The sequence below is a fragment of the Marinobacter bohaiensis genome (assembly GCF_003258515.1).
GTDB classification, from domain to species: domain Bacteria; phylum Pseudomonadota; class Gammaproteobacteria; order Pseudomonadales; family Oleiphilaceae; genus Marinobacter_A; species Marinobacter_A bohaiensis.
Window position 1 is genome coordinate 2282544 of sequence record NZ_QGEH01000001.1, and the last position, 114377, is coordinate 2396920.

Below are 114377 nucleotides of genomic sequence, written 5' to 3' on the forward strand. Positions count from 1 at the left end.
TGGAGACCGCAATGCAAGCCGACATTTTATGTCTAGGAGAGCCGCTGTTTGAATTCAATCAGGCACAAGGTGATCAACAACGCGGCCAGTATCTGCAGGGCTACGGCGGCGACACCTCCAATGCCGCCGTGGCTGCAGCCAGACAGGGCGCCCATGTTGGGTATATTACCGCCCTCGGCCAGGATAACTTCGGCGATGAGTTTGTAGAGCTCTGGGAGAGAGAAGGCATCGACACCGGGTTGGTCAAACGCGATCCCGAGGCTCACACCGGAATCTACTTCGTATCCCATACAGCACAGGGACACGCCTTCACCTACTTCCGCGCGGGGTCCGCCGCCAGCCGTCTGAAACCTGCGGACCTGCCAGAATCCGCGATTGCCAAGGCAAAAATCCTGCACGTATCAGGCATTAGCCAAGCGATCAGCGACAGTGCCTGCGACACAGTATTCAGCGCTATCGACATGGCACGAGCGAACGGTGTCAAAGTCTCTTACGATACCAACTTGCGCCTCAAGCTCTGGGATCTCCCACGAGCCCGCGCCATCACCCATAGTGCGATCGCTCAGTGTGATATCGCTCTACCCAGCTACGAGGATGCCGAGCAATTGACCGGGCTGGTTGATGCCGACGCTATCGTAGATTTCTATCTGCAACTCGGTGCCCCCATTGTTGTCCTGAAACTGGGCGCGGAAGGCGCTCTCGTCGCCACGCCGGAATCTCGCCAGCGCATCCCTGGAAACCGGGTCGAGGCGGTGGATGCAACCGGTGCCGGCGACACCTTCGGCGGCGCCTTTTTGGCTCGCCATGTTCTGGGTGATTCACTTGAAGACGCAGCCCGTTACGCCAACGCGGCGGCCGCCCTGTCTACGCAAGGCTACGGCGCCGTTGAGCCCATTCCCACACAACGGGACGTCGTTAGGTTCCTTGGCCGGCAAAGCCAGGGTAACTGAATAAGCAGTGATACTCCCTGGCGGCACATCACACCCCGCCGTCAGGGACAACCACCATGTATCTATTATCGGATTCCCATAACGAATTCTTATAAATTCGATAATCTATGCATGGTTTTTATTATTTCTTTACACCCGTATGTTTAGGCAGGTATTCACACATCCAGATAGGGAATAACTGTCATGGCAACTCTTTTCGATACCTACGACCTGTCCGGTCTCCTGCTGAAAAACCGCGTTGTGATGGCGCCCATGACGCGCGCCCGGGCGCCGGGTTACGTTCCCAATGCGGAGATGGTGCGTTACTACGGCCAGCGGGCCAGTGCCGGTCTGATTGTGACCGAGGGCACGCCCATTTCCCGCGAGGGCAACGGTTTTGTGGATTGCCCGGGCATCTGGAGCGATGAGCAGATCGCGGGCTGGGCCAAGGTCACCGATCGCGTCCATGATCTGGGCGGCTCGATCTTCACGCAGATCTGGCACGTGGGCCGGATGTCACACGTGTCGCTGCAGGAAGACGGCAAAGCGCCGGTCAGCGCCACCACACAGCAGGCGGAGCATTCCGCCGCCTTCGGCTACAACGCCAATGGCCAGGCCGACTTCGTCACCGCCAGCAAGCCCCACGCTTTGTCGACCACCGAAGCCGAGCGCGTGATCGATGACTTTGCCCGGGCCGCGGCCAATGCCGCCGAGGCGGGATTCGATGGCGTGGAGGTTCACGGCGCCAACGGCTACCTCGTCGAACAGTTCATCAACGGCGCCGTTAATGACCGTACCGACCGCTTCGGCGGCGACAGCGTGGAGAACCGGGCCCGCTTCGCTCTCGAAGTGGTTGATGCCTGCATTGCCGAGCTGGGCGCCCCGCGCGTTGGCATTCGCCTGTCGCCGTTCGGTCGTCTGCACGATCTGGGGGATTTTGACGGGGAAGAGGAAACGTTCCTCTACCTCGCTCGTGAACTGGGCAAGCGCAACATTGCCTACGTCCACATCATGGACCAGGCCAGCCGTGGAGCACCGGCCATGCCGGAGGGCTTCCTCGCCAAATTCCGCGAGGCTTATAACGGTACGCTGATCCTGGCGGGTGGACTGGATAAGGCCAAAGCCGGCGAGTTGATCGACGCCGGCCTGATTGACCTGGCCGCTTTCGGCGCGCCCTTTGTATCCAATCCGGATCTGGTGGAGCGCTTCCGTCACGACTGGCCTGTCGCCGAGCCGGACAAAAGCCTCTTCTACGGCGGCGATGCACGGGGGTATACCGACTACAAGCCGTATACCGCGGCCTGAGGCCGAGCGCGGCGACCCCGACCTGTCGGGTCGCCGCGTTCCAACGATGCGTCATCCCTTCGTGAGTCAATGAATCCCTGATCCGCTGGCCCGTGTTTTCACGGGCACCACACACGCCTTTTACTTCCCGCGGATCAAGGCCACTCTTGGCCTTGGGCCTGGCTTTCGCCCCGCATCAGGCCCCACCTCCAAAGCACGACCGCAGACTCCCGGCAATCGATGTCAGCAGCTCTGGATAGAGGTCGGCGCCGACAGTCAGATCGGAACCCAGCGGATCGATGACGGCAGAGGTATTCACGCCGGTATCTCCAAACACGCTGCGGACAATGCCCGGATTGTACTGGGGTTCGGTGAACACGCAGCTGACCTTCAAGTCGGACACCAGGCCCCGTATCTCGTCGATCCGTGCAGGGCTGGGTTTCGAGGCGTCACCGATCGAGATGGCGCCGGCCGCGGCGATGCCAAACCGCTTCTCGAAGTACTGATAGGCATCGTGGAAGACGATGAACTGCTGGGCACCCAACTCATCGATGGTCGCCTGAACGTCGGCCATCACGGCGTCGATCTTTTTCTTGCCGGCTTCGGCGTTGCGAGCGTAGACCGCCGCATGCTCGGGATCCTCCTGGGAGAGCGCCCCGGCGATGGCATCCAGCCACACCTTGCCGTTCACCGGGTCCAGCCAGGCGTGGGGGTCCAGCCCGTCGTGATGATGGTGATGTTCCTCGCCCGCCGTATCGTGATGTGCTTCGCCGTTGTGTTCATCGTCATGCTGCTCGTCGTTATGGTGTTCCTCGCCCTCGTGTTCGCCATGATGCTCGTGGGATTCGAACGTGGCACCTTTGCGAAAGGCGTAGGTCGTCGTGCCCGGCACCTCGAGCAACTCAACGACATCGGCATCACCAGAGAGGTTTTCCAGCGATCCCTCGAGCCACGGGGTTAATGGCTCACCCACCCAGAACACCACATCCGCCTGTTGCAGCGATTCGGCTTCCGAAGGACTGAGTGAATAGGTGTGAGGCGAAGCGCCGGACTGGACCAGCAGCTCGGGCGAGCCCACGCCCGTCATGACCTGGGAGACCAGTGACTGAATCGGCGCGATATCCGCGACGACTTTAGGCACGGCGGCGCTGGCGCCGACCGGGATAAGCAGACTGCTGACGGCACACGTAAACAAACGGCTAAGTTTCAAGGTTCCAATCTCCTGACACAGTAATGTTGACGTTTAAGTGTTATGTTATAACATACTTAAAAATTCGGAATGAGGCGAGTGACGGTGTTGACCTGTGATCAATCGACGATCCGGACTGACGCACTGAAACGTGCGGAGAACGTCTGCGCCCTTGAGAAAGCGCATTTCACGACCATCCGTCGGCGCACCCTGGAAACCCTGCTGCATTCGCCGTTTGCACTGAGTGCCTATGGCGTCCAGGCGCAGATGAAAGAAGACGGCGTCAACCTGAAGGCACCGACGATCTATCGGGCCCTGCACTTCCTGACAGCCATGGGGTTCGCGCACCGGATCGAGAGTCTGAATGCCTTTATAGCCTGCACATGCGGGGACCATCCGGGGCACCTTCCCGGTTTTTCCATTTGCCGGCAGTGCGGCCTGGTCACCGAAATGGCGCTTTCCGAATCCCTGCATCGGTCGTTGGAACTTTCCGGTCACGGCTTTCACGTTGAACGGACGGTTTTCGAGATCATCGGACTGTGTGAAACCTGCCTCCAGTCGGAGAAAGAATGAGCTTGATCACTATGGACGGGCTGTCGATCCGGTTTGCCGGAAACACGCTCCTGCACGACGTGAACCTGGCGGTCGATCACCGCGAAATTGTCGCGATTCTCGGGCCGAACGGTTCCGGAAAAACGACCCTGCTGCGTACCTTGATCGGTGCCATGTCGCCATCGTCGGGAACGATCTGGCGGCGGCCGGGTATCCGGCTCGGCTATGTACCGCAGCGCCTGTACATCGACGATACCCTGCCGATGACCGTGAACCGCTTCCTTTGCCTCCCCAAACGTCATTCCGCCGGAAAAGTCGCCAACGCGCTGGCAACCGCCGGACTTGAGGCCCACGGCAAGCAGCAGTTGGCCACATTGTCCGGCGGGCAGTTCCAGCGGGCGCTTCTGGCCCGCGCGCTATTGGACGAGCCGGATCTGCTGTTGCTGGACGAAGCCACCCGGGGCCTTGATTTTGCCGGCGCCAAAGCGTTCTACCAGCAGATCGACCGGGTGCGTGATGCCTTCAACTGCGGGGTCTTACTGATCAGCCACGAGCTGAACAGCGTCATGCAGGTCGCCGACCGGGTTATTTGCCTGAAAGATACGATTCGCTGCGAAGGCTCGCCGGAACAGGTGGCCGGCTCCGAGGCATACCGCACCCTGTTCGGGATCGATCAACAGGCCGGGCCCGAACACCTGGCAGGGGTCGATGGGCCGGGCAGCCGCGCTCCAGTCTACCACCTCCACCCGGTCGCAAACCCGGACAAGGGGCGTCAGGATGCTCGATGATTTCATGGTCCGGGCGACGCTCGCCGGCCTCGGCGTGGCCATTGCCGCCGCCCCGCTGGGTTGTTTCGTGGTATGGCGGCGCATGGCGTATTTTGGAGACGCTACGGCCCACGCCGCGGTGCTCGGGGTGGCCCTGTCACTGGCGCTGTCCACGCCGATTTTCGGCGGTGTGCTGGTTGTTGCGCTGATCATGGCGCTGCTGGTGTCGTTCCTGAGCGACCGCGGCTACGCGATGGATACCCTGTTGGGCGTCATGGCCCATTCCGCCCTGGCCTTCGGGCTGGTGGCCGTCTCTTTCTTGCAGGGGATCCGCATCGACCTGATGGCCTACCTGTTCGGCGATATCCTCGCGGTCGGGCCGGAGGATCTGGCGGTGATCTGGGGCGGCGCGGCGCTGGTGATCTTTCTGCTGGTCATTCGCTGGTCGGCGCTGCTGACGACGACGCTGAATCCCGATATGGCTTACGCCAGCAACCTGTCCCCCAAACGCGAGCAGCTGATTCTGACGTTATCGCTGGCCATTGTGGTGGCCGTTGCGATCAAGGTGGTGGGCGTCCTGCTGATTGCTTCCATGTTGCTGCTGCCGGCCGCCTCGGCCCGGCCTCTGAGCCGGACCCCGGAATCCATGGCCCTGCTGGCGGTGGTCTTCGGGTGCGTCGCGTCGGTCTCCGGACTGCGCGCGTCCTATGCGATGGACACACCGACCGGGCCCACCATTGTCTGCGTCGCGGCCCTGCTCTTCGCCGCCACAGGCTGCATCCGCCTCTGTCTGCGCCACTGCCGATCACCGGGGCAACGCCGTAACCTATGACGCCATAAGCGGTGCTCCACAACACGTCAGCCTACGAGGCCAAAATGATTCGCAAAAACCCCAGCGGCGATCTGCCGCAAGTGCATCCCCAGTCCTTCATCGACCCGACGGCCATCCTCTGCGGCAAGGTGATCGTCGAAGAAAACGTCTTCATTGGTCCCTACGCCGTCATCCGTGCTGATGAAGTGGATGCCGACGGCCGCATCGAGCCGATCGTCATCGGTGCCCATTCCAACATCCAGGATGGCGTGGTCATCCACTCGAAGTCCGGCGCCGCCGTGACGATCGGGCAAAACACCTCCGTCGCTCACCGGGCCATCGTTCACGGCCCCTGCATCGTGGGAAGTTCCACCTTCATCGGCTTCAACAGCGTTCTGTTCAACTGCTCCATTGGCGATGGCTGCGTCGTCCGGCACAACGCGGTTGTCGACGGATGCGACCTGCCGGCCCGCTTCTACGTGCCGTCCACCGCCCGGATCGGCCCCGAGACCGATCTGGCCGCCATGCCGTCCGTCTCTGCGGACGCCAGCGAGTTTTCCGAAGACGTAGCGCGCACCAATAACGAGCTGGTCAACGGCTACAAGGCCATCCAGAACGAATTCTGACTTCGCCGGGCGGGCTCCGGCCTGCCCACAGCTCCCAACTCTGCCGTCAAACAGGAACAACCCTATGTCACTGGCCACCGACTTTTCCCACCGTATGACCCGACACCACGCCGACCTCCTGGTTCGTGGCGGCACGGTCCATACGCCCAACGGCGCTGAGCGAATCGATATTGCCTGCCTGGACGGGCGCATCGTTGCCCTGGGTGATCTCAGCCCTCAATGGCAGGCCGGGGAGACCATCGACGCCACAGGACTCGACGTGCTGCCGGGGGTGGTCGACAGTCAGGTCCACTTTCGAGAACCCGGCATGACGCACAAGGAAACCCTCGATGCCGGAACACGAGGCGCCGTACTGGGTGGTGTTACAACCGTGTTCGAGATGCCCAACACGCAGCCGCTGACATTGAGCGCCGCCGATCTGCAGGACAAGCTGGACCGGGCAGACGGTCGCGCCTGGTGCGACTACGCCTTCTACATGGGCGGCTCAGCCGTCAACGCGGACCAACTGGACAGCCTGGAAAATCGGCCCGGCTGCGCTGGGATCAAGGTTTTTATGGGCAGCTCCTTCGGCGACCTGCTCGCCGACGAGGATGCCACGCTGCGACGCATCCTGAGTCACGGTCGCCGGCGCGTAGCCATCCACGCCGAGGATGAAGCTCGCCTCCGGGATCGCTACGAGCGGGTCCGCGCCAGCGGCGATGTCCGTGAGCATCCGGTCTGGCGCGATGCCGAAAGCGCCCTGAACGCCACGTGCCGGATCGTACGACTGGCGGAAGAGACCGGGCGCCGCCTGCATATTCTGCACGTGTCGACGGGCCAGGAAATGGCCTTCCTGGCGCAACACAAGAACCGCGTGAGCGTGGAGGTCACACCGCATCACCTGTCGCTCAGCGCGCCCGATTGCTATGAGCGGCTCGGAAGCCTGGCGCAGATGAATCCGCCGGTGCGCGATAAGACTCACCAACACGCCTTGTGGGAGGCTGTCCGAACAGGGGTCGTCGACGTCATCGGCAGCGATCACGCGCCGCACACCCTGGAGGAAAAGGCCAAACCCTACCCGACCTCTCCCAGCGGCATGACCGGCGTGCAAACGCTGTTGCCGATCATGCTCGATCACGTCAATGCCGGGCGCCTGAGTCTGTCGCGGCTGGTGGACCTGACCAGCGCCGGGCCCGCGAGGCTGTTCGGTATGGAACGCAAAGGCCGGATCGCCGTGGGTTACGACGCGGACCTGAGCATTGTCGATATGGAGGCTCGTCGCACCATCAGCAACGACTGGATCGCCAGCGTCTGCGGCTGGACGCCTTACGACGGGGTCCGTGTGCGCGGATGGCCGATGCACACGATCATTCGCGGGCGCACCGTGGTGAGGGATGGCGGGCTATGCAAGGCGACGCCCTGCGGCGAACCGGTTCGCTTCCTGGAAGCCGATACCCAAACCTATCGGGCATAAGGCGTTATCAGGCCGGAAAGCGGCCCCGGCCGCCTGGTGGTCGCTCGCAACCAGACGGGGCACCGGTCCTTTCGTCAATGTCGAAACAGGGTCTCTCGCCGCTCGTTCAGGGCCTTGACCTCGGCGCAAAGCTCGGCCGTCGGGCGTGTCAGCAGGCGGGGAATACCAATGGGCTCTCCGGACTCCTGGCAATACCCGAAATCGCCGGTGTGGATGCGTCGCAACGCGGCATCAATCTTGGGCAACAGTTTTCTTTCCCGGTCCATGATCCGCAAAGCCAGGCGGGACTCTTCCTCATAGGCGGCCCGATCCGCGTCATCGTTGTTTTCCGGCGGATTGGCCAGCGCCTGTCGGGCGGTTTCGACACCGTCCATCGTGTCCTGCCGCAAGCGTTCCAGTAACGCCTTGAAATAGGCCAACTGGTCGGCATTCATGTAGTCCGACTCGGGCGCGGCTTTGAGGTCTTCTTCGGTGAGCATGGGCTTGTCCTGTTGCATGTCCGTTAGTCGCCTTCCACCTCATCCAACTCGGACAAGGCCCGCTCAAACCAGGCGATGGATTGCTGCCTCTGGGCCTCTCCCCACCGCTCGACGAAGCGGCCGGTCATATGGTCGCTGGAATCGTGCAGCGCCTTGAGGCGCTGCCGGCAGAAATCCCGGGTCAACGCGATACCACAGTCGATCGTGATGCAATGCTTCCATTCCTGATAGGTCCGCGGGATAACGTCCTGCATGATGGTTTCCTGTCTGTTGCGTCCTGTGTTGCGGCTTGCCCCGTGGCTGCGGGCCATGGGGTAGCTGAACCTGAGAAGGGGTCAGTCCTGATGTGGAGAGGGAGGCATGGTCGGGTGCACGGACAGCGTCTGATCGAAGCCGACAACCCGGTTGTAAAAACAACTCTCCCGAAGCGTGTGACAGGCCGGGCCCAACGTATCGACCCGCAACAGGATGGCATCGGCATCGCAGTCGAGACGGGCCTCCACGAGGCGCTGCCGATTGCCGGAACTTTCCCCTTTGCGCCACAGACGCTCGCGCGATCGAGACCAGTAGCACACCCAGCCGGTTTCCAGGGTTTCCGCCAGCGCTGCACGATCCATCCAGGCCAGCATGAGGACGGCCCCGTTGTCATGATCCTGGGCAATCGCCGTGATCAATCCCTGTGCGTTCCAGTTCAACGACGCCAGGTTCACCTGAGTCGCATCAGCCCCCTGCTCCAGCGTTGTCCAGATACTCATGGGCGCCAGTTCCATTCGCTGCGGGCTACGGCATCGTGGGCGTGCAGGCTTTCAAGGTGAGTCACCCGCTGGCGGAAGCCTTGCACCACCGGAATCCGGCGAAGACGTGCATCGATCCTCCTTGCGGCGTCTTCACAGAACATCAGGTTCTGGCCATTGGCAACGGCGAAAGCCTGCTCGTCGATCCGCTTGACCGCCGTTTGCAGGGGCGTGCCGAGCTCTTCTTCAACCCCATCAACAATCTCCTGGACGGGTAAGATCCCAGGATCGTTGGCAAGGTGCAGCGACATCTCGGCAAGACTGCGCTGGCTGTGCGGCGTGGCCCTGATCCCGTGTGTGCTGCCCAGCCATTCCAGGACGGCCTGCCGGCCGGGTGATGCATCGTCGGGAAAATCCCGCTCAAACTGCTCCTGGATGGCCTGCCGTGCCAGGGCCGCGGAACACGGGCAGGTCGAGGAGTAACCGATGGACAGATCCAGCCTGAGATCCAGGCGAGCGTCACGTAACGAGGCACTGACCTTGAACGGGTAACCCTTCCAGCCCGACAGAGGGCTCAGCAGGGCTGGCCGACGCAGCAATAGCTCCCCCGAAAAAGACAGGAACGCGCTAGACGACAGGCCAGCCTGGCTCTCCAGGAAGGCCCTCAGCACGGACTCGATGGCCGATCCATCGAGCTCGGCCTCGGCCAGTGCTTCCAGCGCCAGGTACAGGCGCGACATGTGGATGCCCTTCGCGGTCGGATCGTCGAGACTGACGCCGACATCCACCTTCACGTCGACCGGCCGACCTGCCAACCGGGCCGGAAGATCGATTTTTTCCATCCCGACCCACTCCAGCCTTCCAGCATTGGCAATGGACTCGGTGGCAACGTCGACAAGGTCTTGGTCTGCGGGCATGGCAGCTCCTCAGCTCTGGGTGGACGGCATGTTCTTGCAACCGCCGATCTCGGCGGTCGGCTCGATGGGACGGTATGCGACCGAACCTTAAAGATATGTTATAACATAACTTTAAAGAGATATAAAATCACCCAGACTGTCTTAACGATTGGCTGACGCCACGTCCCCGGGAAACCGGGGCAGCGGTCAGGGTGCGCCTGCCCCCTGACCAAGGACAGACCTTCCGGGCTCTTTAGCCATCCAATGAATCCTTGATGAGCTGGCAGGCGTCTTCCCAGGCGCCAAAGGCATCCCTGGCTTCCAGCGCGTCAAGCCCGTCCCGGGTATAGGTGCCGGGCGTGGCGATCGAGTCGGAGATACCCCGCAATGATCGCTCGGGAAACCCGGCGGCCAGCCCGGTCGCGCCGCGCATGGAGTGAACCACCAGTTCCCGCGCCTGCTCCGGACTCAGGCCCTGACCGGCGAACCAGTCGCTCAGCCGGTCGAGAAAGGCGTAGGTCCAGCCGTTGACGCAGGCCGCCGTCGAGGCCAGTTCAAACGCCCGTTCCGCATCGAATGCAATCAGGCGCCCCAGCGGACTGAGCAGCTCACGCGCCGTCGCTTCGTCGGGGAACAGCGGAACGACGCCTTCCCCGACTTCGGCGCAGGCCAGAGGCAGGGTTCGCACGACACGGGCCGGGCCGACACGCTGGCGAATAGCGTCCAAAGAGACGCCAGCGACGCAGGAAATCAGCAGGTGATCGTCGCGTAACGTCAGCGTATCGAGCAGCGCGTCCAGGTGCTGCGGGCGCACGGCCAGCAGGATCACGCGGCATTCGTCGGCCACCGCCTGGTTATCCGGGGCGATCTCACAGCCGTGTGTCTGGCGCAGGGCTTCGCTGGTCTCCCGGTTGCGCGGGGAAAGCCGGATGGTCCGGTTGTCGCCTGCCTTGCGCAATCCGGCCACCACGTAACTCGCCAGGTGCCCCACTCCCAGAATGCCGAGTGCCTCTGTCATCGTTTCTCCTCACGCTGCGTAACCATTCGGAAAAAGAGTCTACGCGGCGGGACCGCGGCCGGCCAGGCGGGCGAAGCGATCAGGACGCAGGCAGGCCCAAGCGGCCCAGGGTCTCCAGCTCGATACGGCAACGGTCAAAAGCGCGTTGATGGTCTTCCCGTTTGAACACCATTTTGTAGCGCGTCGGCTCGAACAGAGGGTTAACCGCCAGATCGCTGAGTGCCGGCCGGAGCCGGTCGTCCTGCGCAATCAGTTGCCGGTTGATGGCGGCCACAATGGTTGGGTCCGCGACAATCACATCCACGCGGCCACGTGCCAGCATTCTGGAATGCAGTCGCTGGTCGGTGACTTCCAGCACACTCTCGAAAGGCAACGAGCCCAGTCTCAGCAGCTCGTGCCCGCCCTTGAAGGTCACGGCTCTCATACCAGCCAGATCCTGCGGCGTTTCGATGGGACCCAGGCGCTTGGGGGAATAGATCACCGCGTTCTGGTAGGCAATGTAGGGCAAGGAGCCAAATCCACCGATCTGTGCGTCGAACGGCACCGTCATGACCGCGTCAATGGCATCGGACTGGGTGAAAGTCAGCAGGTGGCGCCCGAACGGCTGAACCCGAAAGCGGGTACTGAAACCGCAATGCGCGAGGATCTGGACCACGCGGTCACTGTCGCGGGCGGGTCCGAGCGGATTGACTTCGCCAGGCAGATCCGGGGCGGCGACGACGAGCGCGAGCGGCTCGGCGGGCGTCGCGGAGACCGGAGCGTTCGTCCCAATGCCCAGCACCATGGCCAGAGCAGAGACGAACGCCCTCGTGGTCCGGCCCGACGAGAGAAAACGACGCAGCCGGCCAAACAGTTCTTGAATGCACATATTGTTAAGGATGATCGAAACCGGTCGCGCTTGCCACTGCATTGTGGGCGGCCGTTCAGCCACAGACTCGCGCGATCTCTCAGGCCGATGTAATCTCTCAGGCCGACAGGAGCGGCGCGCCGGAATCGGTACGCGGGAACCACCCTGATTCGGAGGGCGGAGCGCCCAGGCGCTCGGCGAGAATGCCTTCCACCTGGTTGCGAATCCAGGTGATGGCCGGGTCCCGGTCGTGGCGTGCGTGCCAGATCAGGTAGATCGCGGTGGGATTAACCTCAAACGGCAGGTCGGTCTGCCAGAGTCCGTCGTCGAATCCGGGTTTGTAGCTGATCAGTGACGGCACCGCCGCGATCAGGTTGGACTCGCGCAGCATCTGCGGCACCACCGAAAAATGATTGACGGTCACCGCGATGCGCCGGGCCAGACCCTGCTGGTTCAGGTAATCGTCGACGAACCCATGGGCATCGCCGGACAGGGACACCAGCAGATGGCGCGCCTCCAGGAAATCGTCGAGCGTGACCGCCTCGCCCGCCAGCGGATGGTTCTCCCCCATCGCCAGCCGATAGCCGCCCTGATACAGGAACTGGCTGCGCAGGCTGTGGTCGTGCTGGGTCAGTACGCCAATTGCCAGATCCGTATGGGCTTCACGCAACGAGGTTTGCGCACCTTCCGGCGTGTAGGGCACAGCCAGCAGGTCGATTCCCGGCGCTTCCCGCTCCAGCCGTTCGACCAATGGCCGCCACAGGATCTCGATCATCACGTCGGTGGCCGCAATCCGGAACTGGCGCCTTGCCGTTGCCGGCTCAAAGCGCGTTTCGCCGACGGCGTTGGCCAGGTCGTGCATGGGCCGGTTGACCTGACTCCACAGGCTGTACGCATAGGACGTGGGTTCGATATTGCGCCCCTTGCGCACGAAAAGTGGGTCGTTCCAGATCTGGCGCATCCGCGACATGGCGTTGGACACCGCCGGCTGGGTCATGGACAGCCGTTCCGCCGCCCGGGTGACGGACCGTTCCGCCATGATGGCGTCGAAAATATACAGTAACTGCAATTCGTGGTTTTTCATCATCGCACGCAACGGTTGGATTGCCCGGAAATGCACAAGCCGCGCATCGGGCGTAGAAGAGTGAACGCGGTATGGAACCTCTACCGCATTGCCATTATGCCGCTATCCCACGGCAACCCGTTTGCTTGTTCCTTCCGTTGTTTTGCCTAATCCCCTTCATGACGTCGCAGCGGATCGTACAACCCCACCGATGTCGACTGTCCCCTCCGGCCATCGCCGGGACTGTCTGGACAACCTAAGCTACATCCATGACTGATTGCTTATGGAGTCATGATGGCGCACAAGGACTCGACACTGAACATTGTCATTATTGGCTCCGGCTTTGGCGGGCTGGGCATGGCCATGCAGCTCAAACGGGCGGGATTCGGGCATTTCACGATCCTTGAGAAAGCCGACAGCCTGGGCGGCACCTGGCGCGACAACACCTATCCCGGCGCGGCCTGCGATGTCCAGTCCCACCTGTACTCCTACTCGTTCGAGCCCAAGAGCGACTGGAGTCGAAAGTTCGGGCTGCAGCCGGAGATTCGGTCTTACCTGGAGCAATGCGCGGACAAATACCGCCTGCACGAGCACATCCGCTTCAACACGGAAGTCACCGCCGCCCGTTTTGACCGGGCGTCGGCGCAATGGCGTATCGAGACCCGAGACGGCCAGGAACATCGCGCCCACGTGCTCATCCCGGGCTGCGGCCAGCTCAATCAACCGGCCATGCCGGACATCGACGGCCTCGATCGGTTTCAGGGGCCCTTATTCCATTCCGCCCGTTGGGACCACGACGTGGACCTCGCCGGCAAGCGCGTTGCTGTCATCGGCACCGGTGCCAGCGCCATCCAGTTCGTGCCGCAGATCGTGCCCGAGGTGGCGTCACTCAAGCTGTTCCAGCGTTCCGGGGCCTGGGTGATTCCCAAGCCGGATCGGCCCTTCACCGGGTTCGAGCAGTGGCTTTTTGAGGCTATGCCCCTAGCCGACCGGCTGTACCGGGCGTTTATCTATTGGCGGATCGAGACCCGGGCCCTGGCGTTTACCCGCTTTGGGTTCCTGCTCAACGGGCTGAAATGGCAGACCCGACGCCTGGCCCGCAGGCATGTGCGCGATCCCGATAAGCGCGCGAAGCTGATTCCGGACTACCCGGTGGGCTGTAAGCGCATTCTCATCTCCAACGACTGGTTCCCGGCCGTGGATGACGACCGCGTCGACCTGGTGACGGACCCGATCGAATCCGTCGACGACAACGCCGTCATCACACAAGGCGGCGTGAGGCACCCGGTGGACGCCATCATCCTTGGCACGGGCTTCCGGGCGACGGATTTCCTGACGCCGATGACCATTACCGGTCTCGACGGCCGCGATCTCAACGCCGTCTGGAAGGACGGCGCCGAAGCCTACAAGGGCATCAGCGTGGCGGGCTTCCCCAACCTCTTCCTGCTCTACGGGCCCAACACCAACCTGGCACACAGCTCCATCGTGTTCATGCTGGAATCCCAGATTCGCTATGTCATCAAGTGCCTGCGCCTGCTGCGTGATCCGGCCTTGCGATACATGGACGTCAAGGCCGATCGTCAGCACGACTACAACGCTCGACTGCAGGAGACGCTCAGTCACACGGTCTGGGAAGCCGGCTGTCATTCCTGGTACAAGACCGCTTCCGGCAGGAACACCAACAACTGGCCCGGTTTCACCTTCAGCTTCCGGCTGATGACCAGCAAACTGGAGCTGTCGGATTACGACCTGTACTCCGCCTATCCGGCCAACGAAAAACAAGGAAAACCGGCGTGACAGAGACCACTTACGACTACGACTTTATCGTCATCGGTTCCGGGTTCGGCGGCAGCGTCAGCGCCTTGCGGCTGAGCGAAAAAGGTTACCGCGTGCTCGTGATCGAACAGGGCCGCCGCTGGACGCCGGACAACCTGCCCCGCACCAACTGGCGCTTCTGGGATTACCTGTGGCGCCCGGCGCTTGGCCTTAGGGGCTTTCTCAGCCTGCGCCTGTTCCGGCATGTGATGATCCTCCACGGCAACGCGGTCGGCGGCGGCTCGATCACCTACGCCCAGACGCTGCTGGTGCCGCCGGATTCCGTCTGGCGCGACGGCAACTGGGCCGGGCTGGACAACTGGGAAACCGTCATGCCCGAGCACTACGCCACCGCCAAACGCATGCTCGGCGTCACGCGCAACCAGCGCCCCGCAGCGGCCGATGACCGGCTGCAGGCCATGGCGCGTGCCGGCGGCGTCGAAGACAGCTTCTATTACACCGATGTGGGCGTTTTCTTCGGCGACGAGAACGACCCACCCGGCACCGAATACACGGATCCCTACTTCGGCGGTGACGGCCCGCCGCGCCATTCCTGCATCGGCTGCGGCGGTTGCATGGTGGGGTGCCGCTACAACGCCAAGAACACGCTGGACAAGAACTACCTCTACCTGGCGGAGAAACGGGGGGCGGAAGTGCGCGCCGAGACCCGGGTGGTGGACGTGCGCCCGCTGGGCCAGGCGGACGGCGCCGACGGTTACGAAGTCATCACGGTGCCGACGTTTGCCCGGGGCGGAAAACCGCGTCAGCGCATTACCACCCGGCAGGTGATTTTCGCCGCCTCATCCCTGGGCACCCAGAGTCTGCTGTTCGACCTCAGGGACCGCGGTTCCCTGCCGCGCGTTTCCGACGATCTCGGCAAACGGGTTCGCACCAACTCCGAGTCCATCCTGGGCGTGCGCTACCCGGGCTGCGAGGACGACCTGTCGAAAGGGATCGCCATCGGCTCGGGGATTCACATCGACCGCTACACCCACATCGAAGCGGTCCGCTACCCGGACGGTTCCAACCTGCTTAGCAGCCTGCTGACGGTCCTCACGGGCGGCCGTCCTGGCCCGACGCGCATCGGCCACTGGCTCGGCGCCCTCGGCAAGCTGATCGCCAAACGCCCGGTGGCCGGGCTTCGCAGCCTGTTGCCCTGGCGTTTTTCACGGGAAACGGTGATTTTCCTGGTGATGCAGACCATCGAAGGCCACATCAACATGCGCTGGACGCGTCCGTGGTACTGGCCCTTCTCGAAAACCCTGACCAGTCACGGCGACCGGATACCCAGCTATATTCCCGAGGCCAACGCCTTCACCGAGAAAGCGGCGCAGGCGACCGGCGGCATCGGGCTCAGCTCGTTTTCCGAGATCACCTTTAACGTGCCCATGACGGCACACTGCATGGGCGGCTGCGCCATGTCGGACAGCCCAGCCACGGGGGTTATCGACGCGCAGAACCGGATCTTCAACTACCAGGGACTGTATGTGGTGGACGGATCCATGCTGTCGGCCAACCTCGGCGTCAATCCCAGTCTGACGATTACGGCGCTCGCCGAACGGGCCATGAGCTTTATCCCGCCCAAATCGTCGGCCTCTGCTGCGACCGTTGTCGACGTCATGATAGAGCCGGCGCCCGACACTTTGGGTGACAACGAGCCCGCGGAATAGAACGTGCCTTCACCCTGAGCGGCCGATCATTGCCAATGACTATCACACACATCGTAGGATCCGTCTTTCCACACCACTCCGAGGCCTTAGAATGGCGCCGTCAATCGATTAAACAGCTGGAGACCACGGTGGAACGCAAGATCCTCGTTCACATCAACGACCGCAACGAAGTGCATTTTCTCGCCGGCGCCGCCCAGGCCCGCGCGCTGCTGGACATCGGTGGCACGCCCTATGTCTACAACGACGCGGGAGAGCGCTTCCAGATCGAAATGCGCGGCGGCAAGGTCAGCCTCATCGGCGTCTGAGCGTGGGTGCACCGCACCCACTTCCCCAACCCCGCTGCCGATAATCGCCTGCCGATCCACTAACCGCCCGCTTACCGTAGGTCCTACAATAAATCGCTTAAAAACATAAACCTACGGAGATATTTTTAGATCGTGTGTTAACATGGTCGGTTGACGCCTTCATCACACGTCCGAGGTCACTATGCCCAAATCCGGCCAGGCACGGGTTTTAACACCGGAACAACAGCGCCACCTGTTCCAGGTGATTCGCGAACACCGCCACCCGGAGAAGAACGAGGCGATCATGCAGATCAGCTTCAAGCTGGGGCTTCGCGCGCAGGAAATCGCCCTGCTGCAGGTAAAGGAAATTGCCAAGCTCAACAGCACGGGCACCGATTTCGAGCTGTTGAGTGTGATGAGCCTGCCCGCGTCCTACACCAAGGGCGTGGGCGCCACGAGTCGTCAGCGCTATCAGCGTCGCACCATCAGCTTCGAGGTGGAGACGTTCGACCGGATCGTCCGGCAGATCGAAGCCCTGGCCCGCGCGGGAGCCGACATCCATCCGGAGGACTTCCACCCACCGGCCCGGCATCACAAGGGAAAATCCAGGGACCTGCCGCTGGTGGACGATGCATTGCGGGCGGCGTTAACCGACTACCTGCGCCTGCGCATTGAAAAGGCCGGCTCCCTGAAACCGTCGTCGCCGCTGTTCATAACCCAGAAAGGCGGCCCGTATTCCCCCAACACCCTCCAGGAACACATGGCGATGATGCTGCGACGCTGGGCTGGCGTGGAAAAGGCCAGCTCCCACAGTGGCCGTCGTTCGCTGATCACCCACGTAATCCATCGCCAGAAAAAATCGGTGAAAGTGGCCCAGAAGATTGCCGGCCACGTGAACCCCTCCACCACGCTGATCTACGAGGAGCCGCCCGAGGACGTGCTGGAAGACGCCCTGCGGGATATGGACTAGACACCCGAACGCGTCGTCTCTTCGGCCAGAATGTCCAGGAACAGATCCCGCGCCCGATTGGCCCGGCCGTGGCTGCGGGTAATGGCCGTGATCTCCAGTGCATACTGCTTGCTGTCAGGCACCAGCGCGCGCAGGTCACCCGAGACCACCTGGGACTCAACGTAGCTGTCCGGCATGAAGCCGATGTAGGCGCCGGACAGGATCATGGCCAAACGCGCCTCGTAGAAGTAGGAAATCGCCGCCTTGTTCATGTCGGCCAGTTGGGCGCCGACTTCGGGGCTGGTGTGAATGCCGGCGTGAACCACTTTGCTGGCCAGCACCCGGTCCAGGAGCTGCGGCGACGCCCCGGCGTCAAACAACGGATGCGCGCGGCTGCAGTAGAGGTGGCACTGATCCACGTAGAGGGTGCGGTAGTCCAGGCCGGACAGTTGTCGATGGCAGGGAATGAAGCCGATATCCGCCTCATCGTTGAGCACCATCCGCTCGATGTCGTTGAGGGCTTTGACGTCCAGCAACACGTTCACTTCCGGCGCCGCCTCCGCGAATCGGGCGATGGCGTCCGGCAGCCGCGAATGGGGGTCCATGCAGATGGCGTCGCTGGCGATAATCCTCAACTCACCCGTAAGACTGACGTGTAAGGCATTGACGCCGGAACGAAAACTCTCCAGGGCCGAAAACAGCGTTTTCATCAGCTCGTAGACTTCAATGCCTTCCTCGGTCAGCGAGAAGCCACCGCGTCCACGCCGGCACAGCTTCAGGTCCAGCCGCTCCTCCAGGTTGGCGATGTGGATGCTGATGGTGGATCGGCCGATGCTCAGCTCGCTCTCCGCCGCCGCAAACCCGCCGCACTCAACGACCGCCTCGAACACCTTGAGCAGCCGGATCTCGTAATCGCCCACCTGCCCCAGCTTGATCTTCAGGTCTTTCTTCATGCGCCCCGCGCCATTGTTTGAAAAGTATCAATCTATAAATGGAAACAACGTTATTTATCACACATTGGGACCAACCTACCATCGATACAAATCCACAACCCCGGATGGATAACGCCATGACGCTGAAAATCGATCATCCAGAGCTGTTCCGCCAACAGGCTTTCATCAACGGCCAGTGGGTCGATGCGGCCAAGGGCCACACCTTCCCCGTGTTCAACCCGAGCAACGGCGACAAGGTTGCCGACGTGCCGGACTTGGGCGGTGCGGAAACCGCCGCGGCCATCGACGCCGCCGATGCGGCGCTCAAACCCTGGCAGGCGCTGACCGCCAAACAGCGCGCCAATCTATTGCGCCGTTGGTTCGATCTGATCATCGCACACCAGGACGACCTGGCCCGCATCATGACCACCGAGCAGGGCAAGCCGTTCGCCGAGGCCAAGGGGGAAGTTGTCTACGGCGCCTCCTTCGTGGAGTGGTTCGCTGAGGAAGCGAAGCGCCTCTACGGCGACGTGATCCCGGCCCACGGCCCGGACAAGCGACTGCTCACCCTGAAGCAGCCGATCGGTGTGGTCGCGGCGATTACGCCCTGGAACTTCCCCATTGCCATGATCACCCGAAAGGTGGCCCCGGCTCTGGCAGCGGGCTGCACCGTGGTGATCAAGCCCGGCGAAGACACCCCGCTGAGTGCCCTGGCCCTGGCGCAACTGGCCCAGGAAGCCGGCATCCCGGAAGGCGTGATCAATGTACTCCCCACCCTGCAAGCGCCGGAAGTTGGCCGCGTGCTGTGTGAGGACGGCCGGGTGCGCAAGCTGTCGTTCACCGGCTCCACCCCGGTGGGCAAGCTGCTGATGCGCCAGTGCGCCGATACGGTCAAGAAGGTGTCCTTCGAGTTGGGCGGCAACGCACCGTTCATCGTCTTTGACGACGCCGACATCGACGCCGCCGTGTCCGGCCTCATCGCCTCCAAGTTCCGTAACGCCGGCCAGACCTGCGTGTGCACGAACCGCATTCTGGTGCAGGACGGCGTCCACGACGCGTTTGTCGAGAAGCTCAACGCCGCGGTGCGCGACCTGAAGGTCGGCGACGGCTTTGGTGAGGGCGTCACCATCGGCCCGCTGATCAACGACAAGGCCGTGAGCAAGGTGCGCCATCTGGTGGACAACGCCGTCTCCGCCGGCGCACAGATCGCCCAGCAGGACGCCGCCACGCCCGACTCCCCGAACTTCTACCCGCCCACCGTCGTTACCGGCGTGACCGCGGACATGGAGATCGCCCGGGAGGAAATCTTCGGCCCGGTGGCCACCGTGTTCCGCTTCACCGAGGAATCCGAGGCGGTGGCACTGGCCAACGACACCCCGTTCGGCCTCGCCGCCTACTTCTACAGCCGCGACATCGGCCGCGTGTGGCGTGTCGCCGAGGCGCTGGAGTACGGCATGGTCGGCATCAACGAGGGTCTGATCTCCACCGAGCTGGCGCCGTTTGGCGGCGTGAAGGAGTCCGGCATTGGCCGCGAAGGCTCCCGCTACGGCATCGACGACTTTGTTGAAATCAAATACCTGTGCATGGGCGGCATTCGCTAGGCCGGCCACATTCTGAGGAGAATTGATATGTCCAACGCATCCCTGCATCAGCGCCGCGCCGACGCCATGGCCCAGGGCCAGGGCGCGCTGCATCCGGTCTACGTCGACAAGGCCCGCAACGCGGAAATCTGGGACGTGGAAGGCAACCGCTTTCTCGATTTCGGCAGCGGGATCGCCGTCAACAACACCGGCCACAACCACCCCAAAGTCCAGGCGGCCGTCCAGGCCCAGGTTGAGCGGTTCAGCCACACCTGTCTGATGGTGACGCCGTACGAATCCGCCGTCGAGCTGGCCGAGAAGCTGAACGCCATAGCGCCGGGCGACACGCCCAAGAAGAGCATCTTCGTCACCACCGGTGCCGAAGCGGTGGAGAACTGCGTCAAGATCGCCCGCTCCTACACCGGGCGTCCGGGCGTGATCGCCTTCAAAGGCGGCTTCCACGGCCGCACCAACATGACCATGGGCCTGACCGGCAAGGTCAAACCCTACAAGGCCGGCTTCGGGCCGTTCCCGGGTGAGATCTACCACGCACCCTACCCGAACGCCTACCACGGCGTGTCCATCGAGGAATCCCTGGCTGCGCTGGATGACCTGTTCACCTGCGACATCGAGCCGAGCCGCGTCGCGGCGATCATCATCGAGCCGGTCCAGGGCGAAGGCGGTTTCTACCCGGCACCGGCGGAATTCCTGCAGGCCCTGCGCGCCAAGTGCGACGAGCACGGCATCCTGCTGATCGCCGACGAAATCCAGACCGGTTTCGCCCGCACCGGCCGCCTGTTCGCTACGGAGTACTCCGGCGTCGAGCCGGACCTGATGACCATGGCCAAAGGTATTGCCGGCGGCTTCCCGATTTCCGCGGTGGTCGGCAAGGCCGAAATCATGGACCAGCCGGGTCCGGGCGGTCTGGGTGGCACTTACGGCGGTTCGCCGATCGGCTGCGCCGCGGCCCTGGCCGTGCTGGACGTGATCGAGGAAGAGCAGCTGTGCGACCGGGCGCGCCAGATCGGCGAGCGCATGATGGGCCGCCTGCGCGACCTGCAGGGCCGCTATCCGCAGCGCATCGGCGACATTCGGAACCTGGGCGCCATGATCGCCATGGAGCTGGTGGTGGACGGCGACGTCAACCAGCCGGACGCGGAGCTGACCAAGGCGCTGGTGGGCGAAGCCCAGAAGCACGGCCTGATCCTGCTGTCCTGTGGTATTCGCGGCAACGTCATCCGCTTCCTGCCAGCGTTGACCATCACCGACGACCTGGTCGACGAAGGCATGGACATCCTGGCCCAGGCGTTCGACGCCCTGAGCTGATCCCGGGCCGCCGGCGTTTCTTGCGTCGGCGGCTTACCGAGCGCGGCTAACGGTTCCGCGCATTCCCTTTTTTCTGCACTCCACTTTTCCGCTCTCCTTTTTTCTGCGCTCCCGTTTTTATTTTCCGAAGCTCCCGATTCCGCACCAGACCGGTGCACCCAATGCAAACCCTGCTCCAGGGCGGCTCACAGCGCCGATACTTGCGCTCCAAAAATATACCCAGGGGGGTATATCACGGGTTTGTCACTGTCTCGTAACGTTGTAGTCAACTTAAAAAGCGAGCGAATCGACTCGCCACAGATTCAGCCAGCAAGTCATCCAGCAACGATTTTTCGGGAGCCAAACCGTGCCGAGCACTCACATCAATTCCTACTACGCGGCGTCGGCGAACGACACCAACGTCCGCCCGACCCTGCAAGGGCATGTCAAAACCGACGTCTGCATCATCGGCGCCGGGTTTACCGGCATGTCCACCGCCCTTCACCTGGCCGAGCAGGGCTACAAGGTCGTGGTTCTGGAAGGAAGCCGCATCGGTTTCGGCGCGTCCGGCCGTAACGGCGGGCAGATCGTCAACAGCTACAGCCGCGACATCGATTTCATCGAGAACCACTACGGCAAGGAAGTCGGCGCCCAGATGGGCCAGATGGCCTTCGAGGGCGGCCGCATCCTGCGTCGCTTCGTGGATCAGTACAACATCCAGTGCGATCTGAAGGAAGGCGGTATCTTCGCGGCCTGCAACAGCCGGCAGTTCGATGACCTGGTGGATCGCAAAAAGCTCTGGGAAGCCCATGGCCACACCCAACTGGAGCTGCTGGACGGCAACCAGATCCGTCAGCACGTCGGCACCGAGCGTTACGCCGGCGGCCTGATCGACCATTCCGGCGGCCACTTCCACCCGCTCAACCTGGTGCTGGGCGAAGCAGCTGCCGTGGAATCCCTGGGTGGCGTGATCTACGAGAACTCCCCGGCACTGCGGGTGCGCGAAGGCGACAAGCCGGCGGTGCACACCGAGGAAGGCTGCGTGGAAGCGGATTACGTGCTGATCGCCGGCAACGCCTACCTCAACGGTCTGCTGCCGAAGCTGGAATCCAAGGCCATGCCCTGCGGCACCCAGATCATCGCTACCGAACCACTTTCCGAAGGCATCCAGAAGCGCCTGCTGCCGAAAGACAACTGCGTCGAGGACTGCAACTACCTGCTGGACTACTTCCGTCTGTCCGGGGACGGCCGTCTGATCTACGGCGGCGGCGTCACCTACGGCGCCCGCGAGCCGGAGAAAGTCGAATCCCTGATCGTACCGAACATGCTCAAGACCTTCCCCGAGCTGAAGGGCACCAAGGTGGACTACGCCTGGACGGGCAACTTCCTGCTGACCCTGATGCGTCTGCCGCAGTTCGGGCGCATCGGCGGCAACGTGTATTACGCGCAAGGCTACAGCGGCCACGGCATCACCTGCACGCACCTGGCGGGCAAGGTGATCAGTGACGCGATCCGTGGCCAGGCGGAGCGTTTCGACATCTTCGCCAGCCTGCCCCAGCACAAATTCCCCGGCGGACGCGCCCTGCGTATCCCGCTCACGGCGATGGGGGCCTGGTACTACAACCTGCGCGACCAGCTCGGCATTTGATTCCTCCTGCTGAACAAATACAACCGCGTCGCAACCCGGCGAAAACGCGGAATCAATATGCCCAGAACTCCGCGGTGACGGCTCTCACCGCGGTTCCATAAAAAAGCAAGAGACGGGTAAGATAATGACAGATGACACGATGCGTACCGAAAGCGGGTTTTCCGCGCCGGACAGCGACCTGATGGACGCCGCGACGGTCCGAAAACCGCTCAACTCCATCCTGGCCTACGGCGCCATCCTGGCGGTTTTTGCCTGGATGTCCACCTGGCAGATGGACGGCGACACCTACGGCTTTCTGAGCCTGTTGCCCTCACTGCTGATCGTCGCGGTCGCCATCAAGACCAAGCGCCCCCTGGAATCCATCTTCGCCGGCATCATCGCCGGTTCCCTGCTGATCGACCCGGCCAGCATCTTCACCAGCCTCGGCGATCTGTCGATGAACGTGGTCCAGAACGAGACCATCGCCTGGATCGTGCTGGTCTGCGGCATGATGGGCGGCCTGATCAACATGCTGGAACGCGGCGGCAGCGTGCTCAGCTTTGGCGAGATGCTGGCCAAGCGCATCAAGACCAAGCGCGGCACCATGCTGACCACCTCGGCGCTGGGCCTGGCGGTCTTCATCGACGACTACCTGAACTCCCTGGCGGTCTCCGCCTCCATGAAGAACCTGACCGACCGTTTCAAGATCTCCCGCGAGAAGCTGGCGTTCCTGGTGGATTCCACCGCCGCGCCGGTCTGCATCCTGGTGCCGATCTCCACCTGGGCGGTCTACTTCGGCGCGCTGCTGGAAGAGAACGGCGCGGTCGCCGACGGCCAGGGCATGTCCCTGTACATCGAGTCCATTCCGTACATGGCGTACGGCTGGGCGGCCCTGATCGTTGTCTGGCTGGTGGCCATGGGCTACCTGAAAGACTTCGGCCCCATGAAGAAAGCCGAAGAGCGTGCCCGCAACGGCCAACCGATTCCGGACGGCGTCCAGAACACCGGTTTCGATACCAGTAAGGTCCGTCGCACCTCAACCACCGTGGGCCTTCTGAACTTCCTGCTGCCGATGGCCGTGCTCATCGCCGCCAGCGTCTACTACGAGATCGACCTGCTGCTGGGCGCGCTGGTGGCCTCCATCTTCACCATGGTGCTGTACTTCTGGCAGCGTCTGATGAGCTTCGGCGAACTGACCGACGCCATGCTGGATGGCTTCAAGGTGATGCTGCACCCGATCGCGGTGGTCTGCGCCGGCTTCATGGTCAAGGCCATCAACGACGAACTGGGTATGACCCCGTACATCATCGAAACCATCAGCCCGTACCTGTCTCCGGCGATCCTGCCGGCGCTGGTGTTCGCGACCATGGCCGCGGTGGTCTTCTCCACCGGTTCGAGCTGGGGTGTGTTCGTGGTGTCCCTGCCGATCGTGATTCCGATGGCCCAGGCAATGGACATGTCCATGCCGCTGACCGTCGGCGCCCTGCTGTCGGCCTCCGCCTTCGGCAGCCACGCCTGCTTCTTCAGTGACTCCACGGTGCTGTCGTCCACCGGCTCCGGCTGTACGCCGATGCAGCACGGCCTGACACAGATCCCGTACGCCCTGATTGGCGCGGCCCTGGCCTTTGTCTCCTTCCTGGTGATGGGTTTCTGGCTGGCCTGATGCCATCCCGTTAAAGGCACACGAAGCGGGGCTCGAAGGAGCCTCGCTTTTTTTTGCCTGTCGCAAGCCGCAATCGGCGCCTTTACCCGATCCGTTCTGCAGCCAACGCCTCCCGGTACGCAACGCCCAAGTCACAGCGGCCCTCCTTCCCTCTTTGCTCAAAGCGCCGGCGTTACTCAGTACGCCAGTGAGCCTGCCAGACCGGACTCTGTTGATGACCCTCTCAGTGCCCCGAGCGTTTGACGCCCTGCATAGACCGGTTGCCGGCACAACATCGCGAGCGCCAATCACCGGGCAAAAAAAACCGGCGCAAGGCGCCGGTCAAATGGAGAACCGCGATACCGCGGAGACGGGACAGAAACAATCAGGCGGACTTGGCCACCGCCTGCTGGCGAGTCAGGAACGAGGCCATCCAGTGCGCCACCGCCACGGAGTCGGTCCGGGCGGATGCCTGGCCGAGAGCTCCCAGGGCCTCATCGGCCGCACGCGGCGGAATCGGATCGGCCCGGCGCGACCGGACCAGATTGGTCTCGAAATCCACGTTGAATTCCGGGTGTGCCTGCAGCGTGAGGATCCGATCGTCGTACTGCAGGGCCGCGAACGGGCAGAACGCGGACGCCGCAACGACTTCAGCGTTGTCGGGCTTGCTCAGGACCTGATCCTGGTGCATGGCACTCAACTGGAATCGGCGGGCGTTCGGGTCCAGCCCCGGCACGGCCCGGTTCAGGGCGTAGCTGTGCAGCCCCACGCCCCAGCCACCGGGGTACTTGTTGACGTCGGCACCGAAGGCTTCGGCGATGATCTGGTGACCGAAGCAAATGCCCACCATGGGCCGGCCGGTGTCATAGATCGCCAGGATCAGCTCCTTGAGCTGCGCCATCCAGGGCGTCTTCTCATAAACGTTCGCCTTGGAACCGGTGATGATCCAGGCATCACAGGCGTCAGCAGACGCCGGGAAGACGTCGTCGCGGACGTCGTAAGTCTCGTAGGTGAAATCGTAGCCCGCCTGGCTGAACAGGCTGACGAACATGTCGGCGTAGGAACCGTATTGATCCAGCAAATCGTCCGGTGTGATGCCGGTGGCCAGTATTCCAATCTTCAGACTCATCAGGGACTCCTCGTGCGCGCCATTTGGGTCACGCACGTTTATAAAGGCAGATGTTGAGGGTGGCTATCAGAGCAGACCGAGATAGGCGTCATACTCCACATCCGAGATACGCTCGTTCAGCAGTCGGCGCTCCTGGCGCTTGGCAGCGGCGTAGACGCGCACGAACTCCTCGCCCAGGTATTCCCGCAGGATCTCGCTCTGGTCGAAGCGGTCGGTGGCTTCCGGCCATTCGCAGGGCAGCGGAAACTCCGGGTTTTCCTCAGCGTAGGCATCCCCTTCCACCGGCGCTGACGGCGCCAGCTTGTGCTCGATGCCGTAGAGCGCGCCGGCCAGCACCGATGCCAGCACCAGGTACGGGTTGGCGTCGGCACCGGCCACCCGGTGCTCGATGCGCCGCGCCACATTGGGGCTCTCCGGTACGCGCAGGGCCACCGTGCGGTTTTCGTAACCCCAACTGGCAAAGGTCGGCGCGTAGGCGCCCGGCATGAAGCGACGATAGGAGTTCAGGTGCGGTGCAAAAGTGAGCATGCTGTCAGGCATGGTCTGCATCAGGCCGGCAATGGCGTGCTTGAGCACGTCGCTGCCCTGCTCTGTGCCGTTGTCGAACACGTTGTTGCCGTCGGCATCGAGCAGGCTGAAATGCACGTGGAAGCCGTTGCCGCTTTCCTCCGCGTATGGCTTGGCCATGAAGGTGGCGGCATAGCCGTGACGACGAGACACGCCGCGAACCAGGCGCTTGAACAGGATCGCCTGATCGGCCGCGTCCAGGGGATCGGGCACGTGATTGAGGTTGACCTCAAACTGGCCCGGGCCCATTTCGGCGATGATGGTGTCGGCGCCGATGCCCTGGGTTTCGCAGGCGGAGCGGACGTCGGCGAAGAAGGCCTCGAAACCGTCCATTTCCTCCATCGCGTAGCCTTCGGTATGGGACAGGCGGCGCCCGTCACCGTCGCGCAGGGCCGGCGGCAGCGGGCGCTGACGGGTTTCCGCCTCAGCGTCCATCAGGTAGAACTCAAGCTCGGTGGCCATGACCGGCGTCAGGCCATGCTCGGCGAAGCGGTCCACGATCTTTTTCAGGACCTGCCTCGGGTCGGCGCCAAACGGGCTGCCGTCCGGATTGAACATCATGGCCAGCATCTGGTCACGCGGCGCGCTGGACCAGGGGACCGGCGTCGGTTCGTCAGAGACGGGCCTGCAGACGCCGTCGCTGTCGCCGGTCTCGAACACCAGGCCGTTGTCGAGCACGTCAGCCCCCCAGAAATCAAAGCCCATGACCGAACGGGGCAGTTTCAGCCCTTCTTTCATGACCTTCCTGAGGCCATTGGGCGGCATGCGCTTGCCACGCAGGTTCCCGTTCAGATCCGTGATGAAGAGGTCCAGGTCGCGGTTGTGGTCCTGTTTTTTGTTGATCGTCATACGCATCACTCTCGAATGCTTTTTCGAATGTCAGAACTTCACCATATCGGATCACCGAAACCGTGTATCTATCACCCGGGGGGTATTCTGAAGCCGCCCATGACGCCGCCTCCCGCCGATCACCCCTAACCCTTCGGGGGTATATCCCCGAAAACACGACATTTCTTATGGTAAGCGTGGATGTCTTTTTTGCCGGCCGCGGCGCTGACTGGGGCCGGCACTTCCCTTTCCTTCACGGAGGCAGTCATGCTGCACACAACAAAAGCAAACGGCACCGACCCGGCTGAAATCCAGGCCACCGACGCCCGTCACCACCTGCATCCATTTACCGACACCCAGGCCCTGAACGACAAGGGCTCGCGGGTCATCGATCGCGCCGAGGGCGTGCGCGTCTGGGACGCCGAGGGCAACGAACTGATCGACGGCATGGCCGGCCTCTGGTGCGTCAATCTGGGCTATGGCCGGCAGGAGCTGGTCGACGCGGCCTCCGAGCAGCTCAGAACGCTGCCCTACTACAACACCTTCTTCCAGAGCACCCACGCGCCGGTCACGCGTCTGGCCAAGGCCATCGCTGACATCGCGCCGGGCGACCTCAACCGGGTGTTCTTTGCCAATTCCGGCTCCGAGGCGGTCGACACCATGATCCGCATGGTACGCCAGTACTGGACACTGAAAGGCAAGCCCTACCGCAAGCTGCTCATTGCCCGCGACAATGCCTACCACGGCAGTACCCTGGCCGGCGCCAGTCTGGGGGGGATGGGGCCGATGCACGCCCAGTCCGCACCGCTGCTGCCGGGGATCGAGCGCATTCGCCAGCCCTACTGGTACGGCGAGGCCGACGGTCTGTCGGAAGACGAGTTCGGCCTGGCCTGCGCCCGGGCCCTGGAAGACAAGCTGCTGGAAGTCGGACCGGACAACGTGGCCGCGTTCGTCGGCGAGCCGATCCAGGGCGCCGGTGGCGTGATCGTACCGCCGGCCACCTACTGGCCAGAGATCCAGCGCATCTGCCGCAAGTACGACATTCTGCTGGTGGCGGACGAAGTCATCTGCGGCTACGGCCGCACCGGCAGCTGGTTCGGCTGCCAGACGTTCGGTTTCCAGCCGGACATCATGACCATGGCCAAAGGCCTGTCCTCCGGCTACCTGCCGATTTCCGCCGTAGCGGTGGGCGACCGGATCGCCGATACCCTGATTGAGTCCGGCGGCGAATTCGCCCACGGCTTCACCTATTCCGGTCACCCGGCCGCCGCGGCTGTGGCGCTGGAGAACATCCGGCTGCTGCGCGACGAGGGTGTGATCGAATCGGTCGCCTCCGACATCGGCCCCCACTTCCAGTCGAAGCTGCGCAACGTCCTCGGCGAGCACCCGCTGTGCGGCCACATCGAAGGGGTTGGCCTGATTGCCGGCATTGCCCTGGTCTGGGATCGCAAGAATAAGACCTTTTTCGACCGGGACGTGGGCACCCTGTGCCGCGATGAGTGCACGGCCGCCGGGCTGATCGCCCGCGCCTGCGGTAACCGCATCGTGCTGTCACCGCCATTGGTGATTCGCCGCGACGAGGTAGACGAGCTGGTGGACCGGCTGCGCACCGCCCTCGACAACACCTATGCGCAAGCGGTGACCGGTGTGCCGCAATAACGAAGCCGAAAATTGACCGGAACGGCGGGCCGGACTGGCCCTGGCCCGCCAACTGGCTTAGCCTTCAGAAAAACACTCGACAAGGGCTCGTAATGAAAGATCGCGTCAGCCAGATCCAGGCCAATGAAAGCTGGCAGAAAAACCTCGCCGTGCTGATCGAGCATCAGCGGCTACGCAGCTTTCCGGCGGTACTGGAACAATTCCTGTCGACGCTGTGCTTCTTCGACACCATCCTGCTGCTGACCTACAAGGAATCCCTGCGCCCGATCCTGGTCCACCCGTCGGATCCCGAAGAGCAGAGCGACACCCTGCGCCAGTACATCAAACACGCCTATGTGCTCGATCCGCTGTTCCACACGATCAAGGACGGCCAGAGTTCGGGGATTGTCCGGCTGGTTGAGATCATGCCGGATTCGTTCAAGAGCACGGAGTACTACCAGACCTGCTACCAGAATTTCGGCCTGGTGGACGAGATCAACATGCTGATCCGCATCGACGAGAAGGTCACGTTCGCCATCACCCTGGGGCGCAAGGCCTCGCTGGACTCGATTTCCCGCAGCGAGCTGAACGCGCTGCAGGAGTTCTACCCGGTGATCAGCGCCCTGGTGCGCCAGTTCTGGCTGGCCCAGTCCGGTGAATTCCTGCAGTACGGCCGTTCCGACGGCCCCATGAAGCGCGCCCTGCGCACCTTTGCCAGCGGAGTGCTCACCCAGCGCGAGCGGGAAATCACCGACCTGATCCTGCGGGGTTTCTCCTCCCAGGCGATCGCCGACCACCTGAAAATCAGCGTGGGCACGGTCAAGGTGCATCGCAAGAACATCCACACGCGCCTGAACACCTCGACCCAGGCGGAAATCTTCACCCAGTTCATCGCCCACCTGAACAGTCTCGAAGACCATCACTGACCGCTGTCGCCAGCAGGAGAACCAGGCAGGAGCGCACGTTCAAGCGCCCCCTGCCCGCCGCCTTACAGGCTGATCCAGACCGTCTTGATGTCGGTGTACTTCTCGAGGGAGTGCAGCGACTTGTCGCGCCCGTAGCCGGAGGCTTTCATGCCGCCGAACGGCATGGTGCTGTCACCGCCGCCCCAGCCATTGACCCAGACCATGCCGGAGCGGATCTGGCCGCTGACCCGGTGCGCCCGGGACAGGTTGCCGGTCCAAACGGACGCCCCCAGCCCGTAGCGGTTGTCGTTGGCCAGGCGCACGGCCTCGGCTTCGTCCTCGAATTCACCCAGGGCCAGCACCGGACCGAAGATTTCTTCCCGGACGAAGCGCATGTCGTTGCGCGCACCGTCCACAATGGTCGGCGCCACAAAATAGCCCTCACCGGGTACATGCTCGGGCACCCCGCCGCACAGCACCTCGCCGCCTTCGTCGATGGCGGACTGGATGTAGCCCGATACCGTCTCCATCTGCGGCTTGTCCACCAGCGCGCCCATGCGCGTAGCGGGGTCCTGCGGATTGCCCGGCACATAGGCCGCTGCGGCCTTCAGCAAAGCCTCGGTGAAACGCGCCTTGATGGACGACTGCACGTACAGGCGCGAGCAGGCGATGCAGACTTCGCCCTGGTTGGAGAAGATGGCCGCGGCGGCGGTGCCGGCCGCCTGCTCAATGTCCTCGCAGTCCTCGAACACCAGCATGGGCGACTTGCCACCCGCCTCAATCCAGACCCGCTTGAGGTTGGACTGGCCGGCGTACTCCATCAGGAAACCGCCCACCCGGCTGGACCCGGTGAATGCCAGTACGTTGACATCGTTGTGCAGGGCCAGGGCCTTGCCGGCGGTGTGTCCGAATCCGGGCAACACGTTGAACACGCCGTCGGGAATACCGGCTTCTTTCGTCAGTTGCGCCAGGCGCAGGACGCTCAGGGCACTCTTCTCGGACGGCTTCAGGATCACCGAGTTGCCCGCTGCCAGCGCCGGAGCGATTTTCCAGGTCGCCATCATCAGCGGGTAGTTCCAGGGCGTGATCGCCGCCACGACGCCCGCCGGCTCGTGACTGATCAGGCCCAGCGTCTCTTTTCCGGTGGGCGCAATTTCGCCGTACAGCTTGTCGATGGACTCCGCGGTCCAGCGCATGCAGTCGATGGAATCCGGTACGTCGATGCTGAGCATTTCGGTGATCGGCTTACCCATATCCAGGCTGTCCAGCACCGCCAGTTCGTCGCTGTGCTGCTCCATCAGATCCGCCAGACGCAGCAGCGCCCGCTTGCGATCGCCCGGCGCCATGCCCGACCAGACACCGGACTCATGCGCCCGCCGGGCGGCGTCGACGGCACGATCCACGTCGGCGGCATCGCAGCTGGCCACGTCGATCAGGGTCCGCTCGGTCGCGGGATTGACCGCCGGGAAGGTCTCGCCGGAGACGGCGTCGACGAATTGGCCGTTGATAAAGGCCTGGCCGCGCAGTGCGACCGTCTCGCTCAGGGCTTTCCAATCCGCGCTGGTTTTCATGCTTGTCTCCCGACATTGATTGACTTTGCAACCCAGACTACCCGCCGTCCACGCCCTGCTCCATATCCCTCAGTGGGTATACAGCCGTGGCCCCTGTTGGCCACCGCGCGCCATGTTAGGACAAATCGCTAATAACCCAACCAGAGCCCGGGGTGTAGGATGGACGTATACCCTTGATCATAAAACGACACTGTAATTCCCGGGATCCATCACGCATGACTTACGCACGCATTACCGGCACCGGCTCGTACCTGCCAGACAACGTTGTGACCAACCAGGATCTGGAGAAGAAGGTGGATACGAGCGACCAGTGGATCCGGGAGCGTACCGGCATCCACCAGCGCCACGTGGCACCGGAAGGCCAGACCACGGTGGACCTGGCGGAACAGGCGTCCCTGAAAGCCATCGAGGCCGCCGGCATTGATCCCACCGAGATCGACCTGATCGTCTTCGCCACCTCCACCCCGGACAAGATCTTCCCCAGCTGCGCCTGCATTCTCCAGGCTCGCCTGGGCAACCAGGGCTGCCCGGCGTTCGACATCCAGGCCGTGTGCAGTGGCTTTGTCTACGCCCTCTCAACCGCCGACAAGTTCATCAAGACCGGTGCCAGCAAAAAGGCGCTGGTGGTCGGGGCTGAAGTCTTCTCCCGCATCGTTGACTGGGACGACCGCACAACCTGCGTGCTGTTCGGCGACGGCGCCGGCGCCGTGGTCCTGGAAGCCAGCGAGGAAACCGGCATCCTGTCCACCCACATCCACGCCGACGGCCGCTACGAAGAGCTGCTGCATGTCCCCTGTGGCATTGCCAGCGACTACGAAAAAGTGAAAGCCGGCGAAGCCTTCGTACATATGAAGGGCAACGAAGTCTTCAAGATGGCGGTCAACACCCTGGGCAAGATCGTCGACGAAACCCTTGAGGCCAATCAGATGGCCAAGTCCGACATCGACTGGCTGGTACCCCACCAGGCCAACCTGCGCATCATCGCCGCCACCGCCAAGAAGCTGAACATGTCCATGGACCAGGTGGTGGTCACCGTGGACCAGCATGGCAACACGTCCGCCGCATCGATCCCGCTGGCGCTGGACGTCGCGGTGCGCGACGGCCGCATCAAGCGCAACGAGGTGGTGCTGCTGGAAGCGTTCGGCGGCGGCTTCACCTGGGGTTCGGCGCTGCTGCGGTTCTGAATCTCCAGGCCGGCGATACGGTCGGTACTGCCGATACTCTTTGCAGTACTCCGATACAGAGAAAGCAGGCCTCGGCCTGCTTTCTTTCGTTTCCGGTGATCCTATCTGACCAGTGTTGCCGGTCTAGACGACCCGTGTCCGTCGCGACTGCTTCCAGCGGTCGAACAGCACCGCCAGCAGCAGGATCGCCCCGCGCACCAGGTACTGATAGAACGTCGGCACGTTGAGCAGACCCATGGCGTTCTGCACGCAGCCCATGATCAAAACGCCGACCAGCACACCGGTGATCGACGCCACCCCGCCCGACAGCGAGACCCCGCCCAGCACACAGGCGGAAATCACCGCCAGCTCCAGGCCCAGCGAGGTGTTGGGATCGCCCAGCCCCATGCGTGAGCACAGCAGCACCCCGGCCACACCGGCGACGATGCCCTGCAGGGCAAACACCGTGATTTTAAGGCGCCGCACGTTGACGCCCGCCAGGTTCGCCGCCTCGGCGTTGCCACCGGTGGCCAGGACATTGCGCCCGAAGGCCGTGGCGTTAAGCAACACCCCGAAGATCACGAAACAGGCAATCATCGCCCAAACCGGCAGGGTCAGCCCCAGGAAAGAGTAGCTTCCCAGGTCGAAGAACGCCGGTACGGTGATCATCACCGCGTCACCGCCGGAGGTGATGTAAGCCAGCCCGCGCACGAACTCCATCGCCGCCAGCGTCGCAATCAGCGAGTTGACCCCGAAGCGGGCCACCACGAAGCCGTTGAAAGCCCCCACCGCGCCGCCGGCGAGGATACCCACGGTCACGCCGATGAAGACGCTGCCCGAGGTAGAGGTGATCACCGCCGCCACGACACCGGTAAATGCAACGATAGACGCCACCGACAGGTCCACTTCCCCCAGCGCCAAGACCATCATCATGGTGGTGGCGATGGTGCCGATCAGGGTCACCGACAGCAGCAGGCCAACGATGTTACGCCCGGTCAGGAAGTCCGGCACCGCCACCGACAGCCCGATGAACAGGAGAATAAAGACGGCAATCAGCCCCGACGAATCCATCAGCGACCGCATGACCCGAGGCAGCCGGACACCCCCCTTACCTGTGGCGAAGCCCGCCGTGGACTGCGCCAGTTTTTCCGTAGCCATAATCGTTTTCTCTCTCTTATCGTTGTTCAGGCCGGCAAAGCCAGGCCCAGCAGACGCTCCGGTGTGGCCTGGGCCCGTTCCACCACGTCCACTACCCGGCCGTCGCGCATCACGCCGATGCGGTCGCAAATAGAGCTGACCTCCGCCAGGTCGCTGGAAATCACCACCACACTCTTGCCGTTGTCGGCCAGGTCATAAAGCAGCGAATAGATGTCACGGCGGGCGCCCACGTCGATGCCGCGGGTGGGTTCATCCATAACGAACACATCGATTTCCTCGGCCAGCCAGCGTGCCAGGATGGCTTTCTGCTGATTGCCGCCGGACAGGTTGCCGATGGGCGCATCCGGCCCCGGCGTCTTGATGCTCAGGCGACGGATGTAATCGTGGGCGTTGTCGGTCTCCCGCGAGCGGTGGCGGAACAGTTTCCAGCGGGCGAAAAAGCGCCGACAGCTGATGTTGATGTTGTCCGCCACGCTGGCGATGGCAAAGATACCCTGAGACTTGCGGTCCTCCGGGCACATGGCGATGCCGGCATGAATCGCCTTGCGCGGGCTGTCGAAGCGACAGTCGCGGCCCTTGTAGCGAATCTTGCCCGCCTCGGGTTGCTCGGCACCGCACACCAGCCGCAGCAGCTCGCTACGCCCGGCCCCGACCAACCCGAAGAAGCCGAACACCTCCCCCTGGTTCACCGAGAAACTGGCGGGTTCCCGAACGCCGGGCCCTTTCAGGTCTTTGACTTCCAGCATGGGCGGGCCATGTTCCCGGGAACGATAGCCGTAGACGTCCTCGATCTCGCGGCCGACCATCTCGCTGACCAGCATGTCGTGGGTGATGTGCTCCAGGTCCGGATGCGTATTGATGTGCCGACCGTCGCGGAACACGGTCAGGGCGTCGCACATCTCGAAGACTTCATCCATGCGGTGGGTGACGTAGAGCACCACTTTGCCTTCATCCCGCAGGCGGGCGACAATCCGTTTCAGGTTACGGATCTCCTGCACCGACAGGCTGCTGGTGGGCTCGTCGAAGGCGATGATCCGGGCGTCCCTCAGCAGCGCCCGACCAATCTCGATCATCTGCTGCTGACCGATGGACAGGTCACGCACCCGGGTGGCTGGATCAATGGTTTCCTCACCCAGCTCCTTGAGCACCCGCACCGCGTTCGCGTAGAGCGCCTGGCGGTCAATGAACCCGCGCCGCTGCGGCAATTGCCCGAGCAGCAGGTTTTCCGCCACCGACAGGTTGGGCGACAGGGTCAGTTCCTGGTAGATGATGGCGATGCCCTCGGCGAGGGCTTCGCGTTCGTTGGCGAAGACATGGCGCTGGCCATCGATCCAGAGCGCGCCGCCCGACACCCGGTTAACGCCGCTGAGCACCTTGAGCAGGGTCGATTTCCCGGCGCCGTTTTCGCCCATCAGGGCGTGGACTTCCCCGGCCTGGGCCGAGAAGGACACGCGGTCCAGAGCCTTGACGCCAGGGAACTCCACCGAAATTCCGTCAAACCGAAGATACGGTTCAGACATGGCTGTTACTCCCGTTGTGCTGGAATGCCGGAATCGGCGGCCTGCGCAGGCCGCCTCTCCGTCGTTACAGGTTCAGGTTCTGCTTGACCTGCTTCCAGTTGTCACGGGTCATCAGCTTACCAGTGGTTTCGGTATTGGCCGGCGGCTTGTCGCCGTCGATGATCCACTGGTAAAGGTTCTCGGCGGTCTGACGACCGTGCATGGTGGAGCTGACGGCCACCGTGCCGTAGAAGCCGGTCGGCTTCTCGCGGGAGAACTCGGCAAAGGCGGCGCCGGAGCCGTTGATGCCGACACCGATCACGTCTTCGGCCGTCAACCCGTACTGCTCGCTGGCGCGCACACCACCCAGCACGCTTTCCTCGTTCAGCGCGTAGATCACCCAGTGTTTGTACTCACCGCGCTTGGAGAACACCGGCGAGGCAGCGGCAAAGGCGCTGCTGGTGTCGGTGTTCTGCTGGGGGGCGTCGAAGATGTGTTCCTTACTGAAGCCGGCCTTGAGCAACGCGTCGGTCGCGCCGTCGGTGCGTTCCTTGGCGGTAGGCAGCTCGTAATTGGTGATGCGCAGGGCGGCCACGTCGTCCATGTTCCAGCCTCGCACCTCGATCTCCCTGGCGATGGCATTACCCACCTGCTCGCCGATCTTGTAACCGGACATACCCAGGTGCGGAACGGCCTCGATCGGGTCGCCTTCGGCGTCGACAAAGCGATCGTCCACGGTGACCACTTTCATACCGTACTGTTCGGCACGACGCATGATTACGGTCCCCAGACGCACGTCAGGCGGGCAGATCACAAACCCCTGAGCCCCCTGGGAGTTGAGGTTGTCGATGGCGGACAGTACTTCCTGGCCATCGACGCCCGAGAGCCGCACCACGTCGAAGCCCTGCTTTTCGCCGAGCTGGGTGGCAGCCTGCTGTTCGTTGATGAACCAGGCCTGCTCCGGCTTCTTGACGATGAAACCGATCTTGACGTCCTGGGCGGCATGGGCGGAATGGAAAGGCAGGCACGCGATACCGGCGGCAACCGCCAGCGCCTTGAGGTTACGAAGGCATTGCATTGATGTCTCCTGTGAGCCCGTTGGGCCTCTTGTTGTTGTTTCGAAGGATTGCACGTCACTGTGCAGAATGAAGACGGTTCCACGATAGGGTGAGCAGCGATAACCTACAAATCCCAAATTTGGCTATTTCCGATATCATTTTTGTTATCAGTACTGATTTCGGCCGCTACCCGCTGGTGGAAGACATCGGGGTTCTGGTGGCCGCGCTTGCGACGGTTTCCCCGGACATGGACTTTTGTGAGATAGACCTTACCCCGGAAGATAAACCTGACATCGGGAGATAAAACAGGCGCCACCGGGAAACGGGGAGCGGTGCCGCCGGCCAACTGCCCTGGCCGATGGCACCGGACCGACTGCGATCAGTCGTTGGAAAAACGGTAGACGGTGCGTGAACGGTACGGCTCATCCGGCGTCACGAGCGTACTGGGGAAGCCGTCCTGATTGGGGGAATCCGGAAAGTGCTGGGTCTCCAGCGCCAGGCCGGACCGGTGAACATAGGGCTGCCCCGATTTGCCGGTCAGGCTGCCGTCCAGGAAGTTGCCGCTGTAGAACTGGATGCCCGGCTCGCTGGTGGCAATCTCCACCACCCGGCCGCTGGCGCGATCCTCCAGGCGGGCGGCGGGCCGCAACCCATCCTCGCCAGGCTCGCCGGACAGCACGAAGTTATGATCGTAGCCCTGGCCATAGTCGAGCTGGGTATTGTCATCGTTGATGCGCGCACCAATGGCCGTGGGCTCACGGAAATCGAACGGTGTGCCAGCGACCGGCCGCTGCTCGCCCGTGGGGATGAGCGTGTCGTCCACCGGCGTGAAGCGATCGGCATGGATCTGTAGCTGATGGTCCAGGATCGATTCGTGCCCCTCGCCCCGCAGGTTGAAGTACGAGTGCTGGGTCAGGTTCACCGGCGTCGGCTCGGTGGTCTCCGCCTGGTACTCGATGGCCAGCTCGTTGGCGTCGGTCAGCGCATAGGTCACCGTAACGTCCAGCTTACCCGGGTAGCCCTCTTCGCCATCGGCACTGGTGTAGCTCAGCACCAGCCCGGCCTGCCCGGACTCCTGGAACGGCTCGGCCTGCCACAGCACCCGGTTGAAGCCGCGGTCACCGCCGTGCAGGTGGTTAGGACCGTTGTTGGTTGCCAGGTCATAGGTTTCGCCATTGAGGGTGAAACGACCACCGGCGATGCGATTGCCGTAGCGGCCGATCAGCGCGCCGAAATACGGGTTGGCCTTGCGGTACGCCTCGGACAGATAACCGTCCAGGTCGGCAAAGCCGAGGACGATGTCACCCAGCTCGCCGTCACGATCCGGCGTTTTCAGCGAAACGATGATGCCACCGTAGTTGGTCACCTCCATCACCAGCCCGTTATTGTTGGTGATGCGATAAAGATCGGCGGTGCGGCCATCCGGCAAGGTTCCGAAGACCGCGTGTTCGACGCGATCCATAGCGCTGGCGTTAGCCGCCTGGGCGGCCGGAACCACCGCAGCCGCCATGGCCAGGGAGGCGGTTATTGTTTTCCATGTCATGATTTTGCTCCTGCAGACGATTGCTTGGTGCAATCTGTTGTTGTTCCGTCTGTTTTTCGTATCGATTCCCGGGGCCCGATCGCGGAGGTGGACGCCCCGAGGCTTCATCACGTTAGACTAGGGAGCGATAACCGACTAATACGGAATAGTCGGTAAACCAATAACAAATATGGTATCGGCGTCGCCGGTATCGCGAAGAGCGAGCAACGATTCATGGCAAGACTTCCCAACGACTGGTTCCTCCGCGCCCGTTTGAAACTGCGCCACCTGCAGCTGTTCATGGCGCTGGACGAACACCGCAATCTGCACCGGGCCGCCGAGAGCCTGTCGATGAACCAGCCGGCGGCGTCCAAGCTGCTCAACGACCTGGAGGATCAGCTCGACGTGGTGCTGTTCGAGCGCCATCCGCGCGGCATGACCCCCAACTGGTACGGCGAGATCATGATCCGCCATGCCCGCAGCATCCTGTCCCAGCTCACCCACACCGGCGAGGAAATCAACGCCATGCGCCAGGGTAACGCCGGGATGGTGGCGGTGGGATCGGTGATGGCGCCTGCGGTGACGCTGCTGACCAGCGCGGTGGAACGGGTTCACCGGGAGCTGCCGGGGCTCAAGGTGCGGATCGACGTGGACGTGAGCAAACGGCTGGTACCCCGTCTGATCGAAGGCGAGTTCGATTTCGTGCTGAGTCGGATTCCGGAAGGTTTTACCGCGGAGCGTTTCCATTTCGAGGAAATTGGCGAGGAGGAAATCTGCATTGTCTGTCGCGACGGGCACCCGCTGCTGGCGTCGCCGGACCTGGACATGAGCGCACTGACCACCTTCCCCTGGACGTTACAACCGCCCGGTGCCCTGCTCCGCCAGCGTGTCGACAACCTGTTCCTGCACCACGGCGTCGATCCGCCGCGCTACATCGTGGATACCCCGGACTTTCTGGTCTCGCTGGCTCTGGTGGCCAAGTCCGACACACTGACCGTCACCACGCGGCAGGTTGCGGAAATGTTGTGCGCGCCGGAGCGCTTCCAGATCCTGCCGTTCGGCGAGCCGATCAAGGTACAGCCTTACGGCCTGGTGACGTTACGCGACAAACACCTGTCGCCAGGTGCCGCCGCGCTCATGTCCACGCTGCGCGACATCCTGGCGTCAGGGCCGGTCTGATTCATTCGATGAACGCTTCCACGTGCTCCCGGCGCCCCAGCAGGAAGGCGTCGGACACCAGACGCAATGGCGTGACGTCCACATCGCTGCGATTGTCTGCGACCAGCGCGGCAAACCGCTCATAGATCCCTTCGTACTCCCGTTCCGGCGCCTCGAATATCAGCTCGCCATCCACCCACATCTGGCTGCCGCCGGCGGACAGGGTCAGCTTGCCGTCATCGGTGTGGACGTGAATGTCCCAGAGCTGCGGACCGGTCTGGCGAAAATCGAAGGCGGCGTGCATCTCAGTGTCGCCACCGGCCTGGAATACGAGATCCGCGGCGATAGGCGTCTGGCAGTTCTCCGGCACATGCAGCCGGGCATCCCGCAACACGAATGGGTGATCCAGCACCGCCGTGACGATCGACAGGCCGTTGATACCCGGGTCGAACACGCCCATACCGCCGGGCTCCCAGATCCAGTCCTGCCCCGGGTGCCAGACGCGTACGTCTTCCTTCCAGTGCACGTCCACATGCCGGACGGTGCGGCCGGCGAGCCACTCCCGGGCCGGACCAACCGCCGGCGCGAAGCGGGAATGCCAAGTGGCGAACAGCGTCACGCCGGCCGCTTCAGCCTGACGGGACAGCAGCTCCACCTCGTGCAAGGTCGCGCCGGGGGGCTTTTCCAGAAGCACATGCAGCCCCCGGGCCAGGGCCTCCGAGGCCAGTTGATAGCGAACCGCCGGCGGCACGCACAGGGCAACCGCCTGCAGTTCGGGCATGGCGTCGAGCATGGCTTCCATCGACTGGAATTGCGGCAGTGCGTCCTGCGTGCTGCTGGGGCTGGCAATGGCGCACAACTCCATCGACGGGTTACGTTCCAGTGCGGGCAGATGCTGATCCCGGGCGATCTTGCCGAAACCGACAAGACCCAACTTCAGTTCGGTCATTGGTTGTTTCCCTCGCGGATGATCCGCCTACCTTAACCGGCTCAAGCCATATGGGCTAATAGCGATTTTGGTCAGATACCATCACCGTTTTGATATCAAGGCGGGTCATTTCAACAACCGGCGCCGGATCATTCAGCGCAGGTGGCGTTTGAACCAGGGCAAGAGCTTTTTCTTCCAGAGGCGCTGCACAACCGCAATCCAGCGTGGTTTCTGGTAGCGACGGGCTTCCTCCTCGGTGGGCGCCTGGCCGGTGATACGGGTCTTGTACTTGAGGGCGTTGGACATGTCGCTGCGGCGCAACGGAGCCAGCAGGAACCGGCCCGGTCCGCGCACGCGCACCGCGGAGGCGAAATCGATCAGCACCACCCGGCCGCCGCTCACAATGACGTTGGTTCCGCGTACGTCGTTGTGGGTGATCGATTGACTGTGCAGCGAGCCCAGGGCAAGCATGAGTTGGGAGAAGTGCATCGGGTCGCCGGTGCCGGCCAGGTTGCTGAGCAGCTCGCCGGGCACGTATTCCATCAGCAGCCCCAGTGACCCCATACAGCCGATCAGTTTGGGTGAGTGGGGCCAGTCCTGCAGCTGTCGCAGGATACGTGCTTCACGCCACACCAGCAGGCGCGCCGGCCAGGCCAGCCAACTGCCACGATAACGCTGGTAGTCCTTGCAGATGACTGGCGTTCCTTCGTGCATGTAGACGAACACATCGGCTTTCAGGAAACCCTTGCCGGTCTGGATCGGTCGGCTTTCCGACACCGGGCTTTCCCGAACTGGACTCCCTGGCGCGACAGACGCATCGCAGGGCCGGTCTTCGGATATGACATCATCGGTCTCTTTCATCGGGCTTCCCGTCCTTTTTCTTAATTACTTAGCTCCCTATTATATTTTTGACCCGATTGACGGAATCATTGTGGATTCCCGAAGAGACGATTGCCGTTGTCATATCCGTAACTGTTTCACACTTGACGGAGCAGGTATCCTAGCGCGTTTGAATGGGGCCGGAGCCTTGTTATCTACGCTCCTGCCGTCTGTTAACCCCCAATTCCGACTGGTTTCATGTCCACTGCACGTATTTTTGCCCGTCGCGGACGCCCGATACTCATGACTGTTGCGGTCGCCCTTTTGGCGACGGCCTTTTTCTGGCGCCCGGAATCCTCAAGCGCTATTTCCGTCCCCGTCACCATCGTCCATAAACCCGACCAGGAGACAGCATCCGCCGAGAAGGCCTCCAGTCCCGCGCCGGCGGACGACGCCCTCACCGCGTCCCAGGCGAATGCCGAAGACGGGAACCGTTTCTCGGTGCCGGACAAGCCGTTGCCGACTCACTACGAGATCAAGTCCGGCGATACGTTGAGTGAGATCCTCGACAAGCAGGACATCTCAGCCAATACGCTGCACAAGCTACTGGAGGCCGATGCCGAGTTTCTGGACCTGGAAACCCTCCGCCCCGGAACGGCTCTGAACTTCACGTTTGACAGCAACAATGTTCTGCAAAGCATTGATCTACAGCTGGATGCTGCCCGGACCGTGTCTTACGTCCGAACCGACGACGGCGCCTTCGAGCATCAACAGCACACCAAGCCGCTGCATTGGGACAGCCAACTGTTCCACGGCGACATTCACGGCAGTTTCTACACCTCAGGCATCAGTGCCGGCCTGGACAAAGGTCAGGTGGTGCAGGTCAGCCAGCTGCTCAAGGGTAAGCTCAACTTCCGCCGAGACCTGCGTGCCGGGGATACCTTTTCAGTGATCGTCGGCCAGGAAATGACCGATACAGGTGCGACCGGAAACACCCGCATCGACGGCATCGAACTCAACCGCGGATCAAAGACTTACTACGCTTTTCTCTACGATGACGGCAACTATTACGACGAGACCGGCGAGAGCGTGACGCCGGCGTTCCTGCGCTACCCGACACGGCGTCACTTCCGGGTCAGCTCGCCGTTCGACCCTTACCGCCTGCATCCGGTCACCGGACGCCGCGCACCGCACAACGGCGTCGATCTGGCCGCGCCCTCCGGGACGCCCGTCATGAGTACCGGCGACGGTATCGTGACTCGTATCGGCAACCACCCCTATGCCGGCAAGTACGTCGATATCAAGCACAGCGGTGCCTTCAAGACCCGCTATCTGCACCTGAGCAAAATTTTGGTCAAACGTGGCGAGGCGGTGAAGCGTGGCGAGAAAATTGCGCTGTCCGGCGCCACCGGTCGGGTGACCGGCCCGCACCTGCACTTCGAATTCCACATCAAGAACCATCCGGTGAACCCGCTGACGGCGAAGATCCCGACGTCCGCCAAAGTGCCGGCGGACAAGCTGGCCGACTTCCAGTCGCATATTCGCCCGATCATGGCGCGCCTGAACGTGCCGGGCAGCCTGCCGTCACCGCTGGCAAGCGGTGCGAACGGCCAGACACCGGCCACGACCGATGCGAATGACGACTGGACCCGGGCCTGTCTGCGCCCCGGCCAGTGCCGGTATCAGTAAATCGGATTTGCATGGGCCGGGGCGGTTCAAGGAAGCCCCGGCCCGCCTCGGGCTAGCTGCCGTTGCGTTTCGACAGGGTTGAGTAAAGCGTGTCCTTGAGTTGGGCTCGCTCCAGCTTCATCTCGTTGAAATGGGCATCGTCGGTGGGCACTTCCCGGAACTCAAGCCCGCGAATGGACTTGTCCAGTTTGTCGTATTCGTCGCTCAGCTTCTTGAAGTGGTCATCTGACTGCCTGAGTTCGTGGATCAGGTCTTTGTATTCGGGAAAATCGATATGCAGGGCGTGATCACTGATCGACATGCTACCGCTCCTCTGCGAATGGATTCCGTCGTCTCAGAGTCCAGTCAAGGCAACTCAGAATAAGCATAGCACTCCTGCCCGGCACTGTGTTACGCGTCCCAGGGCCTTTTTCAGCCCCTCTTGACCTCGGCCAAAACGCTTGCATTTTTCGGGATTTCCACCACGATGGAATGAAGCATGGCGTGTATGGAGTCTCACCGAATCAATGACCTGGGCCGCTTCGCTGCTTCCCTACGACGTCTCACCGGTTACCATCCTGGCCTACGCGTGCGTCCTTGGCCTGTATGGCCTGGCGCTGGCACGACTGCCTGCCGGTGAACGCCCCGGTCCCTGGCGCATCGGCGCGTTCCTGGTCGGCGTGCTGGCGTGTTATGCGGTCATGCAGACGCGGTTCGATTACTACGCCCAATACATGTTTTTCGTCCACCGCGGCCAACACCTGATCCTGCATCATTTGGGGCCGTTCCTGATTGCCCTGTCCAATCCACTCCCCATCATCCGCTACTGGTACGGTTTTGTGCCGGACGCGGCGCGCCGCGCCCTCAAGCCACTCGGCTGGGTTTACCGGATCCTGCAGCAACCGGCCATCGCGGCCTTCCTGTTCGTGGGATTGATCTATCTGTGGCTGTGGCCCCCGGTACACTTTGACGCCATGCTCGATCGCCAGCTGTACTGGATCATGAACTGGAGCATGCTGCTGGACGGCCTGCTGTTCTGGTGGTTGATGCTGGATCCACGGCAACCGGCCGCCGGGCGGGTGCTGGGGTTCGGTCGGCGAATCCTGTTGATGGTACTGGTTGCCCTGCCCCAGCTGGTGCTCGGCGCGGTGATCGTGTTTGCCCGCGAGCCGCTGTACGACGTCTACGAAGTGTGCGGCCGGGCCTGGCCCCTGGCGCCGGCCACGGATCAGCTGCTGGGCGGCCTGCTGACCTGGATTCCTCCGGCGATGATGAGCATCGTCGGTATTCTGCTCATCCTGCGTCGCATCATGCAGGACCCGAAACGGTCCCGGGCGGCGTCCCCGCAAGAGGTTTCCCATGTCTAGACGGATTCTTGCACGCACGCTGATCGGCGGGCTCGCATTGTTGCTCTCGGCCTGCCAGGACACCCAGGCGCCGTTCAACGGCAAGGACATCAGCGGTGTTATGCCGGACCTCGCGTTCGAATTGCGGGACACCGCCGGCCAGACGGTGACCCAGACGGATTACGACGGCCAGGTGCGCCTGCTGTTCTTCGGCTACACCTCATGTCCGGACGTCTGCCCCACCACCCTGGCCGAGCTGAACCGGGTAATGACGGCCATGCCGACCGATCTGCGCGATGACGTCACCGCCCTTTTCGTCAGCGTCGATCCCAAACGGGACACCCCCCAACGCCTGGATCAGTACGTCCACTTCTTTGGTGACCGGATCGTGGGGCTGACCGGCCCCGAGCCTACACTGCGGACGCTGGCCAAACGTTATCGCACCACATTCGGCTACGGTGATGCCGACGAACAGGGCAACTACGACGTCTCCCACAGCAGTGCGATCTACGTCTTCGACCAGGCCGGCGAAGTCCGACTGCTGCTCAGGCCAGGCATGACCCGGGACGCCATGGTCGAAGACCTGTCCCGGTTGGTGCGTCAGGGCACCTCCTGACGCTTTAAAGCCGTTGGCGTCAGTGCACCAGGTCCCGCAGGATCTCCGCCGCCAGACCAAACGATTTCAGGCGCGCCTCGTGGTCGTGGATCTGGCCAGTCACGATCACTTCATCCACCCGTGTTCGATCGATGAACCGCTCCAGCCAGAGGCGCACCGTTTCCGGCGAACCAACCGCCGTCTCCGCGAGAGCCTGTTTCACCTGCTGCCGCTCGAATTCAGTGGCGACCGTTGCCAGGTCATCCACCGGCGCTTTCAGCGGTCCCGGCGTGCCCCGGCGCAAGGCGATGAACTGCTGCTGGAGGGACGTCATCAGGCGTTGCGCCTCGGCGTCGGAATCGGCGGCGAAGACGTTCACCCCGGCTGCGGCATAAGGCGCATCCAGATAGCGGGACGGCTTGAAGCGCTCTCGATAAACCCGCAGGGCGTCGCCCAGCATGTCGGGCGCGAAGTGTGAGGCAAAGGCAAACGGCAGCCCCAGTTCCGCGGCGAGCTGAGCGCTGAACAGACTGGAGCCGAGCAGCCAGACCGGCACATCCAGCCCCATTCCGGGTACCGCCCTGACCCGCTGGCCGGGCTGTTCGGGGCCAAAATAATGCAGCAGCTCCTGTACCTCCCGCGGGAATTCGTTGGCGGCCTGCATATGGTCCCGGCGCAGCGCCATCATGGTCGGCCCGTCGGTGCCCGGTGCACGCCCGAGCCCCAGATCGACCCGGTCGGGATAGAGCGACGCCAGCGTGCCGAACTGCTCGGCGATCACCAGCGGCGAGTGGTTCGGGAGCATGACGCCACCGGCGGCAATGCGGATCGACTGGGTGCCTTCGGCGACAAAGCCCAGCGCCACCGCGGTGGCGGCGCTGGCGATGCCGGTCATGTTGTGGTGCTCGGCCATCCAGTAACGTCCGTAGCCGGCCGCTTCGGCGTGTTGGGCCAGGGCTCTGGAATTCAGCAGCGCCTGACGCGCGGAGCCACCCTCGGTGATGGGTGACAGATCCAGTAATGAAAATGCTTGCACGCTCGATCCTCACTGTTCGTAGGCTTTGGCTTTTCCGGCAGGCTACGCCTGCCACCACACGAGGCAATGGCAGGCGTTGACCCGGATCAGGCGGGACAAAAAAACGGTTTCGGGAAAAGAGTCAGTTGCCCAACAAGTGGCTGAAAATACTGGTCAGGATCACCAGTCCGGCGATCCAGCCGATTACCGCCGGCAGGAAGTTGGGCATGGGCTGGCGCTTTTCACGGGCGGGCGGCGACTCATTCCCGGACTCAGCACCCCCTTGCCGCCCTGGCTCGTGGAAAGGATCACTGACCTCGCGGTCCTCGCTCACCAGCGACTGATCCACTTCCTCCCAGCCAAACCACTGGGACAGGAATGCGAGTACCGGTTGCGGCAGGGAGCCATCATCGAGCATCGGCCGCAGGCGTGGGTAGAGCGCATCGCTGACCGCTTCCCGGATGGCGTCCTGATCCGCCGGAGGCTCGGTCAGGATCGCCCGCCACAGGTTGGCATCCTTGCGGCGCTGGTCATCGTTCAGCATGGCTTCCACCTGGATCACCACTTCCCTCACGACCTGCTGATCACGACCGCTCAGGGGTTGCTCTGACGCCTCTTTTGCGGTCGGCCTGGGTTCGGGCGCCGGCTCTGACGCGGCCGGTTCAACCGCAAAACCCGCCTCGCGGAGAGCCTGCCGATAGGCGTCGTCCAGTTGCTGTTGAGCCTCCCCGTCGGCGAATTTCCGCTGCGACTGGTAGGCCTGTTCGATCTTATCGCGGTTGTTGGTCGGCGTAATGCCGAGGACCTCCCAACACGTCATAAATCTAAACTCCGGCAAAATATCGCTCGGCTGGAGAGACAGCCGCCGCGCTCTTCACTATGATGAATTCCATGTAACTTTCTCAACGAAATATCTCAACGACATATCTCACCAAGATTGAGCGACGAGATCTCTGATAGAGGCTTCCGACAGAAAGTTACTTGAACAACCATCCAGACCAACTGAACGACGATCTGGGCAACATATTCTCAATCATCGCACCCAATAATAAGTCGCACGCCCCATAACCTATCAACAGTGCGACACCGAACCGTGCTTGGCTCTAGACGAATGACAGTATGAAAAAAACGCTCTTACTACTGCAGTATGGGGGCATTGTGCCCCTGTTTACAGGGCTGGCGTTCTGCGTGCAGGCGCAGGATACCATGCCTTTCTCGACAATCCCCGACAGTGACACCGAACTCAACATGTCCGAGGGATTCGACCCGAATTACGATTTCGTACTGGAAGAGCCGATTCCCGAAGTGCTCTCCACCACCAAACTGCGCCAGCCCAAATCCCGTGTTCCGGGCACCACCACCGTTCTCCAGGGCGAACTGATCCGGGACCTGGGTATTCTCAACATCTGGGAAGTGTTCCGGCTGGTGCCGGGCATGACCGTCGGCTTCGTCCAGAGCAACCGTCCGGTGGTCAGCTACCACGGCACCGTGGCCGACGAGCAGCGCCGACTTCAGGTGCAGATTGACGGCCGCACCGCCTACCAGCCCAACCTGGCCGACGTGGACTGGCACGCCATGCCGGTGCCGCTGGAGAATATCGAGCGGATCGAGGTGACCCGCGGGCCCAACGCCGCCGCCTACGGCATTAATGCCTTCCTGGCCACGATAAACATCATCACCAAATCCCCCGAAGATACCCACGGCGTCAATGCCCGGGTGCGCGCGGGGGACCACGGGTACCGTCAGGCCTACGGCTCCATCGGCGGCAGCATGGATCAGTACGACTGGCGCTTCTCCGCCAACCGGCGCGAATCGGACGGGTTCGACCGTCGCTTCTTCAACCCGGATGACACGTCGGTGGAATCCGGTGAGACCAAGGAATTCGACGACAGTTTCCGCTACACCACGCTCAATTACGATTCCGTCTGGAACGTCGACAGCCGGAACGCCTTCGATTTCCGGGCCGGCTACACCAAGGTGTACGACGAAGAGGACGCCGAACAGTACGGTGAGGAGTTCGGTATACAGGGCGTTCCCGCCGAGACCGGTGATGACTACTACCTGCAGACCAAATGGACCCACTCGCTGAACGACCGCCATTTCTTCCATATCCAGGCCAGCTACCAGGACTATGATCGGCGCCAGGACTGGACCAGCTGCCTGCCGGCGGGCTTCGAGGTGGGCGGCACGCCCCTGCCGCTCGAGCTGTGTGCGGACACCAACCAGGACATCCAGGAAGACCGCCTGGAGTTCGAGATCCAGGACACCTACGCCTTCAACGACAACCTGCGACTGGTGACCGGCGGCGGCTACCGCGAGGACCGCTTCGATTCGGACACCTATTTCAACGGCGAAGGCAGCAACTACCAGACGCTCCTATTCTCGAACATCGAGTACACCCCCATTTCCTGGCTGACGTTCAACGTCGGTGGCAGTTGGGAGAAGACCACGGCGGTTGACGACGACTTCTTCTCGCCCCGATTCGCCGCCAACTTCCAACTGAGCGAAAACCAGACACTCCGCTTCGTGTTCTCCAAGGCGGTACGCACGCCGGACGCCTTCGAACAGGGCGCAGACTGGGGCTACCGCGCCAGCAACGTGGAACCGGCGGCGGTTTACGGTTTTCTGGAGGGCGAGCGGCTGATCGAATTCCAGGCGCCGGGCGACCTCAGCGAAGAGACCATCATCTCCCGGGAAATCAGCTACTTTGGCCAGTTCCGCCTGGGCGATGGTCTGCTGTCCACCGAAGTAAAGCTGTTCTACGACCACCTGCGCGACATCATCAGCGGCGTGATCGCGGTGGATGATCGCTGGGATTTGTGCAATTGTGTCGCACTCGACCAGAAAGGTGTGGAGCTGGAAACGTCGCTGGAATTCCAGCAGAGCCAGTTCCGCCTGACGTACGCCTATCTCGATCAGGATTCGGAGTACCGCGGGCCGCCGCCGGAGCTCGGGGTTAACCAGGAAGAACGCTACATCCGCCTGCAGGGCCGCCTGACCGCCCGGCACTCCGGCAGTTTCGCCTGGATCCAGCGTTTCCCCCGCTCGGTATCCGCTTCGACGGCCTATTACATCGCCAGCGACCTGGGTGAGTACCGTTACCAACGGATTGACCTCAGACTGGCCAAATCATTCTATCTGCCTCGATCAACCTACGAGCTGGCTGCCATCATGCACTATTATCCAACGGACGACCCCATTATGTTCCCGGATAACCAGTACTCGGACCAAACCCAGTTTTTCCTGGAAGCCTCCGTTAAATTCTGATGGGCAAGCCGGTGGTGGATGCAGTGAGTTGGACAGGGACCGTCACAGGGACGGATACCGTCATGCAAGGCGGCTGACGAATCGGATGATGCAACGCGGGAAGCCAAGAAGCGCAGTCGGTGCCCGGCTCCGGAGATGGCGGAGTCGGACATTGGCCACCCTGACCGGCCTGTTGTGCCTGGCACAGCTCCAGGCTGCGCCGTCCGTCAAACTGTCGGAGTCACCCGGTACGCCGCATATCGTGTTCCTGGCCGGTTCCGAAAACCTGTCGTTCAACCTGTTGTTCCGGCAACGTCTGGAAAAGGCCCTGCCCAACAACATCAAGCTGATGAACTACTCCGCCAGGGCCCAGTCCCAGGCGCCCCGCGCCCTGGTGATCACCCTGGGCCCATCGGCAGTCAATGACATCGTGCAGCAGGACAGGCCGGTACCCACCCTGGCCCTGATGGTCACCGAATCCCAGTTCGCCCAGTATCGCGCCCTGGAACGCCCCGACCTCAGCGCCGTGTATCTCAACCCGCCGCTCAAACGTCAGGCCCTGCTGGGCCAGCAGATCCTGCCCCAGGCGTCGCGCATCGCGGTGCTGGCCGAGCCCGGCCAGGAACAGCGTTACAGCACGCTCGCTGAGGAACTGGCGCCCTACGGGCTCGACCTGCGGACCTTTACCGTGGAAAGCCCGGAGAACCTGGTATCCACCCTGAGCCGCGCCCTCAATTACGGCGACTTCCTGCTGGGAACGCCCAATCCGGAAATCTATAACCGGCAAACCATCAAGCACATACTGCTGACGACCTATCGCCACAACCGCATCCTCATCGGCCCGGAACGGGCGTTTGTGCAGGCGGGCGCCCTGGCGTCGACCTACACTCCAACGGAAGCGGTCGTGAAACAGACGGTCGATATCATCCGGCAGTATGTCGCCTCCGGGCAGCTTCCGGCCCCGGATTTCCCAGACCAGTATTCCGTTCTGTTCAACGAGCAGGTCGCTCGTTCACTGAATATTCCGTTGCCCGAAGCCACCGAGGTACTGGACCGCCTCCGGGCACTCGAAGATACGAATACAGGAGTCGGAGATGAGTAACCGGCAACGCCCGCTTAACCGTCAGTTGCTGTTGCTGGGGACCGTGCCGGCAATCCTGATGTTTTTCGTGCTGCTCATATTCTTTACTTCGGTCCGCCTCGAAGACGTACGCAAGGACCTGTTCCGCGCGACCCAGGTGGTGGCGGACAACCTGGCGCCGGCCGTCGAGTACGCCGTGGTGTCGGGTAACCAGGCCGCGCTGAAGCAGATTCTCGAGCGCACTCTGCGGCGCAGCGAGGTGGCCTGGATCCGGGTGCGTGACGTCAACGATCAGGTGGTCGGTCTCGAGGCCCGCACCGACGTCAGCCCGGAGGACGACGACTTTTTCGTGTTCCATTCCGACATTCTTCAGCAACCCCTGGAAATCGACAGCGGCACCGATTTCGAATGGTTCGAGCCGGGGCTCTCCAGTCACTCCGGCGCCCTGCGCATCGGTTCGGTCAGCGTGGCGGTTTCCGGCTCCCGGCTAACCACCCAGCGACAGGAAATCATCTTCACGTCCTTCGCCATTGCGGTGTCGGTGCTGATTGTCACGCTGCTGATCATCAATCAGATCGCCAACCGGATTTCGAGGCCGATCCAGAACCTCAGTGAAAGCGTCAAGGGACTGATCGACGGTCGCTATGACCCACCCGGGCGCTCCTCGCAAGTGGCCCGGGAGATCAACGACCTGGAACAGAACCTGACCGCCCTCGCCTACCACCTGGCGCAGCTGCGGGATTCACGCAACAAGACGCTGGAGTCGACGGAGCGTGCGCGGGAGCGGGCAGAAACCGCCTCGCGGACCAAATCCGAGTTCCTGGCGATGATGAGCCACGAGCTGCGTACGCCGTTGAACGGGGTGTTGGGGATGCTTGAGCTGGTGGCAGAAGAACCCATGTCGGAGCGTCAGAAGGACTACATGCAGACCGCCCGGCGCGCCACCGAGGATCTGCTGACGGTGATCAGCGATATTCTCGATTATTCCCGGGTCGAGCGCGGCACACTGGTGCTGGAACATCGATCGTTCAACCTGCGGCAGGTCATCGAGAATTGCGTCGCCACTCATCGCCATGAGTGCGAATGCAAGGGGCTCGACATGGAACTGCATTTCTCCAGCAACTGGCCGGACGGCGCCCGGGTACGCGGCGACGCCGGCCGCCTGCGCCAGGTGCTGGCCGGACTGCTGGAGAACGCCATCAAATTCACCGAGGAAGGCCATGTCGGCGTGCGCGCGGAATGGCTGGAGATGGAAGGTGGCTCCATTTACCTCAGCTGCGAGGTGCGTGATTCGGGAACCGGCATTCCGGCCGAGCACCTGAGCGGCATTTTCAACAGCTTTGAGCAGCTCGACAGCTCCTCATCGCGCAGCCACGGGGGTACCGGCATGGGCCTGGCGCTGGTGCAACGCCTGATCGAACTGATGGGCGGGCATATCCGCGTGGACAGCAATGTCGGCAGCGGATCGGCGTTCTACTTCGAACTCCCGTTCGAGCAGTCCGGAACGGACGCTTCAGAGCCGGGCGAACGCTTTATCGCGCCGCCAACGGCGCCGGCCCTCGATGAGCCGACTTCGGACCGGGAAGAACCGGCGAAGACGCTCAACGATGCCCCGCTCGCACTGGTGGTGGAAGACAACGAAGTCAACCAGCGGGTGGCCAGCGCGCTCCTGAGGCGTTTCGGGTTCGAGACCGTCAGTGCCGAGAACGGCGACGTCGCGGTCAAACTGGTGACAGAGAGCCGCAACACCTACGACATCATCCTGATGGATTGCCAGATGCCGGTCATGGACGGTTATGAAGCGGCGCGCTGCATCCGCGCCTGGGAAACCGCGCACCAGCGGGACAGCATCCCCATCATCGCCCTGACCGCCGACGCGCTCCCCGGCACCGACCGGCAATGCCGCGCAGCGGGCATGAACGACTATCTCGCCAAGCCCGTGCGCAAAGAAAAACTGCGTAACGTGATCAACCGCTGGATGCGCCTGCCGGATACCCAGTCAGGCGCATCCTGAAGACGACGCTCGGGAAGACGCCTTTGCGGCGCCCCCTGAGATCGTCTACTCCACGATCCGTGTCGGCTCGCGCATGGTGACGAACTCCTCGGCAGAGGTCGGGTGAATGCCGACCGTGCTGTCGAACATGGCCTTGGTCGCCCCGGCCTTGATGGCCACCGCCAGGCCCTGCAGGATCTCCCCGGCTTCCGGCCCGACCATATGGGCGGCGACGACCCGGTCGCTGGCGTCGTCGACGATGAGCTTCATCAGCGTCCTTTCGTCCCGCCCGGTCAGCGTGTGCTTCATGGGCTTGAAGTCGGTGAGGTAGACTCGCAGCTTGCCGTACTTTTCCTTCGCCTGGGCCTCCGTCGGGCCGACGGTGCCGATATTGGGCTGGCAGAACACGGCGGTGGGAATGGCGTCATAGTCCATATCGCCCTCACCGTCGCCGAATAACCGGCGCGAGAGCACCATGGCCTGGCCAATGGCCACCGGCGTCAACTGCGGCGTGCCGATAACGTCGCCCAGCGCGGTAATGGAGGATGCGGCTGTCTGGAAATGATCGTCCACCGCCACATGGCCGGATGAGGTCAGCTCTACCCCGAGTTCCTCAAGCCCCAGCCCGTCCACGAGCGCGCTGCGACCGGTGGCCGCCATCACCAGCCCGGTGGTCAGGCTGGAGCCGTCGCTGAGCTGGAGGATGTAATGGGCGCCTTCCGGCCGCACCGATTCGATGTTCACGCCAAAGCGTAGGTCCACGCCTTTCTTGCGCATCTCGTCCGCGACGAACGCACGCACGTCGTCGTCAAAACCGCGCAGGAACAGCTCGCCCCGATACAGCAGCGTGGTTTTCACGCCCAATCCGGCCAGGATGCCGGCAAATTCAACAGCGATGTAGCCACCGCCCCAGATGACCGCCTCGCTGGGCAACTGCGGCAGGTAGAACATATCGTTCGAGGTCAGCACGCATTCCTTGCCCGGGATATCCGGCACCGTCGGCCAGCTGCCGGTGGCCACGGTGATGTGTTTGCTTGAGATCCGACGATCGCCGACGACCACGGTGTGCTCATCCGCCAGTCGCGCCGTGCCCTCGATGACGGTAACGCCGGCGTTGTCGAGCAGACGCTGATAGATGCCGTTCAGGCGATGAATCTCGGTGTTCTTGTTGGCCACCAGCGTGGGCCAGTCAAAGCTGACCTGGCCGTCCGGCACCGACCAGCCGTAGCCGGCGGCGTCTTCCAGATCCTCGCCCACGTGGGATCCGTAGACGAAGAGCTTCTTGGGCACACAGCCCACATTGACGCAGGTGCCCCCCAGGTAACGGGATTCCACCACCGCTACACGAGCACCGCGCTGGGCAGACATCCGCGCCAGGCGTACACCGCCGGAACCGGCCCCAATCACCACCAGATCGAATTCAAACTGTTCCGCCACATCGACTCCCAGATCAATTACTCAGTCGCCCCGGAGGCCACGCTCACATCCCGGTAAAGGACGTATTCACGCAGCTCCCCCAGGCGTATCTCGCCCAGATTACGGAATCCGAGCGACTCGTAGAATTGCAGATATCGACTATTGCCGGTATCAAGAACCAGCCCGTTGCCCCGGGGATTGTCCCGACACAACCGTTCCACCGCCTCCAGCAACAGCCGACCATAACCCCGGTTCTGATACTTGGGGTCCACCCCCATCAGCGGCAACTGGTGCACGCCCTCCTTCGGCAACCGGGCCCGAATTTGCTCATGATAATCAATGTAACGGCGCGTCGATGCAAGGCCTGCCGTCAGCGTCATGCGCAGTCGCCAGCTCAATCGGTCGGTCAGGTTCAGCCGCAGTTCCGGGTCGCCCAGGAAGGCGACGGCGACCAGGGTGTTATCGAGCATGATGCCGACGGCGTCCTGGTCCAGTTCCCGATAGAGGTTGATGAGTTCCCGTACCGTCGCCCGCACCCGGCGGTCATAGCCCGGCTGGCGCTCGTTGAACAGGTGATGAAAGGTGGGTTCGTGGCGGTAGGCCTTGACGAGAATCGACTTGGCTTCATTGATGGCGCTGGGGTCCAGGCGGACGACTTCCGGCCGGACCCCGGATACCGGCCGATCGCTGGCATCGGGCATCATCCCGCTCCTCCGTTGGCTGCAGAGCAAGGCCCGGCGCACGACGGCCGGACCGTGAGCGCCTCGCGCGCTAGATCTCGAGGGACAGGCGAACGCTGACCAGACCGGGCTGGTTCTCCCGATCGATGGCCGCCTGGTCGATGACGATGCCGTATTCTCCGGTCAGCGTCTCCAGCCAGCGGGACACCTGGTTGAACGGCGCATCCTCGATCCAGACCCGCATCCCGTCCTCGCCGCTGGGCTCGAAACGCTGCAGCGACAAGCCCGACTCGTTGGCGCTGGTGGTCACGGTCGACATCAACGATCGCACGTCCGTAATCTGCGAGGCGCCGCCCCGGGAGTCCCCGGCGGCTCCCAACTGGGCGATGTCGTCACGATGCTGCTGCATCCACGCCACCAGATCCGCGGCCGACTGGCGTTCGGCCACCGCGTTTTCGTGGAAGTCGGCGATCGGCCTCCAGATCAGGAAGTAGACCAGGAACAGGGCAATCGCCACCGCCATGATCTGCAGCGCCATCTGGTCACGGCGCGGCAGGTTGTCGTACTGCGTGACGAGCTTCTGGACCGACGGCTGCTTTTTTAATGTCTCGAACATGTCACGACCCTCCGGAAACCGTCAGACGGGCCCGCGCGCCATCGCTGTCGTTGACCACCGACCCGATGCGCGCTTCGAAACCGCGGTCGCCGATGGCACTGCGCAAGGCGCTGAGGCGGTCGTAACTGTCCGCGCGTAATTCGACCACCAGCTCGCCGCGCTGACGGCTGTAGTTCACGGCGTTGAACTGGACATTGCCGCCGCCCAGGCGTTCGTATTCGGCCCCGGTCTGCCCCAGCAGCGACAGGAAATCAGCGCGGGGTCCTTCCTGGCTGGCTACCCTCAGGCGCCCTTCCAGCACGCGGCGTACGTTACCGGCATGGGTCCGGGTATCGCCGGGAAAGGCCTCGCGGTAGATCGACATGGCCTGCTGCTCCAGATCCCGCGCCTGGGTCAGGTGGTAGTATCCCAGGCCGGCTTCCACGCCCAACTGCAGAACGAACCAGAGACCGGCCACAATCGCGACCGGGCGCCAGGCCCGCCAGGTGCTGGCGCCCTGATCCTGGGGCTCGAATTCGCCCTGGCACAGATTGATCGGATCGCACAGGTCGTTGTGGTCGGCATGAACCAGCAGTTCCAGAGGCGACATCTCCAACGCCTCTCTATGGAGCCTCAGGCGCTCCTGCGCGCCCAATCCGTCGATCACCGAACGCTGCGCTTCCAGGTCCCCGGCGCGACCGTAAAGCGCCACGGGAATCTCGGCGGCCACCTCGTCTTCCTCCGGGTTGGCCAGGGTATAGGCGAAGACAGGCAGGTTCGCGGTATTCATGCGGAACCACTCGCCGCGGCTACCGGAAACGAACGTGGCGTCACCGTCCAGGCAGAGACACCAGCGGGTGTCCTGGATCGGCAACAGGGATGCCTCGGGATAGATCGCTTCCAGGTCGGCGCCGGCGATGTCGTCGAAAAGCGTGTACCAGAGCGCCATGCGCTTGTTATCGATCGCCGCGACCCGGAAGCCCTGTTCCGAGCGCTGGCCGAGGGCCAGGTGGACACTGTCGATGTCCTGGGCCAGTTGCTCTTCGACGGCGAACGGCAGGGCCTGGCGTACGTAGCGCGCCTGTTTGGCGGGAATCTCGGCGAAACAGAACAGACTCTCGTCACCCGGAATAAGACCGATCAGCCGCACGTGATCCAGGTCGTTCTGAGTCAGTGTCTGCTCGATTCGGGACCGATCCTCGTCCTGACCGGTCGCCTGGAACATGCCGCTGGCATCGATCAGGGCCCAGTCAAAGCGCTGGTGGTCGCTGTCCCCGTGCAACGCCGCGAAGGGGGCGACCGGTTGGACATAGAGTCGGTATGACATGTGTGCGTGTTCCTGTCCTGTCTGTTACTGCCTGCTGTTATTATTGCTCGCCGCTCGTCATTCGTCGCTGTGCGCTGCCGGTCCATTCAGCGTCCGGTCAGACTCAGCCGTCCATCGACAGCTGGTAGGGTTCCTTGGTGATCAGGTTGGTCTGGCTTTCGTCCCGGCGAATTGTGTACATCGCCCCCTGCGGATCGCGATAGAGCGTCGTTACCAGACGGTACAACCTGTCATTGACGGTGATCCGCGAGGCAATGTCAAAGAATTCCGAGCGAATCCCGAGGCCATTGCTGTTAAGCCCCAGGCCGGCGAATGCACCCAGGGCCAGGAAGTCCTGCACCGTTTCGAAAGGCTCATCCTCGCGCTGTTCGATCACCGTTTCGATCTGGGCGGCGGTCAGGTTCTCGTGCAGGGACTGCAACACCGGCGCCGGCGCCATATTAACATTGATCGTCGTGCCGGTGACCGGCAGCGCCGCCACGTACGGCATCAGCTTGCGGTAGGCTTCCTCGGTCATGCCGGTGATCAGCCTCAGCTCGGAGACACTGGTAAACGGCTGGTTGCCGGTCCGGTATGGCGGGTCCAGCCCCAGATACTCGCCGTCCTCCGCGCCGTAGGCGTTCACGGTCTGGTCGTTGTCATCGATCCAGTCAATCAGCGCTTCGACCCTGACGTTGCTGATGTCGAGGATCTGGAGCAGACGGGTCAACCGGTCGCGGGTCAGGTCGTTGACGTTGCCGGACGCATCCACCAGGTTGTTGAGGTTAATCCGCCCGCTCAGGTCGTTGATCTGGACCTCCACCACGCTGGTCTCGTCGTAGGGAATCACGGCGGAATACTGGGCCCAGACTTCGTCCGGGCTGTCGATCATGACGCCGTCTTCCTGGTCGTCCTCATAATCCTTGTACAGCAGTTGCTCGGCAAAGGCCTCGGCGCCGATGGCAATGTTCTTGCCTTCGCTCTGGGCCAGGTAATGACTGGTCTTGTAGATGCGTAGGGACTGGATCTGCATCATGCCCGCCACCAGGGTCACCACCAGCGCCATGGCCAGCAGCACCATGATCAGCGCCACGCCACGCTGTGGGTTTGCTGCGCGAGGCGCGCGCGCTGTGCGGGAAAGCTTCATTGCGTGGCCTCCCCGTCGGACTGGTCAGCGGCGCTGTCGTCTTCGGCGGCCCCCTCGTCGGTATCCTCGTCATCCGCCTCGTCGTCGGATTCTGTAGCGTCGGTCACCAGGCCCTGGGCCGATTCCGGATCGAAGTCCGGCAGTGCGAACAATCGGGTAATCTCGCCGAAGCGTTCGTGATCCAGCGTGATCTCGATACCCCGCGGGAAGGCAATGGCCGTCAGCGACGCCGGTGAACCAGAGGCTTCCTGGGCCGCATCCGCCGGCGGCCAGTCCTCTTCCCAGTTGCCGTTTTCATCCATGAAGCGCACCTGGAAATCGACCACATCCGACACCAGCAACTGATCGCGACCCTCCGCGTCCTGGGCAACATCGAGCATGCCCCAGTAACGGCGGTGCAGTTCGTCCCCGGTGAATTCGTAGTTAACCCGCTGCAAGTCACTGCGCCGGCTGCCGATGGGATTGCGCCAGCCCTGACGGGTCAGCGCCACGGCAACGCCCTCCTCGCGGCTGGTCATGGCGTAGCGGGCGTCCCCGTAGATGTCCCGCACCGGACGGTTGACCACCTGGGTGATGTCGCGCTCAATCACCAGCATGGCGCGCTGGAGCGTCTCGAAATCGTCGGCCACATCGTCCACCCGATCCCGGGCGCGGATCACACCGTTGATCATCTGCCAGACGCCAATACCGATCAACGCGGTGATGCCGACGGCGATCATCACCTCCAGCAACGTGAAACCGCCCTGCCGGCGGCGCCTTGTCGAGACGTCAATAATCACCAAGGAACCCCGTCATGGTCGCCAGTTGCCGTTCATCGTCGTCGACGAATTCCGAGACGGTCACTTCGATGCGGCGCACCTTGGGATCCTCGGTGCCGATGACACGGGTTTCCACCTGCCAGCGCCGATTGGCAAAGTCGTCGATGATCTCGGTTTCTTCGGAGATCCCGGGGAATTCAGTTTCCAGGCGTTTCTCGGTGATGATGTTTTCCGCCAGCCAGTTGGCGAGCGTGCGGTCCTGCACCCGGCTGAACGTACCGATGTAGTTGCTGCCGATCTCCGAGGCCGCCGCCGCGATGATCCCGAAAACCAGCACCGCAACCAGAACCTCGATCAGCGTGAAACCGGTCTGCCGGCGGATCGGGCGGTTCCGTATCATAGGCTGTCCTCTTCCCCGGGCGGGTACCAGTCCAGGCCGTTGAGGCCGTCGGTCTCGATGCGGTAGCGGCCCAGTTCCCGCTCCTGGATCCCGAGAACCATGTTGAACGGCGTCATCTCGCCGGAGGAATAGAATACGATGTCCGGTTCCGGCGCGTCGTCCTCCTCGGTCTGGCCCGGCAGGGCTGGCAGGTCGTCCTCGACTTCGTAGGTCAGCGACATCCACTCGGGCAACTGCCGCTGGGCGAACAGGCGCTCCTGCTGGGGTTGCCACTCGCCCTCTACCGCGTTGTAGGCCAGAAAGCGGTAGCGCTCGCCGTCGACGGCCAACCCCATTTCACTGTTGGTCAGCACCGCCTGTTCCGACGCCGTTTGCATGAGCAGGAACAGTTCCCGCGCCTGGTTCTCCAGTTCCCGCTGCTGGGCTCCGCCGCCCAGATTCACCACGGCGATCACGGCCAGCAGTCCGACCACGACCATGACCACCATGATTTCGATCAGCGTGAAACCACGTTCCCGGCGCATGGAACGGACCACTTACTGGTCGGGATTGTCGCGAACGCTGATGTCCGCAGCGTCGCCATCGCCGCCTTCACGACCGTCGGAGCCGTAGGAGAACAGGTCGTAGGGACCGTCCACACCCGGACTGATGTACTGGTAATCGTTGTCCCACGGATCCTGGGGTACGCTTTTCAGGTAGCCGTCCGGATTCCAGTTGTTAGGCTCCGGACTGCCACTGGGCTTGGTCACCAGTGCCTGAAGTCCTTGCTGGGTGGAAGGATAGTGGCCGTTGTCCAGGCGATAGAGATCCAGTGCGTTGGCGATATTACTCATCTGGGTCTGGGCCACCGTCACCCGGGCCTGGTCACTCCGGCCCAGGATGTTGGGCGCCACGATAGCGACCAGCAGACCGAGAATCACCATCACCACCATGATCTCGATCAGCGTGAAACCCGCGTTTTTTCTCAGTTGTTTCATTGTCATCCGTCTCATATTGCTCGTTGGTCTGTGTTATCCCGGCCGAACCTCCTGTCCGACCCTTATCCCACCAGATTACTCATGTTGAGGATCGGCAGCATGATCGCCATGACGATGATCAGCACGACGCCCCCCATCACGAGCAGCATCAGTGGTTCGAACAGCCCCACCAATGTCTGGATCTTTGCCTGTAAGGTGTTTTCCTGCATGCTCGCGGTGCGTTCAAGCATGTGGTCCAGCTCACCGCTGGCCTCGCCGCTGGCGATCATGTGCAGCATCATCGGCGGAAAGTAGCCGGTACCGTCCAGCGACTTGTGCAGGCTGGCCCCTTCGCTCACCGACTGGGCGGCATTCTTTAGCTTGAGCCGCAGGTAATCGTTGGACAGCACTTCGCCGGCAATCCGCATGGCTTCGACCAGCGGCACCCCACTGGTGGTCAGAATCGAAAGGGTACTGGCGTAGCGCGCGGTATTAACGCCACGCGACATGCCGGACACCCCCGGCATGTGCAGCAATGAACGATGAAACTTCAGCCGGTTCGCTTCCTTACGCAGGGCGAACTGGAAGGCCAGGCCAATCACGATCAGGATAATCGCCAGGAACACGCCGTAAGCCGCCAGGAAATCGGATATCGCCAGCATGCCCCGGGTCAGCGCCGGCAGCTCCTGACCCTGCTTGACGAAAACGTCGATGATGTCCGGCACCACATAGGTCAGCAGGAAGACCACAATGGCAATGGCCACCACAGTCAGGATCACCGGGTAGATCGCCGCCAACTGGATCTTCTGGCGCGCTTCCTGCCGGTTCTCGGTGTAGTCCGCCAAGCGGTTAAGCACCAGATCCAGATGGCCGGCGTGCTCCCCGGCCGCCACCGTCGAACGGTACAGGCGCGGAAAGGCCCGCGGAAACTCGCCCAGGCTGTCCGCCAGGCTGTGCCCTTCCATCACCTTGGAGCGGATCGCGATCATCATGCTCTTGATGCGCGGTTTTTCCGATTGCTGGGCGGCCGCCCCCAGAGCCTGTTCCACCGGGATGCCGGACTGGATCAGTGTAGCCAACTGACGGGTCACCAGCGCCAGGTCCGACGCGCTCAGTCCGCGTCCCCGGCGACTGCCGCCACCGGCCCTGGCGCCCTTTTCCGAGGCGGTTTCCACCGCCAGCGGCGTGAGCCGCCGCTCCCGCAGCTGCTGGCGTACGGCTCGGGCACTGTCCGCTTCCAGTACGCCCTGTTTCTGCTTGCCCCGGGCGTCCAGCGCCTTGTAGTTGAATGCGGGCATCGATTAACCCCGGTGCGTCACGCGCAGGACTTCCTCGACCGTGGTCGAGCCGTCCAGCACCTTGGCGACCCCATCGGCGTGGATGCTGGGGCCGAATTGACGCGCCATATGTTCCAGTTCCATTTCACCAGCCTGGCGGTGGATCAGGTCACGCAGCTGTTCGTCCACCCGCACCACCTCGTAGATCCCCATCCGGCCCCGGTAACCCAACTGGTTACACTCGTCACAACCAACGGCTTTGTAGATGCGCGGCGGATTCTCCGGATCCAGCTGCAGGAATTCGCAGTGCTCCGGTGACGGCAGATACGGCTCCTTGCAATGACGGCACAAAACGCGCACCAGACGCTGGGCGATGATGCCGATCAGGCTGGAGGAAATCAGGAAGGGCTCCACCCCCATGTCGATCAGGCGGGCAATGGCGCCAACGGCTGTGTTTGTGTGCAGTGTGGACATCACCAGGTGACCGGTAAGGGACGCCTGTACCGCGATCTCGGCGGTTTCCAGGTCACGGATTTCCCCGATCATGACCACGTCGGGATCCTGGCGCAGAATGGCCCGCAGCCCACGGGCGAAGGTCATGTCGACCTTGGGGTTGACCTGGGTCTGGCCAATACCGGACAGGTTGTACTCGATCGGATCCTCGACGGTGAGGATGTTGCGGCTGCGGTCGTTGATTTCCTGCAAGGCGCCGTACAGCGTGGTGGATTTACCGGAACCGGTGGGCCCGGTCACCAGCAATATGCCGTAAGGGCGTTGAATCAGGTCCTTGAGAACCTTGTAGTCGCGCGCGGCCATCCCCAGGGATTCCAGCTTGAGCCGGCCGGCCTGCTTGTCCAGCAGACGCAGCACGATACGCTCGCCGTTGGATGACGGCATGGTGGAGACCCGCAGGTCCACTTCCCGGCCGGCCACGCGCAGGGATATCCGGCCGTCCTGGGGGACTCGCTTCTCGGCGATATCCAGCCGCGACATGACCTTGATCCGCGACACCAGCAGCGGCGCCAGCGCCCGCTTGGGCTGGACCACTTCGCGCAGGATACCGTCCACACGGAAGCGCACCACCAGGCGTTTTTCGTAGGTTTCGATGTGCACGTCCGAGGCGTTGGTGTTGACCGCCTCGGTGAGGATGGCGTTGATCAGCCGGATGATGGGGGCATCGTCTTCCTGCTCGAGCAGGTCTTCGGTTTCCGGGACGGAGTCGGCGAGACTGGCCAGGTCCATGTCGTCACCGATGCCTTCGACCATTTGCATGGCTTCGGCGGAGTCGTTCTGGTAGGCGGCATTCAGAGCATCGTCGAAATCTTCGGTGGCAATCGGCTCGAAGTGGGCCTGGCCGCCGCTGATGCGGTTGGCCTCCGCCAGCGCCGATGGCGACGCACCGGGCCTCACCAGCAGCTTGTAACCGCCGTTGTCGCCGCGGGTCAGAATGACGCCGTGACGCTTGGCAAACGTGAAGGGCAAACGCCCTACCGGAGCATCCTGGGCCTGTAACTCGAGGTCGTGTTCCACGCCGGTCCCTACCTGTGCCTGTTATTGTAAAAGGTCAAGGCTACCATAGGCCGGTTACCGAATGATGGCCTCACACGAGTTATCTGAGAAATAGATACACTCGTCAAGGCCGGATCGCCTATCTTTTTATTTTTACGTCGTTTTTGGTCGAACATTCGTCATACCGGGCCTATAATCCAGCCCCACTCCCCAATTCCGATTGTATCGCAGTATTTATTGCGCTGTTGTCTAAACTGTTACAGTGCGATTCGTCCCGGGGCTTCGTGACATCGACAGCTCGCGCATTCGGCCACAGGGAGACGGCCAAGCGCACGTGCAAGGAGACCGATAAAGCTCATGACTGGCATCTACGCCCGCTTACCACTGCTGATCGCTATCGTGCTGATCGTGGGCATGCTGGCCTCCCTCGGCTGGCAGGGATGGCAGTTCTACCAGGCGCGTCCATCGTCCGGACAAGCCACGGCGACCGCCAACCCGTCCAGCGAATCCGCCAGTCAGGGCCCGGAGCAGGTCGAACTGTCTTCCATCGATCTCTTTGGCGCTGCCGATCCCCAGGCCGCCAGCACGCCCCAGTCCACCGAAAACCTGCCGGAGACCAATCTGCGTCTGTTCCTGCGCGGCGTCATGGCCGGCGACGAAGACTCCACCGCCAGCGCCCTGATCGAAGGCAGCGACAACCAGACCGAGGTGTACCTGGTCGGCGACGAATTGCCCGGCAACGCCACCCTGCGCTCAGTCTATGCGGACCGCGTGATCATTGAGCGCAGCGGCAAGCTGGAGAACCTCTACTTCCCCGAAACCTCCGACCGCTCGGGCATTGAGGTGGCCGGCGCTGCACCCGAGGCGGCGCCGGAACCGGCGGCAAGCCAGCCTCCAACGGCCCAGCCGGTTCAGCCCCCGCGCTCCGCGCCCGGGGTCACCAGCGAGCGGCGCGAGGAAATCAGGCGGCGACTCGAGCAACTCAGGGAGCGGTTGCGCCAGAACAGTAACTGAGGGTAAGGATGACTCGGACGCGGATCAGGCGAGGAATCAGGTTCTTGGTCCTGGCCCTGTCATTGACCGCGACGGCGGTCATTGGCATCGAGCTCAGTTCACGCCTGCTTGACTATGTGGCCCGGGAATTCGGCGACGGCGCCCGCAAACGCCTGGAGCAGTGGCAGTCCCTTGAGAAACTGGCCGCCAAGGCCCCGGTCCGCCGTCAATTGCGTTTGGTGAACTCGTTCTTCAACCAGGCGGAATTCGTCAACGACATCGAGCACTGGGGCGAAGAGGATTACTGGGCCACGCCCGTGGAACTGCTGGCGACCAACGGCGGCGACTGCGAGGATTTCTCCATCGCCAAGTACCTCACCCTACGGTCGTTGGGCGTCCCGGACGACCAGTTGCGCATCACCTACGTCAAGGCGCTCGAACTCAACCAGGCCCACATGGTGCTGGCCTGGTATCCGGAACCCGATGCCGACCCCCTGGTGCTCGACAACCTGATCAACGAAATCAAACCTGCCTCGCAACGGGACGACCTGGAACCCGTCTACAGCTTCAACGGCGAAGGCCTTTGGCTGCAACGCCTGGATGAAGACGAAAAGCGCATCGGCAACGCCGACAAACTGGAACGCTGGACCGACCTTAATAACCGCCTGATCGATTCGCTGCGCTGACGCCCCTGAATGCCGAAAGCCGTTGACAGGTATTCAATCATCGAATTACCTTTACGTTAACGTCAACCAAAGAAGTCTTCGACGATGAGCAACCTGAAGGTAAAACGGACCTATTCCATCAGCGACCTGGCGCGGGAATTCGACGTGACCACCCGGACCATCCGCTTCTATGAGGAAGCGGCCATGCTATCACCGGAACGCAACGGACAGACCCGCATCTACAGTGACCAGGATCGGGTGAAGCTCAAACTGATCCTGCGTGGGAAACGACTCGGCTTCAGCCTGGCGGAATCGCGCGAGCTGATCGAAATGTACGATCCGTCTTCTGACAATGCTCATCAAATCAATGCATTACAAGAAAAAATTAAACAACGACGTGAAGCGCTAGAGCAGCAGCTGGCAGACATCGAGATCATGCAGAAGGAACTCGATAGCGCCGAGGCCCGTTGCCAGGAGGCACTGGCAAACCTGGGCCACTGAAGCGCATCGAGTCAGACGCACCACAACAAAGACAAGATTTCAGGTGGGTTATGACAATGCAGAACAGTTACGTCAGCGGGGTGAGCGAAACGCCCCTGCTGGGCATGACCATCGGTGAGCGGTTCGACGAGACCGCCAGCCGCTACCCGGACAACGATGCCCTGGTGGTCCATCACCAGGACCGCCGCTACACGTATCGACAGTTGCAGCAGGCCGTCGACGAGTGCGCCCGCGCGCTCATGACCCTGGGTGTCGAGAAAGGCGATCGCGTCGGTATCTGGTCGCCCAACAACGCCGAATGGTGCATTACCCAGCTTGCCACGGCGCAGATCGGCGCCATCCTGGTCAACATCAATCCCAGCTACCGGCGGCACGAGGTGGAATACGCCTTGCGCCATTCCGGCACGGCGGTGCTCATCCTGCAGGGTCAGTTCAAGACGTCCGATTACGTGGGCATGGTGGGCGAACTGGTCCCCTCGCTGCTGGACCGCCGTCAGGATCGGCTTGCCAGCGAACGGCTGCCGAAACTGCGCCAAGTCGTTTGCCTGGATGCAAATCGTACGACCCCGGGCATGTGGCACTGGGACGAGGTGATTGCCCTCGCCCATCAAACCGACGACGCCGACTACCGCGCACGCCAGGCCAGTCTCCAGTTCGACGACCCGATCAACATCCAGTACACCTCCGGAACCACCGGCGCGCCCAAGGGCGCCACCCTCTCCCACCACAACATCCTCAACAACGGATTGTTCGTGGCGCGACGAATGAACTTCACCGAACACGACCGGCTGGTGATCCCGGTCCCGCTCTATCACTGTTTTGGCATGGTCATGGGCAATCTGGGCTGCATCACCCACGGCGCCACCATGATCTATCCCAGCGAAGGGTTCGAGCCGACAGCGACCCTGGAGGCGGTGCAGCGGGAGAAGGCCACGGCGCTGTACGGCGTACCCACCATGTTCATCGCCGAACTGGAACACCCGGAGTTCAGCGGCTTCAACCTGTCCACCTTGCGCACGGGCATCATGGCCGGCTCCAACTGCCCGGCGGAGATCATGCGCAAGGTCATCGACCAGATGCACATGACCGACGTGACCATCTGCTACGGCATGACCGAAACCAGCCCGGTCAGCCTCCAGACGGAACCGGATGCGCCCCTCGACAAGCGCGTTAACACGGTCGGCACCGTGCACCCGCACCTGGAGCTGAAAATCGTCGACCCGGCCAACGGCCATGTGGTGCCCCGGGGCGAGAAAGGCGAGCTGTGCACCCGCGGCTACAGCGTGATGCTGGGGTACTGGAACAACGACGAGGCGACAGCCAAATCCATCGACGCCCAGCGCTGGATGCACACCGGCGACCTGGCCACCCTGGACGACGACGGCTACGTCGCCATCACCGGCCGCATCAAGGACATGATCATTCGCGGCGGCGAGAACATCTATCCGCGTGAAATCGAGGAGTTCCTATACACCCACGAGGCCATCTCGGACGCCCAGGTGATCGGCGTTCCCGACGACCGCTACGGCGAGGAAGTGATGGCGTGGGTCAAACTGATCGACGGTCAACAGGCCAGCGAGGACGAGATCCGAGCCTTCTGCAAGGCCAATATCGCCCACTACAAGGTGCCGCGCTACATCAAACTGGTGGAAGACTTCCCCATGACCGTGACCGGTAAGATCCAGAAGTTCCGGATGCGTGAAATCAGCATCGACGAACTGCACCTGGATCACTGACGAACCCGGGCCGCTGAACCGGCCCGATCCGCGCGGCCGCTTGATCGCGAGATAACGTTAACGTAAACGCACGCTTAAATAACAGGCAACAGAACGCCATTGTGGCGGGAGTGACCAACAACATGAAAAGCCAATACACCTCTCTCAACTTTGGACTCGGTGAAACCGCCGACATGCTACGCGACCAGGTGAACCAGTTCGCCGCCGACCGCATCGCGCCCCGCGCCGCCGACGTGGACCGCGACAACCTGTTCCCCAGCGACCTGTGGCCGGAGCTGGGCGAGATGGGCCTGCTGGGCCTGACCGTCGACGAAAGCTACGGCGGCAGCGGCATGGGTTACCTGGCCCACGTCATCGCCATGGAGGAGATCAGCCGCGCCTCCGCCAGCATCGGCCTGAGTTACGGCGCCCACTCCAACCTGTGCGTCAACCAGATCCACCGCAACGGCAACGATGCCCAGAAAGAAAAATACCTGCCCAAGCTGGTCAGCGGCGAGCACGTCGGCGCCCTGGCCATGAGCGAGCCCAACGCCGGTTCCGACGTGGTCAGCATGAAGCTGCGCGCTGACAAGAAAGGCGACCGCTACGTCCTCAACGGCAACAAGATGTGGATCACCAACGGCCCCGACGCCGACACCTACGTGATCTACGCCAAGACCGACACCAGCAAGGGCGCCCACGGCATCACCGCTTTCATTGTCGAGCGCGACTGGAAAGGGTTCTCCCGCGGCCAAAAGCTCGACAAGCTGGGTATGCGTGGCTCCAACACCTGTGAACTGATCTTCGAGGACGTCGAAGTGCCCGAGGAAAACATCCTGGGCCAGGAAAACGGCGGCGTGCGCGTGCTGATGTCCGGTCTCGACTACGAGCGCGTGGTGCTGTCCGGCGGCCCGGTCGGCATCATGCAGGCCTGCCTCGACGCGGTGGTGCCCTACGTGCACGAACGCAAACAGTTCGACCAGCCCATCGGCGAGTTCCAGCTGATCCAGGGCAAACTGGCGGACATGTACACCGAGCTGGCCGCCAGCCGCGCCTATCTCTATGCCGTCGCCCAGGCCTGCGACCGGGGTGAAACCACCCGCAAGGACGCCGCCGGCGTGATTCTCTACACCTCCGAACGGGCCACGAAAATGGCGCTGGAAGCGATCCAGATCCTGGGTGGCAACGGCTACATCAACGAGTTCCCCACCGGCCGTCTGCTACGCGACGCCAAGCTCTACGAAATCGGCGCCGGTACCCAGGAAATCCGCCGCATGCTGATCGGCCGCGAACTGTTCAACGAATCACGGTAAGGTTCCCATGGCTATTCTTCATTCCCAGATCCAGACCGAATCGCCAGAGTTCACCGAGCGCCACGGCGCCATGACGGCCCTGTGCGCCGAGCGGCGCGAGCGCCATGACGTGATCGCCCGCGGAGGTGGCGAACAGGCCCAGAAGCGCCACATCGACCGCGGCAAGCTGCTGCCCCGGGAACGCATCCACCGCCTGCTGGATCCCGGTTCCCCGTTCCTGGAGATTGGCGCCTTCGCCGCGGACGACGTTTACGGTGAAGACGTGCCCGCCGCCGGCGTGATCGCCGGCATCGGCCAGGTTCACGGCATCGAGTGCATGATCGTCGCCAACGACTCCACGGTGAAAGGCGGCACCTACTACCCGCTGACCGTAAAGAAACACATCCGCGCCCAGACCATCGCCGAGGAAAACCACCTGCCCTGCATCTACCTGGTGGATTCCGGCGGCGCCAACCTGCCGCGTCAGGACGAGGTCTTTCCGGACCAGGAAGACTTCGGCCATATCTTCTACCGTCAGGCCAACATGTCCGCCAAGGGCATCGCCCAGATCGCCGTGGTGATGGGGCTGTGCACCGCCGGCGGCGCCTATGTGCCGGCCATGGCGGACGAATCCATCATGGTGCGCGAGCAAAGCTCCATCTTCCTGGCCGGCCCGCCGCTGGTGAAAGCCGCCACGGGCGAGACCGTCAGCGCGGAGGAACTCGGGGGCGCCGACGTGCACACCGGCATCTCCGGCGTCGCCGACCACTTCGCCAATACCGAAGCCGAGGCCCTGGAGCGGGCGCGGCAGTGCATCGCCAACCTCAACTATCGGCGTCCGGAGACGGTTCGCCGGACCGAACCGCGCGACCCGCTCTACCCGAGCGAAGAGCTGTACGGCGTGGTGCCCAGCGACCTGAAGACACCCTACGACGTGCATGAGGTCATCGCACGCCTCGTCGACGGCTCGGAGTTCGATGAATTCAAGGCGCGTTATGGATCGACCCTGGTGTGTGGTTTTGCCCACCTCTACGGCATGCCGGTGGGCATCATCGCCAACAACGGCATCCTGTTTTCCGAATCCGCCCAGAAAGGCGCCCACTTCGTGGAATTGTGCTGCCAGCGCGGCATTCCGCTGATCTTCCTGCAGAACATCACCGGCTTCATGGTGGGCAAGCAGGCGGAACACGACGGCATCGCCAAGCACGGCGCCAAGCTCGTCACCGCCGTGGCCTGCGCCCGGGTGCCCAAGCTGACGGTCATCATCGGCGGCAGTTTCGGCGCCGGCAACTACGGCATGTGCGGTCGCGCCTACAAGCCCCGATTCCTGTGGATGTGGCCCAACGCCCGCATCGCGGTGATGGGCGGCGAACAGGCTGCCGGCGTGCTTGCCGACGTCAAGCGGGCCGGCAAGGAACGCCGGGGCGAACGCTGGAGCGACGACGAGGAACGGGCCTTCAAGCAGCCCATCGTCGACCAGTTCGAACGCCAGTCCAGCCCCTACTACGCCAGCGCCCGACTGTGGGACGACGGCGTGATCGACCCGGCGGACACCCGCCGCGTCCTCGGCCTGAGCCTGTCGGCCGCTCTTAACGCACCGCCGGAAGACACCCGTTTCGGCCTGTTCCGGATGTAACCCGATGACCAGAGACGAGATGGACAGTCAGGGAATGGAGAGCCTGGGAACAAAAGGCCAGGAAACGAAAAGCCAGGAGATTTCCCCCATGAGCGAACCGATGGTACGCACCGAGACCGACGCCCGCGGCGTCACCCGCATCACCCTGGACCGACCGGACAAACGCAACGCCTTCGATAGCGACGTGATGGCGGCCCTCGCCGACGCCCTGGAACAAGCCGGCCGCGACGCCCGCTGCCGTGTCGTGATCCTTCAGGGCAGCGGCAAGCACTTTTCTGCCGGCGCCGATCTGGGCTACATGAAACAGACCGCCGCCCTGAGCCATGATGACAACGTGGCCGACGCCATGGCTCTCGCTGGCCTGATGCAGACCCTCGACCGCCTGCACAAGCCCACGATTGCCCGGGTCCAGGGGGCGGCATTTGGCGGCGCACTGGGCCTGATCTGCGCCTGTGACATCGCCATCGCCGGCGATAATGCCCGTTTCTGCCTCAGCGAGGCCCGCCTGGGCCTGGCACCGGCGGCCATCGCCCCCTATGTGGTGCGAGCCATGGGGCCGCGACAGGCCCGGCGCTATTTTCTGACCACCGAGGAGATCGCCGCCGAACGCGCCGCCGAGCTGGGCGTGGTGCACGAGGTGGTGCCACTGGAAGACCTGGACGAGACCGTCGAGCAGATAGCCGCCGGCCTGCTCAACAACGGCCCGGTTGCATTGGACGCCTGCAAGCGCCTGGTGGCGCGGACCCAGGAGGACGGCCCCGACGCCGCCCTGATCCGCTACACCGCCGAACTGATTGCCGGCCTGCGCACCGGCGACGAAGGTCAGGAAGGTTTGCAGGCTTTCCTGGACAAACGTCCGCCCACCTGGATCCGGGAGGCGTCCCATGACTGAGCAACCCATCCGTACTTTGCTGATCGCCAACCGTGGCGAGATCGCCCTGCGCATCATGCGCACCGCCCAGGCGATGGGCATCCGCTGCGTGGCGGTGTATTCCGACGCCGACCGCAATGCGCCCTTTGTACGCCAGGCCGATACCGCCGTTGCCATCGGCCCCGCGGCGGCCACCGAGAGCTACCTGAAAGTGGATCGCATCATGCAGGCGGCCCGGGACGAAGGCGCCGACGCGATCCATCCCGGCTACGGCTTCCTGTCCGAGAACACCCAACTGGCCGAACAGTGCGAGGCCCACGGGATCCATTTTATTGGTCCGCCGGCCTCCGCCATCGCCGCCATGGGCTCGAAAAGCGCCGCCAAGGCCCTCATTGCGGATGCCGGCGTGCCGCTGGTCCCGGGCTATCACGGCGACGACCAGTCCAGCGACCGCTTCCGCCAGGCTGCCGAGACCACCGGTTTTCCGCTGTTGATCAAGGCCAGCGCCGGGGGCGGTGGCAAGGGCATGCGCGTGGTGAGCGGGTATGATGAGCTGGACGAGGCCATCGAAGCGGCCAAGCGCGAGGCGCAGTCCAGTTTCGGCGACCCGCACCTGCTGATGGAGCGCTACCTGGAGAACCCGCGCCATGTGGAGGTCCAGGTGCTGTTCGATCGCCACGGCAAGGGACTGTACCTGTTTGATCGCGACTGCTCGGTGCAGCGCCGGCACCAGAAAATCATCGAGGAAGCTCCCGCACCGGGCATCCCGTCCGCCGTGCGCCAGGCGATGGGCGAAGCGGCGGTCCGCTGCGGACAGGCCATCGACTACGTGGGCGCCGGCACGGTCGAGTTCCTGTACGAACCGGGCGGCTATTTCTATTTCATGGAAATGAACACCCGCCTGCAGGTTGAGCACCCGGTGACCGAGATGATCGCCGGCCTGGATCTGGTGGAATGGCAGCTCCGGGTCGCCACCGGCGAGCCCCTGCCCTGGGCCCAGGACGAACTGCGCTGTCACGGTCATGCGCTGGAAGCGCGGGTCTACGCCGAGGATCCGGCCAACGGCTTCCTGCCCATGACCGGCCGTCTGCTGCACCTGCGCGAGCCGGCTCACCTGCCCCACGTGCGCGTGGATTCCGGCGTGGCCGAAGGGCTGGACATCACGCCCTGGTACGACCCCATGCTGGCCAAGGTGATCGCCTGGGGCGAGGATCGGGACAGCGCCCGCCGCCGCCTGATCGATGCGCTTGAACACTACGAAGTCCTGGGCGTCACCCTGAACACCGATTTTGTAGCCCGCGTCTTGCGCCACCGGGACTTTGCCGCGGCCGAGCTGACCACACACTTCATCGACGTCCACGAGTCCGAACTGCAGGCTCCCGACTTCAGCCTGGATGAGCAACTGGCCCTGAGCTGGCTCGCCTGGCAACAGGCCCAGCAGCGGCCGGATCGCGGTGATCCCTGGGACGCCCGTGACAGCTTCCGATTGGGCGGTCCGCGCCAGCAACCCTGTGAACTGCGGATTGGCGAACAGGACGCCACGCTGCGCTACACCGTGGATGGCGCCGATCGGGCGCGGATCGACCTGCCCGAGCGCAACGCCCCGATTCGATTGCAGTGGCGTGCGCGCAACGGCGACCCGGCGCTGGACGCTACCCTGAATGGTCGCACCGTGCGCCTCGCCTGGGCCAGCCACGGCGAGAAACTGGGGGTCTTCGCCGGCAGCGCCGACTGGACGGCCCTGGTCAATCACCCCGAAGAGCAGGCGGATCAGGCCGCCGACAGCGGCCACCTGACGGCTCCCATGCACGGGCGTATCATCGCGGTGAACTGCGCCGCCGGAGATCAGGTCGAAGCAGGACAGACCCTGCTGGTCATGGAGGCCATGAAAATGGAACACAGTCTCAAGGCTCCGTGCGCCGGCCGCATCCAGACGGTAGAAGGCGCCGAGGGCGACAGCGTGGCCGCCGGGCAGCTGTTGATCCAGTTCGACGCCGGGGAGGACGCCGCATGAACGCCGATAGCACACACCGCGACAAGGTCACGCTTGTGGAAGTGGGCCTGCGCGACGGGCTCCAGAACGAAGCCATACCTGTCTCGGCGGAGGACCGCTCGCGCTGGTTCAACGGCCTGGCGGATGCGGGCCTGCGCCGTATCGAGGCGGGCAGCTTCGTCTCGCCCAAGTGGGTGCCGCAGATGGCCAACACCGAGCAGGTGATGGCGGGCATCCAGCGGCGGGACGAGGTTTCAGCCGAGGTTTTGGTGCCCAACAGCCAGGGTCTGGAAAGCGCCCTGGCCTGCAATGCGGATGTGATCGCGGTATTCACCGCCGCCTCGGAGAGCTTCAACCGCAAGAACATCAATTGTTCCATCGCCGAGAGTATCGCCCGCTTCCAGCCGGTGGTCGCCGGAGCCCACGATGCCGGCAAGCGGGTGCGAGCCTACGTATCCTGCGTGGTGGGCTGCCCCTACGAGGGGCCGATCGCTCCGGCCCAGGTCGCCGACGTGGTGACGCAGCTGCTGGAGCTGGGTGCCGACGAGGTCTCCCTGGGCGACACCATTGGCGTGGCCCGCCCGCGGGAGATCCACGCCCTGCTGGACGCTGTCTTGCCGCTGGTCGAGACCGACCGCCTGGCGCTGCACTGCCATGACACCCGCGGCCAGGCCCTCGCCAACATCTACGCCGCCCTGGAGCGCGGCATCCGCACCTTCGACAGTGCCGTCGCCGGTCTCGGCGGCTGCCCCTACGCCCGGGGCGCCACCGGCAATGTCGCCACCGAGGATGTGCTTTACTTGCTGCAGGGCGAGGGATTCGAGACCGGCGTGGACCTGCAGGCGGTGGCGCGTATCGGCGAAACCATCTGCCGGACGCTGGACCGCCCCAATCCCTCCCGGGTGGGCCGGGCCCTGGCCGCCGCCCGCGATGATTCGGCCGATCCACAATAGACACAGAACAAGACGACGCACCACAGTGAAAGGACGTAACGCATGACCCAACCGCCCCTCTGGCAACCCAGCCCTGCGCGCCGTGCCGCCACTTGCATGACCCGGTTCGAGGAGCGCCTGAGGCGCCAGTTTCCCGATATCGATGCCGGCTACGAAGGGTTGCACCGGTGGAGCGTCGACAACGACACCCGCTTTTGGGAGGAGCTGGTGGAGGAGTACGGGGTGCTTGCCGACTGGGACGGCCCGCCCGTCGAAATCGACGCCGAGGTGGTGGGCCGCCGCTTCTTTCCCCAGGCGCGGCTGAATTTCGCGGAGAACCTGCTGGCCCGGGGCAACCCGGACGCCGTCGCCCTCATCGAGCACCGGGAAGACGGCCGGCGCCGCATCGTCACCTTTGCCGATCTACGGCATCGCTCCCAGGCGTTGGCCGCCACGCTGAAGCAGCAGGGCGTCGGTCCCGGCGACCGGGTGGCGGGGTTTGTGCCCAACGGCATTGAAGCGGTCTCGGGCATGCTGGCCACCAGCCAGCTGGGCGCGGTGTGGTCCTCCTGTTCGCCGGATTTCGGCCTCAACGGCGTGATCGACCGTTTCGGCCAGATCGAACCCAAAGTCCTCATCGCCATCAACGGCTACACCTACAACGGCAAGACCATCGACACCCGGCAGCGGGTGGCGGACATCGTCGAATCCCTGCCATCATTGGCCCGCCTGATCCGCATCGACAACCACGACGACTGCCCCTGGCCAGCGGAGATCGGCGGCCTGGGCTGGGCCGAGGCGCTGGAAGCCGCCCCCGAGTGCCATTACGCGCGCCTGCCGTTCAACTCGCCGCTGTACATTCTCTATTCCTCCGGCACGACCGGCGTGCCCAAGTGCATCGTCCATGGCATCGGCGGCACCCTGCTCCAACACATCAAGGAGCTGGCCCTGCACACCGACCTGCGCGCCGGCGACCGGCTGTTCTACTACACCACCTGCGGCTGGATGATGTGGAACTGGCTGATCAGCGGTCTGGCGCTCGGCGCAACCCTGGTGCTGTTCGACGGTTCTCCTTTCTCGCCGTTGCCCGAGGTTCTTTGGGACATCGCCGAGCGCGAGCAGATCCGGATCTTCGGCGCCAGCGCCAAGTACTACGCCGCCTGCGAGAAAGCCGGACTCAAACCCCGGCAAAGTCACAATCTCGACGCGCTCGACGCCCTGCTCTCCACCGGCAGCCCGCTGGCCCACGAGAGCTTCGACTACCTGTACCGGGACGTGAAGGCGGATGTCTGCGTGTCCAGCATTTCCGGCGGCACCGACATTGTGTCCTGCTTCGCCCTGGGCAATCCGACCCTGCCGGTCTACCGCGGCGAACTGCAGTGCCTGGGCCTGGCCATGGACGTGACCTTCGTGGATGACGACGGCCAGGCCCTGCCCCAGGGCAAGGGCGAACTGGTGTGTCGCAACGCCTTTCCATCCATGCCTGTGAGCTTCTGGAACGATCCCGACAACGCCCGCTTCCGGGACGCCTATTTCAGCCGTTTCGAGGGCCTTTGGGCCCACGGCGACTACGGCGAGATCGTCCCGCATACGGCCACGTCGACGACGCCGGAACAGCGTGGCGTGATTATCCACGGTCGTTCCGACGCCACACTGAACCCGGGCGGCGTCCGGATCGGGACGGCGGAGATCTACCGGCAAGTGGAGAAAGTGGACGCCGTGCTGGAAGCCCTGGCTATTGGCCAGAACTGGGACGACGACGTCCGGGTGGTCCTGTTTGTTCGCCTGAGAGACGGCATCACCCTCGACGACGACCTGCGTCAGACCATTTGCCAGACCATTCGGAGCAACACCACGCCCCGACACGTTCCAGCGCGGATCGTGCAGGTTCCCGACATTCCCCGCACCATTAGCGGTAAAATCGTGGAATTGGCAGTGCGCAACGTGGTCCACGGCGAAGCAGTCCGTAACAAGGATGCTCTGGCCAATCCCGACGCCTTGGCCTATTTTGAAGACTTGCCTGAACTCCAACAATAAGACTCAGGGTCGCCCCGTCGCCGCGCGGGCGGCCGCCAGGGATTGCCATGACCCGAACCTCCGGATTCACCGAGAAAGAACTCGCCGATCTGTCTGAAAGCCCCCTGCTTGCCCTGCTCGATCACATCTGTGAGGGCAGCCTGATTGTCGACGACCATGCCCACGTGCTGTGGATCAGCGACAAGTACCGGGACATCCTGGGCCTGGAACGGGATCTGCCCGTGCGCGGCACGTCTGTGGAAGAATTGATTCCCAACAGCATGATGCGTCAGGTGGTCCGCGACGGACAGCCGATACTGCTGGATCTTTTGCGTGTTCGCACCACCTGGATGGTGGTGACCCGCATCCCTATCCGCGACCAGTCGGAGCGCGTGATCGGCGGCATCGGCTTCGTGTTCTACAAGGACATGGATTACCTCAAGGCCTTCGTCGAGAAATACGGCCGGCTGCGGGGCGTACCGAGCACGGCCGAGCGTCAGCTCGCCAGCCTGCGTGATACCAAGTACACGTTTGCCGACTTCCTGGGCCAGAGCGAACCCGTAGAACAGCTGCTGCAACGCGCCCGACGCGCCTCGGAGCTGGACACCACGGTCCTGCTGCTGGGCGAGACCGGCACGGGCAAAGAGGTGCTGGCCCACGCCATCCACCACGCCTCGGTACGCGCCGAGCGGCCGTTTGTCGGCATCAACATGGCCGCGGTGCCCGATAACCTGATGGAAGCCGAGTTCTTCGGCGTTGCGCCGGGCGCCTACACCGGCGCCGACCGCAAGGGGCGCAAGGGCAAGCTGCAACTGGCGGACAAGGGAACGCTGTTCCTGGACGAGGTGGGCGACCTGCCGCCCAACCTGCAGAGCAAGCTGCTGCGCGTGTTGCAGGAGCAGGAATTCGAGGCGCTGGGATCGAACGAGGTCATCCGCGTGGACGTGCGCATCATCGCCGCCACCAGTAAGGACCTGAAAGCCATGGTGGATGCCGGTGACTTCCGTGCCGACCTCTATTACCGGCTCAATGTGCTGCCGATCGTGGTCCCACCACTGCGCGAGCGCATCGATGACATCGAACTGCTGGCCAACAGCATGATCGAACACATCGCCCGGGGGTTGGGCATGTCCCGCAAGTGGCTCAGCGAGAGCGCGCTGGCCTACCTGCAGGATCACGGTTGGCCCGGCAACGTCCGGGAGTTGCGCAACACCCTGGAGCGCACCTTCATCTTCGCCAAGGGCACCACCCTCGACGCCGAGGACTTCCTGCCGCCGTCACCAGAGCGTGAGCCCGAGCGTCAGCGCCCGGACCAGCGCATCGAACCCCTGCACGAAACCGTGGCCCGCGCCGAACGGGAATCCATCCTCAAGGCACTCGAAGCCGCTGACAACAACCGCTCCCAGGCAGCGCGCCTGCTTGGCATCTCGCGCGCCAACCTTTACGAAAAAATGGCCCGGCACAGCTTGTGACCAAGACTGTCCGGAATTCCGGACATCGTCTGAAATTCCGGACAGTGCTTTGGCGATATTTCCGGCCGTTTCCCGCCTTCAGCGCCATCATTGTGTCTTGGAATTCAGACAGCGCGCTCTTCCCAGATTCCCAAGGAACTTTTATCTATTTGTTTTCTATGTATTTTAATTTCCTGGCACAGGGTTTGTTTCGAACTAGATGCAGCTTCTCATCTGCAACGACAACAACAATACCGAGGTACAAACAATGACAAAGCCAATGAAAACCCTCGCCTACCTGTCCGCCTGCGGCCTGGCCACGGCGCTGGCCGCCGCCCCCGCGCTGGGTGCGGACAAGATCCGCTGGAAAATGCAGGCCGCCTACGGCAGCAATCTGCCAGCACTCGGTGACACCATTCCGGGCGTTCTCGAAGACCTCAGCGAAGCCACGGATAACCGTGTCATCATCAAGCACTTCGAACCCAACAAACTGGTTCCCACCCTGAACATCACCGATGCGGTGCGAACCGGCAAACTCGAAGCCGGCTACACCTGGATCGGTTACGACCAAGGCAAGATTCCGTCGTCCGTGCTGTTCTCGGCGGTGCCGTTTGGCATGGAGCCCTGGGAGTACATGGCCTGGTGGTACGATGGTGAAGGTCAGGAGCTGGCCGAAGAAATCTACCACAAGAACAACGTGCATCCGGTCCTGTGCGGCCTGACCGGGCCGGAGACCGGAGGCTGGTTCAACAAGGAGATCAAGACGCTCGACGACATCGACGGCCTCAAGATCCGCTACGCCGGCATCGGCGGCCGCATCCTGCAGGAACTGGGCGCCTCGGTCACCGTGCTGCCCGGCGGTGAAATTTTCCAGGCCCTCGAGAAAGGCGCCATCGACGCATCCGAGTTCTCCCTGCCCACCGTCGACAAGCAACTGGGCTTCTACGAAGTCGCCAAGTACAACTACTTCCCCGGCTGGCACCAGCCATTCGCCGCGTTCCACCTGATCATCAACAAGGAAAAATGGGACGCCATCAGCGATGCCGACAAGAAGCTGATCGACCTGACCTGTCAGGCCGGCGTCACCCGCAACCTGGCCCGCAGCGAGGCCTTCCAGGGGGAAGCCATCGAGTTCCTGGAAGATCAGGGCGCCCAGACCCGCAAACTGCCGGAGCCCATCCTGCGCGAGCTGGAAGAGGTCACCAACCAGGTGCTGCAAAGCGAAGCCGACAAGGACGAGGATTTTGCCCGCGTTCTGAAGAGCCAGAAGGCCTTCGAGGAACAGTACGAGCGCTGGCAGGACCTCGGCTACCTGCCCCGGGATTTCTGATTCCGGTCTGAACGTCGGGTGCGGCACAACGCCGTACCCAGTCACGCTGGCCCGCCGGGGCCAGCCGTTCCAGCTTTGCGGAGATTAGCATGACCGTTTCCATCGATGCGGCCGGGCCGGACCTCGAGCCCGCGCCGCAGGGGTTGACCCGCGACCGCCTGCCCCACACCCCGATTTCCCGTGTCCTGGACGGCACCATCCAGTGGGTCGGTGACCTGAGCAGCTGGCTCTGGCCGATCCTGATGCTGGTGATCATCGTCAACGTGGTGTCCCGATACGTGTTTGCCCAGGGCTTCATCGAGCTGGAGGAGTTGCAGTGGCACCTGTATTCCGCCGGGTTTCTGATCGCCCTGTCCTACGCCCTGCTGCGTGACAACCACGTACGCGTCGACCTGTTTCGCGAGCGACTCAGCTTCCGCACCCAGGCGTGGGTCGAGCTGCTGGGCATCATCCTGCTACTGGGGCCGTTCATCGGCATGCTGCTGTACTACGCCGTGCCCTACGTGGTCGACTCATGGACCATGAACGAGGCCTCCAGCGCGCCCGGCGGGCTCAGCCAGCGCTGGATCGTCAAGAGCGCCCTCCCTATCGGCCTCGGTTTGCTGATCATCGCGGCTTTCTCGCGCCTGACCCGCCTGCTCGCCTTCCTGTTCGGTTCGGAGGTGCGTCATGGAAATGAATGAAATCCTGGCCATCGGCATGTTCGTGGTGTTCATCGGCCTGATCTTCACCGGCTTCCCCATCGCCTGGGTACTGGGTGGCGTCGCCATCGGCTTCACCGGTCTGGCAATGATGTCGGATGCTTTTCTGGACACCTTTATCGCCATCGACTGGACATACATTTCCCTGTCCATCGAGCGCATCTGGGGCACCATGAGCAGCTGGGTACTGGTCGCCATTCCCATGTTCGTGTTCATGGGCCAGATGCTGGACCGCTCCGGCATGGCGGAAAAGCTGATGCTCAACGTCTCGCGCTTGTTCGGGCGCCTGAACGGCGGCACCGCCATCGCGGTGGTGATCATCGGCCTGCTGCTCGCCGCCTCCACCGGCATCGTTGGCGCCTCGGTGGCCCTGCTGACCCTGCTCGCCGTGCCGGTGATGCTCAAGCGCCATTACCAGCCGTCCCTCGCCGTCGGTACGGTATGCGCCGTCGGGACCCTGGGCATCCTGATGCCACCGTCGATCATGCTGGTGATGATGGCCGACCAACTGGCCATGTCGGTGGGCGACCTGTTCATGGGTGCAGTCTTCCCCAGCGCCCTGCTGGGCGTGGTGTTCGTGCTCTACATCGTGATCCGCGGCTGGCTGCATCCGGACGCCGCACCGGCCGGCCACGACGCCGAACCGGTGACCCTGAGGGTGATTCTCGACGCGGTCCTCTCCATCCTGCCGCCGGCCCTGCTGATCCTGGCGGTGCTGGGCAGCATTTTCGCCGGAATCGCCACGCCCACCGAGGCCTCCGGTGTCGGGGCCTTTGGCGCGACCTTGCTGGCCCTGGCGAACAAGCGGCTCAACCTGACCGTGCTGCGGGACGTCTGCCGCGAGACCAGCCAGACCACCGCGTTCATCTTCGCCCTGCTGATCGGCGCCACGGCGTTCTCGCTGGTGCTGCGCGGGCTGGGTGGCGACGAGATGATCGCCGGAGCCCTGCACAGCCTGCCGTTCGGCCCCCACGGCGTGGTCATCTGCATCCTGCTGCTGACCTTCCTGCTGGGCTTCGTGCTGGACTGGATCGAAATCACCCTGATCATCCTGCCGCTGGTGGCCCCGGTGATCCACGCGCTGGGTTTCGACATCGTCTGGTTCACCGTGCTGTTTGCGGTCTGCCTGCAGACCTCCTTCCTGACACCGCCGGTCGGCTTCTCCCTGTTCTACTGCAAGGGCGTGGCGCCGCCATCAATCGGCGTGAAGACCCTCTACAAGGGCGTGACCCCGTTCATCCTGCTGCAGGTGACGGTGCTGGCGATCATCTTCCTGTGGCCGGCCCTGGTGACCTGGCTGCCAGCTCAGGCCTATGGCGGATAAGAGGAGGCGACTATGACCGATTCAAAACTGATCTCCGCCGAACAGGCCGCCGCCCTGGTGCCGGAAAACGCCACCCTGGCAACCGGTGGCTTCGTCGGCATCGGCTTTCCCGAATCCCTGGCCCGGGCCCTGGAAGACCGTTTCCTGGCCGAGCAGGCCCCCAACGGCCTGACGCTGGTCTACGCCGCCGGCCAGGGCGACGGCAAGGAGCGCGGCCTCAACCACCTGGCCCACGAAGGGCTGGTACGGCGTGTTATCGGCGGCCACTGGGGGCTCGTCCCCAAACTGGGGGCCCTGGCCTGTAACAACCGCATCGAGGCCTACAACCTGCCCCAGGGCGTCATCGCCCAGCTCTACCGGGACATCGCCGCCGGCAAACCCGGCATGCTGACTCACGTGGGGCTGCACTCCTTCGTGGATCCCCGCCACGGCGGCGGTCGCATGAACGACCGCACCCAGGAAGACCTGGTGGACGTGATGACGGTGCGCGGACGGGAATACCTGTTCTACACCACCTTCCCGATCAACGTGGCCTTCCTGCGCGGTACCACCGCCGACGCCCGGGGCAACATCACCACCGAGCACGAGGCGCTGCCGCTGGAGAGCCTGGCCATCGCCCAGGCAGTGCACAACTCCGGCGGCAAGGTGTTCGTCCAGGTGGAGCGGCTGACCGAACGCCACCAGCTGCATCCCGAGCGGGTGCACATTCCCGGCATTCTGGTCGATCACGTCATCCTCGCCGAGCCCGCCGAGCACATGCAGACCTTCGCCGAGCCCTACAATCCCGCCTACACCAGCGAAATCCGGTTGCCGGCGCTGCAGGGCGGCGAGCCGCTGTCGATCCGCAAGCTGATCGGCCGGCGTGCGGCGGAGCACTTGTTGCCCGGCGCCATCGTCAACCTGGGCATCGGCATGCCGGAAACCGTGGCGGAAGTGGCGGCGGACAAGGGACTACTGGATCGAATCACACTGACCATTGAACCCGGCGCCATCGGGGGCCGCCCCGCCGGCGGACTCAGCTTCGGGGCCGCGGCCAACGCCGAGGCAGTGATCGACCAGCCGGCCCAGTTCGACTTCTACGACGGCGGCGGGCTGGATCAGGCCTATCTGGGCATGGCGCAGGTGGATCGCTTCGGCAACGTCAATGTCAGCCGTTTCGGCTCGCGACTGTCGGGCGCCGGCGGCTTCATCAACATCAGCCAGAACGCGCGGGAAGTGTTCTTTATGGGGACCTTCGAGGCCGGCAAGCAGGACGTGGCCATCCAGGAAGGCGGCCTGGCCATTCGCCAGAGTGGTACGGGACGCAAGTTCGTGGCCGACGTGGAACACATGACCTTCAACGGACGCTACGCCCTGGAACGGGGGCAGCGGGTGTTCTACATCACCGAGCGCTGCGTGTTCCAGCTCACCGAGAACGGCCTTGAGCTGATCGAGATCGCGCCGGGGCTGGACCTGGACCGGGATATCCTGGCGTACATGGACTTCCGGCCGGCGATCTCCAGCCGCCTGCACGTCACCGACGCGGCACTGTACCGTTAGCTTTATTCAGGCAAACAAAAAGGGCGCCGATTGGCGCCCTTTTCTCGTTGAATCAGTCGATTACAGGACTTTCTTCAACTCTTCCTCCAGCTGCGGAACCGCTTCGAACAGGTCCGCGACCAGGCCGTAATCGGCCACCTGGAAAATCGGGGCTTCCTCATCCTTGTTGATCGCAACGATTACCTTGGAATCGGACATGCCCGCCAGGTGCTGGATCGCGCCGGAGATGCCGACGGCGATGTACAGCTGCGGCGCCACGATCTTACCGGTCTGCCCCACCTGCATGTCGTTCGGCACGAAGCCGGCGTCAACCGCGGCGCGAGAAGCACCGACAGCAGCGCCCAGCAGGTCCGCGACTTTTTCCAGCATCTGGAAGTTGTCGCCGTTCTGCATGCCGCGACCACCGGAGATGACGATACCGGCGCTGCCCAGGTCCGGACGATCGGACTCGGCCAACTGCTCGCTAACGAAGGAAGACAGGCCTGCGTCGTGGTCACCGTCTACGGTCTCAACGGAAGCGGAACCGCCTTCACCGCCAACCGGGTCGAAAGCGGTCGGACGCACGGTCACAACCTTGATGCTGTCGGCGCTCTTAACGGTCGCGATGGCGTTACCCGCGTAGATCGGACGCACGAAGGTGTCTTCGGATTCAACGCGGATGATGTCGGAGACCTGAGCCACGTCCAGCAGCGCGGCAACGCGCGGCATGAAGTCTTTACCGGTGGTTCCGGCGGCGGCGAAGATGTGACCGTAGTCCTTGCCCAGGTCAGCGACCAGCAGGGACAGGTTCTCGGCCAGGAAATGACCGTACGCCGCGTTGTCGGCTACCAGAACCTTGTTCACGCCGTCGATCTTGGCCGCGGCCTCGCCTGCGGCGCCGCAGTTCTCGCCGGCTACCAGAACGTCGATGTCACCACCCACAGCCTTGGCCGCCGCGACGACATTCAGGGTCGCCTGCTTCAGGCTGCTGTTGTCATGTTCAGCAATTACAAGGATGCTCATTTAGATCACCTTCGCTTCGTTCTTCAGTTTGTCGACGAGTTCTGCCACATCGGCCACCTTGACGCCGGCCTGACGGGAAGCCGGAGCCTCAACCTTCAGGGTGGACAGGCGCGGGGCCACATCAACGCCCAGATCGGCCGGGCTCATGTTGTCGAGCGGCTTCTTCTTGGCTTTCATGATGTTGGGCAGCGAAGCGTAGCGCGGCTCGTTGAGACGCAGGTCGGTGGTGACCACCGCCGGCAGGTTCAGGGAAACCGTCACCAGACCGCCGTCGATTTCACGGGTCACGTTGACTTTCTCGCCATCAACAGCCACTTCGGATGCGAAGGTGCCCTGGGCCATGCCCGTCAGAGCGGCCAGCATCTGGCCGGTCTGGTTGTTGTCGGTGTCGATGGACTGTTTGCCCAGGATGACCAGCTTGGGCTCTTCCTTCTCGACCACCGCCTTGAGCAGTTTGGCAGCTTCCAGGGACTGGACTTCTTCTTCGGTTTCAACATGGATACCGCGGTCGGCGCCGAGGGCCAGTGCGGTACGGATCTGCTCTTGAGCAGCCTTGGGACCAATGGAAACCACAACGATTTCTGAGGCAACCCCTTTCTCTTTCAGGCGAACCGCTTCTTCAACCGCGATTTCGCAGAAAGGGTTCATCGCCATCTTGACGTTGGCAAGATCGACGCCGGTGTTATCCGGCTTGACGCGAACCTTTACGTTGTAGTCGATTACACGTTTAACAGCGACCAGAACCTTCATAGATTCCTCGTTCTTCTACGATGGGTTTAAGACTTGCAATCATCGGTGTCGGTTCCGGCGGCGCCGAACCCGGTCACACCAGTGATTCCTGTCGCGTCGATTCGTCCGCGGACCAATCGTACGGTTTCATAGAGGTCCTTCTACCCGGCCTTTCCAGCTCTTTGTTCCAGACCTCTCGAGGGTGTTTCAAAACGACAGTGTTGCAAACCTACAGCGTTTGAACACGGCAATGCCTGAACACCTCGTTCAACAACCTCCCAGTACCAACCATGCAGGCGGCGGAACCGCGAATACACGTTGAACAGTGGGGCTGTTACACTTGGCCCCTCAGTAAAAGCGCCCTAATACTGACGACAATCCCCAGGGGGGTCAATAGCTCCACAGGCATCGTGGAGCCGTCGTCACCGGCATTGAAGCGGCTTTAACCAGTACCAATGGCTTATGCATTTAAGGCCAAGGGTTCGCCACAATGCTATCAGGCTACGGCAATTTCAAACAAACGTTTGTTTGACTTTTATTATATTGTATCCTTTGTGGCCGTTGCACAAGCGTTGCGGCGGTATCACAGGCGTTTGTCGGCGATACCAAGGCTACTATATAATCTCGCACAGCGATTTACCAATACCGCTGTGCGAACCAGGTGACTCATCGGTTTCTTGTGTTAACCGGGCTCACCCTACTAAAACGAGAGACAACAGGATTCTTCTTCGCCGCCTCTATAGATGCGCGTCGAATCCCAAGATCCACAAAAGAAGTATGAGGAGACCAACGTGGAACGCGAATCGATGGAATTTGATGTTCTGATCGTCGGGGCGGGCCCGGCCGGGCTGTCCGCCGCCTGCCGCATCATGCAGATGGCGCAGGAATCCGGCGAAGAACTCACCGTATGCGTCGTTGAGAAGGGGTCGGAAGTCGGCGCCCATATCATGGCCGGTACCGTGTTCGAGCCGACCGCCCTCAACGAACTCTTCCCCGACTGGAAAGAGAAAGGCGCCCCGCTGAACACCCCGGTCACCCGCGACGACATCTTCGTGCTGCGCGGCCAGGATTCGGCCACCAAGGTCCCGAACGCCTTTGTGCCGCGCAACATGCACAACCACGGCAACTACATCATCAGCCTGGGCAACCTGTGCCGCTGGCTGGCCGAGCAGGCCGAGGGCCTGGGCGTGGAAGTCTACCCCGGCTTCGCCGCCGCCGAGACCATCATCGAGGACGGTCAGGTCAAGGGCATTATCACCGGTGACATGGGCGTGGCCCGTGACGGCAGCGAAAAAGACGGCTACATGCCGGGTATGGAGCTGCGCGCCAAGTACACCCTGTTCTCCGAAGGCTGCCGCGGCCACCTGGGCAAGAAGCTGATCGCCGACTTCAAGCTCGACGAAGGCAAGGACCCGCAGCACTACGGCATCGGCATCAAGGAGCTGTGGGACATCGATCCGGCCAAACACGAGCCGGGGCTGGTCGTTCACACCACCGGCTGGCCGCTGAACGAGTCCGGCTCCACCGGCGGCTCCTTCCTGTACCACCTCGAAGGCGGCCAGGTTTACGTCGGTCTGATCACGGACCTGTCCTACAGCAACCCGCACGTGAGCCCGTTCGAGGAGTTCCAGCGCCTCAAGCTGCACCCGGAAATCAAGCAGTATCTGGAAGGCGGCAAGCGCGTTTCCTACGGCGCGCGTGCCATCACCAAAGGCGGCTACAACGCCCTGCCCAAGATGAGCTTCCCGGGCGGCCTGCTGCTGGGCTGTGACGCCGGCACCCTGAACAGCTCCAAGATCAAGGGTTCCCACACCGCCATGAAGTCCGGCCTGTTGGGCGCCGAAGCGGTCTTTGAAGCACTGAAGGAAGGCAAGTCCGGTGAGGAAATTACCAGCTTCGCCGAGCGTTTCGAGAACAGCTGGCTCTACAAGGAGCTGTACGACGAGCGCAACTTCGGCCCGGCCATGCACAAGTTCGGCAACATCGTCGGTGGCGGCATCGCGTACCTGGAGCAGAACGTCCTGCGTCGCAGCCTGCCGATCACTTTCCACGACACCACACCGGACTACGCCACCCTGAAGCCGGCGGACCAGTCGAAGAAGATCGACTACCCGAAGCCGGACAACACCCTGACCTTCGACCGTCTGTCCTCGGTGTTCATCTCCAACACCAACCACGAGGAAGATCAGCCGATCCACCTGAAGCTGACCAACCCGGACACCCCGATCCAGGAGAACCTGCCCAAGTACAACGAACCGGCTCAGCGCTATTGCCCGGCCGGCGTGTACGAAGTGGTGGACGCGGACGATGGCAGCGGCAAGCGGTTCCAGATCAACGCCCAGAACTGCGTTCACTGCAAGACCTGCGACATCAAGGATCCGGCCCAGAACATCACCTGGGTGACACCGGAAGGCGGTGGCGGTCCGAACTATCCGAACATGTAAACCCCGTTCGGTAAGCATGAAAAAGGCGACTCCCCGGAGTCGCCTTTTTCGTTTCCGACTTCATAATGCGTTGAGCGCCCATTCGGACATAAAAAAAGCGGCTCCAGGAGCCGCTTTTCGTGACCGAGCGAGTCGATCTTAGTGCGCGTGACCGTGCTCGACCTCTTCTTCGGTCGGCTCACGCGTTTCGACGACTTCCACGTCGAAGTTCAGGGTCTCACCGGCCAGCGGATGGTTGGCATCGATGGTGACGGTCTCTTCCTCAACCTTAACCACGCGAACGATCTGGGGGCCGCCCGGCGTCTGAGCCTGGAACTGCATGCCCGGCTCGATGGTGTCGACACCTTCGAATGCGGAACGCGGTACCGGCTGGACCAGCTCTTCGTTCACTTCGCCATAACCTTCGGCGGGATCAACGGAAACCTGTACCTTGTCGCCTGCGTCCTTTTCATTCAGCGCTGATTCCAGGCCGCTGATGATGTTCTGTGCACCTTCCAGATAGGTCAGCGGCTCGCGACCTTCCTCGCGGGAAGAGTCGAGCTGCTCGCCCTGTTCGTTGGTGAGCGTGTAATGGATGGTAACAACACGAGGTTGGGCCATGTGTTCTCCTTGCGTGTCGCAATGACTGTGTATGTGTAGCGGCAATCGAAAGTGGTCTTGAACAGCCGGACTGCACAGAGTGACTAACGACAACCATCCTCGTTAGAGAGCAGGGCTCGATAACAAGAGTGTAAGTCTGACAGCGTAACAAACCATGCGCTGACGTCGCTACCAGAGATGTCGGCGGAGCCCTCGCTTTTCAACCCTCTCCGGCCAATTCAGGGTAATTTTTTTTCAATCACTGCTGCCCAGCTCGAAAAATGCGCCATCACTCCACACGCCCAACATGGACGAATCGTGCTCAGCCGGCACCACACAATCGGCCAGCTCGTAGTAGGCCGGTGTCGCCAGTCGCGCTTCCACATCGTGCAGCACCGTGACCACCGGGCGCGGCTCGCCGTCGGCGTAGCTACCAAGCTGCAGCGGGTGCTCCCCGCCAACGACCAGCGATTCGCCGGTGTTGAGGGTCAGGCTGAGCACCTGGTCACGGCCTTTCCCGCTGACCTTCAGGCTGTGGGCGATCAGTGGCGCGTCTTCAACCCGCAGGTGCCACTTCTCCACCGGCGTCACCAGGTAGTATTCGCCGTCGGCTTCGCGACGCAGGATGGTGGCAAACAGCCGCACAAGGGCTTCCCGCTTCATGGGCTCACCCCGATACAGCCAGGTGCCGTCGCGCAGGATCTGGATATCGATCTCGCCGGACAGCTCCGGATGCCACTGATCGAGGGGCGGACGCCCTTCCAGAGATTCGCGGATCTCCTCTAACTGCGCCTCAATGCGTTTGGTGTCGTCTGTCATCTTCTCTCCCGCTATTTTTCGGTACAGCCCTTGCCTGCCAGGGGAGCCGTGCCAAGCCGCCCGGTCTTGTCCGACGCAGGCGCGTCTTTGACGACCGCTCACCCGACGCATGGTCACGTCGAAACACGACATTGTCCAGTTCAGGTTGCCGATAAAGACATCTGTCCCGCTGAACAGCCGGAACAGTCAACAGCGCTTCGCCAGGCGACCGGAGAAGCGGCTCGGTGCAATCGATGGCCCCCGGTCTGTGCCCGTCGCCAGGACGGTGTGGTAGTGTCGACGGGTGACTCACCAAGCCGTCATTGAAGGAAACCAAACAACCATGGATTTGCAGCAGGAATTCAATCTCGATCCCGACATTGCCTACCTGAACCACGCGGCCGTGGCGCCCTGGCCGTTGCGGGCCAGCGAGGCGGTGATGCGCTTCGCCCGGGAAAACGCCGGGCGTGGCGCCCAGCATTACCCGCAATGGATCGAGGTGGAGAACCGCCTGCGCCGACACCTCGGCAACCTGCTGAACGCGCCCTCACCGGACGATATCGCGCTGGTGAAAAACACCTCCGAAGCGCTTTCCTTCGTCGCCGGCGGCCTTGCCTGGCAGTCCGGCGATGAAATCATTATCTCCGACCAGGAATTCCCCTCAAACCGGATTGTCTGGGAAGCCCTGGCGGACCAGGGTGTTGTCGTACGAAGCGTCAGCCTGGACGGAAACGATCCCGAGGGCGACCTGGTCAATGCATTCAACGACAGAACCCGCCTGCTGGCCATCAGCTCCGTGCAGTACGGCACCGGGTTCCGGGTGGATCTGACCCGCCTCGGCGCCGCCTGCCGCAAGGCCGGTGTGCTGTTCTGCGTGGATGCCATCCAGAGCCTGGGCGCGATACCCATGGACGTGCAACGGGACTGTATCGATTTCACCATGGCCGACGGCCACAAATGGCTGCTGGGCCCGGAGGGACTGGGCGTTTTTTACGTGCGTCCCGACCTGCGCGAGCAGCTCCGCCTGACCGAATTCGGCTGGCACATGGTCGAGAAACGCAGTGACTTCAAGCAGACAGACTGGACGCCGTCAGGCACCGCCACGCGCTTCGAGTGCGGCAGCCCCAACATGCTCGCCGCCCATGCGCTGGAAGCCAGTGTTGGCCTGCTTCTGGAGTACGGACTGGAAAACGTGCAACGGACGATTGAGGCTAAAGTCGACAGCCTCGCGGGACGCCTGCAGGGGATCGATGGCGTGGAAATCCTGTCGGACCTGTCACCGGAACGCCGCTCGGGCATTCTGACGTTTCGGATTCAGGGCCAGGATTCGGAATCCCTCTACCAGCGGCTGATGGCCGACCGCGTGGTCTGCGCCAGCCGTGGCGGCGGTGTTCGCTGGTCGCCCCACTGCCACACCAGCGACGCGTCGCTGGCACTTGCGGTGGAACGACTCGAGAACCTGCTGCGCTGAGATCTAACCGAGAAACTGGGCCCGCAGGTCGCCGCACCCGGGCCCGACGATGGGCATGTCCAGCACCACCGCCTGACTGGTCATGAACGGGATACCGCGCCGGTGGCCGTCCACCAGCAGCGTGGATAGCGCGCCCACCAGCGGCATATGCGAGACGATCATCAGGGTTTCCGGCAAATCGTCTTCGATAAGCAGCGCATCCAGGCATTGGCCGGGATCGTCATCGGGCGTCAGGAACGGTCGCTCGATCACCGGAACGTTGATGACGCCACTGACGATGGCAGCCGTCTGCTGGGCACGGACCAGCGGGCTGCACCAGATCAGCTGCGGCCGCCAGCTGGACGAGGCAATCTGATTGGCGACCGTCCCGGTGGCGAAGCGTCCCGCCTCGGTCAGTTCCCGCTCCTGGTCCAGACTATGCCAGCCCGCCTCGCCGTGACGCATGATGATCAGATTCACGTGCCGCTTCTCCGATAGTGCAGGTTCTTCCACGCTTTGCGCGCGCCAAGCGCGCTCAGGACGATGCCGTACGTGGCAGTATGAACTCGACGTCGGAGTTCTGCACCGCCGTCATCAATCCCCGGATCACATCGTGAATCGTGGCATCGCTGTACAGGATTTTGTAGAGCCCGCCCACTAACGGCATGGGCACGCCCATGTCCTCGGCCTTCTCCCTGACCAGCTGCAGCGTGCGGATGCCCTCAGCCACCTGCCCCAGTTCAGCCACGGCGTCATCCAGTTCCTGACCCTGGCCGACGGCGTAACCAATGCGGAAGTTGCGGCTTTTCGACGAGGTGCAGGTCACGATCAGATCGCCAACCCCGGCCAGGCCCATAAACGTCATGGGGTTACCGCCCAGGCTGACGGCAAACCGACTCATTTCGGCCAGGCTGCGGGTGATCAGCATGGCGCGGGCGTTCTCGCCCAGCTCAAGGGCCGACGCCATGCCGGCGATAATGGCGTAGATGTTCTTGAGGGCGCCTGCCAGCTCGACGCCGTAAACGTCGACGTTGGCGTAGACCCGGAAATATTTGCAGCCCAGCAGCTCCTGCACTCGGTTGCGAACGTCCGGGTCCTTGGCCGCAATCACCGTGGCGGTCAGGTCCCGCTCGGCGATTTCCTGGGCCAGATTGGGACCACTGAGCACGCCGATGCGGGTACGCGGGATTTCTTCCTGCAGGATTTCGCTCATCAGGCGAAAACCCTCTCGCTCGATCCCCTTGGTCAGGCTGACGACGACCTGCCCGTCTTCGAAGTCCGCCGCATGTTCGCGGATGACCGTGCGAAACGCCTTGCTGGGGATGGCCAGAAAAACGGCCTCGGCGCCGTGAATAGTGGCTCTGAGATCGGTAGTAGGATGGATATCGCCCTCGAGCTTGAAGCCGGGCATGTAACGGGTGTTCTCGCGCTGGCTGCGGATCTGTTCCGCCTGTTCGGCGTCACGCATCCAGAAACGGACATGGTGGCCGTTTTCGGCCAGCACCTTGGTCATGGCCGTCCCGAAGCTGCCGCCGCCCAGAACGGCGACCTGGCGTCCGGATTCGGAGGACGCGCGGGCGGATGACTCGTTATTTTTTTCAGACATGGGGTTTCCGTGGTGGTGTCCTGGTCCGGCGTGGGCCACTCAGGCCCGGCTTGCCACGGACAGATCCGCCCGACAGGGACGTCTTGAGCGGTCGGTCCGGGGTCAGTGCTCCTCGCACTCGAGGGCCCGCACCAGATTCTTGAATTCTTCCCGGTTGCGGCTGTTCATGCCCATCAGCACACGGTGGGCATCAAGCACTTTATCGCGAACCTGCTGTTCGCTGGCCCGCAGCACCGGAATCTCTTCCAGTTCCTCGATGCGCGAGGCGGGCTCACGCACGATGATAAAGATCTTGTCGAAACCCATCGAGGTGATGATGCGGGTCACATCGGGATTGGTGGAAATCAGGGTCGGCAGGAAATGGCTGCGTTTTTCCGCAGCTATAGCAATCTTGGCAAGCAGGCCCAAGGTGGTGCTGTCGATGATATCGGTTTCTGTCAGATCGATCACCACCGTACGGAATTCCGGATTATTGGTGATCGAATCGACCAGGTTGTCCAGCGTCGAACACAGGTTCAGCCGGATTTCGCCGATAAACTTGAGGAGGTAGATCCCCTGCTGTTCGGCTTGCAGTATCTTGTAACTAGACATGTCAGTTCGCCACTACGTCCGTCACTGTCACGATCGCAATATCGTCCGGCAATTCGGTGATGTCATCGAGGTTAAGGGCATCGCTCAGCGATGCGATAGTGTGACGACCTCCGGAGACGACTTCAAGTAGTCTCATCTCCTTTTCATGGAGGTTTTTCGCCTTGATAACCTCAAGGATGCCATCGGAAAACAGCAATAACCGGAAGCCTTCGTTCAGCGGCGTTTCGTAAATCTCCCACTTGGGATCCTCGAACAGCCCCACCGGAAGCCCGGTTCCTTCCAGGAAATGCGTACCGCCCGGCCCATTATCAAGGATGGGCATCGGAAAATGCGCACCCACTGCGTAAGTCAGGCTCCGCTCCCGGTGGGAGATAATGCCGGCGAACACCGTCAGGTGCTTGCCGAGCCCGGTGTCCAGCAACTCCGAGTTGATGCGTTCCAGAAACCGGTCCGGATACAGAATGTCGTCACTGGACCCTCTCTTGACGTTACGTTGCAGGCGGTTGGTCAGATTCTTCAGCAACACGGTGACGAACGCGGAGCTGGCGCCATGGCCGGATACATCGGCGATATAAACCAGGGTGCGATTCTCATCCAGCGGAAAGTAATCGAGAAAGTCGCCGCTGAGGTACAGCGAGGGTTTGATCATGTGGTCGATCGACAGCTCGGTGGACTCGAAATGCCGGTCCGGCAACATCTTGAGCTGCACCTTGCGGCCGGCCCGCTGGTCGGCGCGCAGTTCCGATATCCCCGAGCGCAAGTCCCGATTGGCGCTTTCCAACTCTTCCCGATAGACCTGATTAAGCCGCGACACCCGCACCCGGTCGAACAGTTTGGACAGCACGTCGTCCAGCGACACCTTGTCGGTAAAGGGCTTGATCACGAAATCGGCGGCGCCGGCACGCAGCGCGGAAACCACTTCCTCGGCCGAAGTGGCCGCATGACAGGCGATGACCGGAATAAAGGTTTCCTCGTCATCGAGCCGGCTGTTCAGGCGGGCAATGACGCCGGCCGGCACGTCGGCAAAAATGGCGTCGGGCAGCGCCTCGTCGATGGCCCGGGAAGCATTCTCGAGATTGTCGTGGATGCTGACGTAAAAGCCGCGGGACTCCAGGAAACGGTCCAGTTCCTTCGCGGCCTCGGGATCCGGATCAATAATCAGAATGCGCTCGGTGCGCGATCCCATTTAGACTTCCTCCGAGAACATTCGCTGCACAGACAGAATGACGGCGCGGAAACCAGCCGAAGCGCCGGACGGGAGGCCACCGAACAGACGCACGGCGGGCATAACGCAAGGCATACCGAAACGGCGGGCGAACTCACAGACGCCGCAGAACACCACGACTTGCCACAGATTCGACGCTTTCAGGGGGTCACCAGCCATTTCAGGGCCTCTTTATATCCGCTATTCTGGCACGGCGGCCACATATAACAAGCCTGAGGAGACCTTCAACGGATGCGACGCGCGATAGATGATCTGCTCGGAGCCTACGACAAGCTCATCATGGACCCGGTCCACGGCGGGATTCCCCTGTACCGCCACGAGATCCAGGTAATCGATCATCCCCTCTTCCAGCGCCTGCGCAACATCTGCCAGAACGACATCCTGAGCCTGGTTTTCCCCGGCGCCACGCATTCCCGTTTCCTGCACAGCATCGGCGTGATGCACGTGGGCAGCCGTATGTTCCGCGCCATGATCAATGCCTACCTGCGCGAACGCCAGCTGAGCAGCCAGGTGGAGCTGACCCTGACCCAGCTCGACGCCCTGGATTACCTGGCCAAGACCATCCGGCTGGCGTGTCTGCTGCATGACAGCGGCCACTCCAGCTTCTCCCACCAGTTCACCCAGGCGCGTCGCATCAAGGATCTCATGGCCCGCCCCGACCGGTTCCAGAACCTGTGGCACGGCGTTGACACCAGCACACTGTACGACGCCGTTCCCGACGAACTGGAGCACGAACACTACTCCGTCCGGGTCGCCTGGGATGTGCTGGAGAGCGTGGATCTGGCTGAGGCCGGGCTGCACCGGGAAGACGTCCTGGGCATCATGGAAACCACCAACGTGCAGCCGTCGGACACTTTCTGCCGTCACGCCGAGACGTTCTGGTCGTTCATTGCCGGGGCCGACGCCAACGCCGGCGCCCTGGAATCCGCCTCGACGCCGCGACTGGTGATGGATCTGCTGTCGTCGATCGTGTCCGGGGAGATCGATGCGGACCGGGCCGACTACATGCTGCGTGACGGCTTCCACTCGTCGGTCACCATCGGCGGCTTCAACCTGGACCACCTGTTGAGCAACCTGCGCTTCGGCTGGACGGTGGATGAGCCCTGGCTCGGACTGGCCATCACACAGAAAGGCCTGGGGGCGCTGGAGGATTTCGTCTACAGCCGCTACCAGATGTACCGCAAGGTCTACGCCCACAAAACGGCGCTGGGCTTCGACTGGCTGCTGCGGGAAGCCATCAACGAAGTGCTGGAGGATCCGGACACGTTCGACTGGGTCGACCTGTGCCTGAGCCGGATGGACTATTTTGCCGAGCTGACCGACAACTTCTTCTGGGAGGCATTCCGGCGCAAGGCGCGCCAGCAGCCGCACAGCTATTCCAAATGCATCGTCGACCGCGTCAAGCTTGAGCATCTGGATACCCGCGAAAACCTGGAGAACGACCGGCTGAACAATCACTGTGCCGAACTGGCCACGATGCTCGAAACCGATCCCGCCGAAGTGGTGACTTGCACCATGCGCGCCCGCTTCTCCAACATCCAGGACAATTTCAACGGCATCAAGGTGCTGATGCGCGAGCCGGTGAGCCGCAAGCGTCACCTCAAGCGCATCACCGACGTGAGCGCGTTTTTCTCCAAGTTCGGCGACGGCACCATCACCCACTTCTACCGCCGCCCGGCGCTGCTGCGCGACGACGCCTAGCGCATCGCCCGTACCAGGGCTTCGGCGCTCTCGAAGGCGCCTTCGACGCGACCGCCCTGCAACCAGTCGCCGCACAGCCCGAGGCGCTGGGCATCATCCCAGACGTAGCCGGGCGGCCTGGAACCGGCGACGGTGCGGGCATACAGCCAGCGATGAGTCAGTGTCTGAAACGGGGCAGTCGCGACGCCGGCCACCTCTGCAAACGCCGCCAACAGGCGCTCGGTCACCCATTGCGGGTCCGCGTCCTGGTGGCGTTCCGACCAGTCGCTGCGGGCGTGCAACACCCACCACACGTCATCCCCGGCGCGTCCGGGTTTGCTGCTGTTGTTGGCGGCCCAGTCCAGTACCGGGTGACGCACGCCGAGACCGTCCGCATCGGTACAGGGGTTATCGGCAAAACAGGCGGCCACCGCCCAGCAGGCCGCCAGCGGGTGATCGTCGAACAGCCCCGGCGCGCCGTCCAGGTCCAGCCCGGAATCCGACAGCAAGGTGCGCGTCTGCGCCGGTGGCGCCGTGACCAGCACGGCGTCGAACGGGCCATGCCGGCCGCCGGCGGTGTCTTCCAACAGCCATTGCCCGGCATCGCGGGTCAATCCGGCCACGCGGGTTTCCGCCCGCACGTCGAGATGCTGCGACAGCCGGCGCGAGATCGCGGTCATTCGCGGCACGCCCACGTAGCGCTCGGTTGCGTGGAAATTCGCCCATTGCCCCTGATCACCCTGGTGGCGCAGGCGCCCTCTCCACTCGGCGTAGCTGTCCGGTCCGGCAAAATCGTCCAGAAACTGGCGGAAAACAGGATTGCGCACCGTGAAGTACTGGGCGCCAATGTCCACCGCGCCGTCCCCGGTGCGTTTGGCGGCGAGGCGGCCGCCCGGGCCACGGCTCTTCTCGAACAGGGTGACCGCCTTGCCGGCCTGCTGCAGAAAAATTCCGGCGCTCAGGCCACTCAGACCTGAACCGACGATGGCAATCGACCGTATGGATTCTTTGACTGACTGGTGCTTTTTCATTTCAGGGCAGGTGCATCCAAATGTTTGGTTTTAAACGTATAGTGTGCGTCGGTGGGCCAATCAACCCGCCGGGCTCCGGACAACAGCGTCCATCGCCGTACTGGAAAGGCAGTAGATTATGACCCGAGTTCAGCATTGGCTATACAGCATTCAGAGGTGGTTCGATTCCGAGGCCCATTCGGATCAGTTGGACCGCCAGTCCCGCTCCTTCAACCTGGTCCGGGTGCTGCCTTTCGTGGCGCTGCACCTGGCGTGCCTGCTGGCCTTTTTTACCGGCGTCAGCGGATTCGCGCTGGCCTTTGCGGTGGGCTTTTTCCTGGTCCGCATGTTCGCGATCACCGGTTTCTATCATCGCTACTTCTCTCACAAAACGTTCAAAACCAGCCGTGGCTGGCAGCTGATATTCGCCATCATGGGCGCCAGCGCCGCACAGCGGGGCCCGCTGTGGTGGGCCGCACACCACCGCCACCACCACCAGCATTCCGACGAGCCTGAGGATCTGCATTCGCCGCAACACGGCGGCTTCTGGTGGTCTCACATCGGCTGGTTCACCTGCGACGCCGGCTTTGCCATGAACGAGAAACGCGTCGGTGACTGGCTCAAGTTTCCAGAACTGCGCTTTATCAACCGCTTCGACGCGCTGGTGCCCGCCTGCTGTCTGGCCCTGATCTACCTGCTGGGCGAAGCGCTTGCCCTCTGGGCACCAGGGCTCGGAACCAACGGTCCGCAGTTGGTCGTGTGGGGCTTCTTCATCTCAACGGTCGTGCTGTTCCATGCCACCGTGTCGATCAATTCTCTGGCCCATGTCTGGGGCAGTCGCCGCTTCGAAACCGAGGACGACAGCCGAAATAACTTCTGGCTGGCGCTGATCACCCTGGGCGAGGGCTGGCACAACAATCACCATCGCTGGCCACGCTCCGCGCGTCAGGGCTTCCGCTGGTACGAGATTGACGTGACCTACTATGTCCTATGGCTGATGGAAAAGGCGGGCATCATCCACGATCTCAACCGTCTGCCCGAAGAAGTGCACCAGGAAGCCATCGACATTGACCAGGCCCGACGCCAAGAAAGGGAGGCCGTATGAACACGCCCCGGGACAACTGCCTTGAGCGCTTCCAGCGCCTTTTCAACCAGATGTCGGCCCATCAGCTCGGCGAGCTGGAGGCAGTCTACGACCGTGATGTGGCGTTCACCGACCCATTCGTCACGCTGTACGGCCTGGACGCACTGGGCGACTATTTCACCGGCGCCTACGCCAACGTCATTGAGTGTCGCTTCGAGTTCGACGGGGCCGTCGATACCGGCGACCAGGTCGCCCTGCCCTGGATCATGACCCTGCGCCACAAACGGATTCGCCGCGGCGAGCCGGTACAGGTCCAGGGCATCAGCCATTTGAAACTGGGCAGTGACCGTATCCTATATCACCGGGACTACTTTGACGCCGGCCAACTGCTCTACGAGAACCTGCCGCTGCTCGGTTCGGCGGTACGCTGGATCCGGAAGTACGCCGCATGAACCACGTGAGACTGCAACACCCCACGTCGATCTGGCTGACCGGCGCCTCGTCGGGCATTGGCGAGCACCTGGCCTTGCAGCTGCTGCACGACAGCCATCACCTCATCATCACCGGACGCCGACGGGAGCCGCTCGACGCCATGGCGGAAGGCTTTCCCGGCCAGGTCACGGTTGCGCCTGCGGACACCACTGACCGCGACGCCCTGTCGGCGCTGGGCGACGTCTTTACCCAACAGGCGCCGCTGCAGATGGCCATCCTCAACGCCGGCACCTGCGAGTACCTGGACGTTCAGGCCTTCGACGCGAGTGTGGTCGAGCACAACGTGGCGATTAACTTCAGCGGCACGGTCCGCAGCGTCGAAGCGGTACTGCCGGCGCTCCGCGCGGCCCGACGCCAGGGACTGCCCGCCCGGATCGTGATCGTCAGTTCTTCGGCCTGGTGGTTCCCCTTCGGCCGCGCGGAAGGTTATGGCGCGTCCAAAGCCGCGCTGACCTACTTTGCCCACTCACTGCGAGCCGACCTGGCTCACGAAGGGATTGAGGTGACCGTGGTGTCTCCCGGCTTCGTACGCACACCGTTGACCGACCGTAACGACTTCCCGATGCCCGGCCTGATCGAAGCCGACGAAGCCGCATCCCGAATCATGCACGGCCTGCGCAAAGGCCATCGGGAGATCCATTTCCCGAAACGTTTCACCCTCACCCTCAAGCTACTGGGCGCCCTCCCGCAGCGCTGGATCGATGCGCTGGCCGCCCGTATGGCAAGACCGAACAAGGAAGACACTCCATGACGCAGCGCCAGCGTGTAGCGGTTATCGGCGGCGGCGTGTCCGGGCTCACCAGCGCCTGGCTCCTGGCCGATCATCACGATGTGACGCTCTTTGAAGCCGCCGACTACGCCGGCGGCCACACCCATACCCGACCAGTCGAACTGGGCGGACGCACCTGGCCGGTCAACACCGGTTTCATCGTGTTCAACGACTGGACCTACCCCAACTTCATCAAGCTGATGGAACGGTTGGGCGTCGTCCACGAGGAAAGCTCGATGAGCTTTAGCGTCGACTGTGACCGGAGCGGCCTGGAATACAACGGCACCAGCCTCGACACCCTGTTCGCCCAGCGCTGGAACCTGCTCAATCCGCGATTCCTGCGGATGATCCTGGAGATCCTGCGTTTCAACAAGCAGACCCGCTCGGATCTGGCCAAAGGACGCATCGGCGACGACGAAACCCTGGGCAGCTATCTCAATCGCCACCGTTTCTCGCGCTACTTCCGCGACTACTACATTGTGCCCATGGGCGCGGCCATCTGGTCGGCGCCGGAGATCACGCTGGAGCAGTTCCCGCTGCGCTTTTTCCTGCAGTTCTTCGAGAACCACGGCATGCTGTCGGTGGACGACCGCCCCACCTGGCGCGTCCTCAGCGGCGGCTCCGCCAGCTACGTCACGCGCATGATGGACAAACTGGGGCCGCTGACCCGGCTCAATTCACCGGTCAGTTCGGTCAAGCGCCATTCGGACCGGGTAGAGATTACCGTCAACGGTAACGTGGAGACCTTCGACCAGGTAATCCTGGCCTGCCACAGCGACCAGGCCCTCACCATGCTGGACGACGCCAGCGACGCGGAAGCGGAGATCCTGGGTGCCATCGAGTATCAGGACAACGATGTGGTGCTGCACACCGACGCGTCACTGCTGCCCACCGCCCGCAAAGCCTGGGCCGCCTGGAACTACTTCATCCCGCAGCACGCCACCGAACCGGTGTCGGTGACCTACAACATGAACATCCTGCAGAACTTCCACGACGCTCCGGAAACCTTCTGCGTCACGCTGAACCGGACCGATGACATCGATCCGGAGCGCATCATCGAGCGATTCCGCTATGCCCATCCGGTGTTCACCCTGGACGCCGTGGCCGGGCAGCAACGTTACGAGGAGATCGGCGGGACCAACCGGACCCACTTCTGCGGCGCTTACTGGTTCAACGGCTTCCATGAGGACGGGGTGCGCAGCGCGGTGCGGGTTGCCAACGCGTTTGGCGCGGAGTTGGCGGCATGACCGACCGGGCGCTGCGCAGTCACTGGCTCGAAGGCACCATACGCCATCGCCGCATGACGCCGGTGCGACACGTCTTCAGCTACGACACCGGCATGCTGGCCCTGGACCTCGACGACTGGTCGCGCATCGGCGACTGCAGCCGCCTGCTCTCCCGGGAGCGCTTCAACTGGCTGTCGCTGAAGCGCAGCGACTACTTCGCCCCCGAGCGCAGCGACCTCAAGCAGGCCATCGCCGACCAGGTGGAGCAGGCCACCGGCTGGCGTCCGACCGGCCGAATCGAGCTGATAACCCATCCGCGCTACCTGGGTTACGTGTTCAACCCGGTCAGTTTCTATTGCTGTTACGACGACACCGACGATCCAACCGCCGGCGCGCTGCCGCGGGTCGTGGCCGCCCAGATCACCAACACGCCCTGGCACGAACGCCACCTGTACTGCCTCACCGGCGCGCCCGTTACCACCACAGACGCCGGTTGGCGCAGCCAGCGCTACAGCTTCAGCAAACGCTTCCACGTCTCTCCGTTCAACCCGATGGATCAGGAGTACCGCTGGCTGTTCAGCGCCTGCGACGATCAGTTGCGCATCCACATGAACGTCCTCCGGGAAGGCCAGAAGGTTTTCGACGCCACCCTGGCGGTCCAACGCACCCCCCTGACACGTATATCCATCAGACGACACGTGCGGCGATTTCCCCTGGAATCGATCAAGGTGGCAAGCGGCATCTACTGGCACGCGCTTAAGCTTAAAATCAAAGGCGCCGTGTTCCATACGCATCCGGACAAGCTCGCCCCCAACGACCCGGCCCACCGGCTGGGACACGACGATCAGGGCGAGCGCGTCGATCCCGCAGTACCCGGAACAGGAAAGGTAAGCTCATGGAGAACCTGAACACCCAACAGCAGACGTCCAACCGATCGCTCACGTCGGGCCTGGCGCGACGACTGGTTACCGGCCAGTTCGAGCAGCTCAAGGCGGGGACGCTGCGGGTCAGCGAAGCCGGACAACCGGACGCGGTCTTCGGCGACGGCGACAGCCAGTATCCGGAGGCGGAAATCCGCATCCACGACGCGTCCACCTGGCGTGATCTGCTCACCGGCGGCAGCATCGGCGCGGCGGAATCCTACGTGGCCGGGGACTGGACCTCCCCCGACCTGACCGCCCTGCTGCGCTTCTTCACGCGTAACATCGACCGGATGAACGCCTTTGAGGACCGGTTCAGCTGGATCAGCAAGCCAGCCCTCAAGGGCCTGCACTGGCTCAACCGCAACAGCCGCACCGGCTCGCGCAAGAACATCGAGGCCCACTACGACCTGGGCAACGCCCTGTTCGAAACCTTCCTCGATCCGACGCTGATGTATTCGTCGGCGATCTACCCGGACGAGGCTGCCACGCTGGATGAAGCCGCGGTGTTCAAGCTGGACCGGATCTGCCGCAAGCTCGACCTGCAGCCGGGCGACCGGGTGCTGGAGATCGGCACCGGCTGGGGCGGTTTTGCCATCCACGCGGCGACGCACTACGGCTGCCATGTGACGACCACGACCATCTCCCACGAACAGCACGAGCTGGCCCGCGGGCGCATCGAAGCAAAGGGTCTTTCCGACCGGATCACACTCCTGTTCGACGACTATCGCGACCTGACCGGCCAGTACGACAAGCTGGTGTCCATCGAGATGATCGAGGCGGTGGGGCCGCAGTTCCTGGACAGCTACTTTGCCCAGATCAGCGACCGGCTCAAGCCCGGCGGCGAGGCCCTGATCCAGGCCATCAACATGCCCGAGCAACGCTACGAGCGGGCGCTGCGTAACGTGGACTTTATCCAGCGCTACATCTTCCCGGGCAGTTTCATCCCCTCGTTCGGCGCCATGCTGGGCTCCGTCCGCAACGGCACCGAGCTGGTCCTGACGCAGGTGGAGGACTTTGGCCTGCATTACGCCCGCACCCTCCACGATTGGCGGGAGCGCTTCATGGACGCCCGCCGCCAGATTCGCGAACTGGGTTACGACGACCGCTTCATTCGCCTGTGGGACTTCTACTTCAGCTACTGTGAAGCGGGTTTCTCGGAGCGTGCCATTGGCGTCGCGCACGTCCAGTTCACCAAACCGGGCAGCTCACAGGCCCCACATTAATCGCATGACTCATCACACCGCCATGATCCGCCACGACTTGCTGCGCAACGTCACCAACTTCGCCCTGTTCCAGGTCGGCTGGTTCGCCTGCGTGCTGTTCCCGGGTGTCGGCGCGGCGTTGCTGGCGCTGGTCATCGTCGGCGCCCACCTGGCTTTCGTCAGTCAGTCGCGGATCGCGGAGGCGCGGTTTATCCTGCTGGGCACCGCGGTCGGCTCGTTGCTGGATGGGCTCTGGTTTCGCCTGGACGTCCTGGCCGAGCCGGGCACATTGCCCCTGTGGACGCCGATCTGGCTGGTCGGCCTGTGGGCCGTGTTCATGACTACCCTGGCCCACTCCCTGGCGTGGGTCGGCGAACGACGCTGGCTGCCCTACGTGCTCGCGCCCCTGGCCGGGCCCTTCGCCTACTGGAGCGCCACCCGGCTGGGCGATGTGCGCTTCCCGGAAACCCTGCCCAGCCTGATTGCGCTGGCGATCGGCTGGCTCATCGTGTTTCCGGCGCTGCTGGCGATCAAGCAGCGTTTTTTCAGGGAGATCACTCCGGCATGAAAACAAACAGATTCTGGCTGACGGCCGTCGGATTCGTCGCGACCTCCGGCGTGTCCGCTGCAACGTTCACCTTCACCGGTACGGCACAAGCCCCGGACCAAAGCGCGCTGTACGAAGAACGCCACACCGTGGAGGGCACGTGTGAGGCGGGCCAGTTCCGGCCCCGCGACCACCAGGTCGATTACATCGCCCTCAATGAAAGCCTGGGACCGCGCAACGAGGTCTTCGCGCGCAAGGATCTGGAATACGCCTCGGACCCGCTGCGGCCAACCGTCGACTTCACCCAGAGCCCGTTCCAGGAACGCATGCGGATCCGCAACGTCGATGACCGCTTGGCCAGGATCGACTGGCAGGAATCGTCCGGCGACCGCGTCAACGAGGAGGTCCCGCTGTCGGATAATGCGGTCATCGACGCCGGGTTCGTACACCTGATTCAGAAGCACTGGGCCGCCCTGAATCAGGGGCGCTCCGTCGACTTCGAATTCCTGGCACCGACCCGGGGCGAGAGCTACCGGTTTGTCGCCGAACCCACCGAAAGCGACACCCTGGACGCTCACCTCGTCGTGTCGATGCGCCCCAGCCAGATGTTCCTGCGCTGGCTCGTCGACCCCATCCTGCTGGGCTTCGACAGCGAGGGCCGGATCGTCCGCTACCAGGGCCTGGGCAATATCCGCAAGAATCTGGACGAGAACTATACCATCGACCTGCGTTATCGATACGGCGAGTCGCCCTGCCCGCTGGTCACCGGCAGCGCCACCGGCGATTGATCGCAGGGAGTGACCGCAACGGTCACGGGGGCCCTTTGTGTCATCACCGGCTATGGTAGACTCGGCGACAATCGATTGTTTATCAACGCAGGAAGCCCATCGTCCATGATCGTCGTTTCGTTCAACGTCAACAGTATCCGCACGCGACTCCATCAACTCCAGGCCGTCATCGACACCTACAACCCGGATTTTATCGGCCTGCAGGAGACCAAGGTCACCGACGAGGAGTTTCCGGCCGACGACATTCGCGCCATGGGCTATGACGTGCAGTTCTTCGGACAGAAGACTCACTACGGCGTGGCGTTGATGTCCCGCCATACGCCCGAGAGCGTGCAGAAGGGCTATCCCTGGGACGATGACGACGCCCAGCGGCGCTTTATTGCGGGTCGCTACGTTGTCGACGGCCAGGCAATCACCGTCATCAACGGCTATTTCCCCCAGGGCGAGAGCCGCGAGCACCCCACCAAGTTCCCCGCCAAGAAAAAGTTCTACGCCGACCTCAACCGTTACCTGGACGAAAAAACGTCGTCCGACGAGCCCCTCATCGTCATGGGTGACATGAACATCTCACCGCAGGACTTGGACATCGGCATCGGCGCCGACAACGCCAAGCGCTGGCTGCGCACCGGCAAGTGCAGCTTCCTGCCGGAAGAGCGGGAGTGGATGGCGACGCTGGAAGGCCGGGGCCTGACCGATGTCTTCCGCCACCTGCATCCGGAAGAAGCGGACACCTTCAGCTGGTTCGATTACCGCAGCAAGGGCTTCGAGCGAGACCCGCGCCGGGGCCTGCGCATCGACCTGATCATGGCCAATAACGCCCTGCTGCCCAAGGTCAGGCGGTCCGGCGTCTCCTACGATATACGCGGCATGGAGCGCCCGTCGGATCACTGCCCCATCTGGGCCGAATTCGACATCTGATCGGCGCCACGGCGCCGTGACCTCGGGGAAGGGATTGCCATGAAGGTAAAAACCCGTGACCGGATACTGGACACCAGCCTCACGCTGTTCAACGTGGTGGGCGAACCCAACGTCACGACCCTGCTGATATCCGACGAACTGGACATCAGCCCCGGCAATCTCTATTACCACTTCAAGAGCAAGGGCGACATTGTCGGCGAGCTGTTCGGGCACTACGAAGAGGCCATGCTGGACCTGCTCGACGTGCCCGGCGATGTGGTCGTCTCCCTGGAACAGCTGGCCATCTTCCTGCACCTGACCTTCGAGGCCATCGCCCGTTACCGGTTTCTCTACCAGGACCTGGTGAACGTGTTGTCACGATACGACAGCCTGCAGAAACGCTTTCGCCGGATCCTGCAGGGCAAGCGTCAGGCGTTTCGCACACTGTGCAACAGCCTGCGGCAGCAAGAGCTCATGGGAATTTCAGATGCGGAACTGGAGGGACTGTGCGAGCAACTGACGCTGACCCTGAGTTACTGGGTCAGCTATGAACTGCTGTCGCACCTGGATGACAAGGACAGCGTGGATCTGGGCCGCGGCGTGTTTCAGGTGATCAACCTGATCGCACCGTACCTGGCGGAAGAGGCGCGTCTGGAGGCGATCCTGATGGCGGAGGACTATCTGTGACGAACTTGTCTGTGACGACCTATCTATAACGCCCTCTGACGCCGCTCAGGGCTGGCGAGCTTTACTCTTCCTCGTCGTCCCGCCGCTGACCGGTTTCCTCCCGCACCGCCTTCAGCTCGGCCTCCAAAGCGGAAATGCGCGCCTCCAGGGCCTCGATCTCATCGCGCCGGTGGATACCCAGCCGCCGCAAGGCACCGGAAACCCGCTCGTCGAACAGGCCTTCCAGGCGATCCCAGGTGCCGGTGGCCCGTTCCTTGACGTCTTCCACGCGCCCTTCGACGTTGCGTACCTGCCGACCGACCACGCCGCGGGTCTTGCGATCCAGCTCCTCGCCTTCGTGCACCAGGCGATCGAAGAACTTGCCGGCGTCCTCTTCCGCCTTGGTGTAGGCGCCCAGGCCCGCCAGCCAGATCTGGCGCGCGGAATCCTTGATCCGGCCCGCCAGTTGGTCGTCGCGCTCCTGTTTCCTGTCCGGATGGGTATCCAGGTTCTTGTCTTCGTCTTTGTCACTGCTCATCGTGCGATGCTCCAAACTCGGGACCTGACATGATACGCCGTCGATACTGAATCTTCTTTGCAGATCATTGTATTACATTCATCCATCGGATTCAGGGGCGAAGGCCCGCGGGCCGCCCTTCCGACCGCCCACCACAACCCCTTTCCGACGTGTTATTAGCTTCGTATGCAATTCCCCGGAAACCCGCGCCACGCTTGTGGTTGCGGGTCGCTATAAGAGTTCTTTCGTTAGAATAAAATCGTTTCAACTGGAGCGGCCAAAAACTTGAGATGTGCAAATTATGAACAATACTAACTGTACCGGTATCCCTGCTGATGCCGGTTTGTCTGGAAGTCTTTCATGGATACTACTCGCACGCCTCTGCCCGGCCTCCCGTGCCGGGCTTTTTTTCGCGCCGGATTCCACCACCCCGTCCCGATGATGCTGACGCCCGCAGACATTCCAGGGTCATGGCTTGGCGGCTTGAATTTATTGGCTTACATTATACTTAATTGTAAATTGTTTAACCGGTAGACGATCTCACCCTGCCTTACGGAGTGACATCATGAATCACGTCGACATCCATGCCATGCGGAATGCCGCCGACCGGGCCAGCCATTTCCTGCGCAGTCTGGCCAACGCCGACCGCCTGATGCTGCTGTGCCAGCTCAGCCAGGGGGAAATGGGCGTCGGCGACCTTGAGGCGGTGACTGGAATCCGCCAGCCGTCGCTGTCCCAGCAATTGGGCATCCTGCGCCGGGAAGGTCTGATCCAGCCCCGCAAACTCGGCAAGCAGGTGTTCTACAGCATCGCCGAACCCAAGGTTCTGGTCATGGTGCAGCAACTCTACGATCTGTTCTGTGACAACCCGGCCGAGGAGGCCCGCGCGTGATCGACTGGGGCAGTTTCACTCCGGTTTCCGCCCTGGTCGGCGGCTCCATGATCGGCCTGGCGGCGGTCCTGCTGATGGCCATGAACGGCCGAATCGCGGGTATCAGCGGTATACTGGGCGGGCTGCTGCAGCTCCGTCGGGGTGAGGTCGCCTGGCGCGCCGCTTTCATCGCCGGCCTGTTGGCGGCGCCGGTGCTCTGGCTGTTGGTCGCCGGCCCACCGCACATCGTCGTCGAGGCCAGCAATGCCGCCCTGGTGCTCGCCGGCCTGCTGGTCGGGTTTGGCACGCGCCTGGGGTCGGGCTGCACCAGCGGACACGGAGTCTGTGGCCTGTCCCGGTTATCGCCTCGCTCACTGGCCGCCACGGCCGTTTTCATGGCGACCGGGTTCATCACCGTTTTTGTCGTTCGACATCTGCTGGGAGGGGCCTGATGCGGAGCACTCTGTTCGCCTTCATTGCCGGACTGGTGTTTGGCCTGGGGCTGCTCGTCTCTGGTATGGCCAATCCGGCCAAGGTGCTGGGCTTCCTGGATCTGGCTGGCGCCTGGGATCCGTCGCTGGCGCTGGTGATGGCGGGCGCCATCGGTGTCGCCTGGCCCGGTTTTCTCCTGCTTCGCCGACAACCGCGCAGCCGGCTGGGTCTGCCCATGCGGTGGCCGACCGCCGGCCACATCGACCGGCCATTGCTGACAGGCGCCCTGCTGTTCGGCGCCGGCTGGGGCCTGGCCGGCTTCTGCCCGGGCCCGGGCGTGGTTGCACTGGGCGCCGGCCAGCCCGGGGCCCTGGTGTTCGTGTCCGCCATGCTGGCCGGCATGGCCCTGTTCCGGCTGTTCGATGACACCAGACGGCTGCGATAATCCTCGCTTAAGTGATGATATTGAAGGAATAAACCGCGCCGCCGGGCATACAATGTAAGGTGCCGAATGCTATCCTGACCGCATGACTGGCCGGTCAAACACAACCCGATGAGTCCGAACTGGAGGAACGCCCCGATGGAGCTGCACAAACTCGATGACACCCTGACCGTCGCCCCGCAGATTTCCGTGGCCGACGTGGCCGAGGCGGCCCGGGCGGGATTCCGCACACTGGTCTCCAACCGCCCCGATGGCGAGGGCGCCGACCAGCCCGCTACCGACGCCATCGCTGAAGCCGCCCGCGAACAGGGACTGGAGTGGATCTACCTGCCAGTGCAGTCAGGCAACGTCACCGACGAGGACGTGGAACGCTTCGCCCCGCTTCTGGAGCAGGCGGACAAGCCCATCCTGGCATTCTGCCGCACCGGCACCCGCTGCTCGACCCTGTGGGCTCTGTCCCGCGCCCGCCGGGACAACATCGACCAACTGCTGAATACCGCCAGATCCGCCGGTTACGACCTGGAAGCACAACGGGAGCGCATGGCGTCCCTCGCCTCACGCCGCGACGCGTGACGGGCGGAGCATGAACGATCGCCTGTCACGCCTTTTTCCGCCACGGATCTGGCTGAAGCAGTACCGCCGCACAACCCTGATACAGGACGCCATCGCCGCGGTCCTGATGACCATCCTGGTCATTCCCCAGTCGTTGGCCTACGCGATGCTGGCCGGCCTGCCGCCGGAAACCGGACTCTACGCCAGTATCCTGCCGGTCATCGGCTACGCGCTGTTCGCCAGCAGCCATACCATGGCGGTGGGGCCGGTGGCGTTGATCGCGCTGATGAGTGCCACTACCGTGGCGCCGTTAAGCAACGGTGATCCGGCGGTCGCGCTGGGCGCGTCCCTGACGCTGGCGCTGCTGTGTGGGCTCTACCTGTTCGCGATGGGCATCGCGCGACTGGGGTTCATCGCCAACTTCATCAGCCATCCGGTGATCTCCGGCTTCATCTCCGGATCCGCGGTCCTGATCATCCTGAGCCAATTGGGCACCCTGCTGGCCATTCCCGCCAGCGGTGCCAATCTGCCGGACATCATGGGGTCGATTGTCACCCATCTGGAGCGATTCAATGCGTTGACCCTGCTGATCGGGGTGGGTGCGCTGATCATGTTGCTGGCTGGACGCCGGCATACCCAACCCCTGCTGATACGCCTGGGGCTGGGCGAAAGCGCCGCCGGCCTGCTGCAGCGGTTGGTGCCTATGGTGGCCGTGCTGGTGACCACCGTCGCTACCGCCAGCGCCGGCCTGGGCGACGCCGGCGTTGCGGTGGTGGGCGTGCTGCCCCAGGGACTGCCCGGCCTGACGCTGCCTTCGGTGAATCTGGCGATGCTCGAGACACTGGCGGTGCCGGCCTTTCTGATCAGCCTCGTGATTTTCGTGGAGTCGGCCTCCATCGCCCACCGAATGGCAGCGCGCCGGGGCGAACGGATCGATCCGGACCAGGAGCTGATGGGCCTGGGCGCGGCCAACGTGCTGACCGCCGTGTCCGGAGGCTTTGCCGTGGCCGGTGGTTTTTCTCGCACCGTGGTCAATGACCAGGCCGGTGCGCAGACGCAAGTCGCCGGCGTGTTGACCGCCGTCGGCATCGGTCTGGTCACGGTCTTCTTCACCGACCTGTTCCACTACCTGCCCAAGGCCACCCTGGCAGCCATCATCATGGCTGCAGCGGTCACCCTGATCGATACCCGTTCCGCCCGCGATACCTGGCGCTACTCCCGGCAGGACGGTCTGGCATTGCTGGCGACCTTCTTGCTGACGGTGTTCGCCGGCGTCATCCCGGGCATTCTTACCGGTGTCGCCCTGTCGCTGCTGCTGTACCTCTACCGCACCAGCAAGCCCCATATCGCGGTGGTCGGGCGTCTGCCCGGCACCGAGCACTTCCGCAACGAGCAGCGCTATGCGGTGGAGACCAACCAGCAACTGATCATCCTGCGTGTCGACGAGGCGCTCTATTTCGCCAACGCCCGCTACCTGGAGGACCGCATCAGCGAAGCGCTGCGCGACCACCCCGCGGTCACCGACTGCATCCTGATGTGCAGCGGCGTCAACATGATCGATGCCTCGGCGCTGGAAACCCTGGAAGCGATCAATACCCGACTGGATGGCGCCGGCGTCCGGCTGCACCTGTCAGAGGTCAAGGGCCCGGTGATGGATCGTCTGGAGACGACGCCTTTCATGCGGCACCTGAGCGGCCGGGTGTTCCTGAGCACGTTCGACGCCTGGCAGTCGCTCAATACGATTTCCCCTGATACAACCGCCGCCGATAATAGCTGATTTCTATGGAGTCGCTGCATTGACTAGTTTTTATAGATCGCTGATCCTTAATACCCGATTCAGCGTATGCCAAAAGCCGCTCCTGAAGCGGTCATGATGTCATACGCGCAATGACCGACACGTCATCAACCCAGCGACTGAACGGAACGCCAACGATGCAATACAAGGGTCCCACCGGATTTCGCCACGACCAGCCCGAGAAGACCGGTGTCCTCATCACCAACCTGGGTACGCCGGACGCGCCCACCGCCCCGGCGCTGCGCCGCTACCTCAAGGAATTCCTGTCGGATCCGCGTGTGGTGGAAGCCCCGCGCCTGCTGTGGTGGTTCATCCTCAACGGCGTCATTCTGCGGATTCGGCCCAAGCGTTCCGCCCATGCCTATCAGCAGGTCTGGGAGCCGGAGGGATCGCCCCTGCTGATCCATACCGCTCACCAATGCGAGAAACTGCGGGAGCGCCTGCAGGCCCGTTATGGGGACGACGTGGTGGTGAGCTTTGCCATGCGCTACGGCAATCCCTCGATCACTTCCGCCCTGGAGGCGCTGCAGCAGGCCGGCGTCACCAAGCTGGTGGTTCTGCCGCTGTATCCGCAGTACTCCGCGTCGACGTCGGCGTCCACTTTCGACGCCATCAGTGCCGACTTCACCCGGCGTCGCTGGTTGCCGGACCTGCGCTTCATCAGCCACTACCCGGATTTCCCGCCGTACATCGAGGCCATGGCCCAGCAGATTGAGGCAAACCGCGCCGAGCACGGCCGGGGGGACAAGCTGATCCTGTCCTACCACGGCGTACCGAAGAAGTATCTGCTGCGGGGCGACCCCTACCACTGCGAGTGCCTGAAAACCTCGCGCCTGCTGGCACAACGGCTGGGGTTGAGCGAAGACCAGTACATGACCACCTTCCAGTCCCGTTTTGGCCGGGAGGAATGGCTCAAACCCTACACGGACGAGACCATGAAGGCGCTGCCCGGACAGGGGATCAAGTCGGTGGATGTGTTCTGTCCGGGTTTCTCCTCAGACTGCCTGGAAACCATCGAGGAGATCGGTCAGGAAAACCGGGACTATTTCATGGAAGCCGGTGGCGAGCGCTTCCACTACATCCCCGCCCTCAACGCGACCGACGGTCACATCGACGCGCTGGAGCAATTGGTCGTGGAGAATCTGCAGGGCTGGAAGATCGCCGGACCGTCCAGCGACGACCTGGCGCAACGGGCAAAGCTGGCCAAAGCCGTTGGAGCAGACGACTGACCCGCTTGCTGGCGGCAGGCGGCAGAGAATGGCGGATAACGCTGACCGGAAAGAGAAGCGGAGGCCGAAGCCTCCGCTTTTCCGTCAGTGCTCGCGCTCGCTCACTCGATGGTGCCGGTTCAACTGCGCACCGATGTCGCTGAGCAGAGCGTCCGGGTCGATCGCGAAGTAATGCTCCGAACGCCACCCCAACTGGCGCAGGATGGACGGCAAGGTCCGGAAGGCGATGCGAAACCGCAGCCACGGAATAAACCGATAATGCTCCCCATGGGCCGTCCAGGTCACCATGGGCGCCAGGTGCAGGCGCCCGTCCGGGTCCCGCTGGTGCTGGGCCGACAGGTCATCCCGCCAGCTGATATGCAGATCCCGGACCGCGAACAGGTCCTCCAACTGCCGTTCTTCGGTCAAACCAATCACTCGCTGGATCATCACGCTCATCATTGAGCCTCCTGTAACAAGACCAAGTATTCCTGATGCTTCGGTTCTTGTTGCGGGCCGATCCCTGACCGCGCTTTCTTGTGTCTTCGATGATACCGCCTGCCGGGCGCCGGAACGCAGGGAGGATACGGCGATGGCCTTTGCGGACAAGCGTCAGCCCGCGCTGACCGGTCTATGGCCCCTTCCAACCGACCTGCCCGACCGCCAGCGGAACCTCGGAGGCCTGGCCCGGGTCAAAAATTTCACCGTAAAAGGGGTGGTCATAACGGGGGCATAACCTCTAAGTTATAGAGGTAGATCACCAACACCCGTCATAGTGTGAAAAGCCATACCGGTTCCGGGCCGGAGGCCCGACCGACGACCTCGAACGTGGCCACGGCCACGGCACGTCAATCAGGAGAACGCCTATGAACAACGCTGAACTGCAAGCCCTCAAGGAAAAGTACGTTGCCGCCGGCGCCGCCAGCCCCAACGATCAGTTTGCGGATCGGGCGGAAAACGCCGAAGTCTGGGATGCCGACGGCAAGCGTATGATCGACTTTGCCGGGGGTATCGGCGTACTCAACATAGGCCACCGACATCCGAAAATCGTGGACGCCGTCAAGGCGCAGCTGGATAAGGTGATGCACACCTGCCAGACCGTCATGCCCTACGCACCCTACGTCCAGTTAGCCGAGAAGCTCTGCAAGGTCGCGCCGGTCACCGGCGAGGCCCACAAGGCGTGCATGTTCAACGCCGGCGCCGAGGCCCTGGAAAACGCCGTGAAGATCGCCCGCTGTGCCACCGGCCGCCACGGCGTCATCTGCTTTGACGGCGGCTACCATGGCCGCACCCTGATGACCCTGGCCATGACCGGTAAGGTCCTGCCCTACAAGCACGACTTCGGGCCCATGCCGGGCGGCGTGTTCCGCGCCCCGTTCCCGATCCCCTACCACGGCATCACCGAGGAAGACGCCCTCGACGCCCTGCACATGCTGTTCAAGACCGACATCCCCACCAAGGACGTCGCCGCCATCGTGGTGGAAGCAGTCCAGGGTGAAGGCGGCTTCTACATCGCACCGCCGACTTTCCTGCAGGCGCTGCGCCGCATCTGCGACGAACACGGCATTGCCCTGATCGTGGACGAAGTCCAGTCCGGCTTCGGTCGCACCGGCAAGATGTTCGCCATCGAGCACAGCGACGTGAAGCCCGACATCATGACCATGGCCAAGAGCATGGCGGACGGCATGCCGATCTCCGCCGTGGTGGGTAACGCCAAGATGATGGACGCCTCCGGCCCTAACAGCCTGGGTGGCACCTACAGCGGTAGCCCGCTGGCCTGCGCCGCGGCCCTGGCCGTGCTGGACGTGTTCGAGGAGGAACAGATCCTCGAGAAGAGCGTGGTCCTGGGCAACAAGCTGGAGAAACGATTCCTGCAGTGGCAGGACCGGTTCAAGCACGTGGACAACGTGCGCCACCTCGGCCCCATGGCCGCCTTCGAACTGGTGGAGGACAAGGTCTCGCGCAAACCGCTCGCGGAAATGACCGGGGCGCTGACCAAGAAATGCAAGGAGAAAGGCCTGATCCTGCTGAACTGTGGCCTCTGGGGCAACTCGATCCGGGTGCTGATGCCGATCACGATCGAAGACGACGTGCTGGAGGAAGGCCTGGCCATCATCGAGGAAAGCCTGGCCGAGTTGGAAGCCTAAAGCGCCGGCCAGCGGCGGGCGGTCTGCGGACCACCCGCCGTCATTCCCTGCGCCGCCGGTTCCTGCGTGACACGGGCCGGCAACTCATCGCCGTCGCACAATCCCAGCCAGAACAACCCATCCACCGCCTTCTTGGCGCCCGATTTCGCCATCGACGCCCGGGACGCCAGTTCCGAAGCCGAGGCAAAACGTTCGCCACTGGCCCGAATCAACCCCGCGGACAACGACACCAGGGGAAAACAGCGTTCGCGGCCGTCGCGGTCCTGGGCGGTAATCTGCCGCGCTTCACGCACCCCTTCGGGATAACGTCCCAGAGCATCGCCGACGAACAATGCCTGCACCTGCCGACAACGCGCTTCCACGTCCGCCTGATCGCAGAGCACAACGAAATCGTCGCCGCCGATGTGCCCCACCCAGTCCCCGTCGCCATCGAACACCGCGCCGATCTGTCGTGCCAGGGACAGGATGACGGCATCGCCCTCGCTGTAGCCCAGCAGATCGTTGAACGGCTTGAAGTGATCGATATCGAAGTAGACGCAGGTGAACGGCTCACCGCGGCGCAGGCGCAGCTCCGCTTCCTGCTGGATCATCACGTTGCCCGGCAACTGGCTCAGCGGGTTGGCGTGGCGGGCCTGTTCCACCCGGCGGCGGGTGAGCATTTTGAGCAGCGAGCGCGTCGACCCCAGACCCATGTAGTTGCCGTCCCGGGTCACGATGAAGTGCTGCTTCAGGTAGTAGAGATCGTCTTCCAGCAGCGACTGACTGACCGCTTCCAGCGACTCGTCGTGCTCGACCACCAGCGCGTCGTGACTCATCAGGCTCAACACCGGTTTCTTCTCGTTCAGGGCGCGACCGTAGGTGGTACTGAAAACCTCCATCACCCGCCATTTGTGCAACAGCCCCAGCGGCCGCGGGCCGTCCACGACCGGCAAGGCAAACACCGACGGGGACGCCTGCAAACGATGCCAGGCTTCGCCCAATGTCGCGGTCGGCGGCAGCGGCTCGATGAATCGCCCCAGATAGCCGGCATCGGAGGTGTCCCGGTTACCGCGAACCACCTCGCTCTCGTCCATGGCATCCAGATTCGCGGCCGGGAACGGGTTGGGCCGGCCCAGCAGGTACCCCTGAATCAAATGAATACCCATGGAGCGCAGCAGAGATAGCTCGGCGGCGGTTTCCACGCCCTCGGCAATCAGCCGGCAGCCGAGACGCTCACAGAGGTTGATAACCGAGCGAACGAACTCTTTCTTCACCAGGTCGCGATCCACATCGCGGATAAAATGCCGGTCGATCTTAACGAAATCCGGCTGAATTTCGGACCACAGCTTCAACCCGGAGTAGCCGGTGCCCAGGTCATCGATGGCAATCAGAAAGCCACGCTGCTTAAGAGCGATCAGCCGCTCCCGGAGCCGGGCCGGGTCTTCGATGGGATAACGTTCAGACAGTTCGATAACGATCCGATCGGGCTGGATGCCATGGGCCGTCAGCATTGCTTCCAGGCGGTCTTCGGTGAACGCTTCGGGCGCCAGCAGCCCTGGCGACACGTTCACGAACACCAGGTGATCGAGGCCGTGACGCAGGCAGCTCTGACCCGCTTCGATCAGGCATGCCCGTTCCAGCGGGATCACCTGCCCACACTGCTCGCCCGCCTGGAAAAGCGCCGGTGCGCCGTGCAACGGGCTGTCGGACGGCCCGCGACTGAGCACCTCATACCCCAGCACCGTGCGACTCTGGCAGTCCACAATCGGCTGGAACAGGGTGGACACCAGCTGCTGGTCGATAATCCGCTGTAGCTCGCGGGCCTGGTCTCCAAGCGTCATATTGTCTCCCGCCGAATCAGACCTGGAAGCGGGCAATCAGCGTTTCCAGCGACGACGACTGCTCGCGCAGCTGGTCGCTGACCGCCTTGGTCTTGCCCGCATGTTCCTCCAGTCCCTGGGAGCTCTCGCCCAGCGCATCCGCGCGCCGGCCGACGCGACCGATTTCATCCCGCTGTACGAGAATCGCCTGGTCCACGTCGTTACTGAAATGCATGAGATCGTCGAACGTCTGCTTCATGGCCCCCAGGTGCGTCTTGAGGGTGCCCAGCGTTTCCCGGTTGCTGTCGCCGGCCTGGCGGGTCTCACCCAGCAGCCCGTTGGCGTGATCCACCTGTTCCACCAGCTCGTTGACCCACTGCCGGATCTGATCCGTGGATTCGCCGGTGCGTCGCGACAGCCCGCGCACTTCGTCGGCCACTACCGCGAAACCGCGCCCCTGCTCGCCGGCCCGCGCCGCTTCGATCGCGGCATTCAGGGCCAGCAGATTGGTCTGTTCGGCGATTTCCGCAATCACGCTGATCACCTGCTCGATCTTCTCGCTGGAGCCACGCAGATCCTCGATGGCGCCGGCCACCCGGCCGATCACTTCGACCGCGTGCTCGGCGGCGTCTTCGCTTTCCCGCAACTGGACCTGCACATCGTCGTTGCCGCGCACGGCGCCTTCCACCTGCTCCCGCGTCTGGCGGGCTGACTGTTCGATTTCCCCGGCACTGGCGGTGATGGCGCCCATGGAGGCGACCACGTCGCGGATCTGCCGGTTGGTGTTGGCGGTGGACGAATGCACGGCTTCGGCCTGCTCATCCAGATTCGACGAACGCTCGCGCAGCGCTACGGCGGAGCCCGTGACGTCGCCCACGAACTCGCGGAACTTGGAAAGCAGGCCGTTGATGGCCTGGGCCACCGACGTCACTTCGTCTCGCCCGCTGATTGGGAGGGTGCGGGACAGGTCCGAGGCCGACTCCATCGCCCGCAGCTGCTCGGAGATCACCTGCAGTCGAGTGGTCACCGTCCGCCGCAGCCAGTAGGTCAACAGCATGACCACCAGCAATGCGACCGCGGCACCGCCCAACACGAAACGCTGCTGCTGGTCGAGGAAGGTCAGCAGCTGGTCGGAACCGGTGTCGGTCACCTGGCGGCCAGCGCTGCGCATCTCGTCAATCTTCTTCAGCATGGGGTCAACGGCCTGATACAGCTGGAAGTCCACGACCTTGCCTGCGGAATAGTAGCTTTGCTCGTCGATGGGTGCCTTGAGAGCCTTTAACAGCTCGAGGACCTTGTCGTGGTCAGCCTGGTTCTCTTCAGCCCAGCCGCGCATACGCGGGTTGTCGAGTGCCTGTTGCCATTGCTCCCGAATGGCCTGGGACGTTTGCTCGAACTGGGCGTTGATCTCATCCCAGAGCAGCAACTGTGCCTTGATCTTGTAGGCCAGATCCTTGAGCTGCCGGTGGCTCCGGTCGAGGTCGGTCAGCAGCCAGACGTCGGCCATTTCCTCGCGCACCAGCCGATCCGTCGATTCCTTGGCTTCGTGGACCACGGACAGGGCCAGCCCCGCCAGACCGCCCAACGCGATGAGGCAGAAGCCGGAAAACACCATCAGGCGCATGCGGACGGTTAGGCTCATAACGTGAACAACCTCTCAAAAATGTCCCGCTGAGCGTAGAAAAGCCGTGTGACAGTTTTATTGCAAATCGTGGCCAAACACTTGAATTGACGAGATCCTCGTCATCTTTCACGGGATTTAACAAGCGCCCGCCAGACTCACGAGGAACGGCTGATCCAGGCGGTCGAGACTGATATGCTGAAGTCATGGATCTACGCGGGGAGAACGCTTTGAAACTGAACTGCGACCTGGGCGAAAGCTACGGGGCCTGGCAAATGGGTAACGACGAAGCGGTCATGCCGCTGATCGATATGGCCAATGTGGCCTGCGGCTTTCACGCGTCCGACCCCAACATCATGGTGCGCACCGTTCAACTGGCCGCGCGGCACGGGGTCGAGATCGGTGCCCACCCGGCCTACTTCGACCTCTATGGCTTTGGTCGTCGCTCCATCCCCCACACCGCGGACGAAATCCACGCCCTGATCTGGTATCAGGTCGGCGCGCTCGACGGCATCTGCCGCGCCCACGGTCAGAGGATCGCCTACGTCAAACCCCATGGCGCGCTCAACAACGACATGATGCAGGACCCGGCGATCCTCGAAGCGGTCATGCGCGCCGTGCACGGCTACGATCCCGACCTGCCGTTGATGATCCCCGTCACCCGCTTCCACGACAGCCATCGTGCCGTGGCGCGGGAGATTGGCGTGCCCTTGCTGCTGGAAGCCTTCGCCGACCGTGCCTACGACAACGACGGCCAGCTGGTGTCCCGTAAGCTGGACGGGGCGGTTCACCACGACCAGACCCGCATCGTCGACCAGGCGCGCAGCTTCGCCGAACGCGGCGGCGTCTTCAGCGTTGAGCAGCAGTGGCTCGACCTGCCCGCCGACAGCCTGTGCGTGCACGGCGATAACCCCGAATCCCTGGCGGCCGTGAAGGCCATCCG

General features: G+C 62.9%; 107 protein-coding genes (1 of these 107 only partly in view). 62 read left to right on the forward strand and 45 right to left on the reverse strand.

Features of this window, described 5'->3' with window-relative positions:
• The first annotated feature begins 11 nt into the window (after nt 1-11).
• The gene (locus tag DKK67_RS10235) at nt 12-950 is read left to right on the forward strand and encodes a sugar kinase (protein WP_111496246.1); all 939 of its coding nucleotides are present in this window, start codon (nt 12-14) and stop codon (nt 948-950) included.
• A 183-nt stretch (nt 951-1133) separates the two neighbouring features.
• The gene (locus DKK67_RS10240; protein ID WP_111496247.1) at nt 1134-2234 is read left to right on the forward strand and encodes an alkene reductase; all 1101 of its coding nucleotides are present in this window, start codon (nt 1134-1136) and stop codon (nt 2232-2234) included.
• Between the two features lie 175 nt (nt 2235-2409).
• Here the strand turns inward: DKK67_RS10240 and DKK67_RS10245 are convergent, their stop codons facing one another.
• Nucleotides 2410-3423: a zinc ABC transporter substrate-binding protein gene (locus DKK67_RS10245; RefSeq protein WP_228160565.1), complete on the reverse strand. Its 1014-nt coding sequence runs from the start codon at nt 3421-3423 to the stop codon at nt 2410-2412.
• A gap of 78 nt (nt 3424-3501) precedes the next feature.
• On the opposite strand from DKK67_RS10245, the gene DKK67_RS10250 reads away from it, so the two are divergent.
• The 5 genes from DKK67_RS10250 to DKK67_RS10270 all read left to right on the forward strand — a co-directional run bounded on the left by DKK67_RS10250 (nt 3502) and on the right by DKK67_RS10270 (nt 7611).
• Complete coding sequence (locus DKK67_RS10250) at nt 3502-3975, forward strand: Fur family transcriptional regulator (protein WP_204355771.1); 474 nt, start codon at nt 3502-3504, stop codon at nt 3973-3975.
• A gap of 11 nt (nt 3976-3986) precedes the next feature.
• Nucleotides 3987-4742 (forward strand): metal ABC transporter ATP-binding protein, encoded by a 756-nt coding sequence (locus DKK67_RS10255; RefSeq protein WP_204355772.1) that lies wholly within the window; start codon nt 3987-3989, stop codon nt 4740-4742.
• Entirely contained in the window at nt 4732-5553 is an 822-nt protein-coding gene (locus DKK67_RS10260; RefSeq protein ID WP_111496251.1) for a metal ABC transporter permease, read from the forward strand. Before DKK67_RS10255 ends, DKK67_RS10260 begins: the two co-directional genes overlap by 11 nt.
• A 44-nt stretch (nt 5554-5597) precedes the next feature.
• Entirely contained in the window at nt 5598-6158 is a 561-nt protein-coding gene (locus tag DKK67_RS10265) for a gamma carbonic anhydrase family protein (RefSeq protein WP_111496851.1), read from the forward strand.
• A gap of 64 nt (nt 6159-6222) precedes the next feature.
• Complete coding sequence (locus tag DKK67_RS10270) at nt 6223-7611, forward strand: dihydroorotase (protein WP_111496252.1); 1389 nt, start codon at nt 6223-6225, stop codon at nt 7609-7611.
• A 74-nt stretch (nt 7612-7685) separates the two neighbouring features.
• Here the strand turns inward: DKK67_RS10270 and dksA are convergent, their stop codons facing one another.
• The 7 genes from dksA to DKK67_RS10305 all read right to left on the reverse strand — a co-directional run bounded on the left by dksA (nt 7686) and on the right by DKK67_RS10305 (nt 12669).
• Entirely contained in the window at nt 7686-8090 is a 405-nt protein-coding gene (gene dksA, locus DKK67_RS10275) for an RNA polymerase-binding protein DksA (RefSeq protein WP_228160566.1), read from the reverse strand.
• A 23-nt stretch (nt 8091-8113) separates the two neighbouring features.
• Entirely contained in the window at nt 8114-8344 is a 231-nt protein-coding gene (locus tag DKK67_RS10280) for a hypothetical protein (protein ID WP_111496254.1), read from the reverse strand.
• An 81-nt stretch (nt 8345-8425) separates the two neighbouring features.
• The gene (gene hisI, locus DKK67_RS10285; RefSeq protein WP_111496255.1) at nt 8426-8845 is read right to left on the reverse strand and encodes a phosphoribosyl-AMP cyclohydrolase; all 420 of its coding nucleotides are present in this window, start codon (nt 8843-8845) and stop codon (nt 8426-8428) included.
• Entirely contained in the window at nt 8842-9741 is a 900-nt protein-coding gene (gene folE2 / locus DKK67_RS10290; RefSeq protein ID WP_111496256.1) for a GTP cyclohydrolase FolE2, read from the reverse strand. Before folE2 ends, hisI begins: the two co-directional genes overlap by 4 nt.
• A 232-nt stretch (nt 9742-9973) precedes the next feature.
• A complete protein-coding gene (locus DKK67_RS10295; protein WP_111496257.1) occupies nt 9974-10738 on the reverse strand; it encodes a pyrroline-5-carboxylate reductase family protein in 765 nt (254 codons plus the stop codon).
• 79 nt (nt 10739-10817) lie between these two features.
• A complete protein-coding gene (locus tag DKK67_RS10300) occupies nt 10818-11648 on the reverse strand; it encodes a type 2 periplasmic-binding domain-containing protein (RefSeq protein ID WP_162628817.1) in 831 nt (276 codons plus the stop codon).
• 55 nt (nt 11649-11703) lie between these two features.
• On the reverse strand, nt 11704-12669 hold the full coding sequence (locus DKK67_RS10305) for a LysR family transcriptional regulator (protein ID WP_111496852.1): 966 nt from the start codon (nt 12667-12669) through the stop codon (nt 11704-11706).
• Nucleotides 12670-12939: 270 nt separating this feature from the next.
• Here DKK67_RS10305 and DKK67_RS10310 point away from each other — a divergent pair, with 270 nt between their 5' ends.
• The 4 genes from DKK67_RS10310 to DKK67_RS10320 all read left to right on the forward strand — a co-directional run bounded on the left by DKK67_RS10310 (nt 12940) and on the right by DKK67_RS10320 (nt 17387).
• The gene (locus DKK67_RS10310) at nt 12940-14445 is read left to right on the forward strand and encodes a flavin-containing monooxygenase (RefSeq protein ID WP_111496259.1); all 1506 of its coding nucleotides are present in this window, start codon (nt 12940-12942) and stop codon (nt 14443-14445) included.
• The gene (locus DKK67_RS10315) at nt 14442-16133 is read left to right on the forward strand and encodes a GMC oxidoreductase (protein WP_111496260.1); all 1692 of its coding nucleotides are present in this window, start codon (nt 14442-14444) and stop codon (nt 16131-16133) included. The genes DKK67_RS10310 and DKK67_RS10315 overlap by 4 nt, the downstream gene beginning before the upstream one ends.
• Nucleotides 16134-16261: 128 nt before the next feature.
• Nucleotides 16262-16438 carry a hypothetical protein gene (locus DKK67_RS21605; protein WP_162628818.1) on the forward strand — a complete coding sequence of 59 codons (177 nt, stop codon included), beginning with the start codon at nt 16262-16264 and terminating at the stop codon, nt 16436-16438.
• Nucleotides 16439-16619: 181 nt separating this feature from the next.
• Nucleotides 16620-17387, forward strand: a complete 768-nt coding sequence (locus DKK67_RS10320; RefSeq protein WP_111496261.1) for a tyrosine-type recombinase/integrase — start codon at nt 16620-16622, stop codon at nt 17385-17387.
• Here the strand turns inward: DKK67_RS10320 and DKK67_RS10325 are convergent.
• Entirely contained in the window at nt 17384-18319 is a 936-nt protein-coding gene (locus tag DKK67_RS10325) for a LysR family transcriptional regulator (RefSeq protein ID WP_111496262.1), read from the reverse strand. The two genes, DKK67_RS10320 and DKK67_RS10325, sit on opposite strands and share 4 nt — an antisense overlap.
• A gap of 122 nt (nt 18320-18441) precedes the next feature.
• On the opposite strand from DKK67_RS10325, the gene DKK67_RS10330 reads away from it, so the two are divergent.
• The 4 genes from DKK67_RS10330 to DKK67_RS10345 all read left to right on the forward strand — a co-directional run bounded on the left by DKK67_RS10330 (nt 18442) and on the right by DKK67_RS10345 (nt 24473).
• Nucleotides 18442-19899 carry an NAD-dependent succinate-semialdehyde dehydrogenase gene (locus tag DKK67_RS10330; protein ID WP_111496853.1) on the forward strand — a complete coding sequence of 486 codons (1458 nt, stop codon included), beginning with the start codon at nt 18442-18444 and terminating at the stop codon, nt 19897-19899.
• 27 nt (nt 19900-19926) lie between these two features.
• The gene (gabT, locus tag DKK67_RS10335; protein WP_111496263.1) at nt 19927-21204 is read left to right on the forward strand and encodes a 4-aminobutyrate--2-oxoglutarate transaminase; all 1278 of its coding nucleotides are present in this window, start codon (nt 19927-19929) and stop codon (nt 21202-21204) included.
• Nucleotides 21205-21550: 346 nt separating this feature from the next.
• A complete protein-coding gene (locus DKK67_RS10340) occupies nt 21551-22831 on the forward strand; it encodes an NAD(P)/FAD-dependent oxidoreductase (RefSeq protein WP_111496264.1) in 1281 nt (426 codons plus the stop codon).
• 124 nt (nt 22832-22955) lie between these two features.
• Complete coding sequence (locus tag DKK67_RS10345) at nt 22956-24473, forward strand: Na+/H+ antiporter NhaC family protein (protein ID WP_228160569.1); 1518 nt, start codon at nt 22956-22958, stop codon at nt 24471-24473.
• A gap of 364 nt (nt 24474-24837) precedes the next feature.
• Here the strand turns inward: DKK67_RS10345 and DKK67_RS10350 are convergent, their stop codons facing one another.
• On the reverse strand, nt 24838-25581 hold the full coding sequence (locus tag DKK67_RS10350; protein WP_111496266.1) for a glutamine amidotransferase-related protein: 744 nt from the start codon (nt 25579-25581) through the stop codon (nt 24838-24840).
• Nucleotides 25582-25647: 66 nt separating this feature from the next.
• Complete coding sequence (locus DKK67_RS10355) at nt 25648-26997, reverse strand: glutamine synthetase family protein (RefSeq protein WP_111496267.1); 1350 nt, start codon at nt 26995-26997, stop codon at nt 25648-25650.
• 246 nt (nt 26998-27243) lie between these two features.
• Here DKK67_RS10355 and DKK67_RS10360 point away from each other — a divergent pair, with 246 nt between their 5' ends.
• Both DKK67_RS10360 and DKK67_RS10365 read left to right on the forward strand, forming a co-directional pair.
• Complete coding sequence (locus DKK67_RS10360; protein ID WP_111496268.1) at nt 27244-28635, forward strand: aspartate aminotransferase family protein; 1392 nt, start codon at nt 27244-27246, stop codon at nt 28633-28635.
• A gap of 92 nt (nt 28636-28727) precedes the next feature.
• The gene (locus tag DKK67_RS10365) at nt 28728-29540 is read left to right on the forward strand and encodes a helix-turn-helix domain-containing protein (RefSeq protein ID WP_111496269.1); all 813 of its coding nucleotides are present in this window, start codon (nt 28728-28730) and stop codon (nt 29538-29540) included.
• 62 nt (nt 29541-29602) lie between these two features.
• Here DKK67_RS10365 and DKK67_RS10370 read toward each other — a convergent pair whose 3' ends face one another.
• Nucleotides 29603-31090: an aldehyde dehydrogenase gene (locus DKK67_RS10370; protein ID WP_111496270.1), complete on the reverse strand. Its 1488-nt coding sequence runs from the start codon at nt 31088-31090 to the stop codon at nt 29603-29605.
• Nucleotides 31091-31305: 215 nt separating this feature from the next.
• Here DKK67_RS10370 and DKK67_RS10375 point away from each other — a divergent pair, with 215 nt between their 5' ends.
• On the forward strand, nt 31306-32274 hold the full coding sequence (locus tag DKK67_RS10375) for a beta-ketoacyl-ACP synthase III (RefSeq protein WP_111496271.1): 969 nt from the start codon (nt 31306-31308) through the stop codon (nt 32272-32274).
• A 123-nt stretch (nt 32275-32397) separates the two neighbouring features.
• Here the strand turns inward: DKK67_RS10375 and araH are convergent, their stop codons facing one another.
• From araH to DKK67_RS10390, 3 genes are all read right to left on the reverse strand, one after another.
• Complete coding sequence (gene araH, locus DKK67_RS10380) at nt 32398-33411, reverse strand: L-arabinose ABC transporter permease AraH (RefSeq protein WP_111496272.1); 1014 nt, start codon at nt 33409-33411, stop codon at nt 32398-32400.
• A 26-nt stretch (nt 33412-33437) separates the two neighbouring features.
• Complete coding sequence (gene araG, locus DKK67_RS10385; protein WP_111496273.1) at nt 33438-34931, reverse strand: L-arabinose ABC transporter ATP-binding protein AraG; 1494 nt, start codon at nt 34929-34931, stop codon at nt 33438-33440.
• Between the two features lie 64 nt (nt 34932-34995).
• The gene (locus tag DKK67_RS10390; protein WP_111496274.1) at nt 34996-35988 is read right to left on the reverse strand and encodes an arabinose ABC transporter substrate-binding protein; all 993 of its coding nucleotides are present in this window, start codon (nt 35986-35988) and stop codon (nt 34996-34998) included.
• 89 nt (nt 35989-36077) lie between these two features.
• Between DKK67_RS10390 and DKK67_RS10395 the strand changes: the two genes are divergently transcribed.
• Complete coding sequence (locus DKK67_RS10395) at nt 36078-36272, forward strand: hypothetical protein (RefSeq protein WP_111496275.1); 195 nt, start codon at nt 36078-36080, stop codon at nt 36270-36272.
• Nucleotides 36273-36347: 75 nt separating this feature from the next.
• Here DKK67_RS10395 and DKK67_RS10400 read toward each other — a convergent pair whose 3' ends face one another.
• A complete protein-coding gene (locus DKK67_RS10400; protein ID WP_111496276.1) occupies nt 36348-37511 on the reverse strand; it encodes an aldose epimerase family protein in 1164 nt (387 codons plus the stop codon).
• A 213-nt stretch (nt 37512-37724) separates the two neighbouring features.
• Between DKK67_RS10400 and DKK67_RS10405 the strand changes: the two genes are divergently transcribed.
• Entirely contained in the window at nt 37725-38669 is a 945-nt protein-coding gene (locus DKK67_RS10405; protein ID WP_111496277.1) for a LysR substrate-binding domain-containing protein, read from the forward strand.
• A gap of 1 nt (nt 38670) precedes the next feature.
• On the opposite strand, the gene DKK67_RS10410 is transcribed toward DKK67_RS10405, so the two are convergent.
• Both DKK67_RS10410 and DKK67_RS10415 read right to left on the reverse strand, forming a co-directional pair.
• Nucleotides 38671-39597: a Gfo/Idh/MocA family protein gene (locus DKK67_RS10410; RefSeq protein WP_111496278.1), complete on the reverse strand. Its 927-nt coding sequence runs from the start codon at nt 39595-39597 to the stop codon at nt 38671-38673.
• 132 nt (nt 39598-39729) lie between these two features.
• Nucleotides 39730-40353, reverse strand: a complete 624-nt coding sequence (locus DKK67_RS10415) for an RIO1 family regulatory kinase/ATPase domain-containing protein (RefSeq protein WP_162628819.1) — start codon at nt 40351-40353, stop codon at nt 39730-39732.
• Nucleotides 40354-40698: 345 nt separating this feature from the next.
• On the opposite strand from DKK67_RS10415, the gene DKK67_RS10420 reads away from it, so the two are divergent.
• Nucleotides 40699-42084, forward strand: a complete 1386-nt coding sequence (locus DKK67_RS10420; protein WP_228160570.1) for a peptidoglycan DD-metalloendopeptidase family protein — start codon at nt 40699-40701, stop codon at nt 42082-42084.
• 52 nt (nt 42085-42136) lie between these two features.
• Here DKK67_RS10420 and DKK67_RS10425 read toward each other — a convergent pair whose 3' ends face one another.
• On the reverse strand, nt 42137-42385 hold the full coding sequence (locus DKK67_RS10425; protein ID WP_111496281.1) for a YdcH family protein: 249 nt from the start codon (nt 42383-42385) through the stop codon (nt 42137-42139).
• Between the two features lie 205 nt (nt 42386-42590).
• Between DKK67_RS10425 and DKK67_RS10430 the strand changes: the two genes are divergently transcribed.
• Nucleotides 42591-43430, forward strand: a complete 840-nt coding sequence (locus tag DKK67_RS10430) for a cytochrome c oxidase assembly protein (RefSeq protein WP_111496282.1) — start codon at nt 42591-42593, stop codon at nt 43428-43430.
• Entirely contained in the window at nt 43423-44025 is a 603-nt protein-coding gene (locus DKK67_RS10435; RefSeq protein WP_111496283.1) for an SCO family protein, read from the forward strand. Before DKK67_RS10430 ends, DKK67_RS10435 begins: the two co-directional genes overlap by 8 nt.
• Before the next feature lie 19 nt (nt 44026-44044).
• Here the strand turns inward: DKK67_RS10435 and DKK67_RS10440 are convergent, their stop codons facing one another.
• Nucleotides 44045-45040 carry an LLM class flavin-dependent oxidoreductase gene (locus DKK67_RS10440; protein WP_111496284.1) on the reverse strand — a complete coding sequence of 332 codons (996 nt, stop codon included), beginning with the start codon at nt 45038-45040 and terminating at the stop codon, nt 44045-44047.
• A gap of 121 nt (nt 45041-45161) precedes the next feature.
• On the reverse strand, nt 45162-45839 hold the full coding sequence (locus DKK67_RS10445; RefSeq protein ID WP_111496285.1) for a J domain-containing protein: 678 nt from the start codon (nt 45837-45839) through the stop codon (nt 45162-45164).
• Between the two features lie 299 nt (nt 45840-46138).
• On the opposite strand from DKK67_RS10445, the gene DKK67_RS10450 reads away from it, so the two are divergent.
• From DKK67_RS10450 to DKK67_RS10460, 3 genes are all read left to right on the forward strand, one after another.
• A complete protein-coding gene (locus tag DKK67_RS10450) occupies nt 46139-48286 on the forward strand; it encodes a TonB-dependent receptor plug domain-containing protein (RefSeq protein ID WP_111496286.1) in 2148 nt (715 codons plus the stop codon).
• Between the two features lie 151 nt (nt 48287-48437).
• Nucleotides 48438-49367: an ABC transporter substrate-binding protein gene (locus DKK67_RS10455; protein ID WP_111496287.1), complete on the forward strand. Its 930-nt coding sequence runs from the start codon at nt 48438-48440 to the stop codon at nt 49365-49367.
• On the forward strand, nt 49360-51360 hold the full coding sequence (locus DKK67_RS10460; RefSeq protein WP_111496288.1) for an ATP-binding protein: 2001 nt from the start codon (nt 49360-49362) through the stop codon (nt 51358-51360). The genes DKK67_RS10455 and DKK67_RS10460 overlap by 8 nt, the downstream gene beginning before the upstream one ends.
• Nucleotides 51361-51405: 45 nt before the next feature.
• On the opposite strand, the gene gorA is transcribed toward DKK67_RS10460, so the two are convergent.
• The 11 genes from gorA to gspE all read right to left on the reverse strand — a co-directional run bounded on the left by gorA (nt 51406) and on the right by gspE (nt 61404).
• Entirely contained in the window at nt 51406-52776 is a 1371-nt protein-coding gene (gene gorA / locus DKK67_RS10465; RefSeq protein WP_111496289.1) for a glutathione-disulfide reductase, read from the reverse strand.
• A gap of 17 nt (nt 52777-52793) precedes the next feature.
• On the reverse strand, nt 52794-53456 hold the full coding sequence (locus DKK67_RS10470; protein ID WP_111496854.1) for a GNAT family N-acetyltransferase: 663 nt from the start codon (nt 53454-53456) through the stop codon (nt 52794-52796).
• 70 nt (nt 53457-53526) lie between these two features.
• Nucleotides 53527-54051 (reverse strand): type II secretion system protein GspM, encoded by a 525-nt coding sequence (gspM, locus tag DKK67_RS10475; RefSeq protein ID WP_111496290.1) that lies wholly within the window; start codon nt 54049-54051, stop codon nt 53527-53529.
• Nucleotide 54052: 1 nt separating this feature from the next.
• Nucleotides 54053-55357, reverse strand: a complete 1305-nt coding sequence (gene gspL, locus DKK67_RS10480) for a type II secretion system protein GspL (protein WP_111496291.1) — start codon at nt 55355-55357, stop codon at nt 54053-54055.
• Nucleotides 55358-55460: 103 nt separating this feature from the next.
• Nucleotides 55461-56483 carry a type II secretion system minor pseudopilin GspK gene (gene gspK, locus DKK67_RS10485; RefSeq protein ID WP_162628820.1) on the reverse strand — a complete coding sequence of 341 codons (1023 nt, stop codon included), beginning with the start codon at nt 56481-56483 and terminating at the stop codon, nt 55461-55463.
• Complete coding sequence (gene gspJ / locus DKK67_RS10490; RefSeq protein ID WP_111496856.1) at nt 56480-57262, reverse strand: type II secretion system minor pseudopilin GspJ; 783 nt, start codon at nt 57260-57262, stop codon at nt 56480-56482. Before gspJ ends, gspK begins: the two co-directional genes overlap by 4 nt.
• Nucleotides 57252-57641 carry a type II secretion system minor pseudopilin GspI gene (gene gspI, locus DKK67_RS10495; protein ID WP_111496292.1) on the reverse strand — a complete coding sequence of 130 codons (390 nt, stop codon included), beginning with the start codon at nt 57639-57641 and terminating at the stop codon, nt 57252-57254. The genes gspJ and gspI overlap by 11 nt, the downstream gene beginning before the upstream one ends.
• Complete coding sequence (gspH, locus tag DKK67_RS10500; protein ID WP_111496857.1) at nt 57638-58165, reverse strand: type II secretion system minor pseudopilin GspH; 528 nt, start codon at nt 58163-58165, stop codon at nt 57638-57640. Before gspH ends, gspI begins: the two co-directional genes overlap by 4 nt.
• A gap of 12 nt (nt 58166-58177) precedes the next feature.
• Complete coding sequence (gene gspG, locus DKK67_RS10505; protein ID WP_111496293.1) at nt 58178-58633, reverse strand: type II secretion system major pseudopilin GspG; 456 nt, start codon at nt 58631-58633, stop codon at nt 58178-58180.
• Nucleotides 58634-58680: 47 nt separating this feature from the next.
• Entirely contained in the window at nt 58681-59895 is a 1215-nt protein-coding gene (gene gspF, locus DKK67_RS10510; protein WP_111496294.1) for a type II secretion system inner membrane protein GspF, read from the reverse strand.
• Between the two features lie 3 nt (nt 59896-59898).
• Nucleotides 59899-61404, reverse strand: coding sequence for a type II secretion system ATPase GspE (gene gspE, locus DKK67_RS10515; RefSeq protein ID WP_111496295.1), 1506 nt, complete (start codon nt 61402-61404; stop codon nt 59899-59901).
• Nucleotides 61405-61740: 336 nt separating this feature from the next.
• Between gspE and DKK67_RS10520 the strand changes: the two genes are divergently transcribed.
• The 15 genes from DKK67_RS10520 to DKK67_RS10590 all read left to right on the forward strand — a co-directional run bounded on the left by DKK67_RS10520 (nt 61741) and on the right by DKK67_RS10590 (nt 80342).
• Nucleotides 61741-62397 carry a type II secretion system protein N gene (locus tag DKK67_RS10520; protein WP_111496296.1) on the forward strand — a complete coding sequence of 219 codons (657 nt, stop codon included), beginning with the start codon at nt 61741-61743 and terminating at the stop codon, nt 62395-62397.
• Between the two features lie 8 nt (nt 62398-62405).
• Nucleotides 62406-63062: a transglutaminase-like cysteine peptidase gene (locus tag DKK67_RS10525; RefSeq protein ID WP_111496297.1), complete on the forward strand. Its 657-nt coding sequence runs from the start codon at nt 62406-62408 to the stop codon at nt 63060-63062.
• An 84-nt stretch (nt 63063-63146) separates the two neighbouring features.
• Nucleotides 63147-63542, forward strand: a complete 396-nt coding sequence (locus DKK67_RS10530) for a MerR family transcriptional regulator (RefSeq protein WP_111496298.1) — start codon at nt 63147-63149, stop codon at nt 63540-63542.
• A 50-nt stretch (nt 63543-63592) separates the two neighbouring features.
• The gene (locus tag DKK67_RS10535; RefSeq protein ID WP_111496299.1) at nt 63593-65278 is read left to right on the forward strand and encodes an AMP-binding protein; all 1686 of its coding nucleotides are present in this window, start codon (nt 63593-63595) and stop codon (nt 65276-65278) included.
• Between the two features lie 122 nt (nt 65279-65400).
• On the forward strand, nt 65401-66570 hold the full coding sequence (locus tag DKK67_RS10540; protein ID WP_111496300.1) for an isovaleryl-CoA dehydrogenase: 1170 nt from the start codon (nt 65401-65403) through the stop codon (nt 66568-66570).
• 7 nt (nt 66571-66577) lie between these two features.
• Nucleotides 66578-68185: a carboxyl transferase domain-containing protein gene (locus DKK67_RS10545; RefSeq protein WP_111496301.1), complete on the forward strand. Its 1608-nt coding sequence runs from the start codon at nt 66578-66580 to the stop codon at nt 68183-68185.
• 88 nt (nt 68186-68273) lie between these two features.
• The gene (locus DKK67_RS10550; protein ID WP_111496302.1) at nt 68274-69077 is read left to right on the forward strand and encodes an enoyl-CoA hydratase-related protein; all 804 of its coding nucleotides are present in this window, start codon (nt 68274-68276) and stop codon (nt 69075-69077) included.
• On the forward strand, nt 69070-71070 hold the full coding sequence (locus DKK67_RS10555; protein ID WP_111496303.1) for an acetyl-CoA carboxylase biotin carboxylase subunit: 2001 nt from the start codon (nt 69070-69072) through the stop codon (nt 71068-71070). The genes DKK67_RS10550 and DKK67_RS10555 overlap by 8 nt, the downstream gene beginning before the upstream one ends.
• Complete coding sequence (locus DKK67_RS10560; RefSeq protein ID WP_111496304.1) at nt 71067-72002, forward strand: hydroxymethylglutaryl-CoA lyase; 936 nt, start codon at nt 71067-71069, stop codon at nt 72000-72002. The genes DKK67_RS10555 and DKK67_RS10560 overlap by 4 nt, the downstream gene beginning before the upstream one ends.
• A 42-nt stretch (nt 72003-72044) precedes the next feature.
• Complete coding sequence (locus DKK67_RS10565) at nt 72045-74018, forward strand: acetoacetate--CoA ligase (RefSeq protein ID WP_111496305.1); 1974 nt, start codon at nt 72045-72047, stop codon at nt 74016-74018.
• A gap of 47 nt (nt 74019-74065) precedes the next feature.
• The gene (locus DKK67_RS10570; RefSeq protein WP_111496306.1) at nt 74066-75469 is read left to right on the forward strand and encodes a sigma-54 interaction domain-containing protein; all 1404 of its coding nucleotides are present in this window, start codon (nt 74066-74068) and stop codon (nt 75467-75469) included.
• Between the two features lie 259 nt (nt 75470-75728).
• Nucleotides 75729-76778: a TRAP transporter substrate-binding protein gene (locus DKK67_RS10575; protein ID WP_228160571.1), complete on the forward strand. Its 1050-nt coding sequence runs from the start codon at nt 75729-75731 to the stop codon at nt 76776-76778.
• 89 nt (nt 76779-76867) lie between these two features.
• Complete coding sequence (locus tag DKK67_RS10580) at nt 76868-77461, forward strand: TRAP transporter small permease subunit (RefSeq protein ID WP_111496859.1); 594 nt, start codon at nt 76868-76870, stop codon at nt 77459-77461.
• Entirely contained in the window at nt 77448-78803 is a 1356-nt protein-coding gene (locus DKK67_RS10585; RefSeq protein ID WP_111496307.1) for a TRAP transporter large permease, read from the forward strand. Before DKK67_RS10580 ends, DKK67_RS10585 begins: the two co-directional genes overlap by 14 nt.
• A gap of 12 nt (nt 78804-78815) precedes the next feature.
• Nucleotides 78816-80342 carry an acyl CoA:acetate/3-ketoacid CoA transferase gene (locus DKK67_RS10590; protein ID WP_111496308.1) on the forward strand — a complete coding sequence of 509 codons (1527 nt, stop codon included), beginning with the start codon at nt 78816-78818 and terminating at the stop codon, nt 80340-80342.
• Nucleotides 80343-80402: 60 nt separating this feature from the next.
• On the opposite strand, the gene DKK67_RS10595 is transcribed toward DKK67_RS10590, so the two are convergent.
• Together DKK67_RS10595 and DKK67_RS10600 are read right to left on the reverse strand one after the other, a co-directional pair.
• The gene (locus tag DKK67_RS10595; protein WP_111496309.1) at nt 80403-81344 is read right to left on the reverse strand and encodes an electron transfer flavoprotein subunit alpha/FixB family protein; all 942 of its coding nucleotides are present in this window, start codon (nt 81342-81344) and stop codon (nt 80403-80405) included.
• Entirely contained in the window at nt 81345-82094 is a 750-nt protein-coding gene (locus DKK67_RS10600) for an electron transfer flavoprotein subunit beta/FixA family protein (protein ID WP_111496310.1), read from the reverse strand. It lies immediately after the preceding gene.
• Between the two features lie 770 nt (nt 82095-82864).
• On the opposite strand from DKK67_RS10600, the gene DKK67_RS10605 reads away from it, so the two are divergent.
• On the forward strand, nt 82865-84517 hold the full coding sequence (locus tag DKK67_RS10605) for an electron transfer flavoprotein-ubiquinone oxidoreductase (protein WP_111496860.1): 1653 nt from the start codon (nt 82865-82867) through the stop codon (nt 84515-84517).
• A gap of 138 nt (nt 84518-84655) precedes the next feature.
• Here DKK67_RS10605 and DKK67_RS10610 read toward each other — a convergent pair whose 3' ends face one another.
• On the reverse strand, nt 84656-85117 hold the full coding sequence (locus DKK67_RS10610) for an FKBP-type peptidyl-prolyl cis-trans isomerase (protein WP_111496311.1): 462 nt from the start codon (nt 85115-85117) through the stop codon (nt 84656-84658).
• A 234-nt stretch (nt 85118-85351) separates the two neighbouring features.
• Nucleotides 85352-85915, reverse strand: coding sequence for a DUF1285 domain-containing protein (locus DKK67_RS10615; RefSeq protein ID WP_111496312.1), 564 nt, complete (start codon nt 85913-85915; stop codon nt 85352-85354).
• A gap of 322 nt (nt 85916-86237) precedes the next feature.
• Between DKK67_RS10615 and DKK67_RS10620 the strand changes: the two genes are divergently transcribed.
• A complete protein-coding gene (locus DKK67_RS10620) occupies nt 86238-87365 on the forward strand; it encodes an aminotransferase class V-fold PLP-dependent enzyme (protein WP_111496313.1) in 1128 nt (375 codons plus the stop codon).
• Between the two features lie 3 nt (nt 87366-87368).
• Here the strand turns inward: DKK67_RS10620 and DKK67_RS10625 are convergent, their stop codons facing one another.
• The 4 genes from DKK67_RS10625 to DKK67_RS10640 form a co-directional block, all read right to left on the reverse strand.
• On the reverse strand, nt 87369-87824 hold the full coding sequence (locus tag DKK67_RS10625) for a SixA phosphatase family protein (protein ID WP_111496314.1): 456 nt from the start codon (nt 87822-87824) through the stop codon (nt 87369-87371).
• A gap of 55 nt (nt 87825-87879) precedes the next feature.
• A complete protein-coding gene (locus DKK67_RS10630) occupies nt 87880-88950 on the reverse strand; it encodes an NAD(P)H-dependent glycerol-3-phosphate dehydrogenase (protein WP_111496315.1) in 1071 nt (356 codons plus the stop codon).
• 102 nt (nt 88951-89052) lie between these two features.
• Complete coding sequence (locus DKK67_RS10635; protein WP_111496316.1) at nt 89053-89541, reverse strand: STAS domain-containing protein; 489 nt, start codon at nt 89539-89541, stop codon at nt 89053-89055.
• Nucleotide 89542: 1 nt separating this feature from the next.
• On the reverse strand, nt 89543-90727 hold the full coding sequence (locus tag DKK67_RS10640) for a PP2C family protein-serine/threonine phosphatase (RefSeq protein ID WP_111496317.1): 1185 nt from the start codon (nt 90725-90727) through the stop codon (nt 89543-89545).
• Nucleotides 90728-90997: 270 nt separating this feature from the next.
• On the opposite strand from DKK67_RS10640, the gene DKK67_RS10650 reads away from it, so the two are divergent.
• Complete coding sequence (locus DKK67_RS10650; RefSeq protein ID WP_111496319.1) at nt 90998-92467, forward strand: HD domain-containing protein; 1470 nt, start codon at nt 90998-91000, stop codon at nt 92465-92467.
• Here the strand turns inward: DKK67_RS10650 and DKK67_RS10655 are convergent.
• Nucleotides 92464-93477 carry an NAD(P)/FAD-dependent oxidoreductase gene (locus DKK67_RS10655; protein WP_111496320.1) on the reverse strand — a complete coding sequence of 338 codons (1014 nt, stop codon included), beginning with the start codon at nt 93475-93477 and terminating at the stop codon, nt 92464-92466. The genes DKK67_RS10650 and DKK67_RS10655 overlap by 4 nt on opposite strands.
• Nucleotides 93478-93595: 118 nt before the next feature.
• On the opposite strand from DKK67_RS10655, the gene DKK67_RS10660 reads away from it, so the two are divergent.
• The 10 genes from DKK67_RS10660 to DKK67_RS10705 all read left to right on the forward strand — a co-directional run bounded on the left by DKK67_RS10660 (nt 93596) and on the right by DKK67_RS10705 (nt 102071).
• Nucleotides 93596-94561, forward strand: coding sequence for an acyl-CoA desaturase (locus tag DKK67_RS10660; RefSeq protein ID WP_111496321.1), 966 nt, complete (start codon nt 93596-93598; stop codon nt 94559-94561).
• A complete protein-coding gene (locus DKK67_RS10665) occupies nt 94558-94992 on the forward strand; it encodes a nuclear transport factor 2 family protein (protein WP_111496322.1) in 435 nt (144 codons plus the stop codon). Before DKK67_RS10660 ends, DKK67_RS10665 begins: the two co-directional genes overlap by 4 nt.
• Nucleotides 94989-95783, forward strand: coding sequence for an SDR family NAD(P)-dependent oxidoreductase (locus DKK67_RS10670; protein WP_111496323.1), 795 nt, complete (start codon nt 94989-94991; stop codon nt 95781-95783). The genes DKK67_RS10665 and DKK67_RS10670 overlap by 4 nt, the downstream gene beginning before the upstream one ends.
• The gene (locus DKK67_RS10675; RefSeq protein WP_111496324.1) at nt 95780-97048 is read left to right on the forward strand and encodes an NAD(P)/FAD-dependent oxidoreductase; all 1269 of its coding nucleotides are present in this window, start codon (nt 95780-95782) and stop codon (nt 97046-97048) included. Before DKK67_RS10670 ends, DKK67_RS10675 begins: the two co-directional genes overlap by 4 nt.
• On the forward strand, nt 97045-97935 hold the full coding sequence (locus DKK67_RS10680) for a DUF1365 domain-containing protein (protein ID WP_228160572.1): 891 nt from the start codon (nt 97045-97047) through the stop codon (nt 97933-97935). The genes DKK67_RS10675 and DKK67_RS10680 overlap by 4 nt, the downstream gene beginning before the upstream one ends.
• Nucleotides 97923-99173, forward strand: a complete 1251-nt coding sequence (locus DKK67_RS10685) for an SAM-dependent methyltransferase (RefSeq protein ID WP_111496325.1) — start codon at nt 97923-97925, stop codon at nt 99171-99173. Before DKK67_RS10680 ends, DKK67_RS10685 begins: the two co-directional genes overlap by 13 nt.
• A 4-nt stretch (nt 99174-99177) precedes the next feature.
• Nucleotides 99178-99720 carry a DUF2878 domain-containing protein gene (locus DKK67_RS10690; protein WP_228160573.1) on the forward strand — a complete coding sequence of 181 codons (543 nt, stop codon included), beginning with the start codon at nt 99178-99180 and terminating at the stop codon, nt 99718-99720.
• The gene (locus tag DKK67_RS10695; protein ID WP_111496327.1) at nt 99717-100487 is read left to right on the forward strand and encodes a hypothetical protein; all 771 of its coding nucleotides are present in this window, start codon (nt 99717-99719) and stop codon (nt 100485-100487) included. Before DKK67_RS10690 ends, DKK67_RS10695 begins: the two co-directional genes overlap by 4 nt.
• A gap of 105 nt (nt 100488-100592) precedes the next feature.
• Nucleotides 100593-101405 carry an exodeoxyribonuclease III gene (gene xthA, locus DKK67_RS10700; protein ID WP_111496328.1) on the forward strand — a complete coding sequence of 271 codons (813 nt, stop codon included), beginning with the start codon at nt 100593-100595 and terminating at the stop codon, nt 101403-101405.
• Between the two features lie 39 nt (nt 101406-101444).
• Nucleotides 101445-102071 (forward strand): TetR/AcrR family transcriptional regulator, encoded by a 627-nt coding sequence (locus DKK67_RS10705; RefSeq protein ID WP_111496329.1) that lies wholly within the window; start codon nt 101445-101447, stop codon nt 102069-102071.
• A gap of 61 nt (nt 102072-102132) precedes the next feature.
• Here DKK67_RS10705 and DKK67_RS10710 read toward each other — a convergent pair whose 3' ends face one another.
• Nucleotides 102133-102588 carry a phasin family protein gene (locus DKK67_RS10710; RefSeq protein WP_111496330.1) on the reverse strand — a complete coding sequence of 152 codons (456 nt, stop codon included), beginning with the start codon at nt 102586-102588 and terminating at the stop codon, nt 102133-102135.
• Between the two features lie 544 nt (nt 102589-103132).
• Between DKK67_RS10710 and DKK67_RS10715 the strand changes: the two genes are divergently transcribed.
• The 6 genes from DKK67_RS10715 (at nt 103133) to hemH (ending at nt 107888) form a co-directional block, all read left to right on the forward strand.
• A complete protein-coding gene (locus tag DKK67_RS10715) occupies nt 103133-103459 on the forward strand; it encodes an ArsR/SmtB family transcription factor (protein ID WP_111496331.1) in 327 nt (108 codons plus the stop codon).
• 47 nt (nt 103460-103506) lie between these two features.
• Complete coding sequence (locus tag DKK67_RS10720) at nt 103507-103890, forward strand: YeeE/YedE family protein (protein ID WP_111496862.1); 384 nt, start codon at nt 103507-103509, stop codon at nt 103888-103890.
• The gene (locus tag DKK67_RS10725) at nt 103890-104315 is read left to right on the forward strand and encodes a DUF6691 family protein (RefSeq protein ID WP_111496332.1); all 426 of its coding nucleotides are present in this window, start codon (nt 103890-103892) and stop codon (nt 104313-104315) included. Before DKK67_RS10720 ends, DKK67_RS10725 begins: the two co-directional genes overlap by 1 nt.
• 135 nt (nt 104316-104450) lie before the next feature.
• Nucleotides 104451-104885: a TIGR01244 family sulfur transferase gene (locus DKK67_RS10730; protein ID WP_111496333.1), complete on the forward strand. Its 435-nt coding sequence runs from the start codon at nt 104451-104453 to the stop codon at nt 104883-104885.
• 10 nt (nt 104886-104895) lie between these two features.
• Nucleotides 104896-106641 (forward strand): SulP family inorganic anion transporter, encoded by a 1746-nt coding sequence (locus DKK67_RS10735; protein ID WP_111496334.1) that lies wholly within the window; start codon nt 104896-104898, stop codon nt 106639-106641.
• A gap of 155 nt (nt 106642-106796) precedes the next feature.
• A complete protein-coding gene (gene hemH / locus DKK67_RS10740; protein ID WP_111496335.1) occupies nt 106797-107888 on the forward strand; it encodes a ferrochelatase in 1092 nt (363 codons plus the stop codon).
• Between the two features lie 84 nt (nt 107889-107972).
• Here the strand turns inward: hemH and DKK67_RS10745 are convergent, their stop codons facing one another.
• Nucleotides 107973-108329: a hypothetical protein gene (locus tag DKK67_RS10745; RefSeq protein WP_111496336.1), complete on the reverse strand. Its 357-nt coding sequence runs from the start codon at nt 108327-108329 to the stop codon at nt 107973-107975.
• A gap of 404 nt (nt 108330-108733) precedes the next feature.
• Here DKK67_RS10745 and gabT (DKK67_RS10750) point away from each other — a divergent pair, with 404 nt between their 5' ends.
• Nucleotides 108734-110014 (forward strand): 4-aminobutyrate--2-oxoglutarate transaminase, encoded by a 1281-nt coding sequence (gene gabT, locus DKK67_RS10750; RefSeq protein ID WP_111496337.1) that lies wholly within the window; start codon nt 108734-108736, stop codon nt 110012-110014.
• On the opposite strand, the gene DKK67_RS10755 is transcribed toward gabT (DKK67_RS10750), so the two are convergent.
• Together DKK67_RS10755 and DKK67_RS10760 are read right to left on the reverse strand one after the other, a co-directional pair.
• A complete protein-coding gene (locus DKK67_RS10755) occupies nt 110011-111834 on the reverse strand; it encodes a bifunctional diguanylate cyclase/phosphodiesterase (RefSeq protein ID WP_111496338.1) in 1824 nt (607 codons plus the stop codon). The two genes, gabT (DKK67_RS10750) and DKK67_RS10755, sit on opposite strands and share 4 nt — an antisense overlap.
• Before the next feature lie 16 nt (nt 111835-111850).
• Nucleotides 111851-113455 carry a methyl-accepting chemotaxis protein gene (locus DKK67_RS10760; RefSeq protein WP_111496339.1) on the reverse strand — a complete coding sequence of 535 codons (1605 nt, stop codon included), beginning with the start codon at nt 113453-113455 and terminating at the stop codon, nt 111851-111853.
• 185 nt (nt 113456-113640) lie between these two features.
• Between DKK67_RS10760 and DKK67_RS10765 the strand changes: the two genes are divergently transcribed.
• Nucleotides 113641-114377, forward strand: partial view of a 5-oxoprolinase subunit PxpA gene (locus DKK67_RS10765; RefSeq protein WP_111496340.1) — the 5' portion only. The gene runs 25 nt beyond the window's last position; 737 of the gene's 762 nt are visible here — the first part of the coding sequence; it begins with the start codon at nt 113641-113643; the stop codon falls past the right edge of the window.

Bases quoted from the DNA above. Each gene is read 5' to 3' on its own strand.
- DKK67_RS10325 (WP_111496262.1), bottom strand. From the start codon at position 18,319: ATGAAGAAAGACCTGAAGATCAAGCTGGGGCAGGTGGGCGATTACGAG.
- DKK67_RS10705 (WP_111496329.1), top strand. From the start codon at position 101,445: ATGAAGGTAAAAACCCGTGACCGGATACTGGACACCAGCCTCACGCTG.
- DKK67_RS10660 (WP_111496321.1), top strand. From the start codon at position 93,596: ATGACCCGAGTTCAGCATTGGCTATACAGCATTCAGAGGTGGTTCGAT.
- DKK67_RS10555 (WP_111496303.1), top strand. From the start codon at position 69,070: ATGACTGAGCAACCCATCCGTACTTTGCTGATCGCCAACCGTGGCGAG.
- DKK67_RS10695 (WP_111496327.1), top strand. From the start codon at position 99,717: ATGAAAACAAACAGATTCTGGCTGACGGCCGTCGGATTCGTCGCGACC.
- hisI (WP_111496255.1), bottom strand. From the start codon at position 8,845: ATGAGTATCTGGACAACGCTGGAGCAGGGGGCTGATGCGACTCAGGTG.
- DKK67_RS10530 (WP_111496298.1), top strand. From the start codon at position 63,147: ATGAGCAACCTGAAGGTAAAACGGACCTATTCCATCAGCGACCTGGCG.
- DKK67_RS10525 (WP_111496297.1), top strand. From the start codon at position 62,406: ATGACTCGGACGCGGATCAGGCGAGGAATCAGGTTCTTGGTCCTGGCC.
- DKK67_RS10305 (WP_111496852.1), bottom strand. From the start codon at position 12,669: ATGAAAAACCACGAATTGCAGTTACTGTATATTTTCGACGCCATCATG.
- DKK67_RS10255 (WP_204355772.1), top strand. From the start codon at position 3,987: ATGGACGGGCTGTCGATCCGGTTTGCCGGAAACACGCTCCTGCACGAC.
- DKK67_RS10630 (WP_111496315.1), bottom strand. From the start codon at position 88,950: ATGTCTGAAAAAAATAACGAGTCATCCGCCCGCGCGTCCTCCGAATCC.
- DKK67_RS10400 (WP_111496276.1), bottom strand. From the start codon at position 37,511: ATGACATGGAAAACAATAACCGCCTCCCTGGCCATGGCGGCTGCGGTG.
- gabT (WP_111496263.1), top strand. From the start codon at position 19,927: ATGTCCAACGCATCCCTGCATCAGCGCCGCGCCGACGCCATGGCCCAG.
- DKK67_RS10445 (WP_111496285.1), bottom strand. From the start codon at position 45,839: ATGACGTGTTGGGAGGTCCTCGGCATTACGCCGACCAACAACCGCGAT.
- DKK67_RS10650 (WP_111496319.1), top strand. From the start codon at position 90,998: ATGCGACGCGCGATAGATGATCTGCTCGGAGCCTACGACAAGCTCATC.
- DKK67_RS10690 (WP_228160573.1), top strand. From the start codon at position 99,178: ATGACTCATCACACCGCCATGATCCGCCACGACTTGCTGCGCAACGTC.
- DKK67_RS10410 (WP_111496278.1), bottom strand. From the start codon at position 39,597: ATGACCGAACTGAAGTTGGGTCTTGTCGGTTTCGGCAAGATCGCCCGG.
- DKK67_RS10730 (WP_111496333.1), top strand. From the start codon at position 104,451: ATGGAGCTGCACAAACTCGATGACACCCTGACCGTCGCCCCGCAGATT.
- gabT (WP_111496337.1), top strand. From the start codon at position 108,734: ATGAACAACGCTGAACTGCAAGCCCTCAAGGAAAAGTACGTTGCCGCC.
- DKK67_RS10460 (WP_111496288.1), top strand. From the start codon at position 49,360: ATGAGTAACCGGCAACGCCCGCTTAACCGTCAGTTGCTGTTGCTGGGG.
- DKK67_RS10450 (WP_111496286.1), top strand. From the start codon at position 46,139: ATGAAAAAAACGCTCTTACTACTGCAGTATGGGGGCATTGTGCCCCTG.
- DKK67_RS10760 (WP_111496339.1), bottom strand. From the start codon at position 113,455: ATGAGCCTAACCGTCCGCATGCGCCTGATGGTGTTTTCCGGCTTCTGC.
- gspL (WP_111496291.1), bottom strand. From the start codon at position 55,357: ATGTCATACCGACTCTATGTCCAACCGGTCGCCCCCTTCGCGGCGTTG.
- DKK67_RS10435 (WP_111496283.1), top strand. From the start codon at position 43,423: ATGTCTAGACGGATTCTTGCACGCACGCTGATCGGCGGGCTCGCATTG.
- hemH (WP_111496335.1), top strand. From the start codon at position 106,797: ATGCAATACAAGGGTCCCACCGGATTTCGCCACGACCAGCCCGAGAAG.
- DKK67_RS10675 (WP_111496324.1), top strand. From the start codon at position 95,780: ATGACGCAGCGCCAGCGTGTAGCGGTTATCGGCGGCGGCGTGTCCGGG.
- DKK67_RS10590 (WP_111496308.1), top strand. From the start codon at position 78,816: ATGACCGATTCAAAACTGATCTCCGCCGAACAGGCCGCCGCCCTGGTG.
- DKK67_RS10425 (WP_111496281.1), bottom strand. From the start codon at position 42,385: ATGTCGATCAGTGATCACGCCCTGCATATCGATTTTCCCGAATACAAA.
- DKK67_RS10575 (WP_228160571.1), top strand. From the start codon at position 75,729: ATGAAAACCCTCGCCTACCTGTCCGCCTGCGGCCTGGCCACGGCGCTG.
- gspG (WP_111496293.1), bottom strand. From the start codon at position 58,633: ATGAGACGGATGACAATGAAACAACTGAGAAAAAACGCGGGTTTCACG.
- DKK67_RS10580 (WP_111496859.1), top strand. From the start codon at position 76,868: ATGACCGTTTCCATCGATGCGGCCGGGCCGGACCTCGAGCCCGCGCCG.
- DKK67_RS10405 (WP_111496277.1), top strand. From the start codon at position 37,725: ATGGCAAGACTTCCCAACGACTGGTTCCTCCGCGCCCGTTTGAAACTG.
- DKK67_RS10310 (WP_111496259.1), top strand. From the start codon at position 12,940: ATGATGGCGCACAAGGACTCGACACTGAACATTGTCATTATTGGCTCC.
- DKK67_RS10665 (WP_111496322.1), top strand. From the start codon at position 94,558: ATGAACACGCCCCGGGACAACTGCCTTGAGCGCTTCCAGCGCCTTTTC.
- DKK67_RS10390 (WP_111496274.1), bottom strand. From the start codon at position 35,988: ATGCAATGCCTTCGTAACCTCAAGGCGCTGGCGGTTGCCGCCGGTATC.
- DKK67_RS10640 (WP_111496317.1), bottom strand. From the start codon at position 90,727: ATGGGATCGCGCACCGAGCGCATTCTGATTATTGATCCGGATCCCGAG.
- DKK67_RS10260 (WP_111496251.1), top strand. From the start codon at position 4,732: ATGCTCGATGATTTCATGGTCCGGGCGACGCTCGCCGGCCTCGGCGTG.
- DKK67_RS10720 (WP_111496862.1), top strand. From the start codon at position 103,507: ATGATCGGCCTGGCGGCGGTCCTGCTGATGGCCATGAACGGCCGAATC.
- DKK67_RS10600 (WP_111496310.1), bottom strand. From the start codon at position 82,094: ATGAAGGTTCTGGTCGCTGTTAAACGTGTAATCGACTACAACGTAAAG.
- gspF (WP_111496294.1), bottom strand. From the start codon at position 59,895: ATGCCCGCATTCAACTACAAGGCGCTGGACGCCCGGGGCAAGCAGAAA.
- gspH (WP_111496857.1), bottom strand. From the start codon at position 58,165: ATGCGCCGGGAACGTGGTTTCACGCTGATCGAAATCATGGTGGTCATG.
- araH (WP_111496272.1), bottom strand. From the start codon at position 33,411: ATGGCTACGGAAAAACTGGCGCAGTCCACGGCGGGCTTCGCCACAGGT.
- DKK67_RS10570 (WP_111496306.1), top strand. From the start codon at position 74,066: ATGACCCGAACCTCCGGATTCACCGAGAAAGAACTCGCCGATCTGTCT.
- DKK67_RS10725 (WP_111496332.1), top strand. From the start codon at position 103,890: ATGCGGAGCACTCTGTTCGCCTTCATTGCCGGACTGGTGTTTGGCCTG.
- DKK67_RS10565 (WP_111496305.1), top strand. From the start codon at position 72,045: ATGACCCAACCGCCCCTCTGGCAACCCAGCCCTGCGCGCCGTGCCGCC.
- DKK67_RS10265 (WP_111496851.1), top strand. From the start codon at position 5,598: ATGATTCGCAAAAACCCCAGCGGCGATCTGCCGCAAGTGCATCCCCAG.
- DKK67_RS10280 (WP_111496254.1), bottom strand. From the start codon at position 8,344: ATGCAGGACGTTATCCCGCGGACCTATCAGGAATGGAAGCATTGCATC.
- DKK67_RS10615 (WP_111496312.1), bottom strand. From the start codon at position 85,915: ATGACAGACGACACCAAACGCATTGAGGCGCAGTTAGAGGAGATCCGC.
- DKK67_RS10535 (WP_111496299.1), top strand. From the start codon at position 63,593: ATGACAATGCAGAACAGTTACGTCAGCGGGGTGAGCGAAACGCCCCTG.
- DKK67_RS10735 (WP_111496334.1), top strand. From the start codon at position 104,896: ATGAACGATCGCCTGTCACGCCTTTTTCCGCCACGGATCTGGCTGAAG.
- DKK67_RS10755 (WP_111496338.1), bottom strand. From the start codon at position 111,834: ATGACGCTTGGAGACCAGGCCCGCGAGCTACAGCGGATTATCGACCAG.
- DKK67_RS10360 (WP_111496268.1), top strand. From the start codon at position 27,244: ATGCTGCACACAACAAAAGCAAACGGCACCGACCCGGCTGAAATCCAG.
- DKK67_RS10545 (WP_111496301.1), top strand. From the start codon at position 66,578: ATGGCTATTCTTCATTCCCAGATCCAGACCGAATCGCCAGAGTTCACC.
- DKK67_RS10685 (WP_111496325.1), top strand. From the start codon at position 97,923: ATGGAGAACCTGAACACCCAACAGCAGACGTCCAACCGATCGCTCACG.
- DKK67_RS10655 (WP_111496320.1), bottom strand. From the start codon at position 93,477: ATGAAAAAGCACCAGTCAGTCAAAGAATCCATACGGTCGATTGCCATC.
- DKK67_RS10355 (WP_111496267.1), bottom strand. From the start codon at position 26,997: ATGACGATCAACAAAAAACAGGACCACAACCGCGACCTGGACCTCTTC.
- DKK67_RS10635 (WP_111496316.1), bottom strand. From the start codon at position 89,541: ATGTCTAGTTACAAGATACTGCAAGCCGAACAGCAGGGGATCTACCTC.
- dksA (WP_228160566.1), bottom strand. From the start codon at position 8,090: ATGCTCACCGAAGAAGACCTCAAAGCCGCGCCCGAGTCGGACTACATG.
- DKK67_RS10620 (WP_111496313.1), top strand. From the start codon at position 86,238: ATGGATTTGCAGCAGGAATTCAATCTCGATCCCGACATTGCCTACCTG.
- gspI (WP_111496292.1), bottom strand. From the start codon at position 57,641: ATGATACGGAACCGCCCGATCCGCCGGCAGACCGGTTTCACGCTGATC.
- DKK67_RS10715 (WP_111496331.1), top strand. From the start codon at position 103,133: ATGAATCACGTCGACATCCATGCCATGCGGAATGCCGCCGACCGGGCC.
- DKK67_RS10550 (WP_111496302.1), top strand. From the start codon at position 68,274: ATGAGCGAACCGATGGTACGCACCGAGACCGACGCCCGCGGCGTCACC.
- DKK67_RS10295 (WP_111496257.1), bottom strand. From the start codon at position 10,738: ATGACAGAGGCACTCGGCATTCTGGGAGTGGGGCACCTGGCGAGTTAC.
- DKK67_RS10365 (WP_111496269.1), top strand. From the start codon at position 28,728: ATGAAAGATCGCGTCAGCCAGATCCAGGCCAATGAAAGCTGGCAGAAA.
- DKK67_RS10240 (WP_111496247.1), top strand. From the start codon at position 1,134: ATGGCAACTCTTTTCGATACCTACGACCTGTCCGGTCTCCTGCTGAAA.
- DKK67_RS10420 (WP_228160570.1), top strand. From the start codon at position 40,699: ATGACTGTTGCGGTCGCCCTTTTGGCGACGGCCTTTTTCTGGCGCCCG.
- xthA (WP_111496328.1), top strand. From the start codon at position 100,593: ATGATCGTCGTTTCGTTCAACGTCAACAGTATCCGCACGCGACTCCAT.
- DKK67_RS10585 (WP_111496307.1), top strand. From the start codon at position 77,448: ATGGAAATGAATGAAATCCTGGCCATCGGCATGTTCGTGGTGTTCATC.
- DKK67_RS10270 (WP_111496252.1), top strand. From the start codon at position 6,223: ATGTCACTGGCCACCGACTTTTCCCACCGTATGACCCGACACCACGCC.
- DKK67_RS10375 (WP_111496271.1), top strand. From the start codon at position 31,306: ATGACTTACGCACGCATTACCGGCACCGGCTCGTACCTGCCAGACAAC.
- DKK67_RS10300 (WP_162628817.1), bottom strand. From the start codon at position 11,648: ATGCAGTGGCAAGCGCGACCGGTTTCGATCATCCTTAACAATATGTGC.
- DKK67_RS10710 (WP_111496330.1), bottom strand. From the start codon at position 102,588: ATGAGCAGTGACAAAGACGAAGACAAGAACCTGGATACCCATCCGGAC.
- DKK67_RS10470 (WP_111496854.1), bottom strand. From the start codon at position 53,456: ATGCCCGATGCCAGCGATCGGCCGGTATCCGGGGTCCGGCCGGAAGTC.
- DKK67_RS10350 (WP_111496266.1), bottom strand. From the start codon at position 25,581: ATGAGTCTGAAGATTGGAATACTGGCCACCGGCATCACACCGGACGAT.
- DKK67_RS10745 (WP_111496336.1), bottom strand. From the start codon at position 108,329: ATGATGAGCGTGATGATCCAGCGAGTGATTGGTTTGACCGAAGAACGG.
- DKK67_RS10430 (WP_111496282.1), top strand. From the start codon at position 42,591: ATGACCTGGGCCGCTTCGCTGCTTCCCTACGACGTCTCACCGGTTACC.
- gspK (WP_162628820.1), bottom strand. From the start codon at position 56,483: ATGAAGCTTTCCCGCACAGCGCGCGCGCCTCGCGCAGCAAACCCACAG.
- DKK67_RS10540 (WP_111496300.1), top strand. From the start codon at position 65,401: ATGAAAAGCCAATACACCTCTCTCAACTTTGGACTCGGTGAAACCGCC.
- DKK67_RS10235 (WP_111496246.1), top strand. From the start codon at position 12: ATGCAAGCCGACATTTTATGTCTAGGAGAGCCGCTGTTTGAATTCAAT.
- folE2 (WP_111496256.1), bottom strand. From the start codon at position 9,741: ATGCCCGCAGACCAAGACCTTGTCGACGTTGCCACCGAGTCCATTGCC.
- DKK67_RS10345 (WP_228160569.1), top strand. From the start codon at position 22,956: ATGACAGATGACACGATGCGTACCGAAAGCGGGTTTTCCGCGCCGGAC.
- DKK67_RS10370 (WP_111496270.1), bottom strand. From the start codon at position 31,090: ATGAAAACCAGCGCGGATTGGAAAGCCCTGAGCGAGACGGTCGCACTG.
- DKK67_RS10595 (WP_111496309.1), bottom strand. From the start codon at position 81,344: ATGAGCATCCTTGTAATTGCTGAACATGACAACAGCAGCCTGAAGCAG.
- DKK67_RS10320 (WP_111496261.1), top strand. From the start codon at position 16,620: ATGCCCAAATCCGGCCAGGCACGGGTTTTAACACCGGAACAACAGCGC.
- araG (WP_111496273.1), bottom strand. From the start codon at position 34,931: ATGTCTGAACCGTATCTTCGGTTTGACGGAATTTCGGTGGAGTTCCCT.
- gspM (WP_111496290.1), bottom strand. From the start codon at position 54,051: ATGTTCGAGACATTAAAAAAGCAGCCGTCGGTCCAGAAGCTCGTCACG.
- DKK67_RS10520 (WP_111496296.1), top strand. From the start codon at position 61,741: ATGACTGGCATCTACGCCCGCTTACCACTGCTGATCGCTATCGTGCTG.
- DKK67_RS10560 (WP_111496304.1), top strand. From the start codon at position 71,067: ATGAACGCCGATAGCACACACCGCGACAAGGTCACGCTTGTGGAAGTG.
- DKK67_RS10610 (WP_111496311.1), bottom strand. From the start codon at position 85,117: ATGGCCCAACCTCGTGTTGTTACCATCCATTACACGCTCACCAACGAA.
- DKK67_RS10680 (WP_228160572.1), top strand. From the start codon at position 97,045: ATGACCGACCGGGCGCTGCGCAGTCACTGGCTCGAAGGCACCATACGC.
- DKK67_RS10670 (WP_111496323.1), top strand. From the start codon at position 94,989: ATGAACCACGTGAGACTGCAACACCCCACGTCGATCTGGCTGACCGGC.